Source organism: Paracoccus sp. JM45, assembly GCF_003590715.1.
GTDB lineage: Bacteria > Pseudomonadota > Alphaproteobacteria > Rhodobacterales > Rhodobacteraceae > Paracoccus.
Genome location: NZ_QQVY01000010.1, coordinates 1 through 95,543, shown reverse-complemented (window position 1 = coordinate 95,543; position 95,543 = coordinate 1). Strand labels below are relative to the sequence as shown.

The window sequence follows — 95,543 nt, the reverse complement described above, 5'->3', positions numbered from 1 at the left end:
CACACGATCCGTCACCACAAAGCGCTGCTCGTTCATCCCAACCTCCGTTTGGGAGATTTGAATCAGAAATCAAAACCTATGGGAAGTATGATTGTCCACGGGCCCTAGTGCCCCCTTGCCCCCTGGGGGCTGACAGGCCAGAAGCGAAAGCAGACCGAACCCCGTTCAGGTCTGCTTTTTCGTCTGTCCGAGGTGCCTATGCCCGCCCCCCATGTCGCGATCCTGATGGCCAGCTATCAAGGGGCTGCCCATATCGGCACGCAGCTGGAAAGCATTGCCGCGCAGATACATTCGAACTGGTCACTGGTGGTGTCAGATGATGGATCGACCGATGACACGCCGGATCTGGTGCAAGATTTCGCAAAGCAGCACCCCCATCAGGTCACGATGGTTCAGGGGCCGCGGCAGGGTGCAACGCAGAACTTCCTGTCACTGGTAGAAGCCGCACCCGATGATGCCATGATCGCTTTTTGCGATCAGGACGACAAATGGCTGCCGGAAAAGCTGGAACGGGCGGCTACCTATCTGGCGCCACACAAAGAACCCGCCCATTATGCCGCCCGCACAATCATCACCGATGGTCAATTGCAGCCACTGACGGAATCACGCCATTTCCTGCGGCCGCTGTGTTTTCGAAATGCCCTGGTTCAGGCGATCATGGCGGGAAACACCTCGGTTTTTAACAGTAGCGCGGTCGGATTGCTGAAACAGGCCGCCGGTTCTGCGCGGCAGGCGGATGTTATTTCGCATGATTGGTGGGCCTATCAGGTGACGTCAGGGGCGGGTGCTGCGCTTTGGCATGACCCGCGCCCGTCACTGCTTTATCGTCAACATGACCGAAGCGAGGTTGGCCGCAATGATACCCTGCCCGCACTTGCCGCACGTATGCGCAAACTGATGGCGGGGGATTTTGGTGCGTGGATGGCGGCAAACCATAATGCGCTGCATCCCATGCGCCATCTTCTGACCGAGGCGAGCCGGCAGGTGTTCGATCAGGTGGACAGGATGCTGTCATCATCCGGTCCACAGGCCCTGTTGGCGATGCGCCGCGCGGGGCTGTACAGACAGACGCGGCCTGCGACGGCAATGCTTTCGGCCACGGTCGTTGCGGGACGGTTGCGGCGCCCCGCCTGAGGGTCACTCGATAATCAGATCGGCATGCAGCGCACCGGCGGCATGGATCGATTTCAGAATGTCGATCATATCACGCGGACGCACACCAAGGGCATTCAGGCCATCGACCAGATCGGACAGGTTCGTTTCGCCCGCAACCTCGACAAAGCCAATTCCGGGTTCCTGACGCAATTCGACATTGGTGCGCGGAACGGTGACCGTTTCTCCCTCGGCAAAGGGATTGGGTTGGGACACGACCGGCGCTTCGCTGACGCGCAATGTCAGATTGCCTTGCGATACGGCGACCCGCGAAATACGTACCCGTTCGCCCACAACAATTGTGCCCGATTTATGGTCGATCACAACCTTGGCACGATCCTCGGGCTCGATCATCAAATTCTCGATCCGACCCACGACACGGGCAGGGTTTACATCACCCAGATCCCGAAAACTGACCACCACTGTGCCGCTGTCCAGCGTCACGGCCAGTGCCTTGTTGAAATCACGGTTGATCGCATCCTCAACCCGGGTGGCCGTGGTGAAATCGGCATTACGCAAGGCGATGCGGATGTTGTCGATGCCGGCAAAGTCGAACTCGACCTCACGCTCGACCCGCGCACCTAAGGGGATAGTGCCGGTGGTGGGCACGCCTTCGACCACACGGGCGGCGTCCCCTTGCGCTGCCACGCCACCCGCGATGATTGACCCCTGCGCAACTGCATAGATATTGCCATCGGCCGCCTTTAACGGCGTCATCACCAGCGTGCCACCCAGCAGACTTTTGGCATCGCCAATGGCCGAGACGCTGACATTGATCCGGCTGCCTGACCGCGCAAAGGGTGGCAGGGCGGCGGTCACGATCACCGCTGCGACGTTCTTGGATCGCAAAGCCTCATCCGTGACATTCACACCAAGACGTTCCAACAGGCTTGCCAGCATTTCCTCGGTGAAGGGCGCGTTGCGAAAGCCGTCGCCTGATCCGTCCAGACCGACAACAAGGCCGTAGCCGACCAGATCGTTGCCGCGCACGCCGTCGAAATCGGCCAGATCCTTGATCCGCACCGGCACAGCCAGAACGGCGCTGGTGATCGTAAACCAGATAACCAGCGCTGCCGTGATGATCCGCATCATAGGTAATCCACCAGATTCAGCCGCGACAGGCGGGCGGTGACGGCAAACAATGCCTCCAGCTGGGATTCAACTTCGGTCAGGGCGGTGGCGGTTTCATAGGGATCGGCGCTGCGGATATCATTGCGCGAAATTTCCAGCGTACTCAGCGCCGCCGCGTTCGAGGTCTCCGCCCGCGCCACCGCCTGTTGGGTCAAACCGACGCGTCCCATTTCACCCAGCAACGCGGCATCTGCGGCCACCAACGCATGACCACTTTGTCGCAGCAGCGCATTCTGTTCTTCCGGCTGCCCCGCCAATGTGCCTCGATCAAGAATAGCCGCCGTCGCCAGCCCTTTTAACACATCCCGCACTGCCGGTGACGCCGCCGAGGTCGTGATCTGCACCGATTGCCGGTCGCCGACCGGAATGCTTTGGCCCGCCCCCGTTGTTCCGTGATAGGCGACATCCAGAAAGCCCCCCGACCCTTCCGGCGCATCGAACCACGCTGCAATCGCCGTGCTGATCTCTGCCGCAGTGGTCATGCCTGCGGTCACACCCTGCAACGCATCCAGTATCTGCGCGCTGTCAGACAGCGGCTGCTGGTTGCTGGCCAGCCCCGACAACAGATAGCGGTTGCTGTCCATGCCGTTCAGCCGCTGGATGACCGTATCGAAGGCGTTCGACACCCCGGTCGCGCGGGTGCCCAGCTGGGTGGTGGTGCCAGCAAAAGGGTCACTGATCAGGTTGATGCCCAGATCATTCGTCACGCTGCGGACACCTGCAAAGATGTCCTGCATCGCCTGCAACTGGATCCCGACCTCTTTGGCGTTGCCTTGCAACTGGGTGGTCTGGGAAATGCGTCCCTCGATCTGGTTCAGGGCGCGGGTATTGCCTTGCAACCGCTGACCCAGATCGGCCACCTCGCCCGAGGCGACCTCTTGCGTCAGGGTGGTCATGGTCGTTTTCAACCGGTTCGTAGCCGATTGCATGACATAGGCACGGGCCTGATCGCCGATACTGTTCATCGTCATGGATTACATCCCCAGAATCTGGTCAAGCATGTCGTCCACCGCGCGCAGAACACGCGCATTGGCGGCATAGCTTTGTTCGTATTGCAGCAGCTTTTGCATCTCGGCGTCGCTATCGACCCCGTCCGCCATGATACTGGACGAAATGGTGGAATACCGGCTGCTGCGAATGGCCAGATCGGCATCCGAATTGACGCGGGCGGTCGAAACCCGCGCCTCTAGCGTGCCAAAGCGCGTGCCAAGCGTGGCCGCCCCGTCCAACCCGCCCGAGGACGGCTGCCGCGTCGCATCCAGTGCCGACAGCATGCCGTTCAGAACCGAACCGGATCCCACCGGCCCTTCGGCAGTGGCCTGCAATCCGGACCGCAGACGCCACGCGGACCCGCCCTGCGCGGGATCGACAGCAGTGTTCAGGGTCAGACGACCGGCCAGACCGACGATATTCGCAACCGTCGCGCGCCCGCCCTGATCGGTAAACAGACCGGCATCACCCGCCCCCAATGTCGGATCGACCTGAGTGCTGGCCAGACGGTCGGCCAGATCAAAGGCCAAAGCGTCCAGATCCGCCTGCATTTCAGGGGCCAGTTCATCGCGGATCTGGAAGTTGGCGGCCAAAGAGCCACCACCGAACAGCCGCATCTGGCTTTGGTTCAGTGCCGTACCGTTGAAGGTAAGCAACTGCAGCGGCGATCCGACCGACTGACCGGCCGTGACCTGCGCGCTGCCTGAAAACCCGATCTTTGCAGGCAGGCTGCCATCCAGCAGGGCCGCACCTTCGGTAGTAAACAGGGCGACCTTTCCGGCATCGCGTGTCACCTCTTGCACGGGCACGATGCTGGCAATGCGGTCAATCACCTGCTGGCGTTCGTCCATCAAGGGCGAGGCATCCGACCCGTCTGCATCCAGCACCGCGATGCGGGCATTCAGATAGGCCACCCGTTCCAGCGACGTATTCAGCGTTGCGACATCCGACGCGATGGATTGCTGCGCCGTGCTGCGGGCATCCTGAACCGCGTCCGAGACGTCATTCAACCGCAGAGCCAGCGCATTTGCGCCCGACACCACCTGCGCCAAACGCAAATCGTCATCGGGCCGCGTGGCTGCCGACCCAAGCGCCGCCTGAAAATTGTTCAGCGCCGTGCTAAGCGCGCTGTCCTGCCCCGGCAGGCCAATGACAGACTCCATCCTGGTCTGGAAAGCATTGGTCGTTGCGGCATTGGACATTGCCGATCCTGCAACCCGCGATTCAGACAGCAGGCTGGCGTTCACGACACGCGTCAACCCGTCAACACGCACCCCCCCGGACACCAAGGGCGTGCTGACCACCATGTCCCGCCGCGCATAGCCGGGGGTCATGACGTTGGCCAGATTGTTGGCGACGTTTTCTGTGCCGCGCGCCGTGGCGGTCAGTCCCGACATCGCGTTCGAGATGGCGTTGGCAATGCTCATTCATACCCTCCTGCGGATGCCGCGGATCTATCAGCGTTTGATGTTGGTGGTTTCCTGCAGCATCTCATCCACGGTCTGGATAATCTTGGCATTCGACGAATAGGCCCGCTGCGTGCTGATCAGATCGGTCAGTTCCTGCGCGATATCGGTGGTCGAGGATTCCCGCGCATAGCCTGCGATCGACCCCGTCGGCCCGTCGCCGGCATCCCACAAAAAGAAGCTGCCGGATTCAAGGGAAGGCTTGAATGCCTGCCCCTCCATCGCGGTCAGGCCGTTGGGGTTGGGGACATTGACGACCGGAATGCGGTACAATGTCTTCACAAAGCCGGTGTCATAGGTTGCATTGACCATGCCGTTGGCATCCACCTCGACGTTGACCAGCTGGCCCACGGGCGATCCGTTGCGCGTGATATTCGAGGATGAAAAGCTGGTCGCCAGTTGCTTGATGCCCGCGTCGCTGCCCGGCGCACCGATAAACAGGTCCAGATCGCCGCCGCCCACCTGCAGCGGGATGGTGCCCGTGTCCGGATCATAAGCCAGCCCCGAAATCTGCGTGACCTCGGCGATTGTCCCCCCCAAAGCCTGTGAATCGTCAAAGCGCATGCGGAAGGACGACACCACCGCGTTGTCGGATGCGGAATCCCGCACCTCGACCAGCCATGAATTCGACAGACCGCCCGCAGTGGCGGTGTCGGGTGTAAAGGTAATGTCCAGTGATTCAGACGTGCCCAGATTGCCGTAGTATTCGACCTTCAGCGGCAAAGAGGCACCCGACGCTGTCGCAGCGGTTTCCGTCGCGGGCAGGTTGGCCCCGATCCTGACCTGTGTGGTCGGATCGCCAACGGGCTTGTTGGCATCAATGCGGATCGGTTCCAGCGCGGTTGCCGTGTCGCGCGCCACCAGTGACATGGTCCCGTCGGCATTGGTCGGCCAGCCCATCAGCACCAGCCCGCCATCGGTCCGCAGCAGACCCTGTGCATCGGTCCGGAACGATCCGGTGCGCGTCATCAGCAAACTGGGCTGATCGCCGCTGTTCACCTCGGACAGGGCGGCAACGGGCAGCATTCCCTGCCCCGTCATTGCCAGATCCAGGGGATGCGATGTGGTGACGATAGCGCCTTCCTTGGCGATGTCACGCTGGGTCGATGACCGCACACCACCCGCCGTGTAAAGGCCGCTGCCCTGCCCCACGACAATGGAATCAAATTCGGTTTCGACCCGCTTGTACCCATAGGTCGAGGCATTCGCGATATTGTCCGAGATGGTCCCGAGACGAGAGGAATTTGCAGCCAGACCGGATACACCGGCATTCATTGCAGAGGAAATGGACATGGACAGACACCCTTCCGGTTCAGTGTTGTCCATCATCCTTTCCGACAAGATTTAAGATTCGGATAATTCGGGTGATCAGCGCAGCAAGATAAGCTCGACCCGGTTGTTTGTCGGGTCCATCGGGTTGCCAGTGCGGTTTTTGCGGTCGGCATAGCCGCTGACCCGCTGGACCCGTTTAGGGTCGAATCGCGCCCGTTCCAGCAGATTTCGCACAGTATGGGCGCGGGCGTCGGATAAGGACCAGACGGGGTTGGCGACCATCATTTCAGGATAGGACCGCACATGCCCCGCCAGTGCAATCTGGTTGCGCGTCCGCCCGATCACGCGGGCAATCACATCGACCAGTTCGACCAGTTCGGGCATCGGCTGGCCCGTATCCTGAACAAACAGAGGCGCATCTGTCAGGTCGGTCAGTTCAATAACCAACCCCTCATCCGTCATGCGGGTCACGACATGCTTTAACAGGTTTGTCAGCTGCATCGATTCCGCGCCCGTGCCGGTCAGGCTTTTCTGCACAGCCTGTGCAACCTGATCAAAATCGCCGGCCTGTTCGCTGTCAGGCAAAGTGGATTGCACGGCATGACGCACACCTTCCTCGATGCCATCGCCAGCCGCACCTGCACTGCGTGCCATGCTGGGGGTGAAATATTGCGCAAGGCCTTGCCGCTGTTCCTGACTGGTCGCATTCAACAGCCACATCAGCAGGAAAAACGCCATCATCGCCGTCACGAAATCTGCATAGGCGACCTTCCATGCGCCGCCATGATGGCCACCTTCGGGGGCGGCTTCGATGCGTTTGATAATGATCGGCGCATTATTCGCACCCTTGCCCGCAGCCATATCGCCACTCCGTGTTTAATGTCAGGGTGCAATGTCGCTGCTGGCGCGGATGCAAACAAGTTAATGCATCAAATGGTCTATATTTAGCGGCCCTTAGTCATAGCTGCGACGATCTTCGATCACCTTGCCATCATTGGGCAAACTGCCGATGGGGACCAGCTGCACATCGGCCTTCAGCTTTAACGTATCAAGGATTGCACCTGAATAGACCGACGCATCCTGCGCCGCTGTTTCCAGCTGGACCATCATCACATCCATCTCGTCACGGCGGTCGGCGATGACGCGAGCACGGGCAATATCGGGATGGCGCGCGACCAATGCCGCGACCTGTTCAGGGCGCACAAACATACCCTTGATTTTGGTCGTCTGGTCGGCGCGCCCCAACCACCCCTTGATCCGCATATTCGTGCGCCCACAGGGGCTGGTGCCGGTCATCACCGCCGTCAAATCACCGGTGGCAAAACGGATCAGTGGATAATCAGGGTTCAGCGTGGTGACCAGAACCTCGCCTACCTCCCCGTCTGGCACGGGGTCGCCGGTGCCGGGGCGGACGATTTCAATGATAACGCCTTCATCGACAATCATCCCTTCCAGCGCCTTGGATTCATAGGCGATATTGCCCAGATCGGCGGTGGCATAGCATTGCCGCGTTACAATTCCACGGTCGGCATAGGCCTGCCGCAGCGACGGAAACAGCGCACCGCCCCCCACAACCGCGCGGGTCAAGGACAGGGTTTCGCCCATCTGATCGGCGCGGTCCAGAATGACCTTCAGGAAATCGGGCGTTCCCGCATAACAGGTGGTGCCGATATCGACCGCCGCCCGCACCTGCAATTCGGTCTGACCCGTCCCCGCGGGCAACACGGCGGCGTCCACCGCCCGCGCACCGGATTCGAACATCATCCCCGCAGGCGTCAGGTGATAGCCGAAACAGTTCTGCACGATATCTCCGCGCCCCACACCTGACGCATGTAGAAAGCGCCCCAACCGCCACCAATCGCCGTCCCGCCGCCCCGGTTCATAGATGGGCCCGGGGCTTTGGAACACGTGGTCGAATTCAGCGGCCAGACGCGTCGTATACCCCCCGAAGGGCGGCGATTTTCGCTGCGCCTCGGACAGCTCCGCCTTGCGGATGACCGGCAGGCTAGCCAGCGCATCGCGCGTGGTGATCTTTGCCGGATCGACATCGCGCAGCAGCCGCGCCAATGCGGGGGCCGTCTTGGCGCGGGTGATCGCAAGGGGCAGCGCCTCGGCCAGCGCCTTGTCGCGGGCGGCCTGATCGCGGGTTTCCATTTCGTCGTAATATGATGGCATGATGCGGTCCCCCTTAAGCCAGCCAGCGCTTGCGGCGGCGATAGCTGCGCGTGTCGCGGAAGGATTTGCGCCCTTCGTCGGACATGCCCAGATAGAATTCCTTGACGTCGGGGTTCTCGCGCAGCTCGCTGGCCAGACCCTCCATCACGACGCGACCGTTTTCCAGAATGTAACCTTCATGGGCATATCGCAGCGCCACGTTTGTGTTCTGTTCGGCCAGCAGGAAGGTGACGCCCTCACCCTCGTTCACGGCCTTCACGATTTCGAAGATCTGCTCGACCAGTTGCGGGGCCAGACCCATGGATGGTTCATCCAGCAGGATCATCTCGGGGCGCGACATCAGGGCGCGACCCATGGCGACCATCTGCTGTTCCCCGCCCGAGGTATATCCGGCCTGACTTTTGCGCCTTTCGCGCAGACGCGGGAAATACTCATAGACCATTTCCAGATCGCGTTTGACCGCAGCACCGCCATCCGTGCGGGTATAGGCGCCGGTCAGCAGGTTTTCCTCGACCGTCAGGTGTTCAAAACAATGGCGGCCTTCCATGACCTGAATGACGCCCTTCTTGACCAAAGCGGCAGGGTTCTGGCGGGCGACCTTTTCGCCCTTATAGGTGATGCTGCCTTTCGTCACCTCGCCCCGTTCGCTGGCCAGAAGGTTCGAAATGGCCTTCAGCGTCGTCGTCTTGCCAGCCCCGTTGCCGCCCAGCAGCGCGGTGATGCCGCCCTTGGGCACGGACAGGCTGACGCCCTTCAGGACCAGAATGACGTGATTATAGATCACCTCGATATTGTTGACTTCCAGCAGCGTCTCGCGGTGTTCGGCATCGAACATGGGGCGGCCCCTTTTGGTGTTGGACCGGCGGCGGATATCCCCGCCGCCGGCAAGGTATCAGTTACAGCGCGGGGTCAGACCGGCCTCGGCTGCATAAGCCTGACTGTCTTCCTTGACCAAGGCATCCAGAATTTCGGCGTCAGGTTCGATGAAATCGGTGATCAGATTCCACTGCCCCGCCGTGGCATCCCATTGCTGGATACGGCCCAGACCATCGCCGCCATGGTTTTCGCAAGACAGCTTGATCGGCGCGCCAAAGTCCGGCAGGCCCAGTTCGACCATGCGTTCGGCGGTGATATCCAGACCCTCGAACCCGTCGCGCATCTGGGCGGCGTTGATCTCGGCTGTGCCAGCCAGTTCCTGCGCCTTGGCGATGGCTTCGGCGATGACAAGCGCGGCATAGGCACCACGGGAATAAAGCACGTTCCCCATCTGGTCCCCCGCACCCGATGCTTTGCCCGCGTCATGAACATATTGCTTCATGTCGGCATACAGCGGGTAATCCTGACCGACGCCGTGGAAGGTCAGCGACTTATATCCATCAGCCCCTGCACCGGCGGGTTTGACGTCATTTTCGGATCCCGACCACCAGATACCAATAAAATGATCCATCGGGAAACGGACGTTCACTGCCTCTTGAATGGCAACCTGATTCATGACGCCCCATGCATACATGATGACGTAATCGGGCTTTTCACGACGGATCTGCAGCCATTGTGATTTCTGTTCCTGACCGGGCGCATCGACCGGCAGTTCCATCAGATCAAAGCCGTGCTTTTCCGACAGTTCTTGCAAGGTGCGGATCGGTTCCTTGCCATAGGCGCTGTTGTGATAGACCAGCGCGATCTTTTTTCCCGACAGATCACCGCCTTCCTGATCAAGGATATGCTTGACCGCGACCGAAGCCCCATCCCAATAATTCGCAGGCGCATTGAACACCCATTCAAAGACAGTCCCGTCCTTGGCCGAGGTCCTGCCATAGCCCGGCGTATAAAGCGAAATGCCATCCACACCGATTTTCGGGATCAGCTGATAGGTGATGCCGGTGGACAGCGGGTTCAGCACCAGCGGGTTTTGCGATTTCAGCGCCTCGTAACACTCTATCCCCTTTTCGGTATTATAGGCGGTCTCGCATTCCGGCACCTGAACGATCTGTCCGCCGATGCCGCCATCGCGTTCGTTCAGCAGCGTGAAATAATCGGAAAATCCGTCGGCATAGGGAATGCCGTTGGCCGCATAGGGGCCGGTGCGATAGGACATATTGGGCACGACCAGATCAGCCATGGCGGGGGCGGCAAGCATCGTGGCCGCAGCGACGATGGCGGGGAACTTCAGTTTCATTGCAAGTCTCCTCCCAGAGATGAAAGATGCCGAATTTGCAGAACTGGCTTAATGCGGGAACGGCCACAGCCGCAGCTTTTCCTTGGTCAGTGACCACAGACGGGCCAGCCCGTGCGGTTCGACGATCAGGAAGGTGACGATCAGCGCGCCCACGATCATCAGTTCGATATGGGCGGCCAGATCAGTGGGCCAGCCAAGGTTGCCGACCAGCAGGTTCTTCAGCAGCACCGGCAGCAGCACCAGAAACGCCGCGCCTGCAAAGCTGCCGAAAATGCTGCCCAGCCCGCCGATGATGATCATGAACAGGACCAAAAAGCTTTTGTTGATGCCGAAAGCCTCACCCACCTCGGCCGCGCCCAGATAGACCGAAAACAGCAATGCGCCCGCGATGCCGATGAAGAAACTGCTGACGGCAAAGGCGGACAGCTTGGCGGTCAAGGGGTTCACGCCGATGATCTCGGCGGCGATATCCATATCGCGGATCGCCATCCAGCGGCGCCCGATACTGCCCCGCGTCAGGTTGCGGGCCATCCATGCAACCAGAAAGGCAAAGACCAGACAGACCAGATATTTGGCCGAGGCACTGGCCGCGGGACCGCTGATCGCCTGTTCCATGAAGGTACGCGTCGGCGCGGTGATCTGACCCGAGGCCGAATAGTTGTAAAACCACGGCACCTTGTTGAACAACCAGACCAGAAAGAACTGCGCCGCCAGCGTGGCGACTGCCAGATAGAACCCCTTGATCCGCAGCGACGGCAGACCGAACAGCACGCCGACCACGGCGGTGATCGCCCCCGCCAGCACCACGTGGATCAGCAGGCTGACATCGGGAAACGCGGTCATCAGCTTATAGACGGCATAGGCGCCCACGGCCATGAAGCCACCGGTCCCCAGACTGACCTGACCGGCATAGCCCGTCAGGACGTTCAGCCCGATGGCCGCGATGGCATAGATCAGGAAGGGCACCAAAACCGCGCTGGCCCAGTAATCGTTGATGACGAAGGGCACGATGCCGAAGGCCACCGCAACCACCGCGTAATATCCCCAGCGTTCCAGCTTGATCGGAAAGGTCTGGCTGTCGTCCCGGTAGCTTGTCTTGAAATCGCCCGCCTCACGATACAGCATCGCGGTTCTCCTCTATTGCGTCCCTTTGCGGGGGCTTCGCGCCCCCACACCCCCGCGGGATATTTCCGCACGAATGAAGGGCATTCCGCCCCCTCCTTGCGCGTGTCCAAATATCCCCGCCGGAGGCACCCGAGATTTCCACAATCACACCCGCTCGATAATACGTTCGCCAAACAGGCCCTGAGGTCGGAACACCAGAAACAGCAGCGCCAGCACATAAGCGAACCAGTTTTCGGTCGCGCCACCGACCATCGGGCCGATCGAAAATTCAAACAGCTTTTCGCCCACACCGATGATCAGCCCGCCGACAATCGCACCGGGGATCGAGGTAAAGCCGCCCAGCATCAGCACCGGCAGCGCCTTGAGCGCGATCAGAGACAGGCTGAACTGTACGCCGGACTTGGTGCCCCACATGATGCCCGCGACCAGCGCCACAAAGCCCGCGATCGACCAGACCATCACCCAGATAAAGCGCAGGCTGATGCCGACCGACAGCGCCGCCTGATGGTCGTCGGCGACAGCACGCATGGCACGGCCCTGCTTGGTATATTGCGCGAAGGCGACCAAAGCTGCGACCAGCAGGGCCGCGATCACGGTGGCCCAGATGTCCAGCCGGTCGATGAAGTAACCATAGCCGAACCAGCTGTCGGTAACCGTTTCGATGCTTTCAGAAATGCCCTGCGGCAGGCCGACATCCAGTGTCTTGATGTCGGCGCCCCACATGACATCGCCCAAGCCTTCAAGAAAATAGGCCATGCCGATGGTGGCCATGAACAGGATGATCGGTTCCTGACCGACCAGATGTTGCAGGACCAGTTTCTCGATCAGGAAGGCCAGCCCGACCATGACCAGCGCCGTCAGCGCAATGGCCAGAACCGATGGCACGGTCCAGCCAAAATGATGCAGGCTGGTGCCGAAGGCTGCGTTGATCAGATGAGCGAAGGGCACCTGTCCGTTCTGGATGCCGACCAGCGTCAGCGCCGCAAACAGCGCCAGAACCCCTTGGGCATAGTTGAAAACGCCCGAAGCCTTGAAGATCAGCACAAAGCCAAGCGCGACCAGCGCATACATCACGCCCGTCATCAACCCGTTCAGCATCACCTCGGATGCAAAGATCAGCTGGTCCATCACAGGCTCCTTTTCGCGCGAAAATCAGGGCGGGGATCAGTCATGGGCCACCCCCAGATAGGCGTCGATCACCTGCTGGTTGTTGCGGACCTCATCGGGGGTGCCGTCGCCGATCTTGCGGCCGTAATCCATCACGACCACGCGGTCGGACAGGTCCATGACCACGCCCATGTCATGTTCGATCAGGCAGATCGTCGTGCCGAACTCATCGTTCACGTCCAGGATGAAGCGGGACATGTCCTCCTTTTCCTCGACGTTCATGCCGGCCATGGGTTCGTCCAGCAGCAGCAGCTGTGGCTCGGCGGCCAGCGCTCGCGCCAGCTCGACCCGCTTTTTCAGCCCGTAAGGTAGCCGACCCACAGGCGTCTTGCGGATGTTCTGGATTTCCAGAAAGTCGATGATCTGCTCAACGACGGCGCGGTTTTCGTTTTCCTCACGCTCGGCCTTGCCCCACCAGATGGCTTGGGATAGAAACCCCGCCTTCATCTTGTTCAGGCGGCCGGTCATGATGTTGTCCAAGACGCTCATCCCGTCGAACAGGGCGATATTCTGGAAGGTCCGCGCGACCCCATGCCCCGCAACCTGATGCGGTTTCATCGGCTGGCGGCGGCTGCCCTTGAACCAGACCTCGCCGTCTTGGGGGTGATAGAAACCGGACACCACGTTCAGCATGCTGGATTTGCCAGCGCCGTTGGGGCCGATGATGGCGCGGATTTCGCCTTGGCGGATGTCAAAGCTAATATCCTTGATGGCCACGACGCCGCCAAAGCGCAGGGTGATGTTTTTCAGCTCCATCAGCTTGCCACCGATCTGGCGGCCATCGGCGGTAATATAGCCGTCGCTTGTCATGCTGTTCATTGTGCTGCCACCTTTGCTTGGGCCGCATCGCCAAAGACCGGCACGTCCATAATCCTCAATGTGGCGCTGATCTGGCCCTTGCGACCGTCTTCATAGGTGACCTCGGTGCGGGTATGGATGCTGTCCGACCCGTCATAAAGCGCACCCACCAGATCGGCGAACTTGTCGTTGATCACTGCACGCCGAACCTTGCGGGTACGGGTCATTTCGCCGTCATCGGGGTCCAGTTCCTTGTGCAGCACAAGGAAGCGATGCACCTGACAGCCCGACAGCATCGGGTCCTGTGCGACCGATTTATTTACCTCGGCGATGTGTTCCTTGATCGCGCCATAAATCTCCGGATGGCCCGCCAGTTCCTGATAGCTGGAATAGGCGATGTTGTTGCGTTCCGCCCAATTACCGACCGCTGACAGGTCGATATTGATCATCGCGGTGCAATAATCGCGCCCGTTGCCGATCACGACGGCCTCAAGAATACTGGGATAGAATTTCAGCTTATTCTCGACATATTTTGGCGCGAACATGCTGCCATCGGCCATTTTACCAACGTCTTTGGCGCGGTCGATAATCCGCAGATGGCCGGTCGCTTTCTCAAAGAAACCCGCATCTCCGGTGGCGACCCAACCTTCTGGGTCTTTGGTGGACGCAGTGCTTTCGGCGTTCTTGTAATATTCAACAAAGGTGCCAGAGCTGCGGTAATAGACCTCTCCGTTATCACCAATGCGGACCTCGACGCCGGGGCTGGGCACGCCGACCGTGTCGGACCGCACCTGCCCGTCGGGCTGCTGGGTGATGAAAACGGAGGCTTCGGTCTGGCCGTAAAGCTGTTTTAGATTGATGCCGAGGCTGCGATAGAAATCAAAAATCTCGGGGCCGATCGCCTCACCTGCGGTATAGCCCACACGCACCCGCGACAGGCCGAGCGTATTTTTCAGCGGCCCGAAAACAAAGATGCGGCCAAGGGCATAGGCAAACCGATCCCCCCACGACACCGGCTTGCCATCCAAAAGCGACGGACCCGCACGGTGGGCAACATCCATGCCGCGCTTGAACAGCCACCGTTTAATACGGCCCGCATCCTCCATGCGGATCATCACCGAGGTCAGTTGGGTTTCAAAAACCCGCGGTGGCGCAAAGAAATAGGTCGGGCCGATTTCGCGCATATCGGTCATCATCGTATGCGCGCCTTCGGGGCAGTTTACGGTAAAGCCCGACCAGATCGCCTGTCCGACCGAAAAAATAAAATCGCCCACCCATGCCATCGGCAGATAGGCAACGATTTCTTCAGACTGGGTCAGGTGGTCAAAATCGCTGCTGTTCTTGGCGGTTTCGATGATGTTGCGGTTGGACAACACGACACCCTTGGGCTTGCCCGTGGTGCCGCTGGTGTAAAGCATGACGCAGGTACTGTCGTAATCCAGCCCTGCAACCATCGCGTCGATCATCGGCCCCAAACGGTCGGCGGCCTTGCGGCCACGGTCCTGAAGGTCGGCCACCGAATTCATCCGCGCATGGTCATATTTCCGCAAACCGCGCGCGTCGGTATAGATGATACGGTCAATGGCATCGATGGTGCGCTCGACCTCCAGCACCTTATCGACCTGTTCCTGATCACCGCAAATCACCATGCGCGCGCCGCAATGGCCCAACACATAGGTCATCTCTTCGGCAACGGCGTCCTGATACAGAGGCACAGGAATCGCGCCGCACATCTGGGCCGCGACCATAGCCCAGTAATGCGCCGGACGGTTGCGCCCAATAATGGCCACGTGGTCGCCGGGCTTCAGGCCCAGATCCATCATCCCCACAGCCATTGCACGAATTTCGTCAGCCGCCTGCGACCACGTCCAGCTTTGCCAGATCCCGTATTCCTTTTCACGATACGCCGGCCGGTCGCCGAAACGGGCCACATTCCGCGCCAGAAGCGCGGGAATAGAACGCAATTCGCTCACAGGCGTCTGCTGGTCCGTCATGTCTCCTCCCTCGTTGCGCGTCAGGCGCAATGTCGCCCGTGACCTCCTCCGCCCCGGTGACAGGTTTACTGTCGGGACCAATCTTTGCCGCAGTTTGTCGCAATTCCAACAAAATGTTACAGCGCTTCCGCAGATCGGCACCCGATGCTATCCATATCGGGCGATCATCCGTGGGGGGGCGATGCATCACGACGACCAGCAGGCCGGTGCCCTGACCAAGGCCCGCATCCGCGCCGACCTGACGCGATCCGGCCTGAACCTGATCGGACAGGCGCTTTCGATCTTCGATGCCGACCTGCAACTGGCTGTCGCCAACAACCAGTATCAGGCGATGTTCGGCCTGCCCGATGCGCTGACCCAGCCCGGCGCCAGCTTCGAGGATACGATCCGCTTTCTGGTCCTGCGCGGCGAATACGGCCCCCAGACCGACCCCGAGGCCGCCGTCGCCTATCGCGTGGCGCAGGCCCGCCAGTTTCAGCCGCACTACTTTGAACGCGAACGCGCCGATGGCCGTTGGGTCGCTGTCGAGGGCGCGCCGCTGACCCAAGGCGGTTGGGTCAGCGTTTATACCGACATCACCGACATCAAGCGGCAGGAAGGGCTGCTGCGCGCGCGATCGGCGGAGCTGTCCGACCAAGTCCTGCAAAACGCCGAGCGTCTGGCCGCCGCGAACCGCCAGTTGGCCGCGACCAACGCCGCCTTGTCCGAGGCGCAGCGCATCCTGACCCGGACCGAGGCCCGCACCCGTCAGGTGACCGAAATGGTCCCCGCCCATATCGCCCATATGGACGCCAATTTTCGCTATATGTTTTCCAACCGGCGATTGGCGCGGGTCTTTCCGGGGGCTGCCGAGGATATTATTGGCATGACATTGGAACAGGCCCTTGGAACGCCGACCTTCTCCATGCTTTTGCCGCAAATGACGCTGGCACTGGCCGGCAATCCGCAGGTGTTTGAAATTACTCACCCCGCATCGGGCCGACGCATCCGTATTGCGCTGACGCCCGACAGGCAGGGCGCGGGCGTCTATATCCTGTCGACCGATGTCAGTGCCGAAGTTCAGGCGCGCGAGGCTTTGGCCCATGCCAGCAAGCGCAGCCTTGCCGCCCAGCTGACATCGGGGATGGCGCATGATTTCGGCAATCTGCTGACCATTATTCTTGGCCTGCAGGCCCGTCTGGCCGCGCGCGACCTGCAAGGTGACGCCGCGCAGGATGTGCATGCGACCCTTGCCGCCGCACGGCGCGGGGCCGACCTGCTGAACCGTCTGGCCTGCATCAGCGGCGAACGCGACCTGCTGCTGGAACCTGCTGACCTGCCTGCGTTGATCGAACAGGTCGCCACCCTTGCCCGCCCTTCCCTGTCCGAAGGCACGCAGCTGCAGCTGGATACTGCGCCCATCATCGGCCCCCTGTTGCTGGACACCGGTGCGTTGCAGGATTCGCTGCTGAACCTGATCCTGAATGCCAATGCCGCCATGCCGGCCCAAGGCCGTATCACTCTCCACGCCACCCATAATGGCGACTGGTTGCAGATCAGCGTCAGCGATACCGGTCCCGGTTTTACCCCTGAAGCCCTGTCCCGCGCGACCGAGCCCTTCTTTACCACCAAGAAGGGTCAAGGATCGGGGCTGGGCCTGTCGATGGTCTATGACCAGACCAAGCTGGCGGGCGGCACATTACGGTTGGCGAATACGCGTGATGGCGCATGCGTCACCCTGCGCCTGCCGTGGCGTCCGGTGATGCCGCAAATGGTGCTGTTGGTCGAGGATGATGACGCCATCCGCGTTCAGGTCCGCGATCAACTGACCGAACTGGGCCACGCGGTCCTAGAGGCGTCATCCCTGTCCGAGGCAGCGACCCTTGCCGATCTGCCCGGACTAACGCTGATCATGTCCGACATCCAGCTGGGAGACGGGCTGGGGCTTGACCTTACAGCCCCTGTGCCGATCCTGTTGATGACATCGCTGCCACAGGGCGACCCGCTGCGCGACCGCGCGATGGGGCCGGTGGTGACAAAACCCTTCACAACGGCACGACTTGCCGGCGCATTGGCCCAAGCCATGAAAGATCAGCCATGACCGATGCCCCCCTGATTGCGATCCTTGATGACGAACCCCAAATCCGTCACCTGCTGTCACAGGCGCTGGAACAGGCCGGCTTTCGCACCCAATCCTTTGGCCGCGCGACTGAATTCGAGGCGGCCTTGCGGCGCATCGCCCCCGATGTCTGCCTGATCGATCTGGGCCTGCCGGACCGCGATGGTCTGGCCGTGGTGCACAGGCTGGCGATGGAATCAGGCGCGACAATCATCATTATCTCGGGTCGGGCACAGGTGCAGGACCGTGTGACGGGGCTGGAACTGGGGGCTGATGATTACATCATCAAACCCTTCGAACCCGCCGAAGTCGTGGCCCGCATCCGCGCCCGTCTGCGCAAACCTGCACAGGCACAGGCCCGCAACGCCCAAACTCTGCGTTTTGCAGGCTGGACCGCCGATTTCGACCGCTATCTGCTGATATCACCCGAAGGCACCGAAACCCCCCTTAGCCATGCCGAAGCCGAAGTGCTACGCGTGTTTACCGACAATCCGCGCCGGCTGATTACCCGCGCCCAGATGCTTGAAACCTTGGGGGGCGCCGCTGGCGACAGTTTTGATCGGGCGATGGATGTGCGCATTTCCCGCCTGCGGACAAAACTGGGCGAGGATCCGAAAAACCCGCGCCTGATCAAGACGATCTATGGCGCGGGTTATATCTTCCTTGCGGAAATAAGCTGACGTCAAGGCCGCCTGCCCGATCAGGGCAGGCTTCAGGCGTCGCGGTCCCATCCGCTGATGGACTTGCTATCCATAAACTCTTCCAGACCCATGATGCCGCCTTCACGTGCACGGCCCGACTTTTTAACGCCACCAAAGGCCGAACCTGGCCCGCGGGATTCGCCGTTCATTTCGACCATGCCCGATTGCAGTTGACGCGCCACACGGTTGCGCTTGGCACCGTCCTGCGACTGGACATAATTAGTCAGCCCATAGGGCGTGTCATTGGCGATCCGCACCGCGTCTTCTTCGCTGTCGAAGGGGATGATCGACAGCACAGGACCAAAGATTTCCTGACGGGCAATGTCCATCTCGTTCGTTACATCGGCAAAGACCGTCGGACGCACGAAATAGCCGCGATTGACGCCCTCGGGCAGGCCGGTACCACCCGCCACCAGACGGGCACCTTCATCAATGCCGACCTGGATCAGATCCTGGATCTTGTCCCATTGTGCCTTGCTGACAACCGGACCGACATGGCCGCCTTGCGTGTGGGCACTGGCCACGACAGTTTCATTGGCAACTTTTGCCGCGATTTCAACGGCGCGGTCATAGACCGGACGCTCGACCAGCATACGGGTTGGGGCGTTGCAGGACTGGCCGGTGTTGTTAAAGCAATGCTTGGCGCCACGGGCCACCGCCGCGTCATCCGCATCGGCAAAGACGATATTCGCCCCTTTGCCGCCCAGTTCCAGCACGACCTTCTTCAGGCTGTCGGCGGCGGCTTTGGTAATGGCGATGCCTGCACGGGTCGAACCGGTAAAGCTGATCATCTCGACATCATCATGGGTCGACAGCTGCGTGCCGACACCCGGACCGTCACCATGGACAAGGTTGAACACGCCCGCAGGAACGCCCGCCTCATGCAGGATCTCGGTAAAGACGATCGAGCTGAGCGGCGCGATTTCCGATGGCTTCAGCACGCAGGTGTTGCCTGCCAGAATGGCGGGAATAACCTTCAGCGTCACCTGATTCATCGGCCAGTTCCACGGCGTAATCAGACCGACCACACCCACCGGTTCCCATGACACCATGGTCGAAGGGGCATGATCGCCCAAAGGACGCACGAACTGGAAATCGCGGAAGGCATCGATGAAGGTCGAAATATGATAGGTGCCGCTGGCCGCCTGACTTTTCAGCGCCATATCGATGGGCGCACCCATTTCACGACTGATCGCCCATGCCATATCGTCGGTGCGGGTCTGATAGACCGCCAGAATTTTCTCGACCAAAGCCAGACGGTCGGCAGGCGATGTCGCGGCCCATGCAGGGAACGCCCGCTTGGCTGCGCCAACCGCCGCATCGGTATCGGCCTGATCGCCAAGGCTGATAACCGCGACGGTTTCCTCGGTCGAGGGGTCGATGACGTCAAGGTCACGTGCGGCGGCGGGTTCAACCCATGCGCCGTCGATATAGAATTTCCGCTTGTCCAGCACTTCGGCCATGTCATTCTCCTGATCCGTATTTGGCGATAGCCTGTCACCCCCGCACGCAAGCTGCAAGCCTGTCGTGGCGGCGCATATTCACGGGCGCGTTGCTCTGGCATTCTGCAGGGCTGTGCTTATGTTGAGGCCAACGCAACCTTTCGAAAGGACGCCGCATGTCCCTGCGCATCAATGATATCGCCCCCGATTTCACCGCCAATTCGACCGAGGGGCAAATCAGCTTCCACGATTGGGTCGGCGACAGCTATGCCGTCGTGTTCAGCCACCCGCGTGACTTTACGCCGGTCTGCACAACCGAATTCGGCGCGGTCGCCCAGCTGGCCACGGAATTCGAAAAGCGCGGCACCAAGGTTCTGGGCGTGTCGGTCGACAGCGTCGAAGACCACCAGAAGTGGAAAAGCGATATTTCGAAAGTCGCAGGCGTTCCGGCCAATTTTGCCATCATCGACGACAGCGATCTGACCGTCGCCAAGGCCTATGACATGCTGCCCGCCGAATACTACCTGCCGACCAAAGGTCGCACGCCTGCCCATTCGGCAACGGTGCGTACCGTGTTCATCATCGGGCCGGACAAGAAAGTCCGCCTGACCATGACCTATCCGATGTCGGTCGGTCGCAACTTTGCAGAGATTATGCGCGCTTTGGATGCCGTCCAGCGCACTGAAGGCCAGCCGCTGGCGACGCCCGCCAACTGGGTCCCCGGTCAGGATGTGATCGTTGCGCTGTCGCTGGATGATCAGGCCGCGACCGATAAATTCGGTTCGCTGGACATCAAACTTCCTTATCTGCGCTTTGCCAAGGATCCAGCCTAAGCAATTGCGCCCCGCCATATCGGCGGGGCGTTTTCATTCCGGCCAGCCGTAATGCCCCATCAGGGCGGCAATCGCGCGGTCATTGCCGTTCCCTTGGCGGTTATCCTGCCGCAGGTTCGTTGCCTGACTGCCGTCCCATTCCAGAATTCGCGCCTTTGGTCCGATCTTGCGGGCCTCGCCCCCCGCCAGACGGTGCATCCAGTGCAGCCAGACGTCGTCGGCACTGGGCGCAAGTCTGGTGAACAGGTCATCGCGTGTGACATCGCTGTGAAAGATATGCGGTGCATAGATCACGCCAGACACGCCGGTCAGAAACACATCCGCGGCCTGCACCGGACCGGTGATGTTATGCTGCCAATCATCATAGGGTGCTGGCGCATCACCGGCCGCGACCACCCGATGCCCGCGATAACAAGCGATCCGCGCGCCGTCATGGACAGCACCGACCAGCCCCTGCAACCAATCGGCGGGGTAATAGACATCATCATCCGCCGTGACGATATAAGCCTGTGGATGGTCCAGCAGCGTCGGGACAATTTTCTTGAAGGACCGCCATTCGGGACAAAAGGCAATCTGCACCCCTTCCATCTGCCTGATTGCATCAGGCAGCGCATCGCGGTCACATTCATCCAGCCACAGGATGACCCGATCGGGCTGAACCGTCTGGCGGGTGATCGCGCGCAGCGTATGTTCCAGTGCTGCAAAGCGCGCGGCATAGCTGGTCAGGGACACGATCAAAGGCGCAGGCAAACCATGCGGGTGACCCGGCGCTGTGCTGCGCGACGCAATTTCGGACAGGGCGGCACGGATGCGGTGACGGTGCTTGAACTGGCGGAAGGCGTCGCGGATCACGGGTTTTCCCACGCCTTGCGCAGCCAGTCGATGCGACCGATGCGGCGATACCATTTGTGCCCACGTCCGGCAAAGACGTCCTCCATCTTGGGGGCACCGGCGAAGAGGACGATTTTCGCCCCTTCGGGCATGGCGGGGTCTTTAAGATAGGACAGCAGGTTCCGCGGCACGCAGTCATTCTTGAAACTGACGCACCAGCCTTTGGGCCAGTAATGCAGATTGCCATGTTCCGCCAATTGCGCCGATTGGAACTGCTGGCTGATTTCATAGCCAGCCGTCGCTGCGGCAGGGTCCGCCAGATAGGCATCCAGCACATAGGCATGATCACCGATGGTATAGCGAAAGACGCTGGAATTCCCCACGCTGTGCAGGAAGCGGTCACGTTCCGGATTGATCCGGCGCAAAGGCTTGGGCCGGAACAGATCATCGTCGCGGATGATGAAAAAATCGCCCGGAAGATCGAAGAACGCTGCCAGATCATCCACCACCACCAGATCGATATCCAGAAACAACGCCTTCCCCGACAACCCGCCAAGATCACGCCGGAACAGCGCCAGCTTGCGCCAGCGCGTGTCGGCATGGCCTTCGGGCAACCCCAGTTCGGGAAGCGCCATCGCCTCGACCTGCGGATCAAGGCCGGTCGCATCATCGGTAAAACAGATAAAGCGGTGCGGGCGTGCCAAGTGCCGTCTGACCTGCGCGGCCAAGCGGTTCACGTCGTCACTGCTGTAAAGCGTGCCCCATTTCATCGTCAGGATCAGGACAGGGTCATCATTGGTCATCGGTTGGGTCCTTTCCGGCGATGGCGGGCAAATCCGGCTGCGCTTTGGTGTCAATTCGCATCAAAACAGCGCCAAGCGCAAACCGGTATGTCGTTCCATGCCTATGCCGGTTGCCGTCCGGCATCTGCGTGATCAACCTTGGTACAGGATTGCATGGCGTCCAGAACATGCGGGCCAAGGGTGACGGTGATGCCACGGCTGCGGGCGTCCTTTATCTTATGTGACAATAAAGCACCTTCTTTCAGGGGCTTGTGGTGGCCCTTATCGGCAATGCGGCAAATGGCATCCGCATCCGAGGTAACGCAATCGTCATAGCCCTTCTGGTAAGCAGTCGAAAAAAAGGTAAAGCCGACGATCGCTACCTCGCGTACGGGCGCACCCAGAAAGAAACAGGCGCTCATCAAGCCGGTCGTCGGGCTTGCCCCGCCCAGCAGATCGCCCATCTGCTGATAGGCCGGACAATCCACATGACGCACGCGGACAAGGTGGCCAAAGCAGGCCTGCAGCATCATCGTCTGCAAAAATCCGCTTTTCTTCGGTGTGCGATGCACCAGCACCTGCACCTTGGCGTCGCGCAGCTTGTCTTCGGTAATGGGACGGGCCTCGCCGGTGCCGGAATGGAACAGGACATCGCAATGCAAAGACGCACCGGATGGGAAATTCACCGGCGTATCAAGACCGTTGTTCATTTTGACAATGACGTCGAAGCCGTCGACATCCACAGCGGCCAGATCATCACACAGCGTCCGCGCGGGGCCGATGATCAGCACCCGCCGGTCGCGGAAATCCTCGGGCGACAGTGTCATGCGGCAGGCATATTTCCGGTGCAGCAGCTTGGTCAGCGGCTGCCGCAACAACGACGGCAGGCATCTGATACAGCGGAAAACAGGCATCATGGACATGCGGAAAAGCTGCCTTTCGGATCGCAGAGCAGTTTTGCAAAGATTGCAGCCTATGCCCCCGACGTCAATTCACCGACCCGTCAGTCGGGCCGTGTCTTAATGAAAAGGCCCCGCAATCGCAGGGCCTTTCCGAATATATCCAGTCCGAAGATCGGGCTTATGCCTCTTCGGCGTTCTCGTCGATCTCGGCGCCGGTTTCCTGATCGACCATCTTCATGCCAAGGCGGACCTTGCCACGGTCGTCAAAGCCCAGCAGTTTGACCTTCACTTCTTGACCCTCTTTCAGGATCTCGTTCGGGTGGCCCAAACGACGGTTGGCGATCTGGCTGACGTGCACCAGACCATCGCGCTTGCCGAAGAAGTTCACGAAAGCACCGAAGTCGACCAGTTTTACGACCTTACCGGTGTAAACCTTGCCTTCTTCCGGCTCTGCCACGATCGAATAGATCATGTCATAGGCCTTCTTGATCGATTCACCATTGGCCGAGGCGATCTTGATGATGCCTTCGTCATTGATGTCGACCTTGGCACCCGAAACTTCGACGATCTCGCGGATGACCTTGCCGCCCGAACCGATCACTTCACGGATCTTGTCGGTCGGGATCTGCATCGTTTCGATGCGCGGTGCATGCTCGCTGAATTCCTGACGGCCTTCGGTCAGAGCCTTCGACATTTCGGTCAGAATGTGCAGACGGCCGTCTTTGGCCTGTGCCAGCGCCTGTTCCATGATTTCAGGCGTAATACCTGCAACCTTGATGTCCATCTGCAGCGACGTGATGCCGTTTTCGGTACCCGCAACCTTGAAGTCCATGTCGCCAAGGTGATCTTCGTCACCCAAGATGTCCGTCAGAACGGCAAAGCGGCCGTCATCTTCCAGAATCAGACCCATGGCGACGCCCGCAACCGGTGCTTTCAGCGGAACGCCCGCATCCATCATCGCCAGCGAACCACCGCAAACCGACGCCATCGAGGACGAGCCGTTCGACTCGGTGATCTCGGAAACGACGCGGATGGTATAGGGGAAGTCGGTCGCAGCCGGCAGAACGGCCTGCAGGGCGCGCCATGCCAGTTTACCGTGACCGATTTCACGGCGACCGGGCGAACCGACGCGGCCAACTTCGCCAACCGAATACGGCGGGAAGTTATAGTGCAGCATAAAGTTCGAACGGTGGTTGCCGTGCAGCGCGTCGATGATCTGTTCATCGTCGCCCGTGCCCAAGGTGGTCACAACCAGACCCTGCGTTTCACCGCGGGTGAACAGCGCCGAACCATGCGTGCGCGGCAGGATGCCAACTTCGCTGACGATCGGGCGAACGGTTTTGGTGTCGCGGCCGTCGATACGTGCGCCACCGCTGATGATGTCACCGCGCAGAATGCCCGATTCCAGCTTTTTCATGGCCGAACCGAGGTTCGCATCGTCCAGCTCTTCTTCCGAAAGGCCTGATTTGATCTTGGTTTTGGCGGCGTTGATCGCATCCTGACGGTCCGATTTATCGCGGATCGCATAGGCAGCGCGCATCGCCTTTTCGCCCACGGTTTTCACGCGTGCATAAAGGTCCGAGTAGTCGGGCGACTGGAAGTCGAACGGCTCTTTTGCAGCATCTTCGGCCAGATCGATGATCAGGTCGATGACAGGCTGGATCGCGTCATGGCCGAATTTCACAGCGCCCAGCATTTCTGCTTCGGACAGCTCGTAAGCTTCGGATTCGACCATCATCACGGCGTCTTGGGTGCCTGCAACGACCAGATCAAGGCGCTGATCGGGGTTGTTGCGCAGCTGGTCCATGTCTTGAACTTCGGGGTTCAGAACATATTCACCGTTCGAGAAACCGACGCGGGCCGCAGCAATCGGGCCCATGAACGGCACGCCCGAGATCGTCAGCGCAGCAGATGCGGCGATCATCGCGACCATGTCGGGGTCATTGACCAGATCATGCGACAGCACAGTGCACATGACCAGAACTTCGTGCTTGAAGCCGGGTGCGAACAGCGGGCGGATCGGACGGTCGATCAGACGCGCAGTCAGCGTTTCTTTTTCGCTGGGGCGTGCCTCACGCTTGAAGAAACCGCCCGGCACTTTACCGGCGGCATAGTATTTTTCCTGATAGTGAACCGTCAGCGGGAAGAAATCCTGCCCGGGCTTGGGTGCTTTTGCGAAGGTGACGTTGGCCATGACGCTGGTCTCGCCCAAAGTGGCGATGACGCTGCCGTCGGCCTGACGGGCAACCTTGCCCGTTTCCAGCGTCAGGGTTTCTTGGCCCCACTGGATCGATTTCTTCACTACATCAAACATCTGATTTCCTCTGGGAGCGGTCCGGCCCTCCGGATACCCCGTGTCATATGGCGACCCCATTGCCGCCGCCCCTATCCTTTGCATGTGCCCCGGGGCTAGGACCTCACGTCGCAGATGGTCGGCAGATACAGGAAAATGCACTGTTTGGGAAGTGGGGGGCACATCCCCCCATAACGCAGAACGCCCGCAGCAAATGCTACGGGCGCTTTCCATCCGGAAAACCGGAAAAAATTAGCGGCGGATACCCAGTTTACCGATCAGGTCGGTATAACGTGCGACTTCTTTGCCTTTCAGATAGTCCAGCAGCTTACGACGCTGTGCAACCATCATCAGCAAACCACGGCGCGAGTGGTTGTCTTTTTTGTGCGACTTGAAGTGCTCGGTCAAGGTGGTGATGCGCGAGGTCAGGATCGCAACCTGAACTTCCGGCGAACCGGTGTCACCTTCTTTGGTACCGAATTCTTTAATCAGGCGGTTCTTTTCTTCAACGGTGATCGACATCGGGATCTCCTTTCGGACTAAGGGTTATGGCGCAGGCCGGGATGTCGTCCAGCACAGGCCCATGGAGTATCGGGCGGACCTGAGTCCGCCAGATGCGCGCGTATAGGTGACAATGGTTTAAAAGGAAAGCCCTGACAGATGGTCAGCCCGCGGTCGTGACGACACGGATATCACCGATTGTCAGTCCACCGTCCTGCAGGAAACGCCCGACGGTATGTCCGTTCACCCCCAGCAGATAGGTGCCATCCTGATCCTGATGCAAGGTAATATCGGCATCCTTGGCGGTATCGGCGTCCAGATGCAGAACCACCTGATCCTGCGTGGCATCGAAATCGGCGACGGTCGGGAAACCTTCGGCAGTGTCGCGCAAAATAAAGCTGTCGTGGCCGTCATTGCCCGACACAAAGTCATACGCGCCCGGCATCAGCGTGTCATCACCTTCGCCGCCGTTCATCCAGACGGTTTCGCGGCCATCATGCCCGATCAGCACATCATCGCCCGCCCCACCGTCCAGATCATCACTGCCTTGCGTGGACACCAGTACGTCATTGCCGTCATGCCCCGCAAGAATATTGTTGCCAGCGCCGCCAAACAGGGAATCATTCCCCTCGCCGCCGAACAGGGTGTCATCGCCTTCTTCGCCATAAACCAGATCGTCGCCACCCTGTCCGGCCATCATATCATCGCCCAAGCCGCCATAGATGATATCATCGCCGCCGACCCCGTATTCGGAATCACCCTGCACCCAGTCATCGCCCTGACCGGCATATATCAGGTCATCGCCCAGACCGCCGCGCAGATCATCCGCACCGTCACCGCCGCGAATCACATCATCCTCGGCGGTGCCCATCAACATATCGGCATCCGCCGAACCTTCGATCAGGGGCGGTTCTTTGGGGTCATCCGGCAAGGGGGGGATGTCATCCTCGGGGTTATCCCCGGGCATGATGGGGGGAAGGTCGTTGTCAGGTTCGGGCGTTGCATCGGGATCAGTCGCATCCTCGTCCTCCCCCTCGGAAGGGGAGATGGACGAGGCGGCATCCATCATCATGCCGGTCATCACCAGACCCAAAAGACCACCGATGAGAAACATTGTCCTGAACCCCGCATCCGAACGGCGATGTGCCGATAACCCGCAGAATACGCAATTCCGTCAGAACCCAGAAACGGATAATTAATAAAACCTTAATGCCATTTTTCCGGACCCTGCCTGTAAGCCACGTATAAAGGGTGACGCGGCAGGCCATCCTTGGTCAGACCCAGATGAAAAAGCGATGCCCCTGCCCCGCGTAAAAGCTGTTCGACCTGCATGTGACGGCCCTGATGCGCGCCGTGGACGCCCCAACCGCACAGAATGGCGTCGGCCCATCCGGCAGCTTCCAGCAGGAACGAATCATTATCGGGTCCGACGGGCTGCGCGGCCTGCCGCAAATCGCGCGGGTCCGTGGCGCAAAAGGCGAACAGATTGACCACCCGGAACGCACCATAGCCCAAAGCCCGCGCCCGCCTTTCACATCGCTCCACGGTCGGATCATTACGAAAGGCATCAGCGGTCGACGGATTCAGCATCACGATTCCCAGACCGGCCCCGTCACCCCACCGTCGCGTCAGCGCATAGCGATAGCTGCGGCAGGGGGACCAGACCGCCTCGGATATCGAATCTGTTGTCTTATGGGTCTGGCGAATCATGCGGATGCCTTTTGGACATGAAAAAACCCGCCTGAAAGGGCGGGTTGTTCCGGTCGTTTTCCAAGATCTGCCGAAATCCGGCAAGACCCGCAGCAATCAGCCCTGACGAGCCTTGAAGCGGCGGTTAGTCTTGTTGATCACGTAGGTACGGCCTTTACGGCGTACGATTTGGCAGTCACGGTGCCGGCTCTTGAGCGAGCGGAGCGAGTTGCGAACCTTCATCGGTCTTCTCCATCATCGCGGCGCATCGCAGCCGCCAGGAAAACAAAAACCCCCGACGGTTGCCAGGGGCGGCGAAAATAATATGGTGGGCGGTACTGGGATCGAACCAGTGGCCACTACGATGTCAACGTAGTGCTCTACCGCTGAGCTAACCGCCCACGCTCCTCGAAGAACTATCTTGTTTCCGTCTGGAAACTGTCTGGTTACCTCTTGGTTGGAGGGTCTATAACGGGGCTTTTGGGGGTATTCAAGACCTATCGGCAGCAACTTTTTCAGGTTTATATAGTTTGTTGCGACAGATCCCGAGGTCCGACCCGTGTCACAGCCTGAACCATCCTTTGTTCTGACCCGCCCGCAGACATGGGAAAGCGGTGTCATCTTTGCATCGCCCCATTCGGGTTGCGATTATCCTGACTGGTTTTTACGCGACGCGCGTTTGCCCGTTCACCTGTTGCGTTCGTCAGAAGATGCCTTTGTGGACAGGCTTATCGCGCCTGCTGCGAACTATGGTGCGGTGTCCATATCATCGCGCATTCCCCGCTGTATCGTCGATCTGAACCGCGGCGTGGACGAGATCGACCCCATGGTTGTGCGCGGCGTTCCGCGTCATCCGCTGAACCAGCGGACCATGGCCGGATTGGGCGTGATTCCCCGTGTCGTGTCGCAAGGAAGGGTCATCCACCACCGCCAGATCGACAAATCCGAAGCCGACCGGCGAATCGATCTGTGCTGGCGGCCCTATCATCAGGCCCTGACTGCCCTGATTTGCGAGGCACGCCGGCGATTCGGTCAGGCGATCCTGATCGACATGCATTCCATGCCACATGATTCGCTGGCGCATCTGCAAGGTATGCGACCCGATATGGTGCTGGGCAACCGCCACGGCCTGTCCGCATCCGCCCGCGTGTCGGATGCCGTCTGCGCCGCGATCGAACATGGCGGCTGGCGCATCCGCCGCAATTCGCCCTTTTCGGGGGCCTATATCTGTTCGGCCTATGGCCGGCCCGCGCAAAATATCCATGTGGTACAGCTGGAAATCGACCGCTCGCTTTATATGGATGAAAAAACCATTACCCCGCGACCTGATTTCGATCGCTTTGCTGGCCGGATCGAAGGCGTCATCAAGCGGCTGGCCGGTCTGGACAGCATCCAGCCCAATGGCCAGATTGCGGCTGAATGAGCGATTTTAACGGTGCCAAGCTGCTGCTGACCTGCGGCGCGGATATGCTGGTCTATCTGCGGGATGACAAACCGGATATCCCCTTCCCCGCCCATTGGGATCTGCCCGGCGGTGGCCGCGAGGGGCAGGAAACCCCGATCAAATGCGCCCTGCGCGAATTGGACGAGGAATTTTCCCTGCATCTGCCCCCCGAATCGCTTCGGGGCCATGCCTTCCCCTCATTACAGATGCCGCAGATGATGTCGTGGCTGTTCACCGGCAGAATAACCGACGCCGATATCGCCGCGATTCGTTTCGGGGAGGAGGGGCAGGAATGGTGCATGATGCCCATAGCGGCCTATCTGGCCCATCCCCGTCGCATCCCGCATTTTTGCGACTGGATTCTAAGGTCCGGCCATACCACGCACCAGCGGCCTTAGCGCATCGCCCTTGACGGCCCAGCTGGTGGCAAAGGCGAAAACCGCGACAGCTTCAAGGATAAAGACAGGTCGCAGCCACGACAGCGTATCCTCTAGCCCCGTGACAAACAGCAGCCCGATCATTCCGATGCTGCCCAGAATCAGCCAGCCGCAAAGACGATAAATACGGTTCGATGCCCGTTTTTCCACGCTGCCGCTATCACCTTTGACAAATAGCACCAGACAGAAAACCGCCAGCGCCAGAAAAAAGACAGCAGCCGCCACCAGATGCACCATGGCGGCAAAGGAAGCACCCAAGACGCATTGCAATAAGGTGCAGGGTTGCTGGGGACCGCTGGTCGGGGCCAAGGCCACCAATGCGATAGCCATGGCTGCGACCCGTGCCGTCCGGCGGTCGGTGATGATTTCACCCGCATCGGGGCGGAACCCCTCATAGCTCCATAGGAATACGGCCTGTGCGATCAGCGTGCCGACAAAGACCTCTCTCATCGGGGAATAATAGGCGGCAGAGATGCTGGTTTGCAGCCCCTGCCCCGACAGAAGCGCGAAAGCGATCAGCGCAAGGGGCAGGAAATATCCCAAGCCTCCGATGGCGCGGCGCACGGCCAGAAAGGACATGACCAGATCGTTATGGGCCTTTTGTGCGCTGCCGTTATCCATGACCGTCCCCCTGCCACGATGGTGGCAAGGGAAAGCCATTGCGTCAATGCGTGCGAATCTCGGACAGGATCGCTTGGGCGGCCGCGCGCGGATCGGCGGCCTGCCAGACCGGACGACCGACCACGATATGGTCTGCACCGGCTGCAATCGCGCTGGCGGGGGTTTCCACACGCTTCTGGTCACCAAGGGCCGCGCCACTGGGACGCACGCCGGGTGTGATGATCAGACGCGAATCGGGAATGGCGCGGATGGCCTGTGCTTCGCGCGGGGAACAGATGATGCCATCGGCACCCGCCTCATATGCGCGGGCGGCGCGTTCGACGGTAATGTCATGCAGATCGCCTGCCTGCATCATCCCCGCATCCAGATCGGCGCGTTCCAGTGATGTCAGGATCGTCACGCCAAGGATCTTCATCTTGCTGCCCGCAGCGCCTTCTTTCGCGGCGCGCACCACATGCGGGTCGCCATGCACGGTCAGGAAATCGATGTCATATTGGGCCAGACCGCGGACAGCAGCCTCGACCGTGGCACCGATATCGAACAGTTTCATGTCCAGAAAGATGCGCTTGCCGTGTTCCTGCTTTAGCTCATTGGCCAAGGCCAGACCGCCGCCGGTCAGCATGCCCAGCCCGATCTTATAAAAATTGACCGCATCGCCCAGCTTTTCGGCCAGTGCCAGTCCCGCAAGCGCGTTCGGCACGTCCATCGCCACAATCAGCCTGTCGTCCATGATGACCCCATTTTTCCGGAAAAATCGCGGCGTTATGACATGTTCGCTTCAGTCTTGAAAGCTCCGTGAAAACTCCCATTTCTTGATCAGAGACCCGTAAAGGGGGCGTGCCGGATGCGGGCGCCCGGATTTCGGGGGCTAACCTAAAGATGGAGATTGCCCGATGAACATGGAAAAGTTCACGGAACGCTCGCGTGGGTTCCTTCAGTCAGCCCAGACCATCGCGATGCGCGAAAGCCAGCAACGTGTCATGCCCGAACACCTGTTGAAGGCATTGATGGATGACGATCAGGGCCTTGCCTCGAATCTGATCACCCGTTCGGGCGGTGATGCACAATCGGTGCGTCTGGCCGTCGATCAGGCTGTGGCCAAACAGCCTAAAGTCACCGGCGGCAGTGGTCAGACCTATGTCGACCCTTCCATGGTGCGGGTTCTGGACGAGGCCGAGCAGCTGGCCAAAAAAGCCGGCGACAGTTTTGTGCCTGCCGAACGTGTGCTGATGGCCTTGGCCATGGTCAACACCACCGCCCGTGACGCGCTGACCACCGGTGGCGTCAACGCGCAGGCGCTGAATGCGGCCATTAACGATATCCGCAAAGGTCGCACCGCCGACAGCGCATCCGCCGAAGACAGCTATGAAGCGCTGGAAAAATACGCCCGCGACCTGACTGCCGCTGCCCGCGACGGCAAGATCGACCCGATCATCGGTCGTGACGAAGAAATCCGTCGCGCCATGCAGGTCCTGTCGCGCCGCACCAAGAACAACCCTGTGCTGATTGGCGAACCCGGTGTGGGTAAAACCGCCATCGCCGAAGGTCTGGCCCTTCGCATCATCGACGGTGATGTGCCCGAATCCCTTCGTGACAAACGCCTGATGTCGCTGGACATGGGCGCGCTGATTGCCGGTGCCAAATATCGCGGCGATTTCGAGGAACGGCTGAAGTCGATCCTGAAGGAAATCGAATCCGCCGATGGCGAGGTGATCCTGTTCATCGACGAATTGCACACGCTGGTCGGCGCGGGCAAATCCGAAGGTGCGATGGATGCAGCCAACCTGATCAAACCGGCGCTGGCGCGGGGCGAACTGCATTGCGTGGGTGCCACGACGCTGGACGAATACCGCAAGTATATCGAAAAGGACGCGGCCCTTGCTCGTCGCTTCCAGCCGGTTGTCGTGGCCGAACCGACCGTTCAGGACACGATCAGTATCCTGCGCGGCATCAAGGAAAAATACGAATTGCACCACGGGGTCCGCATCAGCGACGCCGCACTGGTGGCGGCTGCGCAATTGTCGAACCGCTATATCACCGACCGCTTCCTGCCTGACAAAGCCATCGACCTTGTTGACGAAGCCGCCAGCCGCCTGCGGATGGAGGTGGACAGCAAGCCCGAAGAACTGGACCAGCTGGACCGCCAGATCCTGCAAATGCAGATCGAGTCCGAAGCCCTGAAGAAAGAGGACGACGCCGCATCCAAGGACCGTCTGGAACGGCTGGAAAAAGAGCTGTCCGATGTTCAGGAACGCAGCGCCGAAATGACCGCCCGCTGGCAAGCCGAACGTGACCGGCTGGAAGGGTCGCGCCATGTGACCGAACAGCTGGACCGCGCCCGTGCCGAACTGGATCAGGCCAAACGCGAAGGCAATCTGGCCCGCGCGGGGGAACTGTCCTATGGTATCATCCCGCAGCTGGAAAAGCAGATGGCCGATGCCGAAACCACCGGTGCCGACGGATTGCTGGTCGAAGAAGCCGTGCGCCCCGAACAGATCGCCGAGGTGGTGGAACGCTGGACCGGCATTCCCACTGCCAAGATGCTGGAAGGCGAACGCGACAAGCTGCTGAAGATGGAAGAGCAGATCGGCAAGCGCGTCATCGGCCAGTCCGAGGCCGTGACCGCCGTAAGCAATGCCGTGCGTCGTGCACGCGCAGGTCTGAACGACGAAAACCGTCCGCTTGGGTCATTCCTGTTCCTTGGGCCAACCGGCGTGGGTAAAACCGAGCTGACCAAGGCGCTGGCCGAATATATGTTCGACGATGACAGCGCGATGGTCCGCATAGACATGTCCGAATTTATGGAGAAACACTCGGTCTCGCGTCTGATCGGTGCCCCTCCGGGTTATGTCGGCTATGACGAAGGCGGTGTGTTGACCGAGGCGGTGCGTCGTCGCCCCTATCAGGTGATCCTGTTCGACGAGGTGGAAAAGGCCCATCCCGACGTCTTCAACGTGCTGTTGCAGGTGCTGGATGACGGTGTGCTGACCGATGGTCAGGGCCGGACGGTGGACTTCAAACAGACGCTGATCATCCTGACCTCGAACCTTGGATCGCAGGCGCTGTCACACCTGCCCGAGGATGCCGACGGGACCGAGGCACGCCATCACGTCATGGACGCGGTGCGCAACCACTTCCGCCCCGAGTTCCTGAACCGTCTGGACGAGATCATCATCTTCCGCCGTCTGTCGCGGTCGAACATGGATGGCATCGTCACCGTGCAGCTGGCCCTGCTTGAGGCACGCTTGGCCGGTCGCAAGATCATGCTGGATCTGGATGACGCCGCGTGGACATGGCTGGCCGATCAGGGCTATGATCCGGTCTTTGGCGCACGTCCGCTGAAACGGGTGATCCAGCGCGCGTTGCAGGACCCCTTGGCGGAACTGCTGTTGTCGGGTCAGGTGATGGACGGTGCGACCGTCAAGGTCAGTGCTGGCCCCGACGGGCTGATGGTTGCCGACCGCATCGGCACAGCCGGGTCGCGGCTGGGTGCGGTGGGCGAAGGCCCGCGTCCCGACGCGCCGATCCACTGATAAAAAAGGCCCCCACGAAAACGGGGGCCTTTTCTTTATTCGGGCAGTTTTGCCAGAAACGCCTTGACCAGCGCGGCCGAATTTTCCGAGGCCAGCGACATGAAGACGCCCATCTCGTTTTCGCCCTCTCCTCCGCCTGCCAGATCGGACAATGACCGGAAGGCGATGAACGGCACCTGATTCGACCATGCAACCTGTGCGACGGCAGCGGATTCCATGTCGACGACCTGCGCCTCGAATGTATCAGACATCCATTCGCGCAAAGGGGCATTGTCCATGAAGGACGATCCCGACAGGCCATTGCCGCCGACACGGATCTGCGGGGCCTGATCCAGACATTCGTTCGCATCATTGCAGGCGGCAAGATCGGTTTCATCCGCCACCTGCTGCGCGACCTTCAGCAGATCGGCATCGGCAGGAAACCAGAAGCGCGTTTCGGGTTCGCCACGATCGGATGCCACCGTCGTTTCACGGGTAAAGAACATCTGGTGATTGGCAAAGGGCGACGACAGGAACCCCGGCAGCGCGTAACCGTCACCGTCCTGACGTGCCATGACCGTTTCCAGCCAGTTGCCCCAGTTTTCCGACACGACCACATCACCGATGTTCAGCGTGGGATCGACCCCCCCCGCGATGCCCGAAAACACGATGCTGTCGATATCGAAATGATCCAGCGCCAGTTGCGTGGTCATGGCCGCATTCACCATCGACACACCCGACAGGAACAGCACGACATCCTGCCCCGACAACTGGCCGGTGATAAATTTCGTGCCGTTGATGGTTTGGCTTTCCGCGCCCTGAAGATCGGCCTGCAGGCTGATCCATTCCGGCTCGAACGCGGACATGACGGCAATACGCGGCGTTTGGGCCGCCAGCGGCAGGGCGCTGGCCAGAAGGGCGACGGCGGCGGTGCGAAGGGGAATCATGATGTGACCTTTCACGATATGCAAATTCTGCCGCGTTGCTAGCCAGTTGCCCCGATGATGACCACAGCTAAGCCCTTGTCGCCGCGTCAGACCTTGCCGACTGCCCAAGCAGAAGGCATCGTCGCCCAAACCTTGAGGGAGGACATCATGTTACCGCCGATCCTGCAGAACCTGCGCATCCCTGTCGTTGCGTCGCCCATGTTTATCGTATCCGGCCCCGAACTGGTCATTGCCCAATGCAAGGCCGGCATCGTCGGCAGCTTTCCGGCCCTGAACGCACGCGAAAAAGAGGGTGAGCTTTCGATGCTGGACGCATGGCTGACCCGCATCACCGAAGAACTGGACCGCCACAATCAGGCCAATCCGGACAATCCCGCGGCCCCCTATGCGGTGAACCAGATCGTCCATCGCAGCAATGCGCGGCTGGAGCGTGATATTGAAACTTGCCACCGCCATAAGGTGCCGATCTGGATCACCTCGCTTGGGGCGCGGGTCGAGGTGAACGAGGCCGCCCATGATTGCGGCGGCATCGCGCTGCACGACATCATCAATAATTTCTTCGCCAAGAAGGCGATCGAAAAAGGCGCGGATGGTCTGATTGCCGTGGCCGCAGGTGCTGGCGGTCACGCCGGTCCGCAATCGCCTTTTGCGCTGATTCAGGAAATCCGCGAATGGTTCGATGGTCCGCTGTTGCTGTCCGGATCGATTGCGACGGGTCGGGCGGTGCTGGCCGCGCAGGTGATGGGTGCCGATCTGGGCTATATCGGCAGCGCGTTTATCGCGACCGAGGAAGCAAACGCGCAGGCAGATTATAAACGGATGATTGTGGAAAGCGGCGCAATGGATATTGTGACATCATCGCTGTTTACGGGGGTTTCGGGGAATTATCTGGCCCCCTCGATCCGCAATGCGGGGCTGGACCCCGACAATCTGGCGGCGGCGGATGCATCCTCGATGAATTTCTCGGACGGGTCGTCCAAACCCAAGGCGTGGAGCACGATCTGGGGGGCCGGTCAGGGCATCGGGGCCGTGCACGCGGTGGAACCTGCGGCCACCCGTATCGACAAGCTTGCGGCAGAATACCACGCGGCGAAAGAGGCGGTTTCCCGCATGTGACCTTTGCGGAATGGCGTTATGGTCCCCATATAGGATGCCATAACGCCACCCCATCCGCGGAGGATCATATGGCCTATCAGAAAAGCCAGGATGCGATCGACCGGCTGACGCCGGAGCAATATCGCGTCACGCAGGAAAACGGCACCGAGCGGGCCTTTACCGGCGAATACGACCATCACTTCGAACCGGGCATTTACGTCGATATCGTCTCGGGTGAACCTTTGTTTGCCAGCGGTGCCAAATATAATTCGGGCTGCGGCTGGCCAGCCTTTACCAAGCCGATCCAGCAGAATGTCACCGAACACCGTGATGTCAGCTTTGGCATGGTCCGCACCGAAGTCCGGTCCACAAATGGTGACAGCCATCTGGGCCATGTCTTTCCGGACGGACCACCCGAAGCAGGCGGGCTGCGTTATTGCATCAACTCGGCCTCGCTGAGGTTTGTGCCCAAAGATGACATGGAAGCTGGGGGCTATGGTGAATACCTGCCCCAAGTCGAAGGATAAAGATGATGACAGAACGCGCAGTTTTGGCGGGTGGATGTTTCTGGGGGATGCAGGATCTGATCCGGCGTCTGCCCGGTGTTGTATCGACCCGTGTCGGTTACAGCGGCGGGGACATCCCCAACGCCACCTATCGCAATCATGGCACCCATGCCGAAGCGATCGAGATCATTTATGATCCCGATCTGACCAGCTATCGCCACCTGCTGGAGTTTTTCTTCCAGATCCATGACCCCACGACGGTGGACCGTCAGGGCAATGACATGGGGGCCAGCTATCGCTCGGGCATCTATTATGTCGATGAGGATCAGAAGGCCGTCGCTTTGGACACGATCGCGGATATCGAGGCATCGGGCATCTGGCCCGGCAAAGTTGTTACGCAGGTTGAACCGGTCGGTGATTTCTGGAACGCCGAGCCGGAGCATCAGGATTATCTGGAACGCTTTCCAAACGGCTATACCTGCCACTTCCCGCGTCCCGACTGGGTTCTGCCCAAACGTGACGCCGCCGAATAAGCGTTGCCCCCAAAGAGAAAGCGCCCGGAACCATGTTCCGGGCGCTTTTTGCGTCCCGCGACCGCACCGCCATCACAGCGCCCGATGACATCAGGCGGCAGTCCGGCGGTGACCCTCGACCCTTACGCGTCCCGCGGCGGACGGACCCTGAAGACCGCGCAATAAAGCGCAGGCACGAAGACCAGCGTCACCAGCGTTCCCGCAATAATGCCGCCCATCATCGCAAAGGCCATTGGCCCCCAGAACACCTGCCGCGAGATCGGGATCAATGCCAGTGAGGCCGCAGCCGCTGTCAGCAGGATGGGGCGTGCCCGGCTGTCGGATGCCTCGAACACGGCATCCCAGCGGCTTTTGCCTTTATGCAGCAGTTCCTGGATTTCATGGACCAAAATAATCGAGTTCCGGATCAGAATTCCGATCAGTGCCAGAATACCAAGGATGGCCACAAAGCCCATCGGCACGCCGAATGGCACCAGCACTGCAACCACGCCGATCAGGCCCAAGGGGGCCGCCGCAAAGACGATCAGCGACAGGCGGAAGCTTTGCATCTGCGCCATCACCAGAACCGACATGATCAGCAGCATCACCGGCACAACAGCGGCAATCGGCGCCTGACTGTCAGCCGAGCTTTCGACCGTGCCGCCGATCTCGATCTTGACGTCTGGAGGCAGGGTGGACTGATATTCGGCCACCTTATCCGTCATCGCCGTTACCAGTGTCGCGGGTTGGTCCTTGGTGGCGATACCGGCCTTGACCGTGACTGTCGGCAAGCCGTCACGTTGCAGGATCAGCGGCTGTTCGGACCCGTATTCCAGCGTTACCAGCGCCGCCAACGGAATGGTACGCCCGTCGGCCAGACTTAGCTGAAGGTTGCGGATCGAGCCCAGTGATTCACGATCATCAGTCGCGCCCCGCGCCACCACATTGATCAGGAAAATATCATCGCGCAGCTGCGTGACCTGAACCCCTGTAAACAGCGCCGATAGCGCATCCGAGATATCGCCGTTGGTCACCCCCAGCTGACGCGCCTGATCCTGATCGACGTTCAGGCGCACCATGCGGGCGGGTTCATTCCAGTCCAGCGCGATATCACGCAAACGCGGTTCGCCCGACATCACCGTTGCAAGACCAAGGGCCGCATCACGGGCGGCATCGGGTTCGGGGGCGCTGACGCGGTATTGGACCGGTTTGCCGACTGGCGGGCCGATTTCAAGGTTCTTCACATAGATGTCGACACCGACAAAATCGGTCTTGGCCATCGAATTGATGCGGGCCTTGACGCGGTCGCGGGCTTCAAGGTCCGGTGTCTGGATGACGATCTGGCCCATATGCGGACCTGCGGTCGGCACATCCATCGACAAGACGAACCGCGGCGCACCTGAACCGACATAGGTCGTCCAGAACAGGACATCTTCGTCCTGTGACAGGGCTGCTTCCAGCCGCGCCATATCGGCATCGGTCCGCGCAATCGAGGCATTCTGGCGTTCACTGACATCAATCACCACCTCGGTCCGGTCCGAGGTCGGGAAGAACTGCTGTTCAACGAATTGCATCCCCCAGACCGAGGTAAAGAACAGGGCCAGCGTGACCGCGATGGTGATCCATTTGAACCGCATCGCATGGCGCAGCAAACCGTGGAAACCACGGCGCAGACGCCCCGGCCCTTGATGGTGATGTGCCATTTTGGAGGACAGGAAAGTCACCCCCAGCAATGGTGCGAACAGCACTGCGACGATCCATGAAATCGTCAATGAAACTGCAATCACCACAAACAATGAAAAGGTGAATTCCCCCGCAGCCGAGCTGTTCAACCCGATGGGAATAAAGCCTGCGACCGTGACCAAAGTCCCCGTCAACATGGGGAATGCGATAGAGGTCCATGCATAGCTGGCCGCTTTTTCAAGGGATTCCCCCAGCTCCAGCCGGGAAATCATCGTCTCGATCGCGATCATGGCGTCATCGACCAGCAGACCAAGGGCAATGATCAGGGCCCCCAGTGAAATCCGCTGCAAGGTAATTCCGTAAAGGCTGAGGATCACAAAGGTGATCGCCAGACACAGCGGAATGGTCAGTGTCACGACCAGACCGGCGCGCATTCCCAGACTGATAAAGCTGACGACCAGAACGATGCCCACAGCCTCGGCCAGTGCCTTGACGAAATGGCCGACGGCATCATCGACGACATGGGGCTGGTCGGCGAATTTGGACATGGTGATCCCGACCGGCAGATCGGCCGCAATGTCGTCCATCAGGCTGTCCAGCTGTTCGCCGAATTCAAGAATATTGCCACCCTTTCGCATGCCGATCTGCAAGCCGATGGCCGTTTCACCGCGATAGCGGAACAGTGAATCCGGCGGGTCCTGATAGCCGCGCGTGATCGTGGCCACGTCAGCCAGATTGAAGAAACGTTCGCCCACGCGCAGGTTCACAGCCTCGATCGAGGAGGCATCATCGAACTGCCCGCCCACGCGCACCAGCACTCGTTCCGGCCCCGACTGAATCACCCCCGAAGGCGAAATCGCATTCTGCTCTGCCAGCGTTCCGACAACCTCGGCCTGATTCAAACCAAGTGCCGCCAGCCGCGCCGAGGAAAATTCGATGAAGACCTGTTCGTCCTGTTCACCCAGCAATTCGGTCTTGCCCGCCTGATCCAGCGTGGCAACCTGCTTGCGGATAGCCTCGACCCTGTCGCGCATTTCACGCGGTGTAAAGCCGTCGGACGTAAAGGCATAGATATTGCCGAACACGTCACCGAAGTTGTCATTGAACTGGAATCCGGAAAATTCCTGCGGGAAATCGGCCCTGATATCTGACATCATCTGCCGGACGCGTTTCCAGACTTCGGGGACGGCGGGGCCACGGATGGTCGGGTCCAGTTCGACATAGACCACCGCCTGCCCCGGCATGGTGACGGATCGCGTAAAGTCCAGTTCGTCCAGTTCTTCCAGCTTGGTTTCGATGCGGGTCGTTACCTGCTTCAGCGTTTCCTCGGCGGTGGCACCGGGAAGGGCTGCGGCAATGATCATCGTCTTGATGGTGAAATCGGGATCTTCTTCGCGACCCAAAGCCAGATAGCTGATCGTACCGGCAAACATCGACATCAACAGCAAGAACCAGACAAAGCTGCGGTGATGCAGCGCCCAGTCCGACAGATTGAAACTTTTCAAGGGTTCAGCCTCCGGCCGACTGCCTGACCATCGGTCAGTGATTTCACGCCACGGATGACAATTTCATCACCCGCCTCAAGTCCCGATGTAATAGAGACGCGCCCCTGGAACGGGGCTGCGGCAGTCACCGGAACCTGTTCGACATAAGCGGTGTCCCCGTCGCGGTGGACAGACCAGACAAAACTGTCGTCGCCAACCGTCAGCACGGCGGCTGCGGGCAGCGACAACGAAGGATCGTCCACGCTGCCAAAACGTGCCCGCACCAAGGCCCCCAGACGGAAGCTGCTGTCTTGCGGCAGCCCCAGATGCAACCGGCGGGTGCGGGTGGCGCTGTCTGCCACGGGGTCGATACGGTCCAGCACCGCGGGTTCTTCGGCTGCGGGTTCGTTGCGATGCCAGACCGTAAAGACCGCGTCACGGTCAAGACCGACCAGCGCGGATGCCGGCAGGTCGATCAGAACCTCTTTTTCATCCTGTGCCGACAGTTGCAGCACCTGCTGGCCGGCGCTGACAACCGCACCGGGTTCTTCATAGACAGCACTGATCACGCCCGCGAAAGGTGCGGTCATGGTCGCAAAACCTTCTGCATCCTCGGCCTGCAACAATTCCGAACGCGCCTGCTCGACCGCGGCATTGGCCGCGACAGCGGCCTGCTGCGCCTGTTCCAGCTGCGCGCTGGACGACACATTGCGTTTTGCCAGCGCCGTGGTCCGCGTCAGGGTGGCCTCGGCGGTGCGCTGTTGGACCTCTGCCGCATCATAGGCCGCGCGCGCGGCGCGGGTGGATGCGGCAAGATCATCGGTGTTCAATTCGGCAAGGGTTTCCCCTTCTTCCACCATCGCCCCCAGCTCGACGGGGCGGGACACCATCCGGCCAAGCGTCTGGAACCCCATGGTCACCTGATCGCGCGATGCGACAATGCCGGGGATCCAGCGCGCTTCGTCGCCGTGATCCTCGACAATCACACTGACAACAGGGCGGGGCGGGCCTACGGGTTCTTCTTCCGCATGATCACCACCCCCCAGCCAGCTTGGCAACCCAAGCGCCGAAGCAGGCCCCGCAAGTACCGCGACCGCGCAGATAATGGCCAGATGTTTCATTCCTGCCCCTCTTGATCTTCCTGCACCTTCCGGCCGGGATAAAGCAGTTGCGATCCTTCGCCGATGACCCTTTGGCCGTCGGTCAGCCCGTCCGCCACGAAAATCGTCTTGTCACCGTAATGGCCCACTTCGACCTGGGTCAGATCGACGCGATTGTCCTGATCGACCGTCCAGACGGCAGGCGCATCCCCTTGGCGCATCAGGGCGGTCCACGGAATTTCGACTCCGTCGGCAGGCGCAAGGTCAAGATACCCGCGGACCGAGGCACCCAGCAATTCGGTCCCGCGCTGCGGCATCTGGACCTGTGCGCGGACGGTCACGGTGCCGGTGGACGGATCGACCAGCGGCGAGACCTCGGTGACGACGCCGAACATGGTCGGACCGGCAATATCGATTGTTTCCAGCCTGACACGGGTGCCCAAGGCATCGCGCAACATCGGATCATCGGCAACATGGAAGATCGCCTCGAATCCGGTCATGGCAGCCAGTTCGAAGACCGGCTGGGCGGCTGCAACGACCTGCCCCGGTGCCACGGTCTTGCTGGTAATAACCGCCCCTTGCGGCGAACGCAGCACAGCGTCCTGCAACGCGCGGCGCGCCTGTTCAACCGCCGAAACCGAACGTTCCAGAACACCTTCTGCCTGCGACAAGGCCTGTTCCGCCCGATCGGCATCGGCGCGTGTTCCGACACCGCGTTCCAGCAGTGCATCGGCGCGTTCACTGGCTTGGGCGGCCTGTTCCTGCCCCGCGCGGGCCGACAGCAGGCCTGCTTCGGCGACGTTCAGCGACTGTTCCTGCTGGACCGCGGCCAGACGCGCCAAGGCCTGCCCCGAAACAACGCGGTCACCTTCTTCGACCAGAACCTCGCTGACGCGGCCACCCTGACGGAAACCCAGCTGGATTTCATCAATCGCAGCGATTTCCCCCGAAAGCTCAAGTTCGGTAGCAAGCTTGGTCGTTTCGACCGTCACAAGACGCACACGAACAGCGTCATCGGTATCGTCCTGCGCGACAGCAGGTAAGCCCATCAGGCAGGCCAGAAGGGCGGTTCCAAGAATCTGTTTCGACATAATCGACCGATATGTTGCAATACCAAACGTTTCATGCCTTTTGGGCGGTTTGGAAACCCCCCTTCCCTTAGGTTACCGCGGATTTCTTGTGGAAATCCGGATGATCCCAACTTCCGTCATGCAGAATGCCGGCAAGGACACGAACCGCGTGATCCACATCGTCCAGATTGTTGTAAAGCGGTGCAAAACCGAAGCGCAGCACATCTGGCGCACGGAAATCGCCGATAACCCCCTGCGCGATCAATGCCTGCATCACGGCATAGGCATGGGGATGGCGGAAACCGACCTGCGATCCGCGATGTTGGGGATCACGCGGCGAATGCAGGGTGACATCGGGGCAATTCGCCTCGACCCCTGCAATGAATGCCTCGGACAGCTGGACGGAGCGGGCGCGCAGATCGGTCATATCGACCCCGTCCCAGACATCCAGTGCTGCCTCTAACGCGGTCATGGCAATTACAGGGGGCGTGCCGACGCGCATCCGGTCGATGCCGCCTGCGGGGCGGTAATCCAGATCAAAGGCAAAGGGTGCTGTATGCCCCATCCAGCCTTGCAGGATCGGCTGGGCCGCTTCGGCATGACGGGGATGGGTCCAGATGAAAGCGGGCGCCCCCGGCCCGCCATTCAGGTATTTATAGGTGCAGCCGACTGCAAAATCGGCATTCGCGCCAGTCAGATCCACATCAACCGCCCCTGCCGAATGCGCCAGATCCCAGACGGTCAACGCGCCCGCCGCATGGGCCTTAGCGGTCAGCGCCTTCATATCATGGCGACGGCCCGTGCGGTAATCAACTTCGGTGATCATTAGGACGGCGACGTCCTTGTCGATGGCATCTGCCACATCTTCGGGGGCCACGACGCGCAATTCGGCATCGACCGCATCCGCCAGACCTTGTGCCACATAGAGATCGGACGGGAAATTTCCGCTATCAGACAGGATCACACGGCGATCGGGCCGCAGGGCGTGTGCCGCGCTGACCGCCTGAAAGACCTTGATCGACAGTGTATCGCCCATGACCACCTGACCGTCCCCTGCACCGATCAAACGGGCAATACGGTCGCCGACCTTACGCGGCTGATCGAACCAGCCCGCCTTATTCCAACCGGTGATCAGCATTTCCGACCATTCATCCGCCATCATATCGGCCACCCGCGCCTTGGCCGCCTTGGGCATCGGACCAAGCGAGTTTCCATCCAGATAGGTTACGCCTTCCGGCAGATAGAAAGCGGCACGGGTTTTGGCGAAATCGGTCATGTCAGGCTCCCTCTTGACGGGACGCTAGCAGGCAGGTCACCTGCCGGAAAGAGGGGTTTACCATGATCTATCAGGTGCATGACTGGGACGATGCCTATGCCAATGGCGCGCATATCCCCGATGGCGATGATTATCCTGCCCGCTGGACCGATGCCGCAGCCCAGTTCCGCGGAAAACATCCTTTGACGAAAATTGCAGACGGCGATCTGTTCCTGCCGCAAAAGGCACCGCACGGGCTGATGGTTTTCATTCACGGCGGATACTGGATGAAAACCGGTCCTTCGGTCTGGTCGCATCTTGCCGAAGGGGCGCTGATGGCCGGATGGGCCTGCCTGCTGCCTGCCTATACGCTAGCACCGCAGGCGCGCATTTTCGAAATGACCATACAAGTCGCTGAACAGATCACTTTGGCAGCGGGTCAAACCGCAGGTCCGGTTGCCCTGACCGGCCATTCGGCGGGCGGGCATCTGGCCGCACGAATGATCTGTGATGACGGGACATTGGACAGATCGGTCACAGACCGGATCACTGCCTGCGTGCCAATCTCTCCGCTATCGGATTTGCGGTCACTGATGCGGACAGCGATGAATGATACATTGCATTTAGACCTGCCCGAGGCTCTGTCGGAAAGCCCTGCGCTTTTGGAACCGCTGCAGGGCATTCCGGTCACGACATGGGTCGGCGGGTCCGAACGCCCCGAGTTCATCCGCCATGCACGTCTGCTGGCGGATGTCTGGGCCGGTCTGGGGGTGGCCACCGATTGTGTCATCGACCCCGGCCTGCACCATTTCAACGTGATCGAGGCGCTTTCGCGCCCCGACACGCCTCTGATGAAAAGGCTGCTGAGTTACAGCGCTTTGCGATAGTCAAAATCATCAGGGTTGGGGCCTGTGCGATGGTCGCGACCCAAAGCATCCAGTGCTTTCATATCGGCAGGTGTCAGTTCGAACGTCAGAATATCGAAATTCTGCATCAGACGGTCGGGGTGTTCCGATTTGGGAATGACCGACAGGCCGTGCTGGATATGCCAGCGCAAGATCACCTGAGCAGGGCTGCGGCCCAGACGATCCGCAATGTCTTTTACCTGCGGGTTATCGAAGCTGTCGCCACGACCCAGGGGGGTCCAGCTTTGGGTTGCAATGCCCAAGGTCTTGTTCACCTCGCGCAGTTCGACCTGCGGCAGCGAGGGATGCAGTTCGATCTGGTTCACCGCAGGGGCGACACCCGTTTCGTCGATCAGGCGGCGCAGATGGTCCTCATGGAAATTGGCCACCCCGATCGAGGTGACACGACCCTCGTCGCGCAGCTTGATCATGGCTTTCCATGTCTCGACGTATTTATCCAGCTTGGGCAGCGGCCAATGCATCAGGTAAAGGTCCAGCTTTTCCAGACCTGTCCGCGCCATCGTTTCATCGAATGCGCGCATGACATTGTCATGCCCGTGTGAATCGTTCCACAGCTTCGAGGTGACAAATATCTGGTCGCGCGGAACGCCCGAATTGCGGATCCCTTCGCCCATGCCGCGTTCGTTCTTATAGGCCGCAGCCCCGTCGATCAGCCGGTAACCGGTCTTCAGCGCCTGTTCGATGACCTTTGGCGTATCTTCATCGGCAATCTGCCAGATGCCGGTGCCCAGCTGGGGCATTTTATGGCCGTCGTTCAACGTCATGATCGGTTGGGTCATGGGTGACTCCTTTCGTTTTCGGCGTTCCAACGCGTGGCCGGCGCGATCGTTTCAGCGAAAGGCAAACAGTTTCGCGTCAGGATCGGGCTTGCCTGCGATCGCGGCGGCAATCACCTGCGAGGCGATAACCGAGAAAGTGATGCCATTTCCCCCGAACCCCATCACCGCAAAAACCCTGTCATGGCGGGGCACACGGTCGATGATAGGCAGGCCATCGGTCGTATTGCCGAATGCCGCCGACCAGACATAGGCCGGTTTCCCGATATCGATCCCCGCCAGATCGCGCAGCTTGTCACAGATGGCACGGGCCTTTTCGTCCAGCAGGGCCGGATCATCATTGCGGTCGGGACTGTCCTCATCCTCTCCTCCGACGATGATGCGGCCATCGGGTGTGGTGCGGTAATAGAGATAGGGCTCGGCTGCTTCCCAGACCAAAAAATCATCCAGCCAGTCGGGATGCGCCAGCCCCGGTTCCGACGCCAGCGCCCAAGTCGAGGTGATCTGATGCGTCGCACTTTGCATGGCGGGCAGAAATTCATAGCCGGTGCAGAACACCACATGATCGGCGGTCAGCGCCTGCCCGTCCGCCGTGGCCAAGGCCACGCCGCTTGGCAATTCGGCCATATCCGTCACTTCGGTGTCCGACAGGATCACCGCGCCGCGTGACTGCGCGACCTTCAGCAGCCCCGCGGTCATCTGCGCGGGGTTCGCACTGGCAGATGCATCCGACACAATCGCCCCTGTCCGGTCCAGCCCGAACCTGTCGCGCAGGGCGGGTGCATTCAGATATTCGGCGGCAATACCTGCGGCCTTACGGGCAGCCGCTTCGTCCTGCATGGCCCGCGACCCAAGGATGTTTCCCGTCAGATACAGCGCCTGTTTGGCCTGCATCTGACAGTCCAGCCCCAAGTCATCCACCAGATCGACAAGATCCTGCACCGCTTTGGCCGACCGGCGCCAGACAGCATTGGCCTTGGTCGTGCCCATGTCGCGGATATGGTGGATCATCGGGATGTCGATTTCGTGCTGGATCATCGCGGTCGAGGCGGGCGACGATCCGCGCACCGGTGCGCGGCGGTCAAGGATCAGCACCTTGCTGCCTTGACGGGTCAAAGCCTCGGCGACCAAAGCGCCACTGATGCCCGCGCCGACGATAATGGCGTCAAAGTGATCGCGTTCGGTCATCCGGCCCGACTGCACGGTGACATTCGGCGTTTTCAGCCAATATGGCGTCCCCGTGCGTAGGTCGTCCTTGATGGTCTTGGCATCCCTGCCCTTGGGGTCCTTTGTCATCGCAATCCTCGCCACATGTCAGGCTGTAACCGCTGGCGCGGGGACAGGTTCCCCAAGGCGGGAACCGCCATCGTCGCAGGTGGTTAAGGCCTTGCGGAACCCTTGTCCGCGAAAGGTAAATCATGGACCAGCCGGTCATCCCCTTCGATCTTATCCGTATGTTCATCGGCGAACAGCCACCGCTGTTCTATGCCGAGATTCTGGTCCGCACCCTGATCGTCTATCTCTATACGCTGCTGATGATCCGCTGGATCGGCGGGCGCGGTGTGGCGCAGCTGTCGATGATCGAATTCGTTCTGGTCATCGCGCTTGGTTCGGCGGTGGGCGATGCCATGTTCTACCCCGAGGTGCCCCTGTTTGCCGCCATGGCCGTGATCACCATCATCGTGACGTTCAACAAGCTGCTGGACCGTCTGATCGTCCGCTATGACCGTGCCAAAAACATGGTCGATGGACGGCCCATCGCCTTGGTGCGCGATGGCCGTATCTTGCTGGACGCCACCAACCAGCGCGATCTGGGGCTGGCGGAAATCAAGGCGATGCTGCGTCTGGCGGGCATTGCCAATCTGGGCGAAATCAACGTCGCCTATCTGGAGGCGGGCGGCGGTTTGTCGGTTTTCCGGACCAAAAATCCGCATCCCGGCCTGTCGCTGCTGCCGCCACTGCATCTGTTAAATCCGCCGCCGCATCAGGACAAGCCGCTTGCGATGAACGCCCAGACATGTTGTGGGAATTGCGGTGCGCCGCATGGTGCGCAAATCATCGCCACCCGTGCCCCCTGCCATTTCTGCGGCAGCCGGACATGGCAGGCCCCCGAATGGCCCGACGCCGCGACGGACCCTGTCAAAGGTGGTGCCAAGCCGATGGAGTGACCTATGAAAGTCTATACACTAGTGGTCGAACTTGGCCGCAAAGCGGGTGACGGATTGCCCAAAAAAGCCACCGGCGCAGGGCTTGTCTGCTATGCCGCCGGCACGGATGAGGGCGAGGCCGTGCGTGAAACCGTTGCCATCCTGAAACAGGCCGATATGGCACCGCTGGATGTGACCGGATACGGCACGCTGGAAGAACGTCTGGCCGATAACCACGAAATTGACGACGATGAACGCGCCCTGATGGAACGGGCCCTGACGGAAAATTCGGTGATCATCGCGCAGATGACACCCTATTACGGGGACGAAGGGTCGCAGGACGAACCACGTCACTAACCCGCCTGCGATGCCCTGACAGGGCATCGCGCGCCCTACCCATAAGCGCCACATTCGGCTAGACTGTTCACAATAAAAACCCGAGCAGTCACGAACAGGCGATCTTATATGAGCATTTCCCGCATTTTCCTGTCCACCGCCCTGATCGGGGTCCTTGCGTCATGCGCGTCCCCTGTGTCGCGAATGCCAACCTCCGGCGGTCCTGTGGCAGGATATTCGTCCGTTACCCCCACAGCGATTCCCGCAGCATCCGCCGCCGATGAGGCAGGATTGCAGCGTTTTGTCCAAAGCTTCCGCTCGCGCGCGCTGTCGTCGGGCATTTCGGGTGCGACCTATGATCGCTCCATGCGCATCGCACAGTACAATCCCGACGTGATCCGTCTGGACCGTAAACAGTCCGAATTCTCGCGTCCGGTCTGGCTGTATCTGGACAGCGCCGTGTCCGATGTCCGCATCACCACCGGCCGTGAAAAGAACGCACAGCTGTCCTCGACCCTGTCGCGGATCGAATCGCAATACGGCGTCCCGCGTGAAATCGTGCTGGCCGTCTGGGGTATGGAATCGAACTTCGGCGGCAACCGCGGCAAGATGCAGATCATCCCGTCGCTGACCACGCTGGCCTATGACGGTCGCCGCGGTGAAATGTTCCAGAACCAGCTTATCGCCGCGCTGAAGATCCTGCAGGCGGGCGACACCGACCCCGAACACATGCTGGGCAGTTGGGCTGGCGCGATGGGTCACACCCAGTTCATGCCGACCTCGTACTTGGAATATGCCGTCGATTTCACCGGCGATGGCCGTCGCGACATCTGGTCGGATGATCCCACCGACGCCTTGGCATCGACCGCCGCCTATCTGGCGCGCAGCGGCTGGCAGCGCGGTCAGTCATGGGGTGCCGAGGTGCAATTGCCCTCGAACTTCAATATGGGTCTGATCGGCAAGGGCACGCGTCGTTCCAGCGGTGACTGGTCGGCGCAGGGCGTACGCAAAATCGGAGGTGGCGCGATGCCCTCGGGAAGCGGCTCGATCATTATGCCTGCAGGCGCGCGTGGTCCCGCGTTCTTTATCACAGACAACTTCCGCGCCATCCTGCGCTATAACAACTCGGACAACTATGCGCTTGGCGTGGCCTTCCTTGGCGAACGCATCGCCGGACGTTCGGGCATTCAGGGCGGCTGGCCGCGCAGCGACCGCCCCCTGTCCAGCGCCGAGCGTGAGGAAATTCAGGTCCTGTTGAAGCGTCGCGGATTCTATGACGGCGAAATCGACGGGCTGTTCGGTTCGGGCACGATGGAGGCTGTGGCCGCATTCCAACGCGCGATCGGGACGACGCCGGACGGTTATCCGACCTCGATCCTGCTGGGCCAGCTGCGCGGTTGAGCGTGGATGACACCACCGGTCCCGCACCTGCGGGTCCGTTTTCACCAGATGATCGCGCGGCAGTTTACCGCGCGATCAGGCTGCGCCGTGATGTGCGGTCGCAATTCTTGCCCGACCCGATTGCCCCCGAATTGCTGATGCGCCTGTTGCAGGCCGCCCATGATGCACCATCGGTCGGCCTGTCGCAGCCGTGGAACTTCATCCTGCTGCGCGACCCCGCCGTGCGCCAGCGTATCCACGACGCCTTCGAACGCGCCAATACCGAGGCTGCAGACAAGTTTCCCGACCGCAAAGCACTGTATTCATCGCTGAAACTTCAGGGGATTCTGCAGGCGCCGGTCAATCTGTGCATTACCTGCGACCGCAGCCGTGGTGGCGAACATGTCTTGGGCCGCACCCATGACCGTGCCACCGATCTGTATTCCACCGTCTGCGCCGTCCAGAACCTGTGGCTGGCCGCACGGGCCGAGGGTGTTGGCGTCGGTTGGGTCAGCATTTTCCGCGACGATGACCTGCGATCCATCCTGCGCCTGCCCGACCATGTCGTGCCGGTGGCCTATCTGTGCATCGGCCATGTGTCGGAGCTGTATGAAGAACCGGAATTGCAGGCGAAGGGCTGGGCCAACCGCCTGCCCTTGCAGGAACTGGTGCTGGAGGACAGCTGGGACGGCCCTCAGGCCAGTTTGTCGCGGAATGCGGCCAAGACTTCGGCGTAAACATCGCGCTTAAAGGGCACGATGCTGTCCAGCAGGTCGTCGGCGCGCATCCATTGCCATTTGTCGAATTCGGGGTGGTCAGTAACGATATTCACATCGCTATCCTGCCCCGTGAACCGCAGCAGCAGCCATTTCTGACGCTGGCCACAAAAGCGGCCCTTCCACGCCTTGCCCAACAAATGTGGTGGCAAGTCATAGTAAACCCAGTCGGGCGTTTCCCCCAGCACCTCGACCTTATCGGTCGACACGCCGGTTTCTTCGACCAATTCACGCAGCGCGGCATGATGCGCGGTTTCGCCCGCATCAATGCCACCTTGCGGCATTTGCCATGCATCCGGCGTGTCGATGCGCTGGCCCGCGAAAATCAGGCCAGCGTCATTGATCAGCACGACACCCGCGCAGGGACGATAAGGCAGGCCCATCGGCCCTATGCGGTCTGTCATCTGCTTATCCTTCGTCGGCGGCGTCTGCGCCGTCCGCCTGTGCGGCGGGGGTCGCATCTGCGGGCACATCATCGGCGCTGAAGCTGACCGTGGCTAGGCCTTTGAGAATATCAACGGCATAGGCCAGCTGATAATCCTCGTCCCGCAGGGCGGCGGTGGCTTCAACCTCGGCGGCCTCATCCTCCATCTGCTTGCGGTCCTCGTCGCTGATGTCATTACCAAGGGCACCGCGCAGATCCGCCTCGGACCGGCTGAAGCTGCTGTTGGTGCGGCTTTCAGGCTCGTCCTCGGGTTTGACCGGCGCGGGCTGGGCGACAAGAATGTCGGGCTGGATACCAAGCGACTGGATCGAGCGGCCCGAGGGCGTGTAATAGCGCGCCGTCGTCAAACGGATCGCACTGTCCGAGGTGACCGGCATGACCGTCTGCACACTGCCTTTGCCGAATGATTTTTCGCCAACGACAATCGCGCGGCGGTGATCCTGCAACGCGCCTGCGACAATTTCCGATGCACTGGCGGAACCGCCATTGGTCAGAACGACCATCGGCTTGCCTTGGGCCAGATCGCCTTCCTCGGCGTTCCAGCGTTCGCTGTCCTCGGCATTGCGGCCACGGGTGCTGACGATTTCGCCCGCATCAAGGAAGGCGTCCGACACGCTGATCGCCTGATTGAGCAAACCGCCGGGATTGTTGCGCAGATCCAGCACAAAGCCGGTGACCTTATCGATGCCGCCCGCTTCCTCGACCGCTTTGTCCAGTTCGGCCTTCAGCGTGTCATAGGTTTCATCGTTGAACGTCGAGACACGCAGGACGACTGCATGGCCTTCGACGCGCGACCGCACGACGGTCAGTTTGATCGTATCGCGCGACATGGTCAGATCGAACGGTTCCGATTCGCCTTCGCGCAGGATGGTGATGGTGATTTCGGACCCGACGGGGCCGCGCATCAGTTCGACCGCATCATCAAGGTTCAGGCCCAGCAGCGATTCGCCGTTCACATGGGTGATGAAATCGCCCGACTGGACGCCAGCCTCGGCGGCGGGGGTGTCGTCGATGGGCGACACGACCTTGACCATGCCTTCTTCCTGACTGACCTCGATGCCGAGGCCGCCAAAGCTGCCCCGCGTCTGGGTCTGCATGTCGGAATAGGCATCGGCGGACAGGAAGCTGGAATGCGGATCAAGCGAGGTCAGCATGCCGTTGATCGCCGCCTCGATCAGTTCCTTGTCGTCGGGGGCTTCGACGTAATCGGCACGGATGCGTTCGAAGATATTGCCGAACAGTTCAAGCTGTTCATAGGTGGCGGTATTGCGTCCGGCCTCTTGTGCCATAAGGGGGCCGGCGATTTGAGTCGTTGCCAGCGCCCCGGCAAGTACGCCCCCCAGTCCTGCGATCAGATAATGTCTCATGGCGGCCTTTCCTGCCTCAGTCCTGTTGCGGGTCGACGAACGGATTCAGCACGAACCATTCTGCCGGGTCCAGCGTTTCATTGCCCTGACGCAATTCAAGATACAGCGATTCACTGCGTCCGGCTTGATTGCCGCGGGCAGCGTCCGCGACGAATTGTGGTCCGAATTCCTGGGCAGGTGCTTCCGCGCCCCCCATCAGACCGACGGGATCACCCGATTTCAACACATCCCCCACTTCCCCGAAGACCTGGCTGAGGCCTGCGAAGATCATAAGATAGCCGCGTGCGGGTTCGACGATCATCACATTGCCGTAATCCAGAAACGGTCCACGATAGCGAATTGTCGCAGGCCAGGGCGTTTGCACCAAAGCGGCAGGTGCGGTGGCAATGACCCAGCCGGGGCGTTTGACCCCCGCCGCATCGGGTTCGTTGTAAGGGCGCAGCACCGTGCCGATCACCGGAAGGCGCAGGCCACCCTTCGCGCCTTCGAAATCATCCATCGGCGCACCGATGTCTTTTTCCATCTTGGCGATGCCGATCGCAAAATCATTCAGACTTTGCGCAGCCTCGCGCAGGGCGCTTAATTCTTCGGGGTCTTCGGCATAGCGCACCGGCATCGAGCTGCGATCCGTCACAGCACTGGACAGCAGGCGCCGCGCCTCTTGCACGGATGCCAGACCTGATCCCAGCATACCGGCCGCATTGGATTGCAATTCGCGGACCGTGGCGATTTCATCCAGATCACCCTGCAAAGCCTCGGCCTCGGCGCGCAGGCCGGGGGTGACGCCTGACAGCAGCATCGCAGAACGCGCATTGGCAAGCGCCCCCGCAGGATGCAGCAGCATCGTGCTTTCGGGGCTTTGCTGCAGCGCCGTCATGGCCCCCAATACCTGACCCAGCGTCTCGCGTTGGGCGTCGAAACGGGTGCGCAGCTCTGCCTCGCGGGCGCTGGCTTGGCGCAAGCCGTCGCGCAACGCGGCCAGACCGGTTTCATAGCCGCGAATCACTTCCGTCAGGGCGACGACCTGATCATCGGCGGTCACAGCCTCGGCCAGTTCACCGATCGAGGCACGCAGCAATGCCGCAGCATCTTCAGCGTCACTGACCGCCTTATTCGCCGGAGAAACCTGCGCAAAGACGGGTGTCACCTGCATGCAGGCAATCATCGCAACAGCAAGGGCGCGCAGCTTCATTTGGTGATCAGGCTTTCCCCGGTCATTTCCGCCGGAAGCGGCAGGCCCATCAGATCCAGCACAGTGGGTGCCAGATCGGCCAGACGTCCGGCGCGAACCGATGCGCCCTCGGGACCGCCATAGACGATGACCGGCACGGGGTTCAGCGTATGGGCCGTATGGGCGTTGCCGGTGTCAGGGTCCAGCATCTGTTCGCAATTGCCGTGATCGGCGCAAATGACCGCCGCACCGCCGACCTTGTCCAAAGCCTCCAGCATGCGGCCCAGACCCTGATCCACAGCCTCGCAGGCGCGGGCGGCGGCAGAGAGGCTGCCGGTATGGCCGACCATATCGGGGTTGGCAAAGTTCACGACGATCAGATCATAGCCGGCACCGATCACCTCGACCAGTTTGTCCGCAACCTCGACCGAGGCCATTTCAGGGGCCATGTCATAGGTCGCGACCTTGGGGCTTTGCGGCATATGCCGGTCTTCGCCGTCTTCGGGGGTTTCCTTGCCGCCGTTCAGGAAGAAGGTGACATGGGGGTATTTTTCAGTCTCGGCCAGACGGAACTGGCGCAGGCCCTTGGATGCCACCCATGCGCCAAGTGTGTTGACCACCTGCGTCTTGGGGTATGCCGTCTGCATGAATGCGTTATGGCGGCTGCTGTAATCCACCATGCCCAGCATGCCCGCCCATTCGGGGCGATCACCTGCATCGAATGCATCAAAATCGGGATCGGCCAGCGCCGACAGGATTTCGCGCGCACGGTCGGCACGGAAGTTCAGGCAGAACAGCCCGTCCCCGTCCTGCGCGCCGTTATAGCCGTCGATGACGAAAGGCGGGATAAATTCATCGGTTTTGCCATCGCGATAGGCTGCGACAATGGCATCCTCGGCGGTGGCGGCATCCGTGCCCCGACCTGCGACCATGGCACCGAAGGCCTGTTCGACGCGGTCCCAGCGGTTGTCGCGGTCCATCGCGAAATAGCGCCCGACGACGGTGCCGATCCGCGCGCCTTTCGGCAAGCCTCCCTGCAACTCCGTCAGATAACCATGGGCCGAGCTGGGGGCCACGTCGCGGCCATCGGTGATCGCATGGATCACCACAGGCACGCCCGCATTGGCGATAATGGTCACTGCCGCCAGCATATGCTGCAAATGGCCATGCACGCCGCCGTCGGACACAACACCCATGATATGCGCGGTGCCGCCGGTTGTCTTCATCCGGTCGATGAAATCCAGCAAGGCGTCGTTCTTGCCAAAGCTGCCGTCCTCGATCGCAAGGTCGATCTGACCCAGATCCATGGCAACAACGCGTCCCGCCCCGATATTGGTGTGGCCGACTTCGGAGTTACCCATCTGGCCGCGGGGCAAACCCACATCGGGGCCATAGGTGATCAGCGTCGAATTGGGACAGTCGCGCATCAAGCGGTCATAATTGGGCGTAGCGGCCTGGTCAGGCGCGCTCTGCTCGGGCCGGTCCGACAGGCCCCAACCATCAAGAATGCACAGGATCACGGGTTTGGTCATGATTGCCTCGCGGTTTTCTCCCTCTTACGCGTGCGGATGCCGGACGGCAACCGAACGTGCGAAGGGATGGCAAGGCTTTGCCCGATTTGGCGGCTGATGACAGGCGCAAACCATCACTTACGCGCGATGGTAGGGGGATCCCGACAGAATCGTTGCAGCGCGATACAGCTGTTCGGACAGCATGACGCGCACCAGCATATGCGGCCAGACCATGCGGCCAAAGCTGATGGACCAATCGGCACGGGCGCGCAATTCGGGGTCCAGACCGTCGGCACCGCCGATAACAAAGCACACATCGCGTGCTTCGTCGCGCCAATTGCCAAGACGGGCGGCGAAATCGGGCGACAGCGGCTGTTCACCGCGTTCGTCCATCATCACCAGTGCCGCACCTTGCGGCAGGGCACGTGACAAAAGCTCGGCCTCGGCTTTCATACCGAGGCCGCGCTTGTCCTCGACCTCGATCACAGAGACGGCCGGCAGCCCGAGGCTGCGGCCCGTCTTTGCAAAACGGTCAAGGTAATCGGCGATCAGCGCCGCTTCCGGGCCCTTGCGAAGCCGCCCGACGGCGGCAATATCGATTCGCATGGCCGGTCGTTACGGCTGGGGGTGAATATCGTCGCGGACACGGCTAAGCGCATCTGCGGGCATCCACATCTTTTCCAGCTGATAGAAATCGCGCACTTCGGGCCGGAACACATGGACGATAACATCATCCGTGTCGATCAGCACCCAATCGCCGGTCTCTTTGCCTTCGATACGGGGGCTGCGGCCTGTCGCCTGTTTGACGCGATCTGCCAGCTTTTCCGCAATTGCGCCAACCTGACGCGAGCTGCGGCCCGATGCGATCACCATGTGATCGGCCATGGCAGAGCGACCCCGCAAATCGATGCTGACGACCTCTTCGGCCTTGTCATCATCAAGCGAAGTCATGACAAGCGAAAGGATTTGATCGCTGGTCAGCGAACCTTCCGCAACGGTGGTTGCCGGCCCTTGGGCCGACGGGACGTCTTGTGACAGGGTTATATCCTCCGGTCGGCGCGCCGATGACCCCCGGCGCAGGGGTCCCTTTAACATAGCATCTTTTCGGGCCATCTCAATCGTTGCTGACGTTTTCCTTCGGACAACTGTGACATCTGGCAAATTCGGCAGACCGCCAGCCCTTGCCACAGGCCTGCCGATTGCATAATCTTGCCGGATGATGCGTTTTTTCGACATTCATGATCGTGCGCGATTGCCGCAACGATTCTATGGCGAAACGCTCTGCGTGACCGCGCGGGGCTGATTGGCCCGCGGGATTCTGTCCCGCCGCCTTCGCTTGCCCGCACCCTGCATCACAGCCGAAAGATCTCAGCCATGACAATTCCCGCAGCCGCCGCGCCGCGCACGCTTTATGACAAGATATGGGACGCCCATGTCGTTGAACGTCAGGACGATGGAACCTGCCTTCTGTATATCGACCGCCATCTGGTCCATGAAGTGACCAGCCCGCAGGCCTTCGAAGGTCTGCGCATGACCGGTCGCAAGGTCCGCGCACCCGAACGAACCATTGCTGTTCCCGATCACAACGTCCCCACGACACTGGACCGCCAGACCGGCATTGAGAACCCCGAATCCCGCATTCAGGTCGATGCGCTGGACAAGAACGCGCGTGAATTCGGCGTGCATTATTACCCCGTGAATGACGTCCGTCAGGGCATCGTCCATATCGTCGGCCCCGAACAGGGCTGGACCCTGCCCGGCATGACCGTTGTCTGCGGCGACAGCCACACCGCAACCCACGGTGCCTTTGGCGCGCTGGCCCATGGCATCGGCACGTCCGAGGTGGAACATGTTCTGGCGACCCAGACCCTGATTCAGGGCAAGTCGAAGAACATGAAGGTCGAGATTACCGGCCGCATCGCCCCCGGCGTCACCGCAAAGGACATCGTTCTGCGGATCATTGCGGAAACCGGCACCGCCGGCGGCACCGGCCATGTCATCGAATATTGTGGCGAGGCGATCCGCAATTTGTCGATGGAAGGCCGCATGACCATTTGCAACATGGCGATCGAAGGCGGCGCACGTGCCGGTCTGATCGCGCCGGATGAAACCACCTTCAACTATGTCAAAGGCCGCGCCCATGCCCCCAAAGGCGCGCAATGGGACGCCGCCACCGCATGGTGGAAAACGCTGTTCAGCGACGAAGGTGCGCATTTCGACAAGGTGCTGACCATCCGCGGCGAAGACATCGCCCCGACCGTCACATGGGGCACCAGCCCCGAAGATGCCCTGCCCATCACCGCCAACGTCCCCGCCCCCGAAAGCTTTACGGGCGGCAAGATCGATGCGGCACGTCGTTCGCTGGATTATATGGCGCTGACGGCAGGCACGCCCCTGACCGACATCGCCATCGACGCGGTGTTCATCGGCAGTTGCACCAATGGCCGGATCGAGGATCTGCGTGCCGCCGCCGAGGTTCTCAGCGGTCGCAAGCTGGCCAATGGTGTGCGCGGCATGGTCGTCCCGGGGTCCGGTCTGGTCCGCGCCATGGCCGAGGAAGAGGGTCTGGACGTGATCTTCAAGAATGCCGGTTTCGAATGGCGTCTTGCAGGGTGTTCCATGTGTCTGGGCATGAACCCCGACCAGCTGGCACCGGGCGAGCGTTGCGCCGCCACCAGTAACCGCAACTTTGAAGGGCGTCAGGGCTATAAGGGGCGCACGCATCTGATGTCGCCGGCCATGGCCGCCGCCGCTGGCGTGGCCGGACATCTGGTCGACATCCGCGAATTCGCCAAAGAACCGGCATAAGGACGCCCATCATGGATAAATTCACCACCCTGACGGGCAGCGCGGCCCCTATGCCGCTGGTCAATATCGACACCGATATGATCATCCCGAAACAGTTCCTGAAGACCATCAAGCGGTCCGGCCTTGGCGTGAACCTGTTTGACGAATTGCGCTATGACCGCGAAGGCAACGAGATCCCCGATTTCGTCCTGAACCAGCCCGCCTATCGCGATGCGGAAATCCTGATCGCGGGCGACAATTTTGGCTGCGGATCGTCGCGCGAACATGCGCCTTGGGCGCTTTTGGATTTCGGCATCCGCTGCGTCATCTCGACCAGCTTTGCCGATATCTTTTTCAACAACTGCTTCAAGAACGGCATCCTGCCCGTCACCCTGCCGCAAGAGGCTGTCGATGCCCTGATGGAGGATGCAGGCAATGGCTCGAACGCCCGCATGACCGTTGATCTGCAGGCGCAGACCGTCACCAGCCCCGATGGCAAGGTCTATGCCTTCGAGGTTGACGCTTTTCGCAAGCACTGCCTGCTGAACGGCTTGGACGATATTGGCCTGACGATGGAAAAGGCCGCCTCCATCGACACGTTCGAGGATCAGATGGCACAGGCCCGCCCTTGGGTCTGAAACTGGCTGCAATGCTTTGCCTGCTGGGTTTGCCCGTGCAGGCAGAGGCATTGCGACTGGCAACATGGGACCCGGGCCTTTCACGCAAGGGTCCGGGTCTTTTGCTGCGCGATATCGGCAAGGGCGACCGCCAAGTGCTGGCAGCCGCACAGGTGATCGCCGCCACCGCCCCCGATATTATCCTGCTGACGGGCTTTGACTGGGACCTTGAGGGGCGCGCCCTGACCGCGTTCCAGACCGTTCTGGCCGATCAGGGTCATGCCATGCCGCACAGCTTTGCCCCGCAAGGCAATCGCGGGTTGCAGGTCGGGCTGGATCTGGACGGCAACGGGCGCTTGGGCGAAGCCCGCGACGCGCAGGGCTATGGCGATTTCACCGGCAGCGCGGGGCTGGCGATCCTGTCGCGCCAGCCCATCGGCGTGGTGACGGATTACACGCCGACCCTGTGGCGTGATATGGCCGGCAACAGCATGCCCGAAAGCGGCCATGCGGATGTGCAACGCCTCTCCTCATCCTCGCATTGGGATGTGCAGATCGGCCCGCTGCATCTGCTGGCCATGGCCGCGACGCCCCCCGCCTTCGAACCGCGCAACATCGCCCGCAATCGTGACGAGGCCGCTTTCTGGCTGGACCATCTTCCCGACGCGCCCTTCGCCATCATTGGCAACCTGAACGTCGATCCGCAGGATGGCGATGGTGACCCGTCTGCCTTGCGCGCGCTGCTGAAGGTCACGCAGGACAGCCAGCCGCGCGGGGCGTGGCAGCCGCCGCAGGACGGGCCAAACGCGGGGCAGAAGGGCGATCCGGCGCTGGATACGGCGCAATATGACCGCACCCCCGGCAATCTGCGGCTGGATTATATCCTGCCCGCGCAGGGGTTAACCATCATCGGGTCGGGCGTCGTCTGGCCCTTCCCTGATGATTCGCTGGCCGAGGCCGTCGCAACCGCATCGCGCCGCCGTCTGGTGTGGCTGGACCTAGACCTCGAATGAGGCGATGGCCCCCCACGCCTTGTCCAAATCGGCCGCCTTCACGCAATAGGGCGGCATGACATAGACCGTATTCCCCAAGGGTCGCAGCAACACGCCCTGTTCGATGGAATGGGCACGCAGACGCGGCCCGACCTCGGACAGATAGCCGCCTTCGGGGACCTTCAGATCGATTGCCGCGATGGTGCCGCATTGGCGCGGGTTCTCGAACCGCGCATCCTGCGCCAGCGCCGCCAGCCGTTCACCCTGCATGGCCACCAGCCCGTCCAGCCGGTCCTGCATCGGGCTGCTTTGCCACAGCTTGACCTGCGCCAAGGCCGCTGCACAGGCGATCGGGTTCGCCGTATAGCTGGAGGAGTGATAGAAGGTCCGCCGCCGGTCCGTCGAATGATGCGCCTGAAACACCGGTGCGCTGGCCAAGGTCGCCGCCAAGGGGATCACCCCACCCGTCAGCCCCTTGGAGGTGCACATGATGTCGGGGCTGATCCCCGCGTGATCACAAGCCCAGAGCCGACCCGTCCGCCCCCATCCGGTCATCACCTCATCCACGATCATCAGCACATCATGGCGGTCACAAATGGCCCGCAGCCCCGCCAGAACATCAGCGGAATAGACGCGCATGCCGCCCGCGCCAAGAATCACCGGTTCGATGATCAGGGCGGCCATTTTGCCAGTCGCGGCCAGTGTCTCAAAGGCGTCCAGCGTGTTGGCCCCGTCACCGGTCGGGAAAGGCAGACGGTCCACGCCGAACATCAGCGGGTCATAGGCGGCGTTGAAGACGCCACGCTCGCCCACGCTCATCGTGCCGATGGTGTCGCCGTGATAGCTGTCCTCGATGACGGCAATGCGGTTGCGGGCGTCGCCTTCGTGCTTCCAATAGCCAAGAGCCATCTTCAGCGCGACCTCGACCGCGGTTGATCCGCTGTCGCTGTAAAAGACATGATCCAGCCCCGCAGGTGCCATCTCGACCAGCGCCTTGGCCAGATCCTCGGCCGGTTGATGGGTCAGACCCGCGAAGATCACCTGATCCAGATGGCCCGCCGTGTCGCGGATGGCCTGCACGATTTCGGGCTGGTTATGGCCATGCGTGACCACCCACCAGCTGCTGACGGCATCCAGCAGCGGCCCGCGGTCGGTTTGCAGATAGGCGCCTTCGCTGCTGATCGCGCGGACGGGATCGGGTTCGGTGGCGTGTTGGAAGAACGGGTGCCAGACGGCGCTTGTCATGCGAAATCCTTCGGGTCGAAATTGGCGGTCATGGCGGCGGACAGGCGGTCGCGGTCCATGGTCGGCAGCACGGGCAAGCGGCCCAGCACCTTGACCTGACCGATCTGGCCGATGGTCGCCATATTGTCGGAATTATCCTCGCCTATAAAGGCCACACCCAGCACCGGCACCTTGCGCGCACGCAGGCTTTCCAGCGCTGACAGGCTGTGGCTGATGGTCCCCAACCCCGTCGAGGCGACCAGCACCACCGGCAGCTGCCACTGCGCAAACAGATCCGCAAACAGCATCCGGCGGGTGATCGGCACCAGCGCGCCCCCTGCCCCTTCGATGACCAGATCGTCAGCATCGGGCGGGGACAGGCGGTCGGCATCAATATCAACGCCGTCCAGTTCCGCCGCGCGATGGGGGGACAGGGGCTGGGACAGCATATAGGCCTCGGGGTGGGTGCGGGCACCCGACAGTCGCGCAACCTCGGCGCGGTCGCTTTCCGGCGTGGGGGCCACATCGGTCCGCGCCTCGGGGTTCGGCACGTTTCCGGCCAGTCCCGACTGCAAGGGCTTCCAGTAATCCGCCCCGATCAGCCCGCAAAGCCCGGCAGAGAATACCGTCTTGCCGACATCGGTGCCGGTGCTGGTCACTACGATTTTGGCCATAATTCCTCCAGCGTTTCGGCCAGCGCGATGACATCATCAGCGCTGGCATTCAAATTCAGCGACACCCGCAGGCGCGAGGTGCCTTCGGGGACCGTCGGCGGACGGATGCCGCGCACGTCAAACCCGCGCGCCTGCAAGGCCGCCGCCAGATCCATCGTCGGCGCGTTCGGCCCCACGATCAGCGGCACGATCTGGCTGCCACTGACCGGCACATGCGGCAAACGCTGCGCCATTTGCGCGCCGAAGGAGGCGACATGCGCCTGCAGCGCAGTTTGTCGCCAGGGTTCATCCTGCAGCATGGCCAGCGCTTCGATCCCGACAGCGGCCATCAGCGGCGAGGGCGCTGTCGCAAAGATAAAAGGCCGACAGCGGTTGATCAGGAAATCGATCAGCACCCGCGACCCGCAGATCAGCGCACCCGACCCGCCCAACGCCTTGCCAAGCGTATGCAGCGTTACGACGTTGGCGCGGCCTTCCAGATGATGCGCCAAGCCGCGCCCTTGGGGGCCATAGACGCCGGTGGCATGCGCTTCGTCCACCATCAGAAAACCGTGGCGGTCTGCCAGTGCCATCAAATCGTCCAAGGGGGCGATATCGCCATCCATGCTGTAAAGGCTTTCGACCGCGATCCAGACGGCACCGGTATTGCCCGCCGCCCGCCAGTCGTCGATCACGTCCGAGGCATGGCCCACATCGCCATGCCTGAACTGCGCGACCTGCGCCCGTCCTGCCCGCGCGCCTTCATGCGTGCTGGCGTGCGACAGCGCGTCCATCAGCAGCAGATCGCCTTTCTGTGGCAGCGTGGTCAGCACCGCGAAATTCGCGACATATCCGCCGCCGAATCCCAAGGCAGCCTCGGCCCCGAAAAAGCGGACGGCAGCATCTTCGAACTGTTGCTGGGCGTCGGTGTTGCCACGAAGCAGGCGTGACCCCGCAGCGCCCACCGGCACGCCATGGTCCAAGGCATCGCGTGCCGCCCGAACCAGCCGGTCCGATTGCGCCAGCCCCAGATAATCATTCGAGGAAAAATCGATGCCCTTGCGCGGGAACAAGGCCCGCAAACGTGCATCTGCGGCAAGACCGTCAAGATCCTGCCGATAGGTTGCCAAACGGTCCAAAGCACCCTGCCCTGTCATTCATGTGTCAAAATTCAGGTGGTCCGGGGGGGATAATACCCCCCGGGCCCTTTCAGCGCAGAATCGGAATCGCCGGTTCGCGCGGCACTGCCGGTGCCGCGGGTTCGGGATGATGTTCATGCGCCTTCATGGCGTTCAGCCCCAGCTTGGCGAAAAGGACCATATCCGTTTCCTCTTCGGGGTTGTCCTTGGTCAGCAGGGTATCGCCCACAAAGATCGAATTCGCGCCCGCAAAGAAACACATGGCCTGCATTTCATCCGACATCGCCGTGCGACCAGCGGACAAACGCACATGGGTGTGCGGCATCATGATGCGGGCGGTGGCGATGGTGCGCACGAAATCGATGGGATCGACAGGCGCTGCATCGGCCATCGGCGTACCTTCGACAGGGATCAGCATATTGATCGGCACGCTGTCGGGCGCTTCGGGCAGATTGGCCAGCGTCACCAGCATATCGACGCGGTCCTGCTGGCCTTCGCCCAGACCAAGGATACCGCCCGAACAGACTTTCATGCCGCTATTGCGGACATTGGCCAGCGTTTCCATCCGGTCGGCAAAGGTCCGCGTCGTGATGACATTGGGATAATGCGCTTCCGAGGTGTCGATATTGTGGTTGTAATAATCCAGACCTGCCTCGGCCAGCTGGGCCGATTGATCGGCGTCCAGCATCCCCAAGGTCATGCAGCTTTCCATGCCAAGGGCTTTGACGCCCTCGATCATCGCGATGATCTGCGGCATGTCGCGCTGTTTGGGGCTGCGCCATGCAGCGCCCATGCAATAGCGCGTGGCACCCGCATCACGGGCGCGGCGCGCTTCGGCTAGAACGCGTTCCACCTCTAGCAACTTCGAAGCAGATAGCCCCGACGCGTGACGCGCCGACTGGCTGCAATAGGAACAGTCTTCCGGACAGCCGCCGGTTTTGATCGACAAAAGGCGGCTCAGCTGGACCCGATTGGGGTCGAAATGCTGGCGGTGGACGGTTTGCGCCTGAAACAACAGATCCATAAGCGGCTGGTCAAAGACCCGGCGGGCCTCCTCGGCGGTCCAGATCTGGCGGCGGTTTTCGGTGTTCGGATCACTGTGCAGCATGGCGTCCCCTTGGCGTGCATTCTGCTGATTAGCATTCCATGCGCTGCCTGTCCAATCACGCACCTAAAAGCGTTCGCGATCACGGTGCCTGCGTTCTTGTGCGGCCAGCGCCAACAAAGCCTCGGCCCGTCCGAAATCTGTGGCGGCAACTTTGCGGGCGGCATCGAAGCGCGGCTGCAACCGCTGCAATTCCTGATCAGCATGACGTAATTCGCGCGCAGAACGCCGCGCTTGGGCATTGGCGGCCCGCGCCTCGGGGATGGTCAGAGGGGCGATGCTGGAATAGCTTTGCGCAAGGGATGTCCGCATCGCATCGGCCCTTTGATGCGCGGCATTCATATGCAGCGCAAAGGCCGCAAAGGCCTTGAGCTGCCGTTCCGCCTTGATCCGCGCGATACCTTCCAGCTGCGCCAGCTGTTTGATCCTGTCTACCACCCTGCCCTCGCTTTCAGGCGCATTTTTTCAGCGAAACGGATGGCGGCGGCGACGGCCGCGAAATGGTCGTGGCTGATTTCCGCCCCAACTTTGACACCGGCGTGGATGGCGCGTGTGCAGGGCGGATCGGACCAGATCGGCACGTTGTTTTCGCGGGCCTTGGCGCGGATACGGGCGGCAACCTCATCCGTGCCTTTGGCCACAACGACCGGTGCACGCCCCGATCCGCGTTTCCATTGCAGCGCCACCGCGTAATGGGTGGGATTCACGATCACCACATCGGCTTTGGCTACATCGGTCAGCATCTGCTGCATGGCAATATCGACAGCGCGCTGGCGGCGGGCGGCCTTCAGATGGGGGTCGCCTTCGGAATCCTTGAATTCATCCTGCAGATCCTTGCGGCTCATCCGGTTCTTGCGACGGTGGTCGAACCATTTCCACATGATATCAGGCACCGTGAACAGGACCGAGACGACCAGCGCCAGCAACAACACCTGCCCCATGATCGCCCCCAACGCAGTGGTCCACTGCCCCCCCGCCATCGCCATGCCCGCAATCCGGTCCAGCAGGCTGGCATATAGAAACCAGCCGCCCGCACAGACCAGCCCTGCCTTTCCCAGCGAGATCGCGAAAGTCACCATCCCGTTCGCACCGAATTTTTGTCCGGCGTTTTTCACCGGATTGATGCGGTTAAGATCAAAGGCCAGCTTTTGCGGCGAAAAGATCAACCCGCGCGTGGCGATCAGCCCCACCATAATGGCAACAACCAACAGCGCAGCCAGTCCGACAGCCGCCACACCGGCAAAGGCGCCCATATCGCGTGCCGTGGCGGTGACATCATCGGGCCAACCTTCGGCACCCAAGGCCCGCGTGGCCATCGCCAGCCACTGCCGGACGGCATATCCTGACACCATGCTGAACGCCAGAAACGCGCCCAGATACATGGTTGTCGCATTCAGCTCGGTGGATCGCGGGATATCGCCTTTTTCACGGGCCTGGCTCAGCTTTTGTTCGCTGGCCTCGAATTGCTTGTCGTCCGAATCCTCGCTCATGGGGCCACCGGCAGCATGAAGCCAAGGACTGCATCGGCCCACAGGCCGATCAGCATCGGTGACAATACGGCCAGTCCTGCCAGCGCTAGAAAGATTGCCGCTGGCGCACCTATGAAGACCACAGGCAGCGCAGGCATGACGCGGTTGATCACGCCTGTCAGCGCCTGAAACAGAAACCCGCCAAGCGTGAATGGTGCCGCCAGTGTCATCGCAAGGAAAAAGCTGTCGCGGACAACCGTGACAATGCCTGACAACAACATTCCGGGGTCGGGCAGACTTGCAGGGTGCCACAGGCGGAAGCTGTCGGCCATCAGGTCAACCAACATGGCAGGCAGTCCAAGCGCCATCAGGACCGCGATGCCTGCAAGGTGGAACAGGTTGCCGATGGGATGGGGCGAGGCCTCGTTCTGGATGCCCATGATCTGCGAAAGCGAGGCTGTGGCCGCAATCGCCGTCGTTGCGATATCGATGGCCAGCGCCATCAATCGCAATAGGGTTCCGGTCGCGAAACCAAGGATAATTTCAGGGACGATCTGGGCGATCACAGCAATGGGCTGTTCGGGCATGGCAATAGAGGGCACCAGATCACCCAGCAAGGGCGTAATGGACAATGCGATGGCGACCTTGACACGCGACTGGATAACCCGTTCGCCCAATCCGGGCAGGATCAGGATACAGGCCTGAACCCGCGCATAGACCAACACCAGGGACCAATCCAACCACGGGAAAATCGCCTGCATTTGCGGCCACATCAGGCAGCCTCGATCGTGCCAAGCAGGCGCAGTTCGGCGGCAGGGTCCACTTCCTCCAACCCCAGAACAGGCACCGACATTCCGTTTGCCCCCAGAACAGCGCGGATCATCCGGCGGCGGTGATCGGGGGCGACGATGACGGTGCGCGCCACGGGTTCGGCCAGCGACACCGCCTTTCGTGCGGCCTCTAGCAGACGTTTCGACAGGTCCGGCGTCATCGCGCCACCGCCCGCGCGACCGGTTTCGGCATCGGCGCGGACAAACTCAGCCTCCCACGCGGGGTGCAGTTGCAGCGCGGCGATGCGACCGGCATCGTCGGAATATTGCTGGGTGATCTGGCCGCGCAAGCGTTTGCGGACCAGTTCATAGATCACCTCGGGGGAATCCACGTTGCAGAATTCGCAGATGGCATCGACGATTAAGGGCAGGTTGCGGATAGAAATCCGTTCTTCCAACAGGGCGCGCAAGATCGCCAGCAGGGTTTCGGGCGTGACTTTATCGGGGATCATGCTGTCGAAATACTTGCGGTTGCGTTCGGCGCGGTTCGTGTCGGACAGGGTTTTCAGTTCCTCGATCTGTCGCTGCATCGCGCCAAGGGTCAGCAAGGCGGGCAGGTTCGCTTTGACCACCTCCATCAGATGGGTCGACAGAACCTCCATCGGGGTGACGACGGTGGCACCCATGACGGACGCATCCTCCTGATCTGCTGTGGCGATCCAGCGGGCGGGGCTGGAATAGACCGGTTCGCGTACGCTGATACCCCGCAGATCGGCCAGCACCGCGTCCGGCCCAAGGGCCAGCACCTGCGACGGGTGCAACGTCCCGCGCCCCCGCACGACACCCTGAATGCTGATCTGGTAATCACCGGGGGGCAGATCATCGGTGTCGGTAATCCGGACATCGGGCAGAACCATGCCAAAGCTGCGGGCAATATGGATCCGCAAGTTGTTGATCCGGCTGCCAAGACCGCGCGCCTGATCCAGTGCCGTCAGAATCAGATCCGACCCGATTTCGACGCTGACATCATCGGTATCCAGCACATCACCGATACGGGCAGCGGGGGCAGGTTCGGCTGTCGGTGCATCGGCGGTTTCGACGGGTCGTTCCGGCCGATGGGCAATGCGCCATGACATAAAGGCCAGAGCGGCAGAGATACCCAGAAACAGCATCTGCGGCATGCCCGGAATGAAAGAAATCACCACCATTGCAGCGGCGACCATCGCGGCAGGCTGCCATACCCGCATGAATTCCGACGACAACAAATGGGCGGTTGTTTCCGTCGCCCCGCCCCGTGACAGCAACAATGCCGCTGCCATCGAGGTGATCAGCGCCGGAACCTGCGTCACCAGCCCGTCACCGATGGTCAGATGCGAATAGGTCGAGGCTGCCTCGGACAGGGGCATTCCATGAACCGCAATGCCGACCGTCAGACCGATCATCAGGTTGATCAGCGTGATGACAATGCCCGCCACCGCATCGCCCTTGACGAACTTCGAGGCCCCGTCCAGCGAACCGAAAAAGCTGATCTCGGTCTGTTCGCGGATTCGGCGGCGCTTGGCTTCGTGATGGTCGATGGCGCCGGCGTTCAGGTCGCCGTCGATGGCCAATTGTTTACCGGGCAGCGAATCAAGGGCGAAACGGGCCGCCACCTCAGCCATGCGCCCCGAGCCTTTGGTGATAACCATAAAATTCACGACCGAAATCACTGCAAAGACCGTGATCCCCACAAGAATCGATCCGCCCGCCACGAAATCGGCAAAGCCGTTGATGACATGGCCAGCAGCCTCTTTACCGTTCTGGCCTTCGGTCAGGATCAATCGGGTCGAGGACACGTTCAACGACAGCCGGATCACCAGACTGACCAGCAGCAGCACCGGAAATGCCTGAAAATCGGTCGGTTTATCGACCAGCGAGGCCATGACCAGCACAAGTGTCGCCATCGCGATGGAAATCGCAATGCCGAAATCCAGCACCCCCGCAGGCAACGGGATCACCAAAGAGATCACAACCAGCACCAGCCCGCCCGTTATCAACAGTGGTGCATCGATGATCTTGCGTTTTTTCACGGGAATCATTCGGCGGGCTCCTTAGCGGGGCGCAACAGGTCATCCAGCGTCCATGGGCGGTCGTTCATCAGGCCGATCCGGCGCAGATAGGCGATGGCGCTGATCCGGTCCGCGCTGTCCATCTGCATCAGGGTGACACGGTAATCGCGCGGCAGCCCCTGCCCCGACAGCAGCCAGCCGTTCGCGTCGCTGGCAAATTCTTCGAAACCACCACTGGCGGTTGTCAAAGCCGCCGTCAGGAACATCGCACCCATCGCTGTCATCATGCGGCCTTTTTCAATTCACGCAATGCGCCTTCCAGCGTGTCAAAGCTGGGGCGGACGTGTTCGGGAACGGATTGACGGCCAACCTCGACGCAAAGGGGGGTGGCATGCTGGTGAAGGCCCGCGACCAAGACCGATTTGATCACGTCGTAAAACCCCATATCCTGCTTGACCACGCCACCAAGACGGGTCGCCAAGGGCGCGACAAATCCATAGGACAGGAACACCCCCAGAAACGTCCCGACCAATGCGCCCCCGATCATCTTGCCCAGCACCGCAGGCGGCTGGTCGATCGAGCTCATGGTTTTGATCACGCCCAGAACGGCAGCGACAATGCCCAAGGCAGGCAATGCGTCGGCCATATTCTGAAGGGCGTGGGGGACGTGCATCTCCTCCTCGCGCAGGGTGGCGATGCGGCGGGTCAGGATGTCTTCGACCTGATAGGGGTCGTCATAATTCAGGCTGGTCGACCGCAATGTATCGGCAATCAACGAGACAACGTAATGGTCGGCCTGAAGGCGCGGATAGGCCCCGAAAATCGGTGACTCATCCGGCGTTTCGATGTGCTGTTCCAGTGCAACGGGGTTTTCACGGGCAATTTTCAGCAGCTGGAACATCAGGCATAGCACGTCCTGATGGTCCTGCGCGGTCCATTTCGGCCCTTTGAAAGCGCGGATCAGCCCGCCGATGGTGGCCTTCAACGTGTGGCTGTCGTTGGACAGCAGATAGGCCCCGATGGCGGCACCCATGATCATCATCATCTCGAACGGCAGGGCATGGGTGATGACACCCATCTTGCCCCCCGCAAGGATATAGCCACCAAAGACCATGACCATTGTCAGAACAATGCCGATAATACCGAACATCTGTGGATTTCCTTATGGCTTGCGGACGCTGCGCGCGCCCATCTGGGCGGTCAGCAGGGCGGCCTGGCGCGGCTCGACCGCGGCAATGATGCGGGCACCGGTTTCGGGCTGGACACGCATCAGGATTTCGGCGGCGAAATCGGCGGGAAGGTTGGTCAGGATCGCGGCAGCCTCGGCCGGTTTCATCTGGTCATAGACGGCGATCAGGCGGTCGATATCGGTCCGCACAGCCTCGGTTGATCCATTTCGGCTGGCGCGGGTTGCGCCCTTGGTGGACCGCAGTTCGCCAAGACGGGTGCGCAAGGTCGCCTCGGCTGTGGCCAGATCGGCTTTGCGCTGATCCAGCGCGGCCATATAGCGTTCGATCCGCAAGGCACGGTCGCGCAATTCTTCGGCCAAAGCAACGGCTTCGGGAACATCCGTGCAGCCTTGCAGCAGATCGGCAGGGCCCGCGACGGCCTGAAACACATCTGCGAAATTCTGGCCCTTCCAGATCATCGCCCCTGCGGGCAGGGCAAACAGCACGGCCAGAACCGGCAGGATCGCTTTAGACATCGGCCACCTCGGGGCGTTTGCGCAGACGGCGCGTGGCTTGTGGTTTGGGTGCCGCATCCGCGGCCAGACCGATCCGCTGGCGCAGATCCCAGATGGCCCGTTCGCGCCGCGCGGTTTCGATTTCATCGGCCAGCAATTCGCTGGCCGCCGTGGCTTCGTCACGGGCCGACCGGATGGCCTGTTCAAGGCGGTCCACCTCGGCTGCCATGATGGCGATGGCACCGCCAAGCCCGCTTTCAAGGTCGTTCAACTTGCGCAACCGGCGCGTCAACGAGGTGCAGAAAAGCGCAAGGCCGACACAGGCGACCAGCAAGGCCATTTGCAGGATGTGATCCATGGTCATTTGAAACGGAACTCCGTGATCAGCAGGTCGGTGACGGCCCCGTCGCCCAGAACCAGACGGGTGCGGGCGACCAGTTCGGTCCGGATGATTTCCAGCACCCCGCGCTTTTCATAGGCCGAGGGGTCCACCCCCGACAAAAAGGTCGTGAAGGCATCCGACACGCGCGGCATCAGGTGTTTGATCTGTGCCTTATGGGCGCTGTCGCTTTCGATGGTTGCCGATAGGATCAGGCTGCGCGACCGGCCGCCCGGCATGACAATTTCAATGGTCGGGATGTCGACAAATTCGGCCTGCATTTCGCCATGTGCGACGTTTGCCTCGGCGGGGCGGGACAACATCGCGGCGGGCGACCACAACCCCAGATAGGTCGAGCCGAACCCGACACCCCCAAGGATCAGCGTTGCCGCGATCGGGATCAGCATCCCCTTCTTGCGGGGTTTCGTTTCGGCGGTTTCGGTCATCGTGATTCTCCGTCCTGACCAGACCGGAATATCAGAACGCGACTAACCGAATCTTAACGTGGGCCATGTCAATCAGGGTCACGACGACAATCAAGCGCTGATTCGAAAGGAACGGTTTTGCAAAAACTGCAGGACTACTGGAACGAGCGAAGCTCTCAACAGCGGATGATTCTGGGCGGTGCTTTTCTGGCCGCTTTTCTCGCCATTGCGGGCTTTGGCTGGTTTGCCAACCGCACCAGCATGTCGCTGATCTATGGCGGGCTGGACGCGGCACAGGCGGGTGAGGTGATCGCAGGGATCGAACGCGCGGGCATTGCCTATGAGGTGCGCGGCGATGCCATCTGGGTTGATGCCGAACAACGCGACCGCCTGCGGATGGATCTGGCGGCCCAAGGCCTGCCTGCCGCTGGCAGCACCGGTTACGAATTGCTGGACGGCATGTCCGGTTTTGGCACCACATCGCAAATGTTTGACGCGGCCTACTGGCGCGCCAAAGAGGGCGAACTGGCCCGCACCATCCTTGCCCTGCCCAATGTCCGCACCGCGCGGGTGCATTTGGCCATCGAAACGGGGCGCGGATACCGCCGCGACCAGAATGGCAGTGCCTCGGTCACGCTGACCACTGCGGGGCAGGCTGTAAGCCGCGAACAGGCGGCGGCGCTGAAATACCTGATTTCATCGGGCGTTCCCGGCATGCAGCCCGACCGCGTGACCGTGATCGACAGCAAGCACGGCATCATTGCCGCCACCGAGGATCAAAGCGGGGCCGACCGCGCATCCGAAATGAAGCGCAATGTCGAACGTATTCTTGAACCGCATGTGGGTATCGGAAATGCCATTGTCGAACTGAACCTTGATCTGGTGACCGACACCGAACAGCTGACCGAACAGCGCTATGACCCCGAACAACGGGCGATGATTTCCACCGTGACCGAGGAAACCTCGGATCAAAGCAATACGACCGGTTATGGGGCCGTCACTGCGGCATCGAACCTGCCCGACGCAGACGAACAGTCGGGCGATCAAAGCCAGAGCACACGGTCCGAAAACCGCCAGCAGACGAATTACGAAGTCAGCCGCACCACCCGCGAGGTGTCGCGCATGCCCGGATCGACCCGCCGCATGACCGTGGCCGTGCTGGTCAACGGCATCCCCCAGACCAATGCCGATGGGGAAACCACGCTGGTGCCGCGAACCGATGCCGAACTGCAAACGCTGAAAGAACTTGTCGCCTCGGCAGTCGGCTTCGATGAAAGCCGCGGTGACCAGCTGACTGTCAAGTCGCTGGCTTTTGCCGATCTGTCGCAGGACGGATCATATGCGGCACCGGGCTTTCTTGACCGGCTTGCCCTGAACGATCTGGCCAAAATCGCGCTGATCGGCCTGTTCGCGCTGGCAGTTATCTTACTGCTGGTCCGCCCGATCATGCGCAACCGCGCGCCGCAGCCACCCATGCTGGACAACAGCCTGCCACCGCCCGTGGTGCCTGTGTTGACCGGCACTATTGATGATGAACCCGTCCCGACACGTCCTGCCCCCCCTGTGATCGTCGACGAACGCCCCGAACCGCAGACGCTGTCACTGCCCCCTGCCGATCCTGTCGCGCGTCTGAAGAACATGATGCGCGAACGGCAGGATGAAAGCGCCAAGATCCTCTCGGGGTGGATCGACAATAAGGAACCCGCGAAATGAGCGTTGCGATCTTCAAACTGGAATCATTCTCGAACGCCCTTGCCGATCACGCCTCTCCGATGATCTTCACGCAAGAGGACATGGACCGCGCCCATTCCGAAGGGTTCGCAGAAGCCAACGCCCAGGCCGTCGATGCCCAGCTGCATGCCCTTGATGGCAGCCTGCGGCATCTGGCACAGACCATGACCGATGACGAAACCCGTCGGACGCAGCTGCGCGCGCAGGCGGTGCAAGCACTGGGGCCGATCCTGTCGCAGATCCTTGACCTGATGGCCCCCTCGGCCACATCGCGCAGGCTGGAGGATGCCTTGATGACCGAACTGGCGCGTCTGGCACAGGACTGCATCCCGCTGGTCGCACAGATCAATTGCAGCGACAGGCTGCGCGGGCTGGTCGAACGTTGCCTGACCCAGACCGACGTGCAGACGGTCACCATCGCGCCGGCCCCTACCGATACCATCACCGTCGAGCTGCAAGGCGGGCGGATCATTCTGGACCCCCAAACCATCGCCGGCGACATCCGCGCCCTGATTTCCGAGATTGCAGAGGACGACACGACATGGACGCATTGATGCATCTGATCGACACCGACAACATTCAGGTCGAGGTGACGATCCGCCTTGGCCGCACCCGTCAGACCGTGGCCCAACTGTCCGCTTTGCGCAGCGATGATGTGCTAGTGCTGGATCAGGCCATCGAAGACGGGGTCGAGATCTGCGTCGGCGACAAGGTCATCGCCCGTGGCGAACTGACCAGCGACGGCACCGCCGAGGATCGCCTTTGCGTGCGGGTTCTGGGCGCGACGGGGGCCGTGTGATCCGGCTGGCGATCCTGCTGGCGCTGCTGCCCCACGCGGCGCTGGCACAAGGTTTGGGCGATGCGCTTGGCGCAGGTCTAGGCGACAATGCCGTCCTGCTGGTGCTGGCCCTGACCGGCCTGTCGCTGGCACCGGGCATCGCCATCATGGTGACGGCGTTCCCCTTCATCGTGACGGTGCTGTCGATCCTGCGTCAGGCCATCGGCTTGCAGCAATCGCCGCCGAACATGCTGATCGTCAGCCTGTCGATTTTCCTGACGTGGTTCATCATGGACCCCGTCCTGCGCGAGGCATGGCAGACCGCAGGCCTTCCCCTGCAACAAGGGCAGATCGATATTGCCGAAGCATTCCGGCGCGGCATCATCCCGTTTCAAGGCTTCATGTCGGCCCGCACCGACCCCGACACCCTTGCGGCAATGGCCGAGATCGCCCCGGGCGCGGGCGGGGCCATTGACCGCCTGTCAGTGCTGATCCCGTCCTTCATGCTGTCCGAAATCCAGCGCGCGTTCGAGATCGGCTTTCTGATCGCCCTGCCCTTCCTGATCATCGATCTGGTCGTGTCGGCGGTGTTGATGTCGATGGGCATGATGATGGTGCCACCGGTGGTGGTGTCGCTGCCTTTCAAGCTGGCGTTTTTTGTCGTGGTCGATGGCTGGACGATGATCGCGGGCGCGCTGGTGCGCAGCTACACCTGATTTATCAGGCGCGCTGCGCATCCAGATTGTCGATGCCAAGGACGGACAGGACCTTGGCCTCGATATGGTCGGCGTTCAGCGCGCTGGTGTCATACATCGCGCGCGGCGCATCGTGATCGACGAATTCGTCCGGCAGCACCATGGACCGGAACTTCAGACCGGTGTCGAAGACGCCTTCCTCGGCCAGCAATTGCGCCACATGGCTGCCGAAACCACCGACCGAGCCTTCCTCGATGGTGATCAACGCATCATGGTCGCGCGCCAGTTGCAGGATCAGATCGCGGTCCAGCGGCTTGGCGAAACGCGCGTCGGCCACGGTGGGCGTGATGCCACGGGCCGACAAAGCCTCGCAGGCAGTCATCACCTCGGACAGGCGGGTGCCGAAGGACAGGATGGCGACGGTCTTGCCTTGGGTGATCATGCGGCCCTTGCCGATGGGCAGAACCTGACCGCGTTCGGGCATTTCGACGCCCGTGCCTTCGCCGCGCGGAAAGCGGAAGGCGATGGGGCCACTGTCATGGGCGGCGGCGGTGGCGACCATATGGACCAGCTCTGCCTCATCCGCGGCGGCCATAACGGTGAATCCGGGCAGGTTGGCCAGAAACGCGATGTCATAGGCACCGGCATGGGTCGGACCGTCCTGCCCCACCAGTCCGGCACGGTCGATGGCAAAGCGCACGGGCAGGTTCTGCACCGCGACATCATGCACGATCTGGTCGTAACCGCGCTGCAGGAAGGTGGAATAGATCGCGCAGAAGGGCTTCATGCCGCCTGCCGCCAGACCCGCGCAGAAGGTCACGGCATGCTGTTCGGCGATCCCTACATCGAAGCAGCGGCGCGGGAAACGTTCGGCAAACTGCTTCAGACCGGTGCCATCGGGCATGGCGGCAGTGACGCCGACAATGCTGTCGTCGCGGCCAGCCTCATCCATCAGCGCCTTGGCGAAGACGGCGGTATAGCTGGGGGCGTTGGATTTCGCCTTGGCCTGTTCGCCGGTCACGACATCGAAGCGGCCACGCGCGTGGCCACGGTCGGCGGCACCTTCGGCAGGGGCATAGCCCTTGCCCTTTTTCGTCACCACGTGGATCAGCACCGGACCGGTCGCCCGCGCCTTCAACGTCCGCATCAACGGCAACAACTGTTCCATGTCATGCCCGTCGACGGGACCGATATAGGAAAAGCCCAATTCTTCAAACAGGGTGCCGCCGACGGTCATGCCCTTCAGCATTTCCTTGGCACGACGGGCACCTTCCTGAAACGCATCCGGAAGGAAACCGACCGCACCTTTGGCGGCTGCCTTCAGTTCCTGAAACGGGCCGCCCGCATAAAGCCGCGTCAGATAGGAGGACATCGCGCCCACAGGCGGGGCGATCGACATTTCATTGTCGTTCAGAATGACGAACATGCGGCGGCCTTCGTGGCCTGCGTTGTTCAGCGCCTCATAGGCCATGCCCGCGCTCATGGCGCCATCACCAATCACGGCAATCGCATCGCCCGGATCGCCGCCCAGATCGCGCGCGGTTGCAAAACCCAAAGCGGCGGAAATCGAGGTCGAGGAATGCCCCGCCCCGAAAGGATCATATTCGCTTTCGGTGCGCTTGGTGAAACCGGCCAGACCGCCACCTGTACGCAGTGTGCGAATACGGTCGCGGCGTCCGGTCAGGATCTTATGCGGATAGCATTGGTGCCCCACATCCCAAATGATCTTGTCGCGCGGCGTATCAAAGACCGCATGCAGCGCCACAGTCAGTTCCACGACGCCCAGACCGGCGCCCAGATGGCCGCCCGTCACGCTGACCGCGCTGATGGTTTCCGATCGCAGCTCATCGGCGACTTGCCGCAGGTCGTGATCGTCGAATGATTTCAGATCGGACGGAAGCGTGATCCGGTCCAGCAGCGGGGTCTTGGGATTATCTGTCATGGCTGGCCCTCCTCCGGGACGGGCGGCTATCAGGTGTCGCGCTCGATAACGAAACGCGCCAACAGGCGCAAGTTTCCGGCGGCCTCTCCATAACCGCCCAGCGCATCGATGCCTGCGGTGACAAGTCGTCGCGCCTCGGCCTGCGCGCCGTCCAGCCCCAGCAGGGAAACGAAAGTCGCCTTGCCCGCATCCGCGTCCTTGCCGACACGCTTGCCGGTCACAGCCTCGGACCCCGTCACATCCAGAATATCATCAGCAATCTGGAAGGCGAGACCCAGCGCATCGGCGTAGCGGTCCAGCGCGGAAGGGTCGTCGCCCGCAATCAGGGGGCCCGCAGTGGCGGCAAAGCGGATCAGGGCACCGGTCTTGCCACCCTGAAGTTCCGTGATGGCGTCCAGATCCAGCGGCACACCAGCAGATTCGGCGGCAATATCCAACGCCTGCCCCCACACCATCCCCTGCGCGCCAGCAGCACGGGCCAAAGCCGCCACCAGCCGCAATCGCGACGGGGCTGCCCCGATGCGGTCATCAGACAACAGCTGGAACGCTAGCGTTTGCAGGGCATCGCCCGCCAGAATCGCCGTCGCCTCGGACCATTTCACATGGACGGTCGGCTGGCCGCGTCGCAGGTCATCATCATCCATCGCCGGCAGATCGTCATGGACAAGGCTATAGGCGTGCAGTGCCTCGACCGCGGCGGCGGCTGGCAGGGCGGCATCATCGGGCACACCGTGCAGCCGTGCGGATTCCATCACCAGAAAACCGCGCAGACCTTTGCCGCCCCTGACAGCATAGGCCATCGCGTCGCGCAGATCACCCGCAGGCAAGTCACCGATGGCGCGATCCAGTTCGGCCTGAACCTGTGCCTGAACCCGCGTCAGCGCGGCTTGCATTACAGACCCTCGGTCGGGGTGGTTCCAGTAGGCTGACCATTGGCGGCCAAGGTGATTTTCTCAACCCGTTCTTCGGCCTCGCGCAGGCGGGCGTCGCAATGGCTCCGCAGGGCAGCACCGCGTTCGTAAAGCGCGATGGATTCCTCCAGCGTGGCTTCGCCGGTTTCCAGCTTGCCGACGGTGGCTTCCAATTCGCGCATCGCCTCTTCAAAGGACAGGGTCTTGATATCGCTCATTCTGCGGTCTCCATCAGCACTTGGATATGGGCGCGGATCATAGCCAGCTTTCGGACCGGACACCACCGCACGCGGTCAGACTGTCAGGCGCTGGCCGTCATGGCCCTTGATTGTCAGGTTCATCAACGTGCCTTCGGGTTGGTCATGATCAAAGGTCACTTCGGTGAATTGTTCGGTACGGCCAAGGCGCGGGCCTTCGGTCAGCACGCGATGCGCCTTGCCCATCTGCGCGTCCAGATGCCGCAGCAACGCCGCATCCCCTGCGGCGCGCAATTGCGCCGCACGGTCGCGGATGATTAGCCCTTTGACGGCCGGCATCCGTGCCGCAGGCGTGCCCTGACGCGCGGAATAGGGGAACACATGCAAAAACGTCAGGTCGCAATCAGTGACCAGCTTGATCGAATTGGCAAACATCTCGTCGGTTTCGGTTGGAAAACCGGCGATGATATCGGCACCAAAGACCATATCGGGGCGCAAACGGCGGGCCTCTTCGCAAAAGGCAATCGCATCGTCGCGCAGGTGGCGGCGCTTCATCCGTTTTAGCACCATGTCGTCACCCGCCTGCAATGACAGGTGCAGGTGCGGCATCAGGCGCGGTTCGGTCGCAATGGCCAGCATCAGGTTTTCATCCGCCTCGATCGAATCGATGCTGCTGATCCGCAGGCGCGGCAAGTCCGGCACCAGACGCAGGATTCGCATCACCAGATCACCCAGACGCGGCGTGCTTGGCAGATCACCACCCCAGCTGGTCAGATCGACGCCGGTCAGCACGACCTCGTTAAAGCCACGCCCGACCAGACGCTTGATCTGTTCGATGACGACGCCCGCAGGGACGCTGCGCGAGTTGCCCCGCCCGAAGGGGATGATGCAGAAGGTGCAGCGATGGTCGCAGCCGTTCTGGACCTGCACATAGGCGCGGTGACGACCGAACCCGTCGATCAGATGGCCCGCGGTTTCCTGCACCGACATGATGTCATCGACCAGCACCTTTTCGGTCTGGCCGATCAGGTCGGGGGCGCGCAGGTCGGCCCATGTCTGAGGCTGCATCTTTTCGTGATTGCCGATCACCTTCGTGACCTCTGGCATCGAGGCGAATGTTTCGGGTTCGGTCTGGGCCGCGCAGCCGGTGACGATGACCGGCACGCCGGGGTTTTCGCGCGACAGACGGCGGATTTCCTGACGGGCCTTGCGGACGGCCTCGGCGGTGACGGCGCAAGTATTGACGACCACGGCGCCGGACAGACCGGCAGAATCGGCCATCTCGCGCATCGCCTCGGTCTCATAGGCGTTCAGACGACAGCCGAGGGTGGAAAAGACAGGCGCGCTCATGACAGCCACTCGGGCGTCAGGGTGCCACGAAAGACAAGGGCCGTCGGCCCCTCCATCCAGACGCCATCCTCGCGCCAGTCGATCAACAGCTGACCCCCCGGCACATTAACAGTAACACGCCGCCCCGTCAGCCCGCGACGGGCCGCAGCAACGACCGCCGCACAGGAACACGATCCGGATGCCAGCGTCGGGCCCGTTCCACGTTCCCAGATCCGCAGCAGGATTTCTGTATCGGACAGAATCTGCACGACCTCGACATTGGTTCGCTGGGGATACAGCGGGTGATGTTCATGCGCGGGGCCGAACTGATCCAGCTGCACCGCATGGGCGTCTGGCACAAAAAAGGTAATGTGCGGATTGCCCATTCCCGTCGCCACAGGATCGCCGTCAATCGGCAGGTGGTCGATATCAACATCACGCGCCAAGGGAATCGCCTGCCAGTCCAGAACCGGCGGGCCCATATTCACCCGCGTGATGCCACCCCCTGCATCCTCGGCCAGCAGCATCCCGTGATCGGTCCGCAGCTTCAGCGCCGTCTTGCCGGTTTCATCCATCAGCAGCCGCGCAATGCAGCGCGTGGCATTGCCGCAGGCCGCGCTAAGTGAGCCGTCGGCGTTCCAGAACACAAGGCGCGCATCGGCATCCTCGCAATCCTCGATGGCTGCCAGCTGGTCGAAACCGACACCGCAATGGCGGTCGGCAATACGCGCGACAAGGCCGGCGTCAGGACGTGCCATCCCGCCGCGCAAATCGAACACTGTGAAATCATTGCCCAGCCCGTGCATTTTCAGGAAGGGCATACCGGTTTGGGATGCATAGGTCATAGGGCGCGATATAATGCTGGCAGAATCATTTTGCCAGCATGTAGATTTTTCTGCTTGACGCCACGGGCCACCCCCCCTAGGAACCGCCTCGTGATGGGCCCATAGCTCAGTTGGTAGAGCAACTGACTTTTAATCAGTGGGTCACAGGTTCGAATCCTGTTGGGCTCACCACTGAAATATTCTGTTGTTTCAATTAGATGTCTTGACGGCACCGTCAAAGGCATTTATGAAACTTTCAAGTGTGGGCCCATAGCTCAGTTGGTAGAGCAACTGACTTTTAATCAGTGGGTCACAGGTTCGAATCCTGTTGGGCTCACCACTGACATCCTTTCAAAACAGCAAAAACACTGCAAACCGCCCTTGGGCGGCTTTTGCAGTTTCATCTGCCAAGAATCACTTATGTGGAAATCTGGTAGGCCCGGAGGGACTCGAACCCCCAACCAAGGCGTTATGAGCGCCCTGCTCTAACCATTGAGCTACAGGCCCCCGTAGCGTGCCTATGCGTAATGCCACCTTGTGCGGCGGTCAAGCGCTTGGGCGTTGCTTGATGGGCAGTGTTCCGTTATCGGGAACCCGACATCAGCCGGGGGCCGCCATGACACAGAACGGGATCAGCTATCGCGATGCAGGCGTCGATATCGACGCAGGGAACGCTTTGGTCGAACGCATCAAACCGGCTGCGGCCGCAACGAAACGATCGGGGGTCATGGACGCCCTGGGCGGATTCGGCGCGCTGTTCGATCCGCGCGCGGCGGGTTTTGACGATCCGGTTCTGGTTGCGGCCACCGATGGCGTCGGCACCAAGCTGCGCATCGCCATCGACACCGGCCATCTGGACGGCATCGGACAGGATCTGGTTGCCATGTGCGTCAACGATCTGGTCTGTCAGGGCGCTGAACCGCTGTTCTTTCTGGACTACTTCGCGACAGGCAAGCTGTCGGTCGACGAAGGTGCGCGTGTCATCGAAAGCATTGCACGTGGCTGTAAGGCCGCCAATTGCGCGTTGATCGGCGGCGAAACGGCGGAAATGCCCGGCATGTATCATGACGGCGATTTCGACCTTGCGGGCTTTGCGGTTGGTGCCATGCAGCGCGGCACGGCATTGCCTGCGGGCGTTGTTGCAGGTGACGTGCTGCTGGGTCTGCGGTCGGACGGGGTGCATTCCAACGGTTATTCGCTGGTGCGCAAAGTTGCCGAACGCGCGGGGCTTGGCTGGAACGACGCCTCGCCCTTCGGAACCGCGACACTGGGTGAGGATTTGCTGGTCCCGACACGTCTTTATGTCACCTCGGCGCTGGCTGCGGTTCGTGCAGGCGGCGTGCATGCGCTGGCCCATATCACCGGCGGTGGCCTGACCGAAAACCTGCCCCGCGTGCTGCCCAAAGATCTGGGTGCAGATATCGACCTGACCGCATGGACCCTGCCGCCCGTCTTTACATGGCTGGCCGAAGCAGGCGGGATTGATCAGGCCGAGATGTTGAAGACCTTCAACAGCGGCATCGGGATGATCCTGTCGGTTGCCGCCGACCGTGCCGACGACCTGACCGAATTGCTGACCCAAGAAGGCGAAACCGTTCACCGCCTTGGCACAGTGACCGAAGGCGCTGGCATGCGTTATTCGGGGCAGCTTGCATGAAACGCGTCGCGATCCTGCTGTCCGGAGGCGGCTCTAACATGCTGCGTCTGGTTCAGGATATGACCGGCGACCATCCGGCGCGACCCGTTCTGGTCGCGTCGAATGACCCGCAGGCGGCCGGTCTGACCCGCGCCGCCGAACTGGGCATTCCGACGGCTGCCGTCGATCACCGCGCCTTCCCCCGCGACCGCGCAGGGTTCGAGGCGGCATTGCTGGAACCCCTGCTGGCCGCACAGCCCGACATCATCTGTCTTGCAGGCTTCATGCGTATCCTGACACCTGATTTCGTCGCGCGCTTTCAGGGGCGGATGCTGAACATCCATCCGTCGCTTTTGCCCAAATACCCCGGCCTGCACACCCATGCCCGCGCGATCGAGGCGGGCGATGCCGAGGCCGGTGCCACCGTTCATCTGGTCACCCCCGTGCTGGACGACGGCCCCCTGCTGGGACAGGCCCGCGTGCCCGTTCTGCCGGATGATACGGCGGACAGTCTGGCAGCGCGGGTTCTGGTGCAGGAACATCAGCTTTATCCTGCGGTCTTGCGGAAATTTGCGGCGGGCGACCGTATTCCGGTACTTTTGCAAGGCTAAGCTGCCAAAGAGTCACGAAAACTTTATTGATTGTTGCCGCATCATTGGTAAGGCTGTCCCCAAGGCCCGCCCAAGGGTCCACCACCAAGGAATGATGCTGTGAATTACGAATGGGCCTTCATCGCAAATTGGCTGATCTTCGGCGCATTGACCCTGCTCTACGTCGATCCCTTCGATATTTTCAGCAGTGACGATGATGATGACGACGACGACGACACCAGCGATGTCGACGAAGAAATTACCACGGGCATCACTTTCATCGGCGAAAACACCGACGATACAATCGACGGAACCGATGGAGATGATATCATTCTTGGCCTTGCAGGCGATGACCGGATCACCGGCGGCGCGGGTGACGATTACATCGAAGGCAACGTGGGCGATGATACGATCACCGGTGGCGCAGGCGATGACAGCATCGCGGGCGGTGGCGGGCTGGACGATATATCGGGCGGCGACGGCAATGATGTGATCAGCAGCGACCGTCTTGATGGCGACGCCGAATGGGGTCGCGGTGCCGAGGAAACCCTGTCAGGTGGCGCGGGCGATGATACGCTGTATTTCTCGGGTCAGGATGTGGCCATCGGTGGTGAAGGCAACGACAGCTTCAACATGATCGTCGACCCCGAAGACGGTCCCGCCCATATCACCGACTTCAGCGCCGAGGACGACCGGCTGACTCTTTATGCCGATTACGACGCCGAAAATCCGCCGGAAATCACCACGATCGCCGATGAGGAAACCCAGACCACCAGCATCATGCTGGGCGATCAGGCGACCGTCACGCTGGACGGGGTGTTCGAACGTGATGATCTGGATATCGAACTGAAAGAAGAAGACGATCTGGAACTGGATTACGCAGCCGACGCATAAACGCGTCAGACGCGTAGAAACCGGTCCTTGACCTGCGGATTGGTCTTCAGGGCTTCGGTTGATCCTGCCCAGACGATCTGACCTTTTTCGACAATGTAATGCCGGTCGGCAAAACGACTTAATGCCGAGACGTTCTTGTCGATGACAAGGATTGCCTCACCCTCGGATTTCAGGCGGGTCAGGCAATCCCATATCTGGTCGCGGATCAGCGGCGCCAAGCCTTCGGTTGCCTCGTCCAGCACGATCAGTTCAGGGTTCGTCATCAGGGCACGACCAATGGCCAGCATCTGTTGTTCACCACCCGACAGCTGGTTGCCCATATTGCGCCTGCGTTCGCGCAACCGCGGGAACAGGTCATAGACCCGTTCCGCTGTCCATTTGCCCTTGCCCGCCCCTGCCCGCGCGGTGGCGATCAGGTTTTCATGCACGCTGAGTGTCGGGAAGATCAGCCGGCCTTCGGGCACCAGCCCAAGGCCCAGCCGTGCGATCCGGTTGGGGGCCGCCCCCGTCACATCCACGCCGTCGATGCTGACCCGACCACCCCGCGGTTTCAGCAGACCGAAAACGGATTTCACCGTGGTGGTCTTGCCCATGCCGTTACGGCCCAGCAGGGTCACCACCTCGCCGCGATCAATGGTCAGCGACATGCCGAACAGCACTTTGCTTTCGCCGTAAGCGGCTTGCAGATCCTCGACCACCAGCATCAGGACGGCTCCTCTTCCTCGCCCAGATAGGCGGCACGGACCTTCGGGTTATCGCGGATCATGTCGGGCGTTCCGCTGGCGATGATCTGTCCGTAGACCAACACCGAGATATGGTCTGCCAGCCGGAAGACCGCGCCCATATCATGTTCGATCAGGACCATCGTCACCTGCGACCGCAGGCGGTCCAGCAGATCGACCAGCACCTCGGCCTCTTCGGGGCCGGTGCCGGCCAAGGGTTCATCCAGCAACAACAGGCGTGGCCCCGTGGCAAGGGCAACGGCCAGTTCCAGCTGGCGTTTTTCCCCGTGCGAGAGCAGCCGCGCGGGCAGCTGCGCCTTGGTGTGCAGGCCGACCTTGGACAGATATTCCATTGCCTGATCGTTCAGCGCGACTTCCGATGCCGCCGGTCGCCAAAAGCGGAAGGATGATCCTGACCGCGCCTGCACCGCAATCGCCACGTTTTCCAGCACAGACAACTGCGGCAGGATACGTGTCAGCTGGAAAGACCGCGCCAGCCCCCGACGCACCCGCAGCGGCATTTCCAGCTGTGTGATGTCATGACCGTCATAGATGACCTGCCCCGCATCCGGGGCCAACTGGCCGCTTAGCTGCGCGACCAGGGTGGTTTTCCCCGCACCGTTCGGACCGATGATCGCGTGGATTTTTCCCGCCTGCACGTCGAAGGATACATCATCGGTCACCGCCAAGGCTCCATAGGCCTTGCGCAAGCCGCGGACCTGCAACAAGGGACCTGTCATAGGTCACGGCCTTTCCTGCTGATCCGTGCGGCTAGACTGCTAAGCCCGCCCGGCGAAAAGATCACGACGGCCAGCAGCAGCACCCCGAAATACAGCTTCCAATGTTCCGAAATGCGGGCCATCGCCTCCTCCAGCCCGATGGTGAACAGCGCTCCGGCCAAGGCCCCTGTCAGATTGCCGATCCCGCCCAAGGCCACCATGATGATCAATTCGCCGGACCGCTGCCAGCTGGCCAGTTGCGGCGACACATATTCCAGCTGGTTGGCCAGCAGCACCCCCGCCACCGAACAGATCGCCGCCGAAACCGCATAGGCGGTCAGTTGATAGGGCAGGATACGAAAGCCGATGGCCTGCATCCGCACGGCGTCCTCGCGCGTGCCGACCAGCACCCGCCCAGAGCGTGATCCGGTCAGGCGATACAGCCCCCAGAAGCAGCACCCCAGCACGGCCAGCACCAGATAGAACAGCACCAGATCATGTTCCAGCCAGTCCTGCCCCATGATCGTGGACCGCGCACCAAGGCTGGACCCGTCATCACCGCCAAAAACCGACAGTGAAATCAGGAAGAAATATAGCATCTGCCCGAATGCCAGCGAAATCATGATGAAATAGACCCCGCGCGTGCGCAGCGCGATCACACCGGTGATTGTAGCAAAGACCGCGCCCGCCAAGGCGGCAATCACGAATTGGACAAGTATATCGGTGACGCCGATGCCGGACAGGAACAGCACACTATAGGCGCCGATCCCTAGAAATGCCGCATGGCCGAAAGACACCAGCGCCCCGTATCCAAGGATCAGGTCCAGTGACAGCGCGGCAATGGCATAGACCATCATCCGCGTCACGACCGAGGAAAAGAACCCCTGCCCCATCCACGTCAGAACCAGCGGTACAATCGCCAGCAGCGTGAACAGGATCAGGGCAGCGGTCACGCGGCGCGGCAAACGGGCGGCGTTCATGACGTGCCCCTTCCGAACAGCCCGTTAGGCCGCCAGCACAGGATCGCCGCCATCAGGATATAGACCAGCATCGGCGCGATGGTGCGCCCCATCTGGGTGGCAACATCCAGATCCAGCACCATCTTCAGAACGATGGGACCGAAAATGCGCCCCACCGTGTCGATCACGCCGACCAGCAAGGATGCGATAAACGCCCCGCGGATCGACCCGACGCCGCCGATGACGATGACCACAAAGCCAAGGATCAGGATGGAATCGCCCATCCCCGGATCGACCGAAAGAATCGGCGATACGATCGCCCCCGCAAACCCCGCCAGCATGGCCCCGAAGGCAAAGACCAGCATGAACAACCGCCCAATATCCACCCCCAGCGCCGAGACCGTCGACCGGTCATGTGCCCCCGCCCGCAGCAGCATGCCAATGCGTGTCCGCCCGATGACGAACCACAGACAGAATGCCGTCGCCAGCCCTGCCCCGATGATGGCTAGCCGATAGACCGGAAAGCGGATCGGCCCCGCCAATGGGATCGACCCTGTCAGCATGTCAGGTATGGGAACATTCAGCGGCGCGGCGCCCCAGATGATCTTGACGCCCTCGGACAGGATCATCACCAGCGCAAAGGTCGCCAGCACCTGATCCAGATGGGGACGGTCATACAGCCTGCGGAAAATCGTCACCTCAAGCACCAGTCCGACCAGCATGGTCGCGGGCAGTGTCAGCAACAGGCCTAACCAGAAGCTGCCTGTCACCGCCGTCAGGCTGGCCATCAGATAGGCCCCGACCATGTACAGCACGCCATGCGCCAGATTGATGAAATCCATGATGCCGAAAACCAGTGTCAGTCCTGCCGCAACAAGGAACAGCAATATCCCGAACTGGGCACCGTTCAGAACTTGAAGCAGCAGAAGGTTGCTCATGCGGGTCCGCCTTTGGGCTGAGTGGGTCCTATCGACCTATATGTTTCAAGCATGAAAGAATTGATTGCAACGTTTTTAACCTGCCCCGATGATCGACACAGGCTGGCTGCCGGTCCAACAGGCGCAAGCCCCGCATGGTGCAAATTTTCTTTACTTGCGACTTTCCACGATGCGAACTGACAGCACAAAGGACGCCAGACGCGGCCTTGGTTCAACAAGCAGCCACCAAAAAGCTGCAAGGAGGTAGAACGTGATGCAATTGAAAACCACCCTTCTGGCAACCAGCATTCTGGCCGGTCTGGCCCCGATGGCGCATGCCGATGATGATGTCGTGCGCGTCGGGCTGGTCTATACACTCAGCGGTCCTGCGGCGGTGCTGGGCGAACATTCCCGCGACGGTTTTTTGCTGGCGATGGAAAACCTTGGCAACAAGCTGGGCGGCAAAGAGGTCGAGATTACTGTCATTGATGACGAACAAAAGCCGGACATCGCTGTCAGCCGCGCGCGCGAGCTGGTCGAAAGCGATCAGGTCGATTTTGTCGTCGGGCCGGTGTTTTCGAACATCCTGAACGCCATCGTAGGTCCGGTGACCGAAGGCGGTGCCTTTCTGGTATCGACCAACGCAGGCACATCGAATCTGGCGGGGGTCGAATGTAACCCCGATCTGTTCGTGACCTCCTATCAGAACGACCAGATGCATGAGGTGTCGGGAAAATATGCACAGGATCAGGGCTTCCAGAACGTCTTCCTGCTGGCCCCGAACTATCAGGCCGGAAAGGACGCGATGGAAGGGTTCAAGCATTCCTATACCAACGGTCTTGCGGGCGAGATTCTGGTCCCCTTGGGCCAGCTGGATTTCTCGGCCGAGCTGGCGCAGATCGCGGCGATGCAGCCCGATGCCATCTATGCCTTTATGCCAGGCGGGATGGGGGTCAATCTGGTCAAGCAGTTCAACCAGGCGGGCATGACCGGCATTCCCTTTATGTCGGCTTTTACAGTCGATGAAACCACCCTGCCCGCCCAGCAGGATGCCGCATTGGGTCTGTCGGGCGGATCAAACTGGGCCCCCGATCTGGATACGCCGCAAAGCAAGGAATTCGTCAGCCAGTTCGTCGCAAAATATGACCGCGTACCTGCGACCTATGCTATGCAGGCCTATGACGCAGCCTATCTGATCGACAGCGCGGTTGCTGCGGTGGAGGGCAACTTGTCCGACCGCGACGCCTTGCGCGATGCGATGGCCAAAGCGGATTTTACATCCCTGCGCGGGGATTTTGCCTTTGGTCCGAACCATTTCCCCGTTCAGGATTTCTATCTGACCAAAGTGGTCCAGCGCGAGGATGGCGCCTATGCCACCTCGATCGACCAGACAATTTTCACGGCTTATAGCGACAATTATGTTGGCGACTGCGCGATGTAGAACAGCCCTTCGCGGCAGGGTCACCCCCCCCGCCGCGAAACAATCGAACGTTTTCATGCCTGAAGCGTAATCAAAATTGACTTAAGTAAAGTAATTTGCCATCGTTTCCCTGACGCAGCAGTCGGAGGAGCGGCAGCGGCATTGCATCCATATTTCGTGTCACGCGGCTGATGGCCCCGTCGATCACCTGTGCCTGCAAAACTGCCCGCCATGTTTCTTCGACAGATCACACAGGGTCGGCATATGAAGAAGGTCGTGACCATCGGAGAGATCCTGGTCGAGATTGTGGCAACCACCAAAGGCGACGGCTTTTACGATGCCCAGCCGCTGGTCGGGCGGTTCCCTTCGGGTGCGACTGCAATCCTTGTCGATCAGCTAGGCAAACTGGGGACACCCTGCGCCATCATATCGCGCGAGGGGGATGATGATTTCGGACATCTGGACATTACACACCTGCGTCAGGACATCGTCGATGTGTCGGGCATCGAAATTGCCACCGGCAGCGCCTTTGTCCGGTATCGTGATGATGGCATCCGCAGTATCGCGATCAAACGCGGCAGCGAAGGTGCCAGTCTGTTCGAACGCGGTGTGCAGGTCGATGCTGGACCGATCGCGGTTCAGGAAATCGCCCCGACCGGTACAGGCGACAGCTTCCTTAGCTTTTGGTTGAAAGAGGACGATCCCGAACTGGCACTGCGCTATGATAATGCTGCAAGCGCGCGCGCTGTCGCCCGACTTGGCCCGCTGGAGGGAACCTCGACCCGTCCGGAACTGGATGCAACGCTGTTGGACCAGAAAGGCGAACCGCGTGTTGGACAACCAGTTAAATAATACCCCAAGCCAGCGCGGTGGTGGGGTGCCGGACCATATCATCATCGCCGACGACACGATGGAACAGGGGATGGATATCCCTACCAATTGTGGCGACATATATCACGCGACAATTGCCGCATGCGCCTTGCAGCGGTCTTCCATTTACATCTGGCCGCACCCGCAAGCGGTTGTCGCTCCCATGGCCCTGCCGCGCGACACGCAATTGCCGGAAACGCTGATTGCACAATGCCTTGGCGGTCTTTATCCAAGGATAGGGGCCGGTCAAATTGCCCCCATTGCAGCCGATCTTGCGCTTGCTGCGGTTGAACAAATGACCCAAGACTATGTCCGCGCGTGCAGCACATAGACTGACCGCGAATGACAGGAAAAGACCCTTGACCAAGAAAGACACCCCAGGCCCCGTGACCGCGATCCGCACCATGGAGGAATTCGCCCTGCACGTCGGGCTGTCACGGCCAACGGTGTCAAAATACTTTAACGACCCTTCCTCGGTCCGCAAGAAAACCCGCGAACTGATCGAGGAAGCGGTCCAGTCTTCCGGTTTTCGCCCCAATATTTTCGCGGTCAATCTGAAGCGCCAGAAAAGCAAGTTTCTGGGGGTGATCATCCCGAACACCGCCGATGCCTTCTATATGGCCCTGACACGTCGGATCGAGGAGGTTGCCGATCAGGCGGGCTATTTCGCGGTTGTTCTCAGCTCGAACGGGCGACCCGAATTGCAGGCCGCAGCGATCGAGCGGTTCAAATCCATCAACGTCGCGGGCGCGATCGTGGCCCCCCTTGGGGTGAACAGTGAAGATGGCCAGTTGGAGGTTCTGGAAAGCCGTGTTCCGGTGGTCTATGTCGACAGCCCCAGATCCAGAAACGCCTCATTCGTCGGCAGTGACAATCGCAAGGGGTTCGGCCTGATCGTCGATTACCTGTGCGACACCGGCAATCCCCCCGCTTTTCTGGGCATGCCGCAGGTCAACCGCAACGCCCAGCTGCGGTGTGATGCCTATGAGGAGGCGATGAGGAATGCCGGTCATGACCCCGTCGTGCTGCCCGTACCTGACAGCCGCAACTGGGATTTCGAACGCTTCGGACATGAACAGGTCGCAAAGCTGCTGTCCGAGGGAAAGAACCCCGGAACCCTGCTGTGCGCCAACGACCGCGTGGCATTCGGTGCCCTGCTGGCCGCATGGGAGGCAGGCGTAAAAGTTGGCAACTCTGACGATTGTGCATTGCGGATCGCCGGACATGACGACCACCCGCTGTCGCGTTTCACCACACCACCCTTGACGACCGTGGCGCAGGATTTCAGCGAAATCGCACGACTTGCGACCATGCGCGTTCTGGCCCAGATCGAGGGTGAGGATATTGTTCCGGACCAATGCCTGCTGACGCCAACCCTTGTGCTGCGCGGCTCTGCCTAAGGCATCAAAGCCGGTGGGGATTGTCAGCCCTCGTTGGGCCGGACGCGTGTCTGCCGGATGTTAGATCGCAACTTAAGGTGCCGGACGTGCACCATAATGTATCGGCGCGACTGACATATCCCGTCAAAGACCCGCGCTGTTGCAATACTGCTTATCAATCATGTCACAAAACAGACTATGCGCCGGAGCCGTAAACATTCGGAATGCAGCATCCAATCTGTAAACAAAGGGCATGGCGCGATTTGCGACATGCCCCTTGGTGGCAAATTGCTAAGAATGACCTGCCAATATCAGCTCATCCATTGGCCGCCGTCGACATTATAGGTCTGGGCCAGAATGTAATCCGCCTCGGACGAGGCGAGGAAAATGGCCATTCCGGTCAGGTCATCGGGCGTGGCAAAGCGGCCTGCCGGAACGCCGGCCTCGACCTCGGCTTTTTTCTGGCCCGGCTTTTTGTTTTCAAGCTTGGCAAACATTGCATCGACATGTTTCCAATGCGCGCCATCGACCACACCGGGAGCAATGGCGTTTACATTGATGCCATGGCGGATCAGATCCAGCCCCGCCGACTGCGTCAGGCTGATCACTACCGCCTTGGTCGAACAATAGACGGCGACCAAAGCCTCGCCCCGACGACCGGCCTGTGATGCCATATTGATGATCTTGCCGCCATGGCCCTGCTTGATCATCTGCGCGGCGGCCGCCTGCATGGTGAACAGCGTGCCCGCAACGTTCACGGCATACAGCCGGTCATAGCTGGCCCGCGTGATATCCACCGTTTCCGAGGCATCAAACAGCGCCGCATTGTTGATCAGAATGTCCAGCTTACCGGTCTTTTCGACAACCGCCGCAATGGCCGCGTCGATGTCTTCCTGCTTGCTGACATCCAGTTTCACCGCATAGGCGGCATCGCCCAATTCGGCGGCGGTTGCTTGGGCCGCCGCCAGATCGATATCCGCGATGGCAACAGTCGCGCCCTCGCGGATATAGGCTGCGGCAAAGCCGCGCCCGATCCCTTGGGCTGCGCCGGTGATCAATGCGGATTTGCCAGTCAGCCGGTTCATGTGATGGCCAGACCTTCCTTGTCAAAGCGATAGACGCGGCCTTCTTCCGGCGTCAGCCAGATGCGGTCGCCATGACTGATGGGGAATTCGCCAGCCGCGCGGGCGATGATATGCGTGCCATCATCCAGATCGATATGCAGGAAGGTGTCCGAGCCCAGATGTTCAGCCACACCCACGGTGCCCGGCAACTGGCCTTCGGTCTTGGACATCAGGAAATGTTCCGGACGCACACCGATGGCATGAGCGCCAAACGCCTCGGCTGCCGGACCTTCAAGGAAGTTCATGTTCGGGCTGCCGATGAAGCCGCCGACAAAACGGTTCGCGGGGCTGTGATACAGTTCCAGCGGGCTGCCGATCTGTTCGACACGACCGGCGCGCAGAACAACGATCTTATCGGCCATGGTCATGGCTTCGACCTGATCATGCGTCACATAGACCATGGTGGTGGCCAGTTTCTTGTGCAGTTCCGAAATCTCGACCCGCATGTTCACGCGCAAGGCGGCATCAAGGTTCGACAACGGTTCATCGAACAGGAAGGCCGCAGGTTCGCGCACAATGGCACGACCGATGGCCACACGCTGGCGCTGGCCACCCGACAGCTGGCCCGGCTTGCGGTCCAGATAATCGGTCAGGTTAAGAATGCCGGCGGCGTGGTTGACGCGCTTCTGGCGTTCCTCTTCCGGCATTTTTGCCATTTTCAGCGGAAAGGCGATGTTCTTGCCCACCGACATATGCGGATAAAGCGCATAGGACTGGAACACCATCGCCAGCTTGCGCTTGGCCGGTGCCGCCGAGGTGACGTCCTGACCATCAATGATGATCTGGCCCGACGACACGTCCTCCAGCCCTGCGATCAGACGCAAAAGGGTCGATTTACCGCAGCCCGAAGGACCGACGAAGACGACAAACTCGCCCTCGTTGATTTCCAGATCGACGCCCGGAATAACCTCGATATCGCCGAATGCCTTGCGGACCTGCTTAAGAGTGATGCTTCCCATCATTCTTCTCCTTATTTCACCGCGCCGAAAGTCAGGCCGCGGACAAGTTGTTTCTGGCTGAACCAGCCCATGATCAGGATCGGAGCAATCGCCAGCGTCGAAGCGGCTGACAGTTTCGCCCAGAACAGACCTTGCGGGCTGGAGAAGGATGCGATGAAGGCAGACAAGGGTGCGGCATTCGTCGTGGTCAGCTGGATCGTCCAGAAAGCCTCGTTCCATGCCAGAATGATGTTCAACAGCACGGTCGATGCGATGCCCGGAATGGCCATCGGCGTCAGCACATGGATGATCTCATCTTTCAGGGTGGCACCGTCCATCCGCGCGGCTTCCAGAATTTCACCCGGAATTTCGCGGAAATAGGTGTACAGCATCCACACCACGATCGGCAGGTTGATCAGCATCAGCATGACCGTCAGACCGATCCGCGTGTCCATCAGGCCGGTCCGCAGGAAGATCAGATAGATCGGCACCAGCACGGCAACGGCCGGCATCATCTTGGTCGACAACATCCACATCAGGATGTCTTTGGTGTGCTTGGTCGGCGAAAACGCCATCGCCCATGCCGCCGGAATGGCCACTGCCAGCGCCAGCGCGGTCGAGCCAAGCGACAAGATGACCGAATTCATGAACGGCTTGAAATAGTTATACTGGGATTGGACGTCCCGATAGCTTTCCAGCGAAAATGACGGCCATAGGTCGAAACCCGAAATGGCGGCCTGTTCGGTCTTCAGGCTGGTGATCACCGTATAGAGGATCGGGAAGAAGATAATCAGGGCCACCGTCCATGCGGCGACCGTGTATCCGATTTTGATGCGGGTCGAGACTGCGCGTGCCATCCGTGTTCCTCCTCAATCCAAGTTCTTGCCGACGGCGCGCATCAGGAAGATGGCGACGAAGTTGGCCAGAATGACCGCGATGATACCACCGGCTGCCGCTCCGCCGACGTCGAAATTCAGACGGGCCGCGCGATAGATCAGGTAGGTCAGGTTGGTCGACGAATTCCCGGGACCGCCATTCGTGGTCACCAGAATCTCGGCATAAACGCCCAGCAGGAAGATGGTCTGGATCAGGATCACGACCGTCATCGCGCGGGCCATATGCGGAAGCACTAGATAGATGAAGCGGCTGACAGCGCCAGCGCCATCCATTTCGGCGGCTTCGACCTGTTCACCATCCAGCGATTGCAATGACGTCAGCAGGATCAGCGTGGCAAAAGGCAGCCATTGCCATGACACGATGATGATAATCGACAGCAACGGATATTGCGCGAACCAGTCAATCGGGGACACGCCCAGAAAGCGCGCCAGATCAGCAAAGACACCATAGCTGGGATGCATGATCATGTTCTTCCATATCAGCGCGGCAACCGGCGGCATCACGAAGAACGGAGAGATTGTCAGGATCCGGACGATCCCCTGACCATAGATCGGCTTGTCGATCAGCATCGCGATGGCAATACCACCGATGACCGTGATCGCCAGCACGCCCAGAACAAGAATCAGCGTGTTCTTGATCGACTCCATAAAGGCGGGGTCGGTGTAGAAATAAACATAGTTGAACCAACCCGCCCAGCTGGTCCCAGCCGGATTCAACAAGTTATAGTTCAGGAAAGAATAATACAGGGTCATGCCCAACGGCACGATCATCCAGATCAACAGCAGGATAATCGCCGGTGCGCGCATGAGCCGAGCCAAGCTCTGGGTCTGGCGGGTTGCCATCGCGTGCTTCCTTTTTACGATTGTTGGACAAGCGGCCCTTCGCCGGTTGCCGGTGGCTGCGCCGCCCTGATCCTTGGATCGGGCGGCGCGCTGTCCTCTACAAAGAGGTCAAGCTTACTTGATGTAACCCGAGCGGGTCATTTCACGCTTGGCAGTGGCCTGCGAGGCCGCCAGTGCATCCTCGGCCGAGCTTTGGCCCGCAAGTGCCGCCGAGATGTTCTGGCCGACAGCCGTTCCCAGACCCTGGAATTCCGGGATCGAGACATACTGGATGCCGGTGTAAGGCACAGCCATCGCAGTTGCATCAGCAGGATCGGCGTTCTGGATCGCGCTTAGAACCGTTGCAGCGAAGGGGGCTGCATCCTGATAGTTCTGGTTTTCATATGTCGAGGTGCGCGTTCCCGGAGGCACAGCAACCCAGCCTTTTTCCTCGCCGACCAGATTCACATATTCTTGGCTGGTGGCCCAAGCGACGAAGTCTTTTGCGACATCGGCTTTCTTGGTGCTGGTCGGAATGGCCAGCGACCATGCCCAGAACCATGCATTGCCCTTGTCGACCGAAGCGATCGGGGCGACAGCAAAGCCGACCTTATCCGCAACATCCGACTGCGCAGGGTCGAACACACGACCGGCAGCCGAGGTGGCATCAATCCACATCGCGCATTTGCCCGTCTGGAACAGCGCCTGGTTTTCGTTATAGCCGTTCGAGGTCGCGCCCGGAGGACCGTAGTTGTTCATGACGTCCAGATAATAATCCAGCGCGTCGGCCCAGGGCTGCTGGTCCAGCTGCGGGTTCCAGTTCTGGTCGAACCAGGCACCGCCGTTGGTGTTCACCAGCGTGCCGAAGAACGCCATGTTTTCGCCCCAACCGGGCTTTCCGCGCAGGCAGATGCCGTATTGTTCGTTGTCCTTATCGGTCAGCGTCTTGGCGAATTCGGCAATCTGTTCATAGGTCGGCTGTTCCGGCATTTCCAGACCGGCTTCCTCGAACAGGTCCGTGCGGTACATCGTGAACGAGCTTTCCGCATAGAAAGGCAGCGCGAACAGCTTGCCGTCGCTGGACAGACCGGCTTTGACAGCGGGGATCAGGTCGTCATAGTCATAACCGTCGATGCCGTCCATTTCGGTCAGCCAGCCCTGCTTTCCCCAAATCGGCGCTTCGTAGGACCCGATGGTCATGATGTCATACTGGCCACCCTGGGTGGCGATATCGGTGGTCACACGCTCGCGCAGGACGTTCTCCTCAAGAACGACCCAGTTGATGGTGTTGCCGGTTTTTTCTTCCCACTGCGGGGCCAGTTCCTGCATAACGATCATGTCGCCGTTATTCACCGTTGCAATGGTGATTTCTTCAGCAGAAGCGCCAGCCGCAGAGCCAAGAATGAGCCCTGCATAGGCAGTCGACCCAAGAAGCACATGCTTGAACGTCATTTCCGGTAGTCCTCCCTTTACATAAGTAAAGTTTTGCAACGAGCGTCGCGCATACGTCAAGAAAAAAACTGGATGACAGAACGACGCCCCAAGACAGAATTATTTCAATACCGTTTATTATCCGTAAGTTATACTAAAATTAAGACAGCCATCAGTACCAAAATTGACTTCGGCGCAATCTGTAAAAATGCGCTTATGCCATCTGTTTTCTTCCATGCGCCAAGTCGAATTGCATTGTTTGCAATCGCCCCGACACCATAGATTCAGAATCTGCACAGTTCATGGCCGTTCCTGAAAATCGATTGCCCATCCCTACGGGTGACATACCATCACCGACGGCCCTGCGATCCGTGGCGGCACAGGCCCGCCATCGGCCAAGGAAACACTTGCATCGCTGTCATGACATGACCATGCAGGACATGTGAGACAGGTGACCCGATGATATTTCCCCAGCTTACCGGCCTTGGCTGGTCCGACTTCTACCAGACGCAACTTACCCCCGAGGATGAGGGGCTATCCCCCATGCGTATCGCCTCGGTCCACCGGTCCCGCCTTAGCGCCGAGGATGGCTGCGGACAGATCAGGCTGGAACTGCCCCTGCATGCCACAACGACCGATTATGCCGTGGGGGACTGGGCACTGGTCAATGCGGAAACACGCGTCGCCGAACGCAGGCTGGATCGCGCGTCCCTGCTGCGCCGCCGGACCGAACATGCACGCGGGCCACAGCTGATCGCTGCGAATGTCGACACCCTGTTCATCGTCACCTCGTGCAACGAGGATTTCAATTCCGCCCGTCTGGAACGTTATCTGGCCCTGTCGAACGAAGCAGGGACCACGCCCGTCATCGTGTTGACCAAAATTGACAAATGCGATGATCCGGAAACCTATCGCACAACCGCGCTGGACCTGCAGCGCGGGATCGAAGTTATTCTGGTGAACGCCAAACACCCCGAGGCCTCGCAGGCATTGTTGCCTTGGTGCGGCCCGGGACAAACCGTGGCTTTGGTCGGGTCATCCGGTGTCGGCAAATCGACGCTGTTGAACACCCTGGCCGATAAGGCCCCCGAGGATCGGCAACTAACCGGCAAAATCCGTGAAGGCGACGCCAAGGGACGGCATACGACAACCGCCAGATCGCTTCACGCGATCGCAAGCGGCGGCTGGGTGATCGACACTCCGGGAATGCGGACCCTGCACGTCAGCGACGTGACCGCAGGACTAGAGGTTCTGTTTGCAGAAATAACCGAGCTTGCCCCCCAATGCCGTTTCCGGAATTGCACACACGCCCATGAACCCGGATGCGCCGTACAAGCAGCCGTCAAGGCAGGCAACCTGTCGCCCGAACGTCTGGAACGCTGGCGAAAACTGGATGAGGAAAATACGGCCAATACGCCGGTGCAAACCGGCCCCAAAGGAAACCGGACAACTGTTCTGCGGGGAAAAAGATGAGCAATCTCTATTGGATAGGCGAGACTCAAATGGATTGGCTAAGACCCTATTTTCCCAAAAAACCCAAGCGTGCCGCCATTGAAGACCCGCGAGGCTCCAGCAGTATTATTTTTTTAACCACGACGGTTTGTGCTGGCGTGATGTTCTGCGAGCAGTATGGGCTGTACAAGATGCTCTACAATCGACGGGAAAAGGGCGGCTAAATTTCTGATCGGATGTATAAGGACGACCCATCTTGTTTTTCATGACGGCTGGTCAGTTCAGCGATTATACTGGGGCAATGGCACTGCAGTGGCAGTCTTCCGACCGCAGACCAGCTTCTGGTGGGGCGGGCATATAGCGCTGATTGGCTCCGCAAAGCCCTCAATCCTTGGTCGAAATTAACGCGCCGATCCTGACAAATAAAACAAGCACCGCTATCGAAAGGGCTACGAGGTCAAGTTCATGTCCGGAAGATTAAAGATGGCAACGTGTCGCTGACCGCTATGACCGAAGCACCAAGGTCTTTCTTTCCGACATCCATATCGCGGAAACCGTGGTTTTTGGGTGTGGGGCCAGAACATATTAATGACGTGCTATATTAGGGCCCGTGGACATTCATCTTGAAGCAATCAGGGTTGCGGCGAGGTTCCAATTGGCGGTGTAGCTGCAATCGGTCTTGTCATAGCGTGTTGCTATGCCTCGGAATTCCTTGATCTTTGCGAAGTAGTTTTCAACCATATGGCGCCACTTGTAAGCGTCTGCGTCGTAGTTACGCTGTTGCTTTCGGTTTGATTTCGGTGGGATCACGGCGCATGCCCCACGTGCATCCAGTTCTTCCAGGAGCCAGTTCGCGTCAAACGCTTTGTCTGCCAGAAGAGCCCCGAAGGGAACGTTACGGATCAGAGGCGCGACGCCTTTTGTGTCATGTGCCTGCCCGGGCAATGATAGGAAACGGATCAGATTGCCGAGCGCATCCACAAGCGCGACGATTTTAGTCGTCAGGCCGCCACGCGAGCGTCCGATGGCCTGAGCCTGAGTCCCCCTTTTGCGCCG

General features: G+C 60.6%; 94 protein-coding genes, 4 tRNA genes and 1 pseudogene. 33 read left to right on the top strand and 66 right to left on the bottom strand.

Annotated features, from left to right (window positions below; genetic code table 11):
- Positions 1–198: 198 nt before the first annotated feature.
- Positions 199–1,134 (top strand): glycosyltransferase, encoded by a 936-nt coding sequence (locus DWB67_RS13210; RefSeq protein WP_119808017.1) that lies wholly within the window; start codon positions 199–201, stop codon positions 1,132–1,134.
- Between the two features lie 3 nt (positions 1,135–1,137).
- Here the strand turns inward: DWB67_RS13210 and DWB67_RS13205 are convergent, their stop codons facing one another.
- The 12 genes from DWB67_RS13205 to DWB67_RS13150 form a co-directional block, all read right to left on the bottom strand.
- Positions 1,138–2,241 (bottom strand): flagellar basal body P-ring protein FlgI, encoded by a 1,104-nt coding sequence (locus DWB67_RS13205; RefSeq protein ID WP_119808027.1) that lies wholly within the window; start codon positions 2,239–2,241, stop codon positions 1,138–1,140.
- Positions 2,241–3,254 (bottom strand): flagellin, encoded by a 1,014-nt coding sequence (locus tag DWB67_RS13200; protein ID WP_119808016.1) that lies wholly within the window; start codon positions 3,252–3,254, stop codon positions 2,241–2,243. Before DWB67_RS13200 ends, DWB67_RS13205 begins: the two co-directional genes overlap by 1 nt.
- A 3-nt stretch (positions 3,255–3,257) precedes the next feature.
- A complete protein-coding gene (gene flgK / locus DWB67_RS13195) occupies positions 3,258–4,700 on the bottom strand; it encodes a flagellar hook-associated protein FlgK (protein ID WP_119808015.1) in 1,443 nt (480 codons plus the stop codon).
- Positions 4,701–4,730: 30 nt separating this feature from the next.
- Complete coding sequence (locus DWB67_RS13190; protein ID WP_119808026.1) at positions 4,731–6,032, bottom strand: flagellar hook protein FlgE; 1,302 nt, start codon at positions 6,030–6,032, stop codon at positions 4,731–4,733.
- A gap of 75 nt (positions 6,033–6,107) precedes the next feature.
- Positions 6,108–6,872, bottom strand: a complete 765-nt coding sequence (locus DWB67_RS13185; protein ID WP_119808014.1) for a flagellar motor protein MotB — start codon at positions 6,870–6,872, stop codon at positions 6,108–6,110.
- A 93-nt stretch (positions 6,873–6,965) separates the two neighbouring features.
- On the bottom strand, positions 6,966–8,186 hold the full coding sequence (locus DWB67_RS13180) for a phenylacetate--CoA ligase family protein (protein WP_119808013.1): 1,221 nt from the start codon (positions 8,184–8,186) through the stop codon (positions 6,966–6,968).
- 13 nt (positions 8,187–8,199) lie between these two features.
- Positions 8,200–9,021 carry an ABC transporter ATP-binding protein gene (locus DWB67_RS13175; RefSeq protein ID WP_119808012.1) on the bottom strand — a complete coding sequence of 274 codons (822 nt, stop codon included), beginning with the start codon at positions 9,019–9,021 and terminating at the stop codon, positions 8,200–8,202.
- A 57-nt stretch (positions 9,022–9,078) separates the two neighbouring features.
- Entirely contained in the window at positions 9,079–10,362 is a 1,284-nt protein-coding gene (locus DWB67_RS13170) for an ABC transporter substrate-binding protein (RefSeq protein WP_119808011.1), read from the bottom strand.
- A 48-nt stretch (positions 10,363–10,410) separates the two neighbouring features.
- Positions 10,411–11,487 (bottom strand): branched-chain amino acid ABC transporter permease, encoded by a 1,077-nt coding sequence (locus tag DWB67_RS13165; RefSeq protein ID WP_119808010.1) that lies wholly within the window; start codon positions 11,485–11,487, stop codon positions 10,411–10,413.
- 144 nt (positions 11,488–11,631) lie between these two features.
- Complete coding sequence (locus DWB67_RS13160; protein WP_182911581.1) at positions 11,632–12,618, bottom strand: branched-chain amino acid ABC transporter permease; 987 nt, start codon at positions 12,616–12,618, stop codon at positions 11,632–11,634.
- 33 nt (positions 12,619–12,651) lie between these two features.
- Positions 12,652–13,473: an ABC transporter ATP-binding protein gene (locus DWB67_RS13155; RefSeq protein ID WP_119808008.1), complete on the bottom strand. Its 822-nt coding sequence runs from the start codon at positions 13,471–13,473 to the stop codon at positions 12,652–12,654.
- Positions 13,470–15,446, bottom strand: a complete 1,977-nt coding sequence (locus DWB67_RS13150) for an AMP-binding protein (protein WP_119808007.1) — start codon at positions 15,444–15,446, stop codon at positions 13,470–13,472. Before DWB67_RS13150 ends, DWB67_RS13155 begins: the two co-directional genes overlap by 4 nt.
- A 181-nt stretch (positions 15,447–15,627) precedes the next feature.
- On the opposite strand from DWB67_RS13150, the gene DWB67_RS13145 reads away from it, so the two are divergent.
- Together DWB67_RS13145 and DWB67_RS13140 are read left to right on the top strand one after the other, a co-directional pair.
- On the top strand, positions 15,628–17,526 hold the full coding sequence (locus DWB67_RS13145; RefSeq protein ID WP_119808025.1) for a PAS-domain containing protein: 1,899 nt from the start codon (positions 15,628–15,630) through the stop codon (positions 17,524–17,526).
- Positions 17,523–18,224 carry a response regulator transcription factor gene (locus tag DWB67_RS13140; RefSeq protein ID WP_119808006.1) on the top strand — a complete coding sequence of 234 codons (702 nt, stop codon included), beginning with the start codon at positions 17,523–17,525 and terminating at the stop codon, positions 18,222–18,224. Before DWB67_RS13145 ends, DWB67_RS13140 begins: the two co-directional genes overlap by 4 nt.
- A gap of 32 nt (positions 18,225–18,256) precedes the next feature.
- Here DWB67_RS13140 and DWB67_RS13135 read toward each other — a convergent pair whose 3' ends face one another.
- Positions 18,257–19,699 carry an aldehyde dehydrogenase family protein gene (locus DWB67_RS13135; RefSeq protein WP_182911583.1) on the bottom strand — a complete coding sequence of 481 codons (1,443 nt, stop codon included), beginning with the start codon at positions 19,697–19,699 and terminating at the stop codon, positions 18,257–18,259.
- A 164-nt stretch (positions 19,700–19,863) separates the two neighbouring features.
- Between DWB67_RS13135 and DWB67_RS13130 the strand changes: the two genes are divergently transcribed.
- The gene (locus DWB67_RS13130) at positions 19,864–20,520 is read left to right on the top strand and encodes a peroxiredoxin (protein WP_119808004.1); all 657 of its coding nucleotides are present in this window, start codon (positions 19,864–19,866) and stop codon (positions 20,518–20,520) included.
- 33 nt (positions 20,521–20,553) lie between these two features.
- On the opposite strand, the gene DWB67_RS13125 is transcribed toward DWB67_RS13130, so the two are convergent.
- From DWB67_RS13125 to DWB67_RS13085, 9 genes are all read right to left on the bottom strand, one after another.
- Entirely contained in the window at positions 20,554–21,372 is an 819-nt protein-coding gene (locus DWB67_RS13125) for a glycosyltransferase family 2 protein (protein ID WP_119808003.1), read from the bottom strand.
- On the bottom strand, positions 21,369–22,154 hold the full coding sequence (locus DWB67_RS13120; protein ID WP_119808002.1) for a hypothetical protein: 786 nt from the start codon (positions 22,152–22,154) through the stop codon (positions 21,369–21,371). Before DWB67_RS13120 ends, DWB67_RS13125 begins: the two co-directional genes overlap by 4 nt.
- A gap of 101 nt (positions 22,155–22,255) precedes the next feature.
- Positions 22,256–22,960 carry a hypothetical protein gene (locus tag DWB67_RS13115; RefSeq protein ID WP_182911580.1) on the bottom strand — a complete coding sequence of 235 codons (705 nt, stop codon included), beginning with the start codon at positions 22,958–22,960 and terminating at the stop codon, positions 22,256–22,258.
- Positions 22,961–23,213: 253 nt separating this feature from the next.
- Complete coding sequence (gene pnp, locus DWB67_RS13110; RefSeq protein ID WP_119808000.1) at positions 23,214–25,349, bottom strand: polyribonucleotide nucleotidyltransferase; 2,136 nt, start codon at positions 25,347–25,349, stop codon at positions 23,214–23,216.
- 231 nt (positions 25,350–25,580) lie between these two features.
- Complete coding sequence (gene rpsO, locus DWB67_RS13105) at positions 25,581–25,850, bottom strand: 30S ribosomal protein S15 (protein ID WP_119807999.1); 270 nt, start codon at positions 25,848–25,850, stop codon at positions 25,581–25,583.
- A gap of 142 nt (positions 25,851–25,992) precedes the next feature.
- Positions 25,993–26,943 carry a calcium-binding protein gene (locus DWB67_RS13100; RefSeq protein WP_119807998.1) on the bottom strand — a complete coding sequence of 317 codons (951 nt, stop codon included), beginning with the start codon at positions 26,941–26,943 and terminating at the stop codon, positions 25,993–25,995.
- 92 nt (positions 26,944–27,035) lie between these two features.
- Positions 27,036–27,539, bottom strand: a complete 504-nt coding sequence (locus tag DWB67_RS13095) for a DUF1643 domain-containing protein (protein ID WP_119807997.1) — start codon at positions 27,537–27,539, stop codon at positions 27,036–27,038.
- Between the two features lie 96 nt (positions 27,540–27,635).
- Positions 27,636–27,761 carry a type B 50S ribosomal protein L36 gene (ykgO, locus tag DWB67_RS13090; protein ID WP_119807996.1) on the bottom strand — a complete coding sequence of 42 codons (126 nt, stop codon included), beginning with the start codon at positions 27,759–27,761 and terminating at the stop codon, positions 27,636–27,638.
- A gap of 83 nt (positions 27,762–27,844) precedes the next feature.
- Positions 27,845–27,919 (bottom strand) — tRNA-Val (locus tag DWB67_RS13085).
- A gap of 158 nt (positions 27,920–28,077) precedes the next feature.
- Between DWB67_RS13085 and DWB67_RS13080 the strand changes: the two genes are divergently transcribed.
- Positions 28,078–28,941 (top strand): N-formylglutamate amidohydrolase, encoded by an 864-nt coding sequence (locus DWB67_RS13080; RefSeq protein ID WP_119807995.1) that lies wholly within the window; start codon positions 28,078–28,080, stop codon positions 28,939–28,941.
- Complete coding sequence (locus DWB67_RS13075) at positions 28,938–29,360, top strand: NUDIX hydrolase (protein ID WP_119807994.1); 423 nt, start codon at positions 28,938–28,940, stop codon at positions 29,358–29,360. The genes DWB67_RS13080 and DWB67_RS13075 overlap by 4 nt, the downstream gene beginning before the upstream one ends.
- On the opposite strand, the gene DWB67_RS13070 is transcribed toward DWB67_RS13075, so the two are convergent.
- Positions 29,325–30,020 (bottom strand): DUF998 domain-containing protein, encoded by a 696-nt coding sequence (locus DWB67_RS13070; protein ID WP_119807993.1) that lies wholly within the window; start codon positions 30,018–30,020, stop codon positions 29,325–29,327. The genes DWB67_RS13075 and DWB67_RS13070 overlap by 36 nt on opposite strands.
- A gap of 43 nt (positions 30,021–30,063) precedes the next feature.
- Positions 30,064–30,750: an orotidine-5'-phosphate decarboxylase gene (gene pyrF, locus DWB67_RS13065; protein WP_119807992.1), complete on the bottom strand. Its 687-nt coding sequence runs from the start codon at positions 30,748–30,750 to the stop codon at positions 30,064–30,066.
- Between the two features lie 163 nt (positions 30,751–30,913).
- Between pyrF and clpB the strand changes: the two genes are divergently transcribed.
- Positions 30,914–33,553, top strand: coding sequence for an ATP-dependent chaperone ClpB (gene clpB, locus DWB67_RS13060; protein WP_119807991.1), 2,640 nt, complete (start codon positions 30,914–30,916; stop codon positions 33,551–33,553).
- 35 nt (positions 33,554–33,588) lie between these two features.
- Here the strand turns inward: clpB and mtnN are convergent, their stop codons facing one another.
- The gene (mtnN, locus tag DWB67_RS13055; RefSeq protein WP_182911579.1) at positions 33,589–34,479 is read right to left on the bottom strand and encodes a 5'-methylthioadenosine/S-adenosylhomocysteine nucleosidase; all 891 of its coding nucleotides are present in this window, start codon (positions 34,477–34,479) and stop codon (positions 33,589–33,591) included.
- A gap of 147 nt (positions 34,480–34,626) precedes the next feature.
- Between mtnN and DWB67_RS13050 the strand changes: the two genes are divergently transcribed.
- The 3 genes from DWB67_RS13050 (at position 34,627) to msrA (ending at position 36,613) form a co-directional block, all read left to right on the top strand.
- Positions 34,627–35,595, top strand: a complete 969-nt coding sequence (locus DWB67_RS13050) for a nitronate monooxygenase family protein (protein WP_119807990.1) — start codon at positions 34,627–34,629, stop codon at positions 35,593–35,595.
- A 68-nt stretch (positions 35,596–35,663) separates the two neighbouring features.
- Positions 35,664–36,101: a peptide-methionine (R)-S-oxide reductase MsrB gene (gene msrB / locus DWB67_RS13045; RefSeq protein ID WP_119808023.1), complete on the top strand. Its 438-nt coding sequence runs from the start codon at positions 35,664–35,666 to the stop codon at positions 36,099–36,101.
- A gap of 2 nt (positions 36,102–36,103) precedes the next feature.
- The gene (gene msrA, locus DWB67_RS13040) at positions 36,104–36,613 is read left to right on the top strand and encodes a peptide-methionine (S)-S-oxide reductase MsrA (RefSeq protein ID WP_220475131.1); all 510 of its coding nucleotides are present in this window, start codon (positions 36,104–36,106) and stop codon (positions 36,611–36,613) included.
- A gap of 122 nt (positions 36,614–36,735) precedes the next feature.
- Here msrA and DWB67_RS13035 read toward each other — a convergent pair whose 3' ends face one another.
- The 4 genes from DWB67_RS13035 to kynU form a co-directional block, all read right to left on the bottom strand.
- Positions 36,736–39,780 carry an efflux RND transporter permease subunit gene (locus DWB67_RS13035; RefSeq protein ID WP_119807989.1) on the bottom strand — a complete coding sequence of 1,015 codons (3,045 nt, stop codon included), beginning with the start codon at positions 39,778–39,780 and terminating at the stop codon, positions 36,736–36,738.
- Positions 39,777–40,880: an efflux RND transporter periplasmic adaptor subunit gene (locus DWB67_RS13030; RefSeq protein WP_119807988.1), complete on the bottom strand. Its 1,104-nt coding sequence runs from the start codon at positions 40,878–40,880 to the stop codon at positions 39,777–39,779. Before DWB67_RS13030 ends, DWB67_RS13035 begins: the two co-directional genes overlap by 4 nt.
- Positions 40,877–41,950 (bottom strand): efflux RND transporter periplasmic adaptor subunit, encoded by a 1,074-nt coding sequence (locus DWB67_RS13025; RefSeq protein WP_119807987.1) that lies wholly within the window; start codon positions 41,948–41,950, stop codon positions 40,877–40,879. The genes DWB67_RS13030 and DWB67_RS13025 overlap by 4 nt, the downstream gene beginning before the upstream one ends.
- A 67-nt stretch (positions 41,951–42,017) precedes the next feature.
- On the bottom strand, positions 42,018–43,205 hold the full coding sequence (gene kynU / locus DWB67_RS13020; protein WP_119807986.1) for a kynureninase: 1,188 nt from the start codon (positions 43,203–43,205) through the stop codon (positions 42,018–42,020).
- A 62-nt stretch (positions 43,206–43,267) separates the two neighbouring features.
- Here kynU and DWB67_RS13015 point away from each other — a divergent pair, with 62 nt between their 5' ends.
- Complete coding sequence (locus DWB67_RS13015; protein WP_220475130.1) at positions 43,268–44,071, top strand: alpha/beta hydrolase; 804 nt, start codon at positions 43,268–43,270, stop codon at positions 44,069–44,071.
- Here the strand turns inward: DWB67_RS13015 and DWB67_RS13010 are convergent.
- Together DWB67_RS13010 and DWB67_RS13005 are read right to left on the bottom strand one after the other, a co-directional pair.
- A complete protein-coding gene (locus tag DWB67_RS13010) occupies positions 44,053–44,889 on the bottom strand; it encodes an aldo/keto reductase (protein WP_119807985.1) in 837 nt (278 codons plus the stop codon). The genes DWB67_RS13015 and DWB67_RS13010 overlap by 19 nt on opposite strands.
- 51 nt (positions 44,890–44,940) lie before the next feature.
- On the bottom strand, positions 44,941–46,182 hold the full coding sequence (locus tag DWB67_RS13005) for an FAD-binding oxidoreductase (protein ID WP_119807984.1): 1,242 nt from the start codon (positions 46,180–46,182) through the stop codon (positions 44,941–44,943).
- A gap of 122 nt (positions 46,183–46,304) precedes the next feature.
- Between DWB67_RS13005 and DWB67_RS13000 the strand changes: the two genes are divergently transcribed.
- From DWB67_RS13000 to bluB, 4 genes are all read left to right on the top strand, one after another.
- Positions 46,305–47,054 (top strand): DUF421 domain-containing protein, encoded by a 750-nt coding sequence (locus DWB67_RS13000; RefSeq protein WP_119807983.1) that lies wholly within the window; start codon positions 46,305–46,307, stop codon positions 47,052–47,054.
- Between the two features lie 3 nt (positions 47,055–47,057).
- Complete coding sequence (locus DWB67_RS12995) at positions 47,058–47,390, top strand: hypothetical protein (RefSeq protein WP_119807982.1); 333 nt, start codon at positions 47,058–47,060, stop codon at positions 47,388–47,390.
- A 108-nt stretch (positions 47,391–47,498) separates the two neighbouring features.
- Complete coding sequence (locus tag DWB67_RS12990) at positions 47,499–48,770, top strand: lytic murein transglycosylase (protein ID WP_119807981.1); 1,272 nt, start codon at positions 47,499–47,501, stop codon at positions 48,768–48,770.
- Between the two features lie 2 nt (positions 48,771–48,772).
- Positions 48,773–49,486 carry a 5,6-dimethylbenzimidazole synthase gene (gene bluB, locus DWB67_RS12985; protein ID WP_119808020.1) on the top strand — a complete coding sequence of 238 codons (714 nt, stop codon included), beginning with the start codon at positions 48,773–48,775 and terminating at the stop codon, positions 49,484–49,486.
- On the opposite strand, the gene DWB67_RS12980 is transcribed toward bluB, so the two are convergent.
- The 6 genes from DWB67_RS12980 to rsfS all read right to left on the bottom strand — a co-directional run bounded on the left by DWB67_RS12980 (position 49,444) and on the right by rsfS (position 54,970).
- A complete protein-coding gene (locus tag DWB67_RS12980) occupies positions 49,444–49,929 on the bottom strand; it encodes an RNA pyrophosphohydrolase (protein WP_119807980.1) in 486 nt (161 codons plus the stop codon). The two genes, bluB and DWB67_RS12980, sit on opposite strands and share 43 nt — an antisense overlap.
- Before the next feature lie 4 nt (positions 49,930–49,933).
- On the bottom strand, positions 49,934–51,337 hold the full coding sequence (locus DWB67_RS12975; RefSeq protein WP_119807979.1) for a S41 family peptidase: 1,404 nt from the start codon (positions 51,335–51,337) through the stop codon (positions 49,934–49,936).
- Between the two features lie 16 nt (positions 51,338–51,353).
- Positions 51,354–52,529, bottom strand: a complete 1,176-nt coding sequence (locus DWB67_RS12970; protein WP_119807978.1) for a murein hydrolase activator EnvC — start codon at positions 52,527–52,529, stop codon at positions 51,354–51,356.
- Entirely contained in the window at positions 52,526–54,040 is a 1,515-nt protein-coding gene (gene gpmI / locus DWB67_RS12965; RefSeq protein ID WP_119807977.1) for a 2,3-bisphosphoglycerate-independent phosphoglycerate mutase, read from the bottom strand. Before gpmI ends, DWB67_RS12970 begins: the two co-directional genes overlap by 4 nt.
- A 117-nt stretch (positions 54,041–54,157) precedes the next feature.
- Positions 54,158–54,625 carry a 23S rRNA (pseudouridine(1915)-N(3))-methyltransferase RlmH gene (gene rlmH, locus DWB67_RS12960; RefSeq protein ID WP_119807976.1) on the bottom strand — a complete coding sequence of 156 codons (468 nt, stop codon included), beginning with the start codon at positions 54,623–54,625 and terminating at the stop codon, positions 54,158–54,160.
- 9 nt (positions 54,626–54,634) lie between these two features.
- A complete protein-coding gene (gene rsfS / locus DWB67_RS12955; protein ID WP_255418674.1) occupies positions 54,635–54,970 on the bottom strand; it encodes a ribosome silencing factor in 336 nt (111 codons plus the stop codon).
- A 423-nt stretch (positions 54,971–55,393) separates the two neighbouring features.
- Here rsfS and leuC point away from each other — a divergent pair, with 423 nt between their 5' ends.
- Genes leuC through DWB67_RS12940 form a run of 3 tightly spaced genes read left to right on the top strand, consistent with a single transcriptional unit; the run spans position 55,394 to position 58,436 of the window.
- The gene (leuC, locus tag DWB67_RS12950; RefSeq protein WP_119807974.1) at positions 55,394–56,827 is read left to right on the top strand and encodes a 3-isopropylmalate dehydratase large subunit; all 1,434 of its coding nucleotides are present in this window, start codon (positions 55,394–55,396) and stop codon (positions 56,825–56,827) included.
- 11 nt (positions 56,828–56,838) lie between these two features.
- The gene (leuD, locus tag DWB67_RS12945; protein WP_119807973.1) at positions 56,839–57,444 is read left to right on the top strand and encodes a 3-isopropylmalate dehydratase small subunit; all 606 of its coding nucleotides are present in this window, start codon (positions 56,839–56,841) and stop codon (positions 57,442–57,444) included.
- Positions 57,435–58,436 (top strand): endonuclease/exonuclease/phosphatase family protein, encoded by a 1,002-nt coding sequence (locus DWB67_RS12940; protein ID WP_255418673.1) that lies wholly within the window; start codon positions 57,435–57,437, stop codon positions 58,434–58,436. The genes leuD and DWB67_RS12940 overlap by 10 nt, the downstream gene beginning before the upstream one ends.
- On the opposite strand, the gene DWB67_RS12935 is transcribed toward DWB67_RS12940, so the two are convergent.
- The 13 genes from DWB67_RS12935 to fliL all read right to left on the bottom strand — a co-directional run bounded on the left by DWB67_RS12935 (position 58,422) and on the right by fliL (position 69,332).
- Positions 58,422–59,660 (bottom strand): adenosylmethionine--8-amino-7-oxononanoate transaminase, encoded by a 1,239-nt coding sequence (locus tag DWB67_RS12935; protein ID WP_119807972.1) that lies wholly within the window; start codon positions 59,658–59,660, stop codon positions 58,422–58,424. The genes DWB67_RS12940 and DWB67_RS12935 overlap by 15 nt on opposite strands.
- On the bottom strand, positions 59,657–60,313 hold the full coding sequence (bioD, locus tag DWB67_RS12930; protein WP_119807971.1) for a dethiobiotin synthase: 657 nt from the start codon (positions 60,311–60,313) through the stop codon (positions 59,657–59,659). The genes DWB67_RS12935 and bioD overlap by 4 nt, the downstream gene beginning before the upstream one ends.
- Complete coding sequence (locus DWB67_RS12925) at positions 60,298–61,449, bottom strand: 8-amino-7-oxononanoate synthase (protein WP_119807970.1); 1,152 nt, start codon at positions 61,447–61,449, stop codon at positions 60,298–60,300. Before DWB67_RS12925 ends, bioD begins: the two co-directional genes overlap by 16 nt.
- Before the next feature lie 52 nt (positions 61,450–61,501).
- Complete coding sequence (gene bioB, locus DWB67_RS12920) at positions 61,502–62,539, bottom strand: biotin synthase BioB (RefSeq protein WP_119808018.1); 1,038 nt, start codon at positions 62,537–62,539, stop codon at positions 61,502–61,504.
- 63 nt (positions 62,540–62,602) lie between these two features.
- Positions 62,603–62,974: a hypothetical protein gene (locus DWB67_RS12915; protein ID WP_119807969.1), complete on the bottom strand. Its 372-nt coding sequence runs from the start codon at positions 62,972–62,974 to the stop codon at positions 62,603–62,605.
- Entirely contained in the window at positions 62,968–64,026 is a 1,059-nt protein-coding gene (gene flhB / locus DWB67_RS12910) for a flagellar type III secretion system protein FlhB (protein ID WP_119807968.1), read from the bottom strand. The genes DWB67_RS12915 and flhB overlap by 7 nt, the downstream gene beginning before the upstream one ends.
- Positions 64,023–64,778, bottom strand: coding sequence for a flagellar biosynthetic protein FliR (locus DWB67_RS12905; protein ID WP_119807967.1), 756 nt, complete (start codon positions 64,776–64,778; stop codon positions 64,023–64,025). Before DWB67_RS12905 ends, flhB begins: the two co-directional genes overlap by 4 nt.
- Entirely contained in the window at positions 64,778–66,853 is a 2,076-nt protein-coding gene (locus DWB67_RS12900; RefSeq protein WP_119807966.1) for a flagellar biosynthesis protein FlhA, read from the bottom strand. The genes DWB67_RS12905 and DWB67_RS12900 overlap by 1 nt, the downstream gene beginning before the upstream one ends.
- On the bottom strand, positions 66,850–67,110 hold the full coding sequence (locus DWB67_RS12895) for a hypothetical protein (protein ID WP_182911578.1): 261 nt from the start codon (positions 67,108–67,110) through the stop codon (positions 66,850–66,852). The genes DWB67_RS12900 and DWB67_RS12895 overlap by 4 nt, the downstream gene beginning before the upstream one ends.
- Entirely contained in the window at positions 67,107–67,973 is an 867-nt protein-coding gene (motA, locus tag DWB67_RS12890) for a flagellar motor stator protein MotA (protein WP_119807964.1), read from the bottom strand. Before motA ends, DWB67_RS12895 begins: the two co-directional genes overlap by 4 nt.
- Before the next feature lie 12 nt (positions 67,974–67,985).
- Positions 67,986–68,528 (bottom strand): MotE family protein, encoded by a 543-nt coding sequence (locus DWB67_RS12885; protein WP_119807963.1) that lies wholly within the window; start codon positions 68,526–68,528, stop codon positions 67,986–67,988.
- Positions 68,521–68,871: a hypothetical protein gene (locus DWB67_RS12880; RefSeq protein ID WP_147385930.1), complete on the bottom strand. Its 351-nt coding sequence runs from the start codon at positions 68,869–68,871 to the stop codon at positions 68,521–68,523. The genes DWB67_RS12885 and DWB67_RS12880 overlap by 8 nt, the downstream gene beginning before the upstream one ends.
- Positions 68,868–69,332, bottom strand: a complete 465-nt coding sequence (gene fliL / locus DWB67_RS12875; RefSeq protein ID WP_119807961.1) for a flagellar basal body-associated protein FliL — start codon at positions 69,330–69,332, stop codon at positions 68,868–68,870. The genes DWB67_RS12880 and fliL overlap by 4 nt, the downstream gene beginning before the upstream one ends.
- A 117-nt stretch (positions 69,333–69,449) precedes the next feature.
- Here fliL and fliF point away from each other — a divergent pair, with 117 nt between their 5' ends.
- The 4 genes from fliF to fliP are packed head-to-tail and all read left to right on the top strand — an operon-like array spanning position 69,450 to position 72,536.
- A complete protein-coding gene (fliF, locus tag DWB67_RS12870; protein WP_119807960.1) occupies positions 69,450–71,024 on the top strand; it encodes a flagellar basal-body MS-ring/collar protein FliF in 1,575 nt (524 codons plus the stop codon).
- Positions 71,021–71,596: a hypothetical protein gene (locus DWB67_RS12865; RefSeq protein WP_119807959.1), complete on the top strand. Its 576-nt coding sequence runs from the start codon at positions 71,021–71,023 to the stop codon at positions 71,594–71,596. Before fliF ends, DWB67_RS12865 begins: the two co-directional genes overlap by 4 nt.
- A complete protein-coding gene (locus DWB67_RS12860; RefSeq protein ID WP_119807958.1) occupies positions 71,584–71,841 on the top strand; it encodes a FliM/FliN family flagellar motor C-terminal domain-containing protein in 258 nt (85 codons plus the stop codon). Before DWB67_RS12865 ends, DWB67_RS12860 begins: the two co-directional genes overlap by 13 nt.
- On the top strand, positions 71,805–72,536 hold the full coding sequence (fliP, locus tag DWB67_RS12855; RefSeq protein ID WP_370453596.1) for a flagellar type III secretion system pore protein FliP: 732 nt from the start codon (positions 71,805–71,807) through the stop codon (positions 72,534–72,536). Before DWB67_RS12860 ends, fliP begins: the two co-directional genes overlap by 37 nt.
- A gap of 4 nt (positions 72,537–72,540) precedes the next feature.
- Here the strand turns inward: fliP and dxs are convergent, their stop codons facing one another.
- The 5 genes from dxs to dapF form a co-directional block, all read right to left on the bottom strand.
- Positions 72,541–74,457 carry a 1-deoxy-D-xylulose-5-phosphate synthase gene (gene dxs / locus DWB67_RS12850; protein ID WP_119807956.1) on the bottom strand — a complete coding sequence of 639 codons (1,917 nt, stop codon included), beginning with the start codon at positions 74,455–74,457 and terminating at the stop codon, positions 72,541–72,543.
- Positions 74,458–74,486: 29 nt separating this feature from the next.
- Positions 74,487–75,350, bottom strand: coding sequence for a polyprenyl synthetase family protein (locus DWB67_RS12845; RefSeq protein WP_119807955.1), 864 nt, complete (start codon positions 75,348–75,350; stop codon positions 74,487–74,489).
- Complete coding sequence (locus DWB67_RS12840; RefSeq protein ID WP_119807954.1) at positions 75,350–75,586, bottom strand: exodeoxyribonuclease VII small subunit; 237 nt, start codon at positions 75,584–75,586, stop codon at positions 75,350–75,352. The genes DWB67_RS12845 and DWB67_RS12840 overlap by 1 nt, the downstream gene beginning before the upstream one ends.
- A 75-nt stretch (positions 75,587–75,661) precedes the next feature.
- Positions 75,662–76,915, bottom strand: coding sequence for a tRNA (N(6)-L-threonylcarbamoyladenosine(37)-C(2))-methylthiotransferase MtaB (gene mtaB, locus DWB67_RS12835; RefSeq protein WP_119807953.1), 1,254 nt, complete (start codon positions 76,913–76,915; stop codon positions 75,662–75,664).
- A complete protein-coding gene (gene dapF, locus DWB67_RS12830) occupies positions 76,912–77,739 on the bottom strand; it encodes a diaminopimelate epimerase (protein WP_119807952.1) in 828 nt (275 codons plus the stop codon). The genes mtaB and dapF overlap by 4 nt, the downstream gene beginning before the upstream one ends.
- Positions 77,740–77,834: 95 nt before the next feature.
- On the opposite strand from dapF, the gene DWB67_RS12825 reads away from it, so the two are divergent.
- Both DWB67_RS12825 and DWB67_RS12820 read left to right on the top strand, forming a co-directional pair.
- A tRNA-Lys gene (locus tag DWB67_RS12825) sits at positions 77,835–77,910 on the top strand.
- Positions 77,911–77,982: 72 nt separating this feature from the next.
- Positions 77,983–78,058, top strand: a tRNA-Lys gene (locus DWB67_RS12820).
- Between the two features lie 91 nt (positions 78,059–78,149).
- Here DWB67_RS12820 and DWB67_RS12815 read toward each other — a convergent pair.
- Positions 78,150–78,225 (bottom strand) — tRNA-Ile (locus DWB67_RS12815).
- 109 nt (positions 78,226–78,334) lie between these two features.
- Here DWB67_RS12815 and purM point away from each other — a divergent pair.
- From purM to DWB67_RS12800, 3 genes are all read left to right on the top strand, one after another.
- Complete coding sequence (gene purM / locus DWB67_RS12810) at positions 78,335–79,375, top strand: phosphoribosylformylglycinamidine cyclo-ligase (protein ID WP_119807951.1); 1,041 nt, start codon at positions 78,335–78,337, stop codon at positions 79,373–79,375.
- Positions 79,372–79,965, top strand: coding sequence for a phosphoribosylglycinamide formyltransferase (gene purN, locus DWB67_RS12805; RefSeq protein WP_119807950.1), 594 nt, complete (start codon positions 79,372–79,374; stop codon positions 79,963–79,965). Before purM ends, purN begins: the two co-directional genes overlap by 4 nt.
- Before the next feature lie 99 nt (positions 79,966–80,064).
- Positions 80,065–80,838: a calcium-binding protein gene (locus DWB67_RS12800; RefSeq protein ID WP_119807949.1), complete on the top strand. Its 774-nt coding sequence runs from the start codon at positions 80,065–80,067 to the stop codon at positions 80,836–80,838.
- 5 nt (positions 80,839–80,843) lie between these two features.
- Here the strand turns inward: DWB67_RS12800 and DWB67_RS12795 are convergent, their stop codons facing one another.
- The 4 genes from DWB67_RS12795 to DWB67_RS12780 are packed head-to-tail and all read right to left on the bottom strand — an operon-like array spanning position 80,844 to position 84,176.
- Positions 80,844–81,542 carry an ABC transporter ATP-binding protein gene (locus DWB67_RS12795; RefSeq protein WP_119807948.1) on the bottom strand — a complete coding sequence of 233 codons (699 nt, stop codon included), beginning with the start codon at positions 81,540–81,542 and terminating at the stop codon, positions 80,844–80,846.
- A complete protein-coding gene (locus DWB67_RS12790) occupies positions 81,542–82,300 on the bottom strand; it encodes an ABC transporter ATP-binding protein (protein WP_119807947.1) in 759 nt (252 codons plus the stop codon). The genes DWB67_RS12795 and DWB67_RS12790 overlap by 1 nt, the downstream gene beginning before the upstream one ends.
- Positions 82,297–83,259 (bottom strand): branched-chain amino acid ABC transporter permease, encoded by a 963-nt coding sequence (locus DWB67_RS12785; RefSeq protein ID WP_119807946.1) that lies wholly within the window; start codon positions 83,257–83,259, stop codon positions 82,297–82,299. Before DWB67_RS12785 ends, DWB67_RS12790 begins: the two co-directional genes overlap by 4 nt.
- A complete protein-coding gene (locus DWB67_RS12780) occupies positions 83,256–84,176 on the bottom strand; it encodes a branched-chain amino acid ABC transporter permease (RefSeq protein ID WP_119807945.1) in 921 nt (306 codons plus the stop codon). The genes DWB67_RS12785 and DWB67_RS12780 overlap by 4 nt, the downstream gene beginning before the upstream one ends.
- 253 nt (positions 84,177–84,429) lie before the next feature.
- Here DWB67_RS12780 and DWB67_RS12775 point away from each other — a divergent pair, with 253 nt between their 5' ends.
- The 4 genes from DWB67_RS12775 to DWB67_RS12760 all read left to right on the top strand — a co-directional run bounded on the left by DWB67_RS12775 (position 84,430) and on the right by DWB67_RS12760 (position 87,845).
- Entirely contained in the window at positions 84,430–85,596 is a 1,167-nt protein-coding gene (locus DWB67_RS12775) for an ABC transporter substrate-binding protein (protein WP_119807944.1), read from the top strand.
- 210 nt (positions 85,597–85,806) lie between these two features.
- Entirely contained in the window at positions 85,807–86,427 is a 621-nt protein-coding gene (locus tag DWB67_RS12770) for a hypothetical protein (RefSeq protein WP_255418672.1), read from the top strand.
- Positions 86,408–86,776 carry a hypothetical protein gene (locus DWB67_RS17860; RefSeq protein ID WP_147385929.1) on the top strand — a complete coding sequence of 123 codons (369 nt, stop codon included), beginning with the start codon at positions 86,408–86,410 and terminating at the stop codon, positions 86,774–86,776. The genes DWB67_RS12770 and DWB67_RS17860 overlap by 20 nt, the downstream gene beginning before the upstream one ends.
- 28 nt (positions 86,777–86,804) lie before the next feature.
- Positions 86,805–87,845: a LacI family DNA-binding transcriptional regulator gene (locus tag DWB67_RS12760; protein ID WP_220475129.1), complete on the top strand. Its 1,041-nt coding sequence runs from the start codon at positions 86,805–86,807 to the stop codon at positions 87,843–87,845.
- A 290-nt stretch (positions 87,846–88,135) separates the two neighbouring features.
- Here the strand turns inward: DWB67_RS12760 and DWB67_RS12755 are convergent, their stop codons facing one another.
- From DWB67_RS12755 to DWB67_RS12735, 5 genes are all read right to left on the bottom strand, one after another.
- Positions 88,136–88,909 carry an L-iditol 2-dehydrogenase gene (locus tag DWB67_RS12755; protein WP_119807940.1) on the bottom strand — a complete coding sequence of 258 codons (774 nt, stop codon included), beginning with the start codon at positions 88,907–88,909 and terminating at the stop codon, positions 88,136–88,138.
- Positions 88,906–89,907, bottom strand: a complete 1,002-nt coding sequence (locus DWB67_RS12750) for an ABC transporter ATP-binding protein (protein ID WP_119807939.1) — start codon at positions 89,905–89,907, stop codon at positions 88,906–88,908. The genes DWB67_RS12755 and DWB67_RS12750 overlap by 4 nt, the downstream gene beginning before the upstream one ends.
- 11 nt (positions 89,908–89,918) lie before the next feature.
- Positions 89,919–90,743, bottom strand: coding sequence for a carbohydrate ABC transporter permease (locus DWB67_RS12745; protein ID WP_119807938.1), 825 nt, complete (start codon positions 90,741–90,743; stop codon positions 89,919–89,921).
- 12 nt (positions 90,744–90,755) lie between these two features.
- The gene (locus DWB67_RS12740) at positions 90,756–91,625 is read right to left on the bottom strand and encodes a carbohydrate ABC transporter permease (protein WP_119807937.1); all 870 of its coding nucleotides are present in this window, start codon (positions 91,623–91,625) and stop codon (positions 90,756–90,758) included.
- Between the two features lie 114 nt (positions 91,626–91,739).
- On the bottom strand, positions 91,740–93,056 hold the full coding sequence (locus DWB67_RS12735; RefSeq protein ID WP_119807936.1) for a sugar ABC transporter substrate-binding protein: 1,317 nt from the start codon (positions 93,054–93,056) through the stop codon (positions 91,740–91,742).
- Between the two features lie 438 nt (positions 93,057–93,494).
- Here DWB67_RS12735 and rsgA point away from each other — a divergent pair, with 438 nt between their 5' ends.
- Positions 93,495–94,508, top strand: a complete 1,014-nt coding sequence (rsgA, locus tag DWB67_RS12730; RefSeq protein WP_119807935.1) for a ribosome small subunit-dependent GTPase A — start codon at positions 93,495–93,497, stop codon at positions 94,506–94,508.
- Positions 94,505–95,076 (top strand): annotated as a pseudogene (locus tag DWB67_RS12725) (hypothetical protein). Before rsgA ends, DWB67_RS12725 begins: the two are co-directional and overlap by 4 nt.
- A 29-nt stretch (positions 95,077–95,105) precedes the next feature.
- Here the strand turns inward: DWB67_RS12725 and DWB67_RS12720 are convergent.
- A partial coding sequence (locus tag DWB67_RS12720) for an IS5 family transposase (protein ID WP_119807934.1) occupies positions 95,106–95,543 on the bottom strand: 438 nt, incomplete at its 5' end.

Coding starts and splice junctions, on each gene's coding strand:
- DWB67_RS13150 (WP_119808007.1), bottom strand. CDS start 15,446: ATGACGGACCAGCAGACGCCTGTGAGCGAATTGCGTTCTATTCCCGCG.
- DWB67_RS13130 (WP_119808004.1), top strand. CDS start 19,864: ATGTCCCTGCGCATCAATGATATCGCCCCCGATTTCACCGCCAATTCG.
- msrB (WP_119808023.1), top strand. CDS start 35,664: ATGGCCTATCAGAAAAGCCAGGATGCGATCGACCGGCTGACGCCGGAG.
- DWB67_RS12785 (WP_119807946.1), bottom strand. CDS start 83,259: ATGAACGCCGCCCGTTTGCCGCGCCGCGTGACCGCTGCCCTGATCCTG.
- DWB67_RS12880 (WP_147385930.1), bottom strand. CDS start 68,871: ATGACCATGGATCACATCCTGCAAATGGCCTTGCTGGTCGCCTGTGTC.
- DWB67_RS12750 (WP_119807939.1), bottom strand. CDS start 89,907: ATGGGAAGCATCACTCTTAAGCAGGTCCGCAAGGCATTCGGCGATATC.
- DWB67_RS13010 (WP_119807985.1), bottom strand. CDS start 44,889: ATGACCCAACCGATCATGACGTTGAACGACGGCCATAAAATGCCCCAG.
- clpB (WP_119807991.1), top strand. CDS start 30,914: ATGAACATGGAAAAGTTCACGGAACGCTCGCGTGGGTTCCTTCAGTCA.
- rsfS (WP_255418674.1), bottom strand. CDS start 54,970: ATGACTTCGCTTGATGATGACAAGGCCGAAGAGGTCGTCAGCATCGAT.
- DWB67_RS13140 (WP_119808006.1), top strand. CDS start 17,523: ATGACCGATGCCCCCCTGATTGCGATCCTTGATGACGAACCCCAAATC.
- DWB67_RS13185 (WP_119808014.1), bottom strand. CDS start 6,872: ATGGCTGCGGGCAAGGGTGCGAATAATGCGCCGATCATTATCAAACGC.
- DWB67_RS12790 (WP_119807947.1), bottom strand. CDS start 82,300: ATGACAGGTCCCTTGTTGCAGGTCCGCGGCTTGCGCAAGGCCTATGGA.
- DWB67_RS13100 (WP_119807998.1), bottom strand. CDS start 26,943: ATGTTTCTCATCGGTGGTCTTTTGGGTCTGGTGATGACCGGCATGATG.
- DWB67_RS12860 (WP_119807958.1), top strand. CDS start 71,584: ATGGACGCATTGATGCATCTGATCGACACCGACAACATTCAGGTCGAG.
- DWB67_RS12990 (WP_119807981.1), top strand. CDS start 47,499: ATGAGCATTTCCCGCATTTTCCTGTCCACCGCCCTGATCGGGGTCCTT.
- DWB67_RS13095 (WP_119807997.1), bottom strand. CDS start 27,539: ATGATTCGCCAGACCCATAAGACAACAGATTCGATATCCGAGGCGGTC.
- DWB67_RS13075 (WP_119807994.1), top strand. CDS start 28,938: ATGAGCGATTTTAACGGTGCCAAGCTGCTGCTGACCTGCGGCGCGGAT.
- ykgO (WP_119807996.1), bottom strand. CDS start 27,761: ATGAAGGTTCGCAACTCGCTCCGCTCGCTCAAGAGCCGGCACCGTGAC.
- bioB (WP_119808018.1), bottom strand. CDS start 62,539: ATGCTGCACAGTGATCCGAACACCGAAAACCGCCGCCAGATCTGGACC.
- DWB67_RS12975 (WP_119807979.1), bottom strand. CDS start 51,337: ATGAGACATTATCTGATCGCAGGACTGGGGGGCGTACTTGCCGGGGCG.
- DWB67_RS12980 (WP_119807980.1), bottom strand. CDS start 49,929: ATGACAGACCGCATAGGGCCGATGGGCCTGCCTTATCGTCCCTGCGCG.
- DWB67_RS13005 (WP_119807984.1), bottom strand. CDS start 46,182: ATGACAAAGGACCCCAAGGGCAGGGATGCCAAGACCATCAAGGACGAC.
- DWB67_RS12895 (WP_182911578.1), bottom strand. CDS start 67,110: ATGATGACAGCGATGGGTGCGATGTTCCTGACGGCGGCTTTGACAACC.
- gpmI (WP_119807977.1), bottom strand. CDS start 54,040: ATGACCAAACCCGTGATCCTGTGCATTCTTGATGGTTGGGGCCTGTCG.
- rpsO (WP_119807999.1), bottom strand. CDS start 25,850: ATGTCGATCACCGTTGAAGAAAAGAACCGCCTGATTAAAGAATTCGGT.
- leuD (WP_119807973.1), top strand. CDS start 56,839: ATGGATAAATTCACCACCCTGACGGGCAGCGCGGCCCCTATGCCGCTG.
- DWB67_RS13190 (WP_119808026.1), bottom strand. CDS start 6,032: ATGTCCATTTCCTCTGCAATGAATGCCGGTGTATCCGGTCTGGCTGCA.
- DWB67_RS13210 (WP_119808017.1), top strand. CDS start 199: ATGCCCGCCCCCCATGTCGCGATCCTGATGGCCAGCTATCAAGGGGCT.
- DWB67_RS12770 (WP_255418672.1), top strand. CDS start 85,807: ATGTTTCTTCGACAGATCACACAGGGTCGGCATATGAAGAAGGTCGTG.
- DWB67_RS12935 (WP_119807972.1), bottom strand. CDS start 59,660: ATGACAAGCGCCGTCTGGCACCCGTTCTTCCAACACGCCACCGAACCC.
- DWB67_RS13175 (WP_119808012.1), bottom strand. CDS start 9,021: ATGTTCGATGCCGAACACCGCGAGACGCTGCTGGAAGTCAACAATATC.
- DWB67_RS12740 (WP_119807937.1), bottom strand. CDS start 91,625: ATGGCAACCCGCCAGACCCAGAGCTTGGCTCGGCTCATGCGCGCACCG.
- DWB67_RS13070 (WP_119807993.1), bottom strand. CDS start 30,020: ATGGATAACGGCAGCGCACAAAAGGCCCATAACGATCTGGTCATGTCC.
- DWB67_RS12840 (WP_119807954.1), bottom strand. CDS start 75,586: ATGAGCGATATCAAGACCCTGTCCTTTGAAGAGGCGATGCGCGAATTG.
- DWB67_RS12925 (WP_119807970.1), bottom strand. CDS start 61,449: ATGACAGGGCAGGGTGCTTTGGACCGTTTGGCAACCTATCGGCAGGAT.
- DWB67_RS12900 (WP_119807966.1), bottom strand. CDS start 66,853: ATGATTCCCGTGAAAAAACGCAAGATCATCGATGCACCACTGTTGATA.
- DWB67_RS13025 (WP_119807987.1), bottom strand. CDS start 41,950: ATGTCGAAACAGATTCTTGGAACCGCCCTTCTGGCCTGCCTGATGGGC.
- DWB67_RS12905 (WP_119807967.1), bottom strand. CDS start 64,778: ATGTGGCCGCAAATGCAGGCGATTTTCCCGTGGTTGGATTGGTCCCTG.
- DWB67_RS13015 (WP_220475130.1), top strand. CDS start 43,268: ATGATCTATCAGGTGCATGACTGGGACGATGCCTATGCCAATGGCGCG.
- flgK (WP_119808015.1), bottom strand. CDS start 4,700: ATGAGCATTGCCAACGCCATCTCGAACGCGATGTCGGGACTGACCGCC.
- DWB67_RS12755 (WP_119807940.1), bottom strand. CDS start 88,909: ATGAACCGGCTGACTGGCAAATCCGCATTGATCACCGGCGCAGCCCAA.
- DWB67_RS13155 (WP_119808008.1), bottom strand. CDS start 13,473: ATGAACAGCATGACAAGCGACGGCTATATTACCGCCGATGGCCGCCAG.
- DWB67_RS13050 (WP_119807990.1), top strand. CDS start 34,627: ATGTTACCGCCGATCCTGCAGAACCTGCGCATCCCTGTCGTTGCGTCG.
- DWB67_RS13180 (WP_119808013.1), bottom strand. CDS start 8,186: ATGCCATCATATTACGACGAAATGGAAACCCGCGATCAGGCCGCCCGC.
- purN (WP_119807950.1), top strand. CDS start 79,372: ATGAAACGCGTCGCGATCCTGCTGTCCGGAGGCGGCTCTAACATGCTG.
- DWB67_RS13115 (WP_182911580.1), bottom strand. CDS start 22,960: ATGACACTGTCGCCCGAGGATTTCCGCGACCGGCGGGTGCTGATCATC.
- kynU (WP_119807986.1), bottom strand. CDS start 43,205: ATGACCGATTTCGCCAAAACCCGTGCCGCTTTCTATCTGCCGGAAGGC.
- leuC (WP_119807974.1), top strand. CDS start 55,394: ATGACAATTCCCGCAGCCGCCGCGCCGCGCACGCTTTATGACAAGATA.
- DWB67_RS12865 (WP_119807959.1), top strand. CDS start 71,021: ATGAGCGTTGCGATCTTCAAACTGGAATCATTCTCGAACGCCCTTGCC.
- DWB67_RS13000 (WP_119807983.1), top strand. CDS start 46,305: ATGGACCAGCCGGTCATCCCCTTCGATCTTATCCGTATGTTCATCGGC.
- DWB67_RS13200 (WP_119808016.1), bottom strand. CDS start 3,254: ATGACGATGAACAGTATCGGCGATCAGGCCCGTGCCTATGTCATGCAA.
- DWB67_RS12970 (WP_119807978.1), bottom strand. CDS start 52,529: ATGAAGCTGCGCGCCCTTGCTGTTGCGATGATTGCCTGCATGCAGGTG.
- bioD (WP_119807971.1), bottom strand. CDS start 60,313: ATGGCCAAAATCGTAGTGACCAGCACCGGCACCGATGTCGGCAAGACG.
- rlmH (WP_119807976.1), bottom strand. CDS start 54,625: ATGCGAATCGATATTGCCGCCGTCGGGCGGCTTCGCAAGGGCCCGGAA.
- pnp (WP_119808000.1), bottom strand. CDS start 25,349: ATGTTTGATGTAGTGAAGAAATCGATCCAGTGGGGCCAAGAAACCCTG.
- fliL (WP_119807961.1), bottom strand. CDS start 69,332: ATGACCGAAACCGCCGAAACGAAACCCCGCAAGAAGGGGATGCTGATC.
- DWB67_RS13120 (WP_119808002.1), bottom strand. CDS start 22,154: ATGACCAATGATGACCCTGTCCTGATCCTGACGATGAAATGGGGCACG.
- motA (WP_119807964.1), bottom strand. CDS start 67,973: ATGTTCGGTATTATCGGCATTGTTCTGACAATGGTCATGGTCTTTGGT.
- rsgA (WP_119807935.1), top strand. CDS start 93,495: ATGATATTTCCCCAGCTTACCGGCCTTGGCTGGTCCGACTTCTACCAG.
- DWB67_RS12735 (WP_119807936.1), bottom strand. CDS start 93,056: ATGACGTTCAAGCATGTGCTTCTTGGGTCGACTGCCTATGCAGGGCTC.
- DWB67_RS13170 (WP_119808011.1), bottom strand. CDS start 10,362: ATGAAACTGAAGTTCCCCGCCATCGTCGCTGCGGCCACGATGCTTGCC.
- dapF (WP_119807952.1), bottom strand. CDS start 77,739: ATGACCTATGCATCCCAAACCGGTATGCCCTTCCTGAAAATGCACGGG.
- DWB67_RS12845 (WP_119807955.1), bottom strand. CDS start 75,350: ATGCAAGCCGCGCTGACGCGGGTTCAGGCACAGGTTCAGGCCGAACTG.
- mtaB (WP_119807953.1), bottom strand. CDS start 76,915: ATGAGCGCGCCTGTCTTTTCCACCCTCGGCTGTCGTCTGAACGCCTAT.
- DWB67_RS12795 (WP_119807948.1), bottom strand. CDS start 81,542: ATGCTGGTGGTCGAGGATCTGCAAGCCGCTTACGGCGAAAGCAAAGTG.
- flhB (WP_119807968.1), bottom strand. CDS start 64,026: ATGAGCGAGGATTCGGACGACAAGCAATTCGAGGCCAGCGAACAAAAG.
- DWB67_RS13205 (WP_119808027.1), bottom strand. CDS start 2,241: ATGCGGATCATCACGGCAGCGCTGGTTATCTGGTTTACGATCACCAGC.
- DWB67_RS12745 (WP_119807938.1), bottom strand. CDS start 90,743: ATGGCACGCGCAGTCTCGACCCGCATCAAAATCGGATACACGGTCGCC.
- DWB67_RS13030 (WP_119807988.1), bottom strand. CDS start 40,880: ATGAAACATCTGGCCATTATCTGCGCGGTCGCGGTACTTGCGGGGCCT.
- dxs (WP_119807956.1), bottom strand. CDS start 74,457: ATGACAGATAATCCCAAGACCCCGCTGCTGGACCGGATCACGCTTCCG.
- DWB67_RS13145 (WP_119808025.1), top strand. CDS start 15,628: ATGCATCACGACGACCAGCAGGCCGGTGCCCTGACCAAGGCCCGCATC.
- DWB67_RS13165 (WP_119808010.1), bottom strand. CDS start 11,487: ATGCTGTATCGTGAGGCGGGCGATTTCAAGACAAGCTACCGGGACGAC.
- DWB67_RS12885 (WP_119807963.1), bottom strand. CDS start 68,528: ATGTCTAAAGCGATCCTGCCGGTTCTGGCCGTGCTGTTTGCCCTGCCC.
- DWB67_RS12995 (WP_119807982.1), top strand. CDS start 47,058: ATGAAAGTCTATACACTAGTGGTCGAACTTGGCCGCAAAGCGGGTGAC.
- mtnN (WP_182911579.1), bottom strand. CDS start 34,479: ATGATTCCCCTTCGCACCGCCGCCGTCGCCCTTCTGGCCAGCGCCCTG.
- purM (WP_119807951.1), top strand. CDS start 78,335: ATGACACAGAACGGGATCAGCTATCGCGATGCAGGCGTCGATATCGAC.
- DWB67_RS12780 (WP_119807945.1), bottom strand. CDS start 84,176: ATGAGCAACCTTCTGCTGCTTCAAGTTCTGAACGGTGCCCAGTTCGGG.
- DWB67_RS12775 (WP_119807944.1), top strand. CDS start 84,430: ATGCAATTGAAAACCACCCTTCTGGCAACCAGCATTCTGGCCGGTCTG.
- msrA (WP_220475131.1), top strand. CDS start 36,104: ATGATGACAGAACGCGCAGTTTTGGCGGGTGGATGTTTCTGGGGGATG.
- pyrF (WP_119807992.1), bottom strand. CDS start 30,750: ATGGACGACAGGCTGATTGTGGCGATGGACGTGCCGAACGCGCTTGCG.